General features: G+C 36.4%; 107 protein-coding genes, 1 tRNA gene and 1 rRNA gene (1 of these 109 running past the window's edge). 65 read left to right on the top strand and 44 right to left on the bottom strand.

Features of this window, described 5'->3' with window-relative positions:
• The 4 genes from WFH39_RS10525 to WFH39_RS10510 all read right to left on the bottom strand — a co-directional run.
• Window positions 1-1941, bottom strand: the 5' portion of a protein-coding gene (locus WFH39_RS10525; RefSeq protein ID WP_336689859.1) for a TonB-dependent receptor. It extends 261 nt beyond the left edge of the window; only the first 1941 of its 2202 coding nucleotides appear in the window; it begins with the start codon at window positions 1939-1941; the stop codon falls past the left edge of the window.
• A 76-nt stretch (window positions 1942-2017) separates the two neighbouring features.
• Window positions 2018-3157: a DUF3500 domain-containing protein gene (locus WFH39_RS10520; RefSeq protein WP_336689858.1), complete on the bottom strand. Its 1140-nt coding sequence runs from the start codon at window positions 3155-3157 to the stop codon at window positions 2018-2020.
• A gap of 372 nt (window positions 3158-3529) precedes the next feature.
• A complete protein-coding gene (locus WFH39_RS10515) occupies window positions 3530-4207 on the bottom strand; it encodes a LytR/AlgR family response regulator transcription factor (protein WP_185206898.1) in 678 nt (225 codons plus the stop codon).
• The gene (locus WFH39_RS10510; RefSeq protein ID WP_336689857.1) at window positions 4204-5235 is read right to left on the bottom strand and encodes a sensor histidine kinase; all 1032 of its coding nucleotides are present in this window, start codon (window positions 5233-5235) and stop codon (window positions 4204-4206) included. Before WFH39_RS10510 ends, WFH39_RS10515 begins: the two co-directional genes overlap by 4 nt.
• A gap of 1107 nt (window positions 5236-6342) precedes the next feature.
• On the opposite strand from WFH39_RS10510, the gene WFH39_RS10505 reads away from it, so the two are divergent.
• The 6 genes from WFH39_RS10505 to WFH39_RS10480 all read left to right on the top strand — a co-directional run bounded on the left by WFH39_RS10505 (window position 6343) and on the right by WFH39_RS10480 (window position 13671).
• A complete protein-coding gene (locus WFH39_RS10505; protein WP_336689856.1) occupies window positions 6343-9135 on the top strand; it encodes a type I restriction endonuclease subunit R in 2793 nt (930 codons plus the stop codon).
• A gap of 150 nt (window positions 9136-9285) precedes the next feature.
• A complete protein-coding gene (locus WFH39_RS10500) occupies window positions 9286-10440 on the top strand; it encodes a restriction endonuclease subunit S (RefSeq protein ID WP_336689855.1) in 1155 nt (384 codons plus the stop codon).
• Between the two features lie 26 nt (window positions 10441-10466).
• A complete protein-coding gene (locus WFH39_RS10495; protein ID WP_336689854.1) occupies window positions 10467-11429 on the top strand; it encodes a PD-(D/E)XK nuclease family protein in 963 nt (320 codons plus the stop codon).
• Between the two features lie 5 nt (window positions 11430-11434).
• A complete protein-coding gene (locus tag WFH39_RS10490) occupies window positions 11435-11923 on the top strand; it encodes a hypothetical protein (RefSeq protein WP_336689853.1) in 489 nt (162 codons plus the stop codon).
• Window positions 11924-11925: 2 nt separating this feature from the next.
• Window positions 11926-12186: a hypothetical protein gene (locus WFH39_RS10485; protein ID WP_336689852.1), complete on the top strand. Its 261-nt coding sequence runs from the start codon at window positions 11926-11928 to the stop codon at window positions 12184-12186.
• A gap of 3 nt (window positions 12187-12189) precedes the next feature.
• Window positions 12190-13671, top strand: a complete 1482-nt coding sequence (locus tag WFH39_RS10480) for a type I restriction-modification system subunit M (RefSeq protein WP_336689851.1) — start codon at window positions 12190-12192, stop codon at window positions 13669-13671.
• 230 nt (window positions 13672-13901) lie between these two features.
• Here the strand turns inward: WFH39_RS10480 and WFH39_RS10475 are convergent.
• Together WFH39_RS10475 and mce are read right to left on the bottom strand one after the other, a co-directional pair.
• Window positions 13902-13975, bottom strand: a tRNA-Ile gene (locus WFH39_RS10475).
• Between the two features lie 62 nt (window positions 13976-14037).
• A complete protein-coding gene (mce, locus tag WFH39_RS10470; protein WP_087705849.1) occupies window positions 14038-14436 on the bottom strand; it encodes a methylmalonyl-CoA epimerase in 399 nt (132 codons plus the stop codon).
• Window positions 14437-14526: 90 nt separating this feature from the next.
• Here mce and rbfA point away from each other — a divergent pair, with 90 nt between their 5' ends.
• From rbfA to WFH39_RS10425, 9 genes are all read left to right on the top strand, one after another.
• On the top strand, window positions 14527-14886 hold the full coding sequence (rbfA, locus tag WFH39_RS10465; RefSeq protein WP_235132816.1) for a 30S ribosome-binding factor RbfA: 360 nt from the start codon (window positions 14527-14529) through the stop codon (window positions 14884-14886).
• 3 nt (window positions 14887-14889) lie between these two features.
• Window positions 14890-16095 carry an ABC transporter permease gene (locus tag WFH39_RS10460; RefSeq protein ID WP_336689850.1) on the top strand — a complete coding sequence of 402 codons (1206 nt, stop codon included), beginning with the start codon at window positions 14890-14892 and terminating at the stop codon, window positions 16093-16095.
• Between the two features lie 47 nt (window positions 16096-16142).
• Window positions 16143-17936, top strand: a complete 1794-nt coding sequence (locus WFH39_RS10455) for an endonuclease (RefSeq protein ID WP_336689849.1) — start codon at window positions 16143-16145, stop codon at window positions 17934-17936.
• 60 nt (window positions 17937-17996) lie between these two features.
• Entirely contained in the window at window positions 17997-18734 is a 738-nt protein-coding gene (locus WFH39_RS10450; RefSeq protein WP_336689848.1) for a shikimate dehydrogenase family protein, read from the top strand.
• A gap of 77 nt (window positions 18735-18811) precedes the next feature.
• Entirely contained in the window at window positions 18812-20617 is a 1806-nt protein-coding gene (locus WFH39_RS10445; protein ID WP_336689847.1) for a DUF349 domain-containing protein, read from the top strand.
• A 61-nt stretch (window positions 20618-20678) separates the two neighbouring features.
• Window positions 20679-21710, top strand: a complete 1032-nt coding sequence (gene ribD, locus WFH39_RS10440; protein WP_336689846.1) for a bifunctional diaminohydroxyphosphoribosylaminopyrimidine deaminase/5-amino-6-(5-phosphoribosylamino)uracil reductase RibD — start codon at window positions 20679-20681, stop codon at window positions 21708-21710.
• A 103-nt stretch (window positions 21711-21813) separates the two neighbouring features.
• Window positions 21814-21996 (top strand): bacteriocin-like protein, encoded by a 183-nt coding sequence (locus WFH39_RS10435; protein ID WP_214588570.1) that lies wholly within the window; start codon window positions 21814-21816, stop codon window positions 21994-21996.
• Window positions 21997-22005: 9 nt separating this feature from the next.
• Window positions 22006-22170, top strand: coding sequence for a bacteriocin-like protein (locus WFH39_RS10430; RefSeq protein ID WP_273079239.1), 165 nt, complete (start codon window positions 22006-22008; stop codon window positions 22168-22170).
• A gap of 121 nt (window positions 22171-22291) precedes the next feature.
• Window positions 22292-22894 carry an IMPACT family protein gene (locus WFH39_RS10425; protein ID WP_336689845.1) on the top strand — a complete coding sequence of 201 codons (603 nt, stop codon included), beginning with the start codon at window positions 22292-22294 and terminating at the stop codon, window positions 22892-22894.
• Here WFH39_RS10425 and WFH39_RS10420 read toward each other — a convergent pair.
• A complete protein-coding gene (locus WFH39_RS10420) occupies window positions 22891-23580 on the bottom strand; it encodes a zinc metallopeptidase (RefSeq protein WP_336689952.1) in 690 nt (229 codons plus the stop codon). The genes WFH39_RS10425 and WFH39_RS10420 overlap by 4 nt on opposite strands.
• 106 nt (window positions 23581-23686) lie before the next feature.
• Between WFH39_RS10420 and WFH39_RS10415 the strand changes: the two genes are divergently transcribed.
• The 18 genes from WFH39_RS10415 (at window position 23687) to WFH39_RS10330 (ending at window position 41866) form a co-directional block, all read left to right on the top strand.
• Entirely contained in the window at window positions 23687-24814 is a 1128-nt protein-coding gene (locus tag WFH39_RS10415) for a GNAT family N-acetyltransferase (protein ID WP_336689844.1), read from the top strand.
• Between the two features lie 42 nt (window positions 24815-24856).
• Entirely contained in the window at window positions 24857-25033 is a 177-nt protein-coding gene (locus WFH39_RS10410; protein WP_185206951.1) for a hypothetical protein, read from the top strand.
• A 121-nt stretch (window positions 25034-25154) separates the two neighbouring features.
• Entirely contained in the window at window positions 25155-25526 is a 372-nt protein-coding gene (locus tag WFH39_RS10405) for an NADH-quinone oxidoreductase subunit A (RefSeq protein ID WP_027380112.1), read from the top strand.
• Between the two features lie 104 nt (window positions 25527-25630).
• The gene (locus WFH39_RS10400; protein WP_047397471.1) at window positions 25631-26191 is read left to right on the top strand and encodes an NADH-quinone oxidoreductase subunit B; all 561 of its coding nucleotides are present in this window, start codon (window positions 25631-25633) and stop codon (window positions 26189-26191) included.
• Window positions 26192-26195: 4 nt separating this feature from the next.
• Window positions 26196-26690 (top strand): NADH-quinone oxidoreductase subunit C, encoded by a 495-nt coding sequence (locus WFH39_RS10395; RefSeq protein WP_076393017.1) that lies wholly within the window; start codon window positions 26196-26198, stop codon window positions 26688-26690.
• A gap of 64 nt (window positions 26691-26754) precedes the next feature.
• Window positions 26755-27978: an NADH dehydrogenase (quinone) subunit D gene (nuoD, locus tag WFH39_RS10390; protein WP_336689843.1), complete on the top strand. Its 1224-nt coding sequence runs from the start codon at window positions 26755-26757 to the stop codon at window positions 27976-27978.
• A 137-nt stretch (window positions 27979-28115) separates the two neighbouring features.
• On the top strand, window positions 28116-28625 hold the full coding sequence (locus WFH39_RS10385) for an NADH-quinone oxidoreductase subunit NuoE family protein (protein ID WP_076393021.1): 510 nt from the start codon (window positions 28116-28118) through the stop codon (window positions 28623-28625).
• A gap of 102 nt (window positions 28626-28727) precedes the next feature.
• A complete protein-coding gene (gene nuoF / locus WFH39_RS10380; protein WP_076393023.1) occupies window positions 28728-30086 on the top strand; it encodes an NADH-quinone oxidoreductase subunit NuoF in 1359 nt (452 codons plus the stop codon).
• A 1-nt stretch (window position 30087) separates the two neighbouring features.
• Window positions 30088-30972: a hypothetical protein gene (locus WFH39_RS10375; RefSeq protein WP_336689842.1), complete on the top strand. Its 885-nt coding sequence runs from the start codon at window positions 30088-30090 to the stop codon at window positions 30970-30972.
• A 42-nt stretch (window positions 30973-31014) separates the two neighbouring features.
• Window positions 31015-32013 carry a 2Fe-2S iron-sulfur cluster-binding protein gene (locus tag WFH39_RS10370; protein WP_087705825.1) on the top strand — a complete coding sequence of 333 codons (999 nt, stop codon included), beginning with the start codon at window positions 31015-31017 and terminating at the stop codon, window positions 32011-32013.
• A gap of 79 nt (window positions 32014-32092) precedes the next feature.
• Entirely contained in the window at window positions 32093-33157 is a 1065-nt protein-coding gene (gene nuoH / locus WFH39_RS10365; RefSeq protein ID WP_087705823.1) for an NADH-quinone oxidoreductase subunit NuoH, read from the top strand.
• A 128-nt stretch (window positions 33158-33285) separates the two neighbouring features.
• Complete coding sequence (locus WFH39_RS10360) at window positions 33286-33843, top strand: NuoI/complex I 23 kDa subunit family protein (RefSeq protein WP_029298761.1); 558 nt, start codon at window positions 33286-33288, stop codon at window positions 33841-33843.
• Window positions 33843-34340, top strand: coding sequence for an NADH-quinone oxidoreductase subunit J family protein (locus WFH39_RS10355; protein WP_235132827.1), 498 nt, complete (start codon window positions 33843-33845; stop codon window positions 34338-34340). The genes WFH39_RS10360 and WFH39_RS10355 overlap by 1 nt, the downstream gene beginning before the upstream one ends.
• 4 nt (window positions 34341-34344) lie before the next feature.
• Window positions 34345-34674 (top strand): NADH-quinone oxidoreductase subunit NuoK, encoded by a 330-nt coding sequence (gene nuoK / locus WFH39_RS10350; RefSeq protein WP_027380123.1) that lies wholly within the window; start codon window positions 34345-34347, stop codon window positions 34672-34674.
• Window positions 34675-34676: 2 nt separating this feature from the next.
• Window positions 34677-36590: an NADH-quinone oxidoreductase subunit L gene (gene nuoL, locus WFH39_RS10345; RefSeq protein ID WP_336689841.1), complete on the top strand. Its 1914-nt coding sequence runs from the start codon at window positions 34677-34679 to the stop codon at window positions 36588-36590.
• Entirely contained in the window at window positions 36590-38083 is a 1494-nt protein-coding gene (locus tag WFH39_RS10340; protein ID WP_235132829.1) for a complex I subunit 4 family protein, read from the top strand. The genes nuoL and WFH39_RS10340 overlap by 1 nt, the downstream gene beginning before the upstream one ends.
• A 16-nt stretch (window positions 38084-38099) precedes the next feature.
• Window positions 38100-39485 (top strand): NADH-quinone oxidoreductase subunit N, encoded by a 1386-nt coding sequence (locus tag WFH39_RS10335; RefSeq protein WP_336689840.1) that lies wholly within the window; start codon window positions 38100-38102, stop codon window positions 39483-39485.
• Window positions 39486-39562: 77 nt separating this feature from the next.
• A complete protein-coding gene (locus WFH39_RS10330; RefSeq protein WP_336689839.1) occupies window positions 39563-41866 on the top strand; it encodes a GAF domain-containing protein in 2304 nt (767 codons plus the stop codon).
• A gap of 45 nt (window positions 41867-41911) precedes the next feature.
• Here the strand turns inward: WFH39_RS10330 and WFH39_RS10325 are convergent, their stop codons facing one another.
• On the bottom strand, window positions 41912-43084 hold the full coding sequence (locus tag WFH39_RS10325; RefSeq protein WP_336689838.1) for a Pycsar system effector family protein: 1173 nt from the start codon (window positions 43082-43084) through the stop codon (window positions 41912-41914).
• A gap of 26 nt (window positions 43085-43110) precedes the next feature.
• Between WFH39_RS10325 and WFH39_RS10320 the strand changes: the two genes are divergently transcribed.
• Window positions 43111-46827, top strand: a complete 3717-nt coding sequence (locus WFH39_RS10320; RefSeq protein WP_336689837.1) for a metallophosphoesterase — start codon at window positions 43111-43113, stop codon at window positions 46825-46827.
• Between the two features lie 48 nt (window positions 46828-46875).
• Here WFH39_RS10320 and WFH39_RS10315 read toward each other — a convergent pair whose 3' ends face one another.
• The 4 genes from WFH39_RS10315 to WFH39_RS10300 all read right to left on the bottom strand — a co-directional run bounded on the left by WFH39_RS10315 (window position 46876) and on the right by WFH39_RS10300 (window position 50451).
• Window positions 46876-47742 carry a hypothetical protein gene (locus WFH39_RS10315; RefSeq protein ID WP_336689836.1) on the bottom strand — a complete coding sequence of 289 codons (867 nt, stop codon included), beginning with the start codon at window positions 47740-47742 and terminating at the stop codon, window positions 46876-46878.
• A gap of 2 nt (window positions 47743-47744) precedes the next feature.
• Entirely contained in the window at window positions 47745-48824 is a 1080-nt protein-coding gene (locus WFH39_RS10310) for an FUSC family protein (protein ID WP_336689835.1), read from the bottom strand.
• Window positions 48825-49592, bottom strand: a complete 768-nt coding sequence (gene mazG / locus WFH39_RS10305; RefSeq protein ID WP_336689834.1) for a nucleoside triphosphate pyrophosphohydrolase — start codon at window positions 49590-49592, stop codon at window positions 48825-48827. It abuts the gene before it with no gap.
• A 334-nt stretch (window positions 49593-49926) separates the two neighbouring features.
• Window positions 49927-50451, bottom strand: a complete 525-nt coding sequence (locus WFH39_RS10300; protein WP_336689833.1) for a hypothetical protein — start codon at window positions 50449-50451, stop codon at window positions 49927-49929.
• Window positions 50452-51599: 1148 nt separating this feature from the next.
• Between WFH39_RS10300 and WFH39_RS10295 the strand changes: the two genes are divergently transcribed.
• Window positions 51600-51947 (top strand): helix-turn-helix domain-containing protein, encoded by a 348-nt coding sequence (locus WFH39_RS10295; protein ID WP_336689832.1) that lies wholly within the window; start codon window positions 51600-51602, stop codon window positions 51945-51947.
• A 167-nt stretch (window positions 51948-52114) separates the two neighbouring features.
• Here WFH39_RS10295 and WFH39_RS10290 read toward each other — a convergent pair whose 3' ends face one another.
• The 7 genes from WFH39_RS10290 to ruvX form a co-directional block, all read right to left on the bottom strand.
• Window positions 52115-52663 (bottom strand): hypothetical protein, encoded by a 549-nt coding sequence (locus WFH39_RS10290; protein ID WP_336689831.1) that lies wholly within the window; start codon window positions 52661-52663, stop codon window positions 52115-52117.
• Between the two features lie 7 nt (window positions 52664-52670).
• Window positions 52671-53621 carry an adenylate/guanylate cyclase domain-containing protein gene (locus tag WFH39_RS10285; protein ID WP_336689830.1) on the bottom strand — a complete coding sequence of 317 codons (951 nt, stop codon included), beginning with the start codon at window positions 53619-53621 and terminating at the stop codon, window positions 52671-52673.
• A gap of 1 nt (window position 53622) precedes the next feature.
• Window positions 53623-54423: an adenylate/guanylate cyclase domain-containing protein gene (locus WFH39_RS10280; protein WP_336689829.1), complete on the bottom strand. Its 801-nt coding sequence runs from the start codon at window positions 54421-54423 to the stop codon at window positions 53623-53625.
• A gap of 72 nt (window positions 54424-54495) precedes the next feature.
• Window positions 54496-55080, bottom strand: coding sequence for an SHOCT domain-containing protein (locus tag WFH39_RS10275; protein WP_336689828.1), 585 nt, complete (start codon window positions 55078-55080; stop codon window positions 54496-54498).
• Window positions 55081-55330: 250 nt separating this feature from the next.
• Entirely contained in the window at window positions 55331-55891 is a 561-nt protein-coding gene (locus WFH39_RS10270) for a DUF5606 family protein (RefSeq protein ID WP_087705859.1), read from the bottom strand.
• Between the two features lie 77 nt (window positions 55892-55968).
• Window positions 55969-56541, bottom strand: a complete 573-nt coding sequence (def, locus tag WFH39_RS10265; protein ID WP_087705801.1) for a peptide deformylase — start codon at window positions 56539-56541, stop codon at window positions 55969-55971.
• On the bottom strand, window positions 56538-56954 hold the full coding sequence (ruvX, locus tag WFH39_RS10260; RefSeq protein ID WP_116098477.1) for a Holliday junction resolvase RuvX: 417 nt from the start codon (window positions 56952-56954) through the stop codon (window positions 56538-56540). Before ruvX ends, def begins: the two co-directional genes overlap by 4 nt.
• 114 nt (window positions 56955-57068) lie before the next feature.
• On the opposite strand from ruvX, the gene WFH39_RS10255 reads away from it, so the two are divergent.
• Complete coding sequence (locus WFH39_RS10255) at window positions 57069-57548, top strand: SixA phosphatase family protein (RefSeq protein WP_087705797.1); 480 nt, start codon at window positions 57069-57071, stop codon at window positions 57546-57548.
• 391 nt (window positions 57549-57939) lie between these two features.
• On the opposite strand, the gene WFH39_RS10250 is transcribed toward WFH39_RS10255, so the two are convergent.
• On the bottom strand, window positions 57940-59484 hold the full coding sequence (locus tag WFH39_RS10250) for a serine hydrolase (protein WP_336689827.1): 1545 nt from the start codon (window positions 59482-59484) through the stop codon (window positions 57940-57942).
• Window positions 59485-59604: 120 nt separating this feature from the next.
• Between WFH39_RS10250 and WFH39_RS10245 the strand changes: the two genes are divergently transcribed.
• The 5 genes from WFH39_RS10245 (at window position 59605) to WFH39_RS10225 (ending at window position 62514) form a co-directional block, all read left to right on the top strand.
• Window positions 59605-60015, top strand: a complete 411-nt coding sequence (locus WFH39_RS10245) for a hypothetical protein (RefSeq protein WP_336689826.1) — start codon at window positions 59605-59607, stop codon at window positions 60013-60015.
• Between the two features lie 34 nt (window positions 60016-60049).
• Window positions 60050-60547, top strand: coding sequence for a metallophosphoesterase family protein (locus WFH39_RS10240; protein WP_336689825.1), 498 nt, complete (start codon window positions 60050-60052; stop codon window positions 60545-60547).
• Between the two features lie 81 nt (window positions 60548-60628).
• Complete coding sequence (locus WFH39_RS10235) at window positions 60629-61123, top strand: Smr/MutS family protein (protein WP_116098473.1); 495 nt, start codon at window positions 60629-60631, stop codon at window positions 61121-61123.
• A gap of 18 nt (window positions 61124-61141) precedes the next feature.
• On the top strand, window positions 61142-61858 hold the full coding sequence (locus WFH39_RS10230) for a DUF3822 family protein (RefSeq protein ID WP_336689824.1): 717 nt from the start codon (window positions 61142-61144) through the stop codon (window positions 61856-61858).
• Window positions 61859-61929: 71 nt separating this feature from the next.
• Window positions 61930-62514: an RsmD family RNA methyltransferase gene (locus WFH39_RS10225; RefSeq protein WP_336689823.1), complete on the top strand. Its 585-nt coding sequence runs from the start codon at window positions 61930-61932 to the stop codon at window positions 62512-62514.
• A 17-nt stretch (window positions 62515-62531) separates the two neighbouring features.
• On the opposite strand, the gene WFH39_RS10220 is transcribed toward WFH39_RS10225, so the two are convergent.
• Window positions 62532-62879, bottom strand: coding sequence for a winged helix-turn-helix transcriptional regulator (locus tag WFH39_RS10220; RefSeq protein ID WP_336689951.1), 348 nt, complete (start codon window positions 62877-62879; stop codon window positions 62532-62534).
• Between the two features lie 88 nt (window positions 62880-62967).
• On the opposite strand from WFH39_RS10220, the gene WFH39_RS10215 reads away from it, so the two are divergent.
• The gene (locus WFH39_RS10215) at window positions 62968-63567 is read left to right on the top strand and encodes a nitroreductase family protein (protein WP_336689822.1); all 600 of its coding nucleotides are present in this window, start codon (window positions 62968-62970) and stop codon (window positions 63565-63567) included.
• Window positions 63568-63873: 306 nt separating this feature from the next.
• Here the strand turns inward: WFH39_RS10215 and murI are convergent, their stop codons facing one another.
• The 5 genes from murI to WFH39_RS10190 all read right to left on the bottom strand — a co-directional run bounded on the left by murI (window position 63874) and on the right by WFH39_RS10190 (window position 69248).
• Window positions 63874-64704, bottom strand: a complete 831-nt coding sequence (murI, locus tag WFH39_RS10210) for a glutamate racemase (protein ID WP_108411039.1) — start codon at window positions 64702-64704, stop codon at window positions 63874-63876.
• A gap of 109 nt (window positions 64705-64813) precedes the next feature.
• Entirely contained in the window at window positions 64814-65938 is a 1125-nt protein-coding gene (gene hemW, locus WFH39_RS10205; protein WP_336689821.1) for a radical SAM family heme chaperone HemW, read from the bottom strand.
• Between the two features lie 51 nt (window positions 65939-65989).
• Window positions 65990-66940 carry a PorP/SprF family type IX secretion system membrane protein gene (locus WFH39_RS10200; RefSeq protein ID WP_214588545.1) on the bottom strand — a complete coding sequence of 317 codons (951 nt, stop codon included), beginning with the start codon at window positions 66938-66940 and terminating at the stop codon, window positions 65990-65992.
• Window positions 66941-66991: 51 nt separating this feature from the next.
• Window positions 66992-68065 (bottom strand): RluA family pseudouridine synthase, encoded by a 1074-nt coding sequence (locus WFH39_RS10195; protein WP_336689820.1) that lies wholly within the window; start codon window positions 68063-68065, stop codon window positions 66992-66994.
• A gap of 73 nt (window positions 68066-68138) precedes the next feature.
• Complete coding sequence (locus WFH39_RS10190) at window positions 68139-69248, bottom strand: PASTA domain-containing protein (RefSeq protein ID WP_336689819.1); 1110 nt, start codon at window positions 69246-69248, stop codon at window positions 68139-68141.
• 155 nt (window positions 69249-69403) lie between these two features.
• Here WFH39_RS10190 and WFH39_RS10185 point away from each other — a divergent pair, with 155 nt between their 5' ends.
• The 3 genes from WFH39_RS10185 (at window position 69404) to WFH39_RS10175 (ending at window position 71650) form a co-directional block, all read left to right on the top strand.
• Window positions 69404-70390 (top strand): D-alanine--D-alanine ligase, encoded by a 987-nt coding sequence (locus WFH39_RS10185; protein ID WP_336689818.1) that lies wholly within the window; start codon window positions 69404-69406, stop codon window positions 70388-70390.
• A gap of 91 nt (window positions 70391-70481) precedes the next feature.
• Window positions 70482-70949: a pantetheine-phosphate adenylyltransferase gene (coaD, locus tag WFH39_RS10180; protein WP_072885455.1), complete on the top strand. Its 468-nt coding sequence runs from the start codon at window positions 70482-70484 to the stop codon at window positions 70947-70949.
• Window positions 70950-71017: 68 nt separating this feature from the next.
• On the top strand, window positions 71018-71650 hold the full coding sequence (locus WFH39_RS10175; RefSeq protein ID WP_076393091.1) for a trimeric intracellular cation channel family protein: 633 nt from the start codon (window positions 71018-71020) through the stop codon (window positions 71648-71650).
• A gap of 124 nt (window positions 71651-71774) precedes the next feature.
• On the opposite strand, the gene WFH39_RS10170 is transcribed toward WFH39_RS10175, so the two are convergent.
• Together WFH39_RS10170 and WFH39_RS10165 are read right to left on the bottom strand one after the other, a co-directional pair.
• On the bottom strand, window positions 71775-72344 hold the full coding sequence (locus tag WFH39_RS10170) for a DUF2892 domain-containing protein (protein WP_214588540.1): 570 nt from the start codon (window positions 72342-72344) through the stop codon (window positions 71775-71777).
• 101 nt (window positions 72345-72445) lie between these two features.
• Window positions 72446-72931: a dihydrofolate reductase gene (locus WFH39_RS10165; RefSeq protein ID WP_214588539.1), complete on the bottom strand. Its 486-nt coding sequence runs from the start codon at window positions 72929-72931 to the stop codon at window positions 72446-72448.
• Window positions 72932-73007: 76 nt separating this feature from the next.
• Between WFH39_RS10165 and WFH39_RS10160 the strand changes: the two genes are divergently transcribed.
• The 5 genes from WFH39_RS10160 to WFH39_RS10140 all read left to right on the top strand — a co-directional run bounded on the left by WFH39_RS10160 (window position 73008) and on the right by WFH39_RS10140 (window position 77501).
• Window positions 73008-73616, top strand: a complete 609-nt coding sequence (locus WFH39_RS10160; RefSeq protein ID WP_116098466.1) for a LemA family protein — start codon at window positions 73008-73010, stop codon at window positions 73614-73616.
• On the top strand, window positions 73616-74047 hold the full coding sequence (locus WFH39_RS10155; RefSeq protein WP_336689817.1) for a TPM domain-containing protein: 432 nt from the start codon (window positions 73616-73618) through the stop codon (window positions 74045-74047). Before WFH39_RS10160 ends, WFH39_RS10155 begins: the two co-directional genes overlap by 1 nt.
• Entirely contained in the window at window positions 74028-74846 is an 819-nt protein-coding gene (locus tag WFH39_RS10150; RefSeq protein WP_288461435.1) for a TPM domain-containing protein, read from the top strand. Before WFH39_RS10155 ends, WFH39_RS10150 begins: the two co-directional genes overlap by 20 nt.
• A gap of 249 nt (window positions 74847-75095) precedes the next feature.
• On the top strand, window positions 75096-75617 hold the full coding sequence (locus WFH39_RS10145; protein WP_076393105.1) for an NAD(P)H-dependent oxidoreductase: 522 nt from the start codon (window positions 75096-75098) through the stop codon (window positions 75615-75617).
• 6 nt (window positions 75618-75623) lie between these two features.
• Entirely contained in the window at window positions 75624-77501 is a 1878-nt protein-coding gene (locus WFH39_RS10140; RefSeq protein ID WP_336689816.1) for a monovalent cation:proton antiporter-2 (CPA2) family protein, read from the top strand.
• Window positions 77502-77618: 117 nt separating this feature from the next.
• Here the strand turns inward: WFH39_RS10140 and WFH39_RS10135 are convergent, their stop codons facing one another.
• The gene (locus WFH39_RS10135) at window positions 77619-78437 is read right to left on the bottom strand and encodes a head GIN domain-containing protein (RefSeq protein WP_336689815.1); all 819 of its coding nucleotides are present in this window, start codon (window positions 78435-78437) and stop codon (window positions 77619-77621) included.
• Window positions 78438-78495: 58 nt separating this feature from the next.
• Here WFH39_RS10135 and WFH39_RS10130 point away from each other — a divergent pair, with 58 nt between their 5' ends.
• On the top strand, window positions 78496-80637 hold the full coding sequence (locus WFH39_RS10130) for a M3 family metallopeptidase (RefSeq protein ID WP_336689814.1): 2142 nt from the start codon (window positions 78496-78498) through the stop codon (window positions 80635-80637).
• A gap of 216 nt (window positions 80638-80853) precedes the next feature.
• The gene (locus WFH39_RS10125) at window positions 80854-81231 is read left to right on the top strand and encodes a YchJ family protein (RefSeq protein WP_336689813.1); all 378 of its coding nucleotides are present in this window, start codon (window positions 80854-80856) and stop codon (window positions 81229-81231) included.
• A 328-nt stretch (window positions 81232-81559) separates the two neighbouring features.
• Here WFH39_RS10125 and WFH39_RS10120 read toward each other — a convergent pair whose 3' ends face one another.
• Together WFH39_RS10120 and WFH39_RS10115 are read right to left on the bottom strand one after the other, a co-directional pair.
• Window positions 81560-82060, bottom strand: coding sequence for an FKBP-type peptidyl-prolyl cis-trans isomerase (locus WFH39_RS10120; protein WP_087711621.1), 501 nt, complete (start codon window positions 82058-82060; stop codon window positions 81560-81562).
• Between the two features lie 80 nt (window positions 82061-82140).
• Window positions 82141-82392 carry a VF530 family protein gene (locus WFH39_RS10115; RefSeq protein ID WP_336689812.1) on the bottom strand — a complete coding sequence of 84 codons (252 nt, stop codon included), beginning with the start codon at window positions 82390-82392 and terminating at the stop codon, window positions 82141-82143.
• Window positions 82393-82511: 119 nt separating this feature from the next.
• Here WFH39_RS10115 and WFH39_RS10110 point away from each other — a divergent pair, with 119 nt between their 5' ends.
• The 3 genes from WFH39_RS10110 to WFH39_RS10100 are packed head-to-tail and all read left to right on the top strand — an operon-like array spanning window position 82512 to window position 86899.
• Window positions 82512-82664 carry a hypothetical protein gene (locus tag WFH39_RS10110; protein ID WP_336689811.1) on the top strand — a complete coding sequence of 51 codons (153 nt, stop codon included), beginning with the start codon at window positions 82512-82514 and terminating at the stop codon, window positions 82662-82664.
• The gene (locus WFH39_RS10105; protein WP_336689810.1) at window positions 82661-83866 is read left to right on the top strand and encodes a metallophosphoesterase family protein; all 1206 of its coding nucleotides are present in this window, start codon (window positions 82661-82663) and stop codon (window positions 83864-83866) included. The genes WFH39_RS10110 and WFH39_RS10105 overlap by 4 nt, the downstream gene beginning before the upstream one ends.
• A gap of 3 nt (window positions 83867-83869) precedes the next feature.
• Entirely contained in the window at window positions 83870-86899 is a 3030-nt protein-coding gene (locus WFH39_RS10100) for an AAA family ATPase (RefSeq protein ID WP_336689809.1), read from the top strand.
• Window positions 86900-86976: 77 nt separating this feature from the next.
• Here WFH39_RS10100 and WFH39_RS10095 read toward each other — a convergent pair whose 3' ends face one another.
• Both WFH39_RS10095 and WFH39_RS10090 read right to left on the bottom strand, forming a co-directional pair.
• Complete coding sequence (locus tag WFH39_RS10095; protein ID WP_336689808.1) at window positions 86977-88002, bottom strand: LLM class flavin-dependent oxidoreductase; 1026 nt, start codon at window positions 88000-88002, stop codon at window positions 86977-86979.
• A gap of 125 nt (window positions 88003-88127) precedes the next feature.
• Window positions 88128-90269, bottom strand: coding sequence for a S9 family peptidase (locus WFH39_RS10090; RefSeq protein WP_336689807.1), 2142 nt, complete (start codon window positions 90267-90269; stop codon window positions 88128-88130).
• Between the two features lie 1127 nt (window positions 90270-91396).
• Here WFH39_RS10090 and WFH39_RS10085 point away from each other — a divergent pair.
• Entirely contained in the window at window positions 91397-91909 is a 513-nt protein-coding gene (locus tag WFH39_RS10085; RefSeq protein WP_214588522.1) for a YceI family protein, read from the top strand.
• Between the two features lie 77 nt (window positions 91910-91986).
• Window positions 91987-92814 carry a 4,5-DOPA dioxygenase extradiol gene (gene ygiD, locus WFH39_RS10080; RefSeq protein ID WP_336689806.1) on the top strand — a complete coding sequence of 276 codons (828 nt, stop codon included), beginning with the start codon at window positions 91987-91989 and terminating at the stop codon, window positions 92812-92814.
• 57 nt (window positions 92815-92871) lie between these two features.
• Here ygiD and WFH39_RS10075 read toward each other — a convergent pair whose 3' ends face one another.
• The 5 genes from WFH39_RS10075 to hutH form a co-directional block, all read right to left on the bottom strand.
• Window positions 92872-93138 carry a hypothetical protein gene (locus WFH39_RS10075; RefSeq protein ID WP_214588520.1) on the bottom strand — a complete coding sequence of 89 codons (267 nt, stop codon included), beginning with the start codon at window positions 93136-93138 and terminating at the stop codon, window positions 92872-92874.
• 258 nt (window positions 93139-93396) lie between these two features.
• Window positions 93397-94893, bottom strand: a complete 1497-nt coding sequence (locus WFH39_RS10070) for a S8 family peptidase (RefSeq protein ID WP_336689805.1) — start codon at window positions 94891-94893, stop codon at window positions 93397-93399.
• Between the two features lie 104 nt (window positions 94894-94997).
• Complete coding sequence (locus WFH39_RS10065; RefSeq protein ID WP_336689804.1) at window positions 94998-95444, bottom strand: GNAT family N-acetyltransferase; 447 nt, start codon at window positions 95442-95444, stop codon at window positions 94998-95000.
• A 172-nt stretch (window positions 95445-95616) separates the two neighbouring features.
• A complete protein-coding gene (locus tag WFH39_RS10060) occupies window positions 95617-96078 on the bottom strand; it encodes a DUF2059 domain-containing protein (protein WP_336689803.1) in 462 nt (153 codons plus the stop codon).
• A 14-nt stretch (window positions 96079-96092) separates the two neighbouring features.
• Complete coding sequence (gene hutH, locus WFH39_RS10055) at window positions 96093-97580, bottom strand: histidine ammonia-lyase (protein ID WP_336689802.1); 1488 nt, start codon at window positions 97578-97580, stop codon at window positions 96093-96095.
• Window positions 97581-97713: 133 nt separating this feature from the next.
• On the opposite strand from hutH, the gene WFH39_RS10050 reads away from it, so the two are divergent.
• Complete coding sequence (locus WFH39_RS10050; protein WP_336689801.1) at window positions 97714-98475, top strand: hypothetical protein; 762 nt, start codon at window positions 97714-97716, stop codon at window positions 98473-98475.
• Window positions 98476-98604: 129 nt separating this feature from the next.
• Window positions 98605-100395 (top strand): excinuclease ABC subunit UvrC, encoded by a 1791-nt coding sequence (gene uvrC / locus WFH39_RS10045; protein ID WP_076396677.1) that lies wholly within the window; start codon window positions 98605-98607, stop codon window positions 100393-100395.
• A gap of 189 nt (window positions 100396-100584) precedes the next feature.
• Here the strand turns inward: uvrC and WFH39_RS10040 are convergent, their stop codons facing one another.
• Genes WFH39_RS10040 through WFH39_RS10030 form a run of 3 tightly spaced genes read right to left on the bottom strand, consistent with a single transcriptional unit; the run spans window position 100585 to window position 103323 of the window.
• On the bottom strand, window positions 100585-101337 hold the full coding sequence (locus WFH39_RS10040) for a hypothetical protein (protein WP_336689800.1): 753 nt from the start codon (window positions 101335-101337) through the stop codon (window positions 100585-100587).
• Between the two features lie 12 nt (window positions 101338-101349).
• On the bottom strand, window positions 101350-102432 hold the full coding sequence (locus WFH39_RS10035; protein WP_076396673.1) for a PorV/PorQ family protein: 1083 nt from the start codon (window positions 102430-102432) through the stop codon (window positions 101350-101352).
• 12 nt (window positions 102433-102444) lie between these two features.
• A complete protein-coding gene (locus WFH39_RS10030; RefSeq protein ID WP_336689799.1) occupies window positions 102445-103323 on the bottom strand; it encodes a DMT family transporter in 879 nt (292 codons plus the stop codon).
• A gap of 415 nt (window positions 103324-103738) precedes the next feature.
• Between WFH39_RS10030 and WFH39_RS10025 the strand changes: the two genes are divergently transcribed.
• The 6 genes from WFH39_RS10025 (at window position 103739) to WFH39_RS10000 (ending at window position 111830) form a co-directional block, all read left to right on the top strand.
• Window positions 103739-105367, top strand: a complete 1629-nt coding sequence (locus WFH39_RS10025) for an acyl-CoA carboxylase subunit beta (protein ID WP_336689798.1) — start codon at window positions 103739-103741, stop codon at window positions 105365-105367.
• 266 nt (window positions 105368-105633) lie between these two features.
• Complete coding sequence (locus tag WFH39_RS10020) at window positions 105634-106557, top strand: helix-turn-helix transcriptional regulator (protein WP_336689797.1); 924 nt, start codon at window positions 105634-105636, stop codon at window positions 106555-106557.
• Between the two features lie 1339 nt (window positions 106558-107896).
• Window positions 107897-108100 (top strand): hypothetical protein, encoded by a 204-nt coding sequence (locus tag WFH39_RS10015; RefSeq protein ID WP_336689796.1) that lies wholly within the window; start codon window positions 107897-107899, stop codon window positions 108098-108100.
• A 24-nt stretch (window positions 108101-108124) separates the two neighbouring features.
• The gene (locus tag WFH39_RS10010) at window positions 108125-108757 is read left to right on the top strand and encodes a hypothetical protein (protein WP_336689795.1); all 633 of its coding nucleotides are present in this window, start codon (window positions 108125-108127) and stop codon (window positions 108755-108757) included.
• A 13-nt stretch (window positions 108758-108770) separates the two neighbouring features.
• Window positions 108771-111218 carry a hypothetical protein gene (locus tag WFH39_RS10005; protein ID WP_336689794.1) on the top strand — a complete coding sequence of 816 codons (2448 nt, stop codon included), beginning with the start codon at window positions 108771-108773 and terminating at the stop codon, window positions 111216-111218.
• 93 nt (window positions 111219-111311) lie between these two features.
• Window positions 111312-111830, top strand: a complete 519-nt coding sequence (locus tag WFH39_RS10000; protein WP_336689793.1) for a hypothetical protein — start codon at window positions 111312-111314, stop codon at window positions 111828-111830.
• Window positions 111831-111979: 149 nt separating this feature from the next.
• Here the strand turns inward: WFH39_RS10000 and WFH39_RS09995 are convergent, their stop codons facing one another.
• From WFH39_RS09995 to rrf, 3 genes are all read right to left on the bottom strand, one after another.
• Window positions 111980-113419, bottom strand: coding sequence for an AAA family ATPase (locus tag WFH39_RS09995; RefSeq protein ID WP_336689792.1), 1440 nt, complete (start codon window positions 113417-113419; stop codon window positions 111980-111982).
• A 43-nt stretch (window positions 113420-113462) separates the two neighbouring features.
• The gene (locus WFH39_RS09990) at window positions 113463-114584 is read right to left on the bottom strand and encodes a vWA domain-containing protein (RefSeq protein ID WP_336689791.1); all 1122 of its coding nucleotides are present in this window, start codon (window positions 114582-114584) and stop codon (window positions 113463-113465) included.
• Between the two features lie 490 nt (window positions 114585-115074).
• Window positions 115075-115182 (bottom strand): 5S ribosomal RNA (rrf, locus tag WFH39_RS09985).
• Window positions 115183-115343 lie beyond the last annotated feature (161 nt).

Below are 115343 nucleotides of genomic sequence, written 5' to 3'. Positions count from 1 at the left end.
TGCATTGATGCTTCCTGAAAAACGGTTAAGATTTTTCACAGACAATCCGCTGACAAAGGTAGTTTTGGGAGCAAGAGGAATGTAATCGTTCCCTTTGGCTTCTTCTATGGCTCTTGCGTGGGTGTAGGTAAAATCGGTATTCCAGAAGAGCCAGTTGTTCAGCTGATAACGGAATCCCACATCAACACCTTTTCTTGCTGTTTTTCCTGAGGGTTCCACCACCGCTTCATCGCCTACATAAACAAATTCCTGTTCGAGAAAAAGATACCACAATGAGGCGTTTATTAGCAAGTTGGGAAGAGGTTTCCACGAAAATCCCAAATCGGCATTGTAAGAAGCCGGCAGAATGTTTTTCCCTTTTTCGGCAATTACCACTCTTGCATCATTGCTGTGAAAGCCTTTTCCTAACTTCAGAAAAGCATTAAAACCTGTATTAAAAGAGTATAAAAAATTAAGTTTCGGACTAAGAACAGCTTTTGCTTCAGACTGAGTCTGATATTTTTCTGCCAATTGATCCACCACATTAAATTTGAAATAATCTACCCTCAATCCTGCATTAATCAGCCACTTTCCGAAAGAGAAATCCCAACTGCCGTACCCGAATACATTAGTCTGATTAATATCTCCCAGACTGAGGTATTGCAAAACGGTTTGTCTGTTCTTGGTATGAGAAAGTTCTATATCCTTATTGTTATCATTTCGTAAACCTCCTCCTGTTTTAAAACTGATATTGTCATTTATTTTCCCGTTGTATTCCGATTGAAATCCTACAATCGTCCTGTTTTCTTTCTGCCTGATCTGATCTCCGTTGATGGGATCATTCAGGAAAAAGGTAAAATTAGAATACAGTTCAAAATCATATTTATTGAAATACACCTGATTTCTGATAAAAGCATCATCATTGATTTTTCTTTCATACTGAAGATTGAAATTGCTTCGGCTTGTTGTACCTCCTTCCGTATTATCTATTGCTCCAAAATGCGAAATAAGTCCGCTGTTTACAGCTCTTTCCGGTATCTGTCCGCTTGCATCCCATCTGCTGTTAAAGTGCGAAACTGAAACAGACAGTCTGTCTTTATCGCTCAGTCTTGAGGTATATTTTCCAAAAAGGTTGATGCGGTTGAAGTTTTGAGGAGCATCAAAATAATTATCCGTCATTAAAAACTCTCCCGCAAAATAGGCAGACTGGTTGTTTTTGCTCAGTAAATTAAAAATCCCGTTAGTTCTGAAGGTATTAAACTGCCCGATTTCCAATCCTAAACTGCTTTTGTCGACGAAATCTCTGGTTTTAAAAGCGACAAATCCGGCAGTGGCAAAATCGCCTTTATCCGCAAAATAAGATCCTTTATCAAAATCAATGCTTTCTACCGTTTCCGGAATTATGAAATGTAGATCGGCATATCCCTGTCCGTGAGCGTGAGACACCATGTTTACAGGCATTCCGTCTACAGAAATGGCAACATCGGTTCCGTGATCGGCATCAAAACCGCGCAGAAAAATCTGCTCAGCTTTTCCTCCTCCTGCGTGCTGCCCGATAAATAAGCCCGGAACTTTCCTCAGCAGATCCTGAGATGAAGCAACAGGCTGTACCTGCAAATCGATTTTCGAAATGGTATTTAAATTTTTTAAATTTTTCGTAATGGTGATTTCTTTGATCTGAAATGATTTTTTTTCTAAGATAATATTCAGGTTTTCCAGATTTTTCAGAACGATCTTTTGGGTCTCAAAATCCTGATGAACAAATTCCAGACTATCTTCCGGGCTTACATTTTCCAACAAAAAATTCCCTGAAATATCGGTATGGGTATGATACAAAGGTTTAGAAATATTCTTTACTAAAACATTTTCTACCGGATGACCGTTTTCATCAGAGATAATCCCCCTGATCGTACTCTGGGAAAATATTAAAACCGGAAAAAGAAAGAAAAAAAGCAATCTCATTTCATTTCTGATTTTTATTGTGGATTTCTAAACCTCACAGGTTTTAAAAACCTTTGAGGTTTGGGTAAGAATCTTTTTATGAATTAGTCGTTGCATAATCGTTCACTCTGTCTCTCCAGATGGAGTGATAGTGCACTCCGCTGAGAACAATCCCGCCCTGTACGGAAAATTCGATCCACACTTTTGGACCTGCAATTCTGAAGTAATCATTTTTTACCGTCATTGAAGTATTTCCGCTGTAATAGATGTAGGTATTGTCTAATTCTGATGTGTAGGTTGCCAGAATAGAAGCTGCACTGGTATCGGAAACATCATTTACATAGGTTTTAATTACATTCAGTACCAGTGCTTTTTGAGTCGCATCCAAAGCAGAACACTGCAGCCCTGAAAAAGCAGTCGGGAAACTCCAGTTGGCGGTAGGTCCGCAAACCAGATCCGTAAACGTTGTACTGGCTTTTGCAGTGGTAAGCTGTGTGGAAGAAAGCGCGCCAAGTAAAGCAACAATAGCATTTTTCTCCTGATCTACCGGCGCATACGTTGTAGAATTAACCGCAAAAGACAATGGTTCAGTAGCCGTAAACAAAGGGGTTGCAGCTACTAAAGCTCCATTATTATAGGTATTGGCAATGGTTTTATGATGCCCCGTAAACATAATTTCGAATTTCCCTGTGGCAGAAGGAGTCCCGAAGAAAGCCAGATAAAAATTTCCTGAACCATAAGTACTTCCGCCTCCATTGGCATTGAGATAATTATCGGCATACAGCAATTGCTGAATTTCATCATAGCCTTCATTAGCGGTGGTTCCGCTCATTTCTTTGATGATGGCTTTGGCAATACCTACCTGTGTTCCATTAAGATTCCCTAAAGGAATACCTTTTCTTGCAGACATCGCCGCAGGAAGATTAGACCAGGTTTTAATGTTGGCATAGGTATAATCCAGCTGAACGGCGGCAAGCTGTGAGGAAGTAAGCGTAGCTTTTAACTGTTCGGTAAGACAGACAATTTTGGAAACCCCCGTTACGGAACCGCAGGCTGTTACATCTGTAGCGGCTATGGATGCTGCTCCGGTTGTTCCCACAGCATTATCAGATGCTCCTCCGCCTGTGTTGCTGGTAGAATTACCAGAATCTGCAGAATCATTATCATCAGAACATGAAACGATAAAAGTGCTGAGCGTAATGCCGAGAACACTTATCATCAAAAAGATTTTTTTCATAATATGTTATTTTAAAATTCATTACAAAAAAAATCAATAATCCCATGGGTTTCAGGAAAGTGTGGTCAATGATAAAATAGTTGTGGTGAAAATGTATATTTTTAATTTTAACCTCAGTTCGGGATAAGAAATAAATTTAAACAATTGATTTATAGCATTATATTAATTTATCGCAAAGAAAAACAAAAGATTTTTTTACTTATTGAAAGTTGGTAAGCTAAACAAAGGCACTTCGTTTATTTAAAAAAGACAAAAATGGTATTACTTTGATCAGTTTTACGCCTTTGTATATCTTAAAAGCTGAATTCCTGATAATTGAATCGCTTTGTTTAACACGGTGTTTAAGAAGACTTATCCCGAACTCACGTTAAATTATATCTTTTTAAGAAAGTCTTCTTCATAGGTATTGCCTACAGGAAGCGCAATATCTTTTATATAAACTGTCTTGTGCCTGAAAGAAGTTATTTTTGCTAAAGAAACAATACTGGAACGGTGGATTCTGCAGAAATGCTGCTCAGGAAGTTTTTCCAAAAGTTCTTTTATGGTAATTCTTACTAAAAGTGATTTTTGGTTTTCAAAGTAAAATTTCACATAGTTATCCTGTCCCTCGATGTACAGAATCTCACTGAAAACAACTTTTACCAATCCGTAATCTACCCGAAAGTAGATAAAACCTTCATCGTGGGCAGAGAGTAATTTTTTTTGCTCCGCTGCTCTGTCGACTGCCATTTTAAAACGCTGAAAGCTAAATGGTTTCAGCAGATAATCAAAAGCTCCGATCTCGTAGCTCTCTACAGCATATTCTTTATACGCTGTTGTAAAAATCACCAGGGTTTCCTGTGGCAAGGTTTTATAAAAATCGATCCCTGAAGCAGCGGGCATATTAATATCCAGAAAAAGCAGATCCACAGGATTGTTTTCCAGAAAATATCTTGCTTCGCTGGTCTTGAGGAAGGTTTTCTTTAAGTCTATCTCCTCAATATTCGCACAGAATGCTTCTATGATCTCTAAGGATGGTAGTTCATCGTCCAGTGCTATAGCGGTAATCATAACAAATTAATTTTGAGATTGACGATAAATGCCTTTTGATCTTCTTTAATCTCCAGCGTATGTTTTTGAGGATAATAAAGCATGAGCCTTTCTTTGGTATTTTTAATCCCGATGTTACTGGATTCTATATTTTTGGCAGATACAATTCTATTGAAAACCATAAAATTCAATTCATTTTCCTGTATAGATATTTCTATTTTTATTTCAGAATTTTCATCCGGATTTACACCATATTTAAAAGCATTTTCCACAAAAGTGAACAGGATAAGAGGAGCAATTTTTTTATTATCAAAATCGCCTGTTTTTTCAAATTCAACGGCTACAGAATTTCTCAGTCTGGACTTCTGTAACTCGATATAATTGCTGATATACTGAATTTCTTTTTCCAGCAGAACTTCATTCTGATAGGAATCCTGTAAAAGATACCGCATAAAATCTGAAAAAACTAATACCGTATCTGCTGTTTTATCGTCTTTTTTTATCGCAAATGCATAAATACTGTTCAGGGTATTGAATAAAAAATGGGGATGAATCTGCAGTTTGAGGTGAGAAAGTTCTGCCTGCAGCTTTTCGTTCTTAATTTTCTGGTTCTGCATTCTTTCAAACCAGAAGGTGGAAAAAAATATCGTCCCCACGAAAAGGAAGACCAGATGATCTACCTCCGAGAAGAACAGCTGAATCCTGTGAAACATTGTTTTTTCATGGGTTCTCGGATGGAAGGGCAGCTGTGCAAAGTCTGGCGGAGCATGAGATCCGAAAAGCGCCCATGGCAGAAGTAAAACGACCATGAGTCCCAAGAAAACCAGAAACCCATACTGCAGATATTTTTTCTGAAATAAAAGTCCCGGAATAAGGTAAGTGTAATTGATGTAAAAAAAGATGAGGATCAGCAAATTACCCAGTATATTTTCTGATAAATCTTTAAAATAATGAGGTTCTGAGCTATCCATAGGAAACGCAGGAAGAAGAACCGGCTGGAGTAAAAACAGAACTACCCCCGTAAAGATTAATAATTTTCTCTTACTCATAGTTATTATACAAAATTATTGTTTTTATGATTGCAAAGAGAAAAATGTTGTGAAGTGGTTTATTTTTGGGGTGAATGTTTAACAACAGGTGGCTTCGGCTCCGCTCAGCCACCTAATGAATATGCTCAGTCACTTAGTTTTACATTCAGCCATTTTGTTTATTTCCAGCCGTCTATTAATTATCTTTTCTAATTTCTAATACTAAAAAAAGCAAAAAAAGGTGGCTGAGCGGAGCCGAAGCCACCTTTTGTATTTAAGAAGCAATCTGGGTTAAATATCAAATCCGAAATTTTGTGCATTTTTATTGGTTAACAGAACGAAGGTATTACAGAATTTTCCAATTTCAGGCACCTGTGAAAAAGATGACCGGTTTTGACTGCTTTTGACCGGTTTTGACCGGTTTGAAAACCCATTTCTTCGGATCATGTTCGGGTCTTCTTCGGATCGGCTTCGGAAAAATGGGATTTTTTCCGAAGAAACACCGAACAACAGCCGAAGAATTCCGAGAGAATTTTGAGTGGTTTTTGATTGGGAAATAATGGGTTTTTAGCTTTTTGTCGGGAAGAATATATTTTCCTAATTCATGTAAAGAAGCAGGCACAGATTTGATTTCACTTCTTTAAATCACTAACTGAAACCACCTATTATGCCAGCATCTATAATGGAGAAAAGATAAATAATGATGTTATTTGTGTTCAAATTTTGATGAACTGCAAGAGAAAATTAATTCTTTTGGAATAAGTCTGTTTAAACTTTTATTTAACCGCAAAAGAAGCAAAAGATTGTAGCACTTTAGTAGTTTAAGTTTAATACTTAAATCTAAAAAAGAACACATAAGTTTAAAAAAAATCAAAGATTTTTTCTCTTTGCAAACTTTTGAAATACTTTGAATAAATCCAATAAAGTCTTTAGTGTTCCTTTTGCGGTTAATTCTGAAATTAGTATTTGCCTTCATTTTCCTATCCCCCGGAATTCTTTTTTAGCTGCAGACTGCTTTTATTTTTAATGAAAAGAATATAAAAATAAAGTTTCTATATTGTTTTCCGGTTTTCCGTATTTTCATTAAAAAATGTTTTGTTTATATTTGTTATTTAAACTAAAGCCATTGTGAATCAAAATCCTGAACAATTAGCCAGAGACCTTATTGATGAGAAATTAGAATCCAGCGGTTGGGTAATACAAAATAAAACCCAAATCAATCTGGCTTCTCACCTTGGCGTTGCGGTAAGGGAATATACTACCGATGTAGGGCCTGCCGATTATGTGCTGTTTGTAAAAGGAAACCCTGTAGGAATTATAGAGGCAAAAAGAATGGAAATGGGGCAAACCCTTTCTATAGTTGAAGAGCAGGGAGAAGATTATGCCAATGCAAAATTAAAATACCTTAATAATCAACCTTTGCCGTTTGTGTATGTAAGTACAGGCGAGATTACCAAGTTTACCAATTATAGAGATCCAAAACCCCGCTCCAGAGAGATTTTTTCTTTTCACAGACCCGAAACATTGTTGAAATGGTTTCAAAGTGAGAAATCCTTAAGAAGCGGATTACTGGATATTCCCGAACTTCCTATTCTTAATTTACGGGATTGCCAGATAGACGCCATTACCAATTTAGAAAAATCATTTAAAGATTTCAGACCTAAAGCATTGGTTCAAATGGCTACCGGCTCTGGTAAAACATTTACTGCTATTACTTTTATTTACAGGCTTCTAAAATATGCCAAAGCCAAACGCATCCTTTTTCTGGTAGACACTAAGAACCTGGGCGAACAGGCAGAGCAGGAATTTATGGCGTATCTGCCCAATGACAGCAACAGCAAATTTTCTGAACTCTACCCTGTTACCCGATTGAAAAACAGTTTTATTCCTGATGACAACCAAGTGTATATAAGCACCATTCAGAGAATGTATTCTATTTTAAAAGGGAGTGAATTAGACGAGAGTGCCGAAGAAAACAATCCGTATGAATCTTTTCAGCCCAAAGAAGCTTTGCCCGTAGTGTATAATGAAAAAGTTCCTGTAGAATTTTTTGATTTTATCGTTATCGATGAATGCCACCGCAGTATTTACAATCTCTGGAAACAGGTTTTAGATTATTTTGACGCATTTCAGGTAGGGCTTACCGCTACTCCTGACAACCGGACTTTTGCTTATTTCAATGAAAATGTAGTGTCTGATTACGGGTATGAAAAAGCGGTGGTAGATGGTGTTTTAGTTCCTTACAATGTTTTTACCATTGAAACCAAAATTACCAAGGAAGGCGCACAAATACAGATGGGAGAACGTGTAGATAAAAGAGAACGCCTTACCCGGAAAAAGTTTTGGGAAACAGTAGATGAAGATGTAGCCTACAGCGGAAAGCAATTAGACAAAGATATTGTAAATCCAAGCACCATAAGAAACATCATCAAGGCGGTAAAAGAAAACCTGCCACAGATGTTTCCCGACAGATTGGATAAAGAGGGAAAATTTGAAGTCCCTAAAATGCTGGTTTTTGCCAAAACCGACAGCCACGCCGAAGATATTATAGAAATTGTAAGAGAAGAATTTGGCGAAGAAAATAAGTTCTGTAAAAAAATTACCTACCAGTCTCAAGAAGACCCTAAAAGTATTCTGAGCCAGTTCAGGAATGATTATTATCCCAGAATTGCGGTAACGGTAGACATGATTGCTACGGGAACAGACATTCGTCCGCTGGAAGTTTTGCTGTTTATGCGTGACGTAAAAAGCAAAAGCTATTATGAGCAGATGAAAGGCAGGGGAACCAGAACCTGTTCATTGGAAGAATTGCGGCTGAAAGGAACACCTTCTGCACAATACAGCAAAGACCATTTTGTAATCATAGATGCAATAGGCGTGGAAAGTTCCCAGAAAACCGATAGCCGTCCACTAGAAAAAGCACCGGGCGTTTCCCTGAAAGATGTTTTGCAGAGTATAGCGATGGGAAACCGCTCCGAAGAAATGCTCACTACTCTGGCGAACCGATTGATACGCCTTGACCGGCAAATCAATGAAAAAGAAAAAGCGGTCTTTAGCGAACACGCCAATGGTTTACAGATAAAACAGGTGGTTCAGAAACTGTTGGATGCTTATAATCCTGATGCCTTAGAGCAAATCAGAACCAATGTAGAGCATGAAAAAACAGACGGATCTCCTGCGGAAAAAGAAAAAGCGGTAGAAGAACATCACCGGGCTTTAATAGAAAGAGCCGTGGAAGAACTGCACAATCCGGATTTGCGCAATTTTATAGTAGATATACGCAAGAAATACGACCAGATCATAGACACCGTAAACATAGACGAGATTACCAATATAGGATGGGCAACCGACCAAAAAGAACAGGCAGAGAGCACCGTGGAAGCTTTTGAACGATGGGTACAGGAAAACAAAGACGAGGCTCTGGCATTGCAGATTTTCTATGATGCGCCTTATCGGAGAAGAGAACTTACCTACAAGCTCATCCGAGATTTGTATGAAAAACTTATTTTGGAACAACCTGCACTGCAACCCGCCAAATTATGGGATGCATACAGCCAGATAGAAAACACCCCGAAAACCAGAACCGAAAAACCCAAACAGGAATTGGTGCTTTTGGTGTCTGTGATCAGAAAAGCGCTGAAGATTGATGAACACCTTACAGGGTATGACCGAACAGTAGATAGAAATTTTAAACAATGGATTTTTGCACAAAATGCGGGAAAACATAATACCTTTACCGAAGAACAAATGCAGTGGCTGCGTATGATAAAAGATTTTATCGCCAACTCCTTCCATTTTGAACAGGAAGATTTTGAGTTAGACCCTTTTAATGCACACGGTGGTTTAGGTAAGTTTTACCAATTGTTTGGAGACCAGTATTTGGAGATTATTGATGAATTGAATGAAGTTTTAGCGGCGTAATTTGTTATGCAAAAAAGTAAATATTTTCAGAGAAAAATTGTTGAACTATCAAATGAATCTGAAGTAGAACATCAAATTATTTTCATTACATCAATGATTGATGTGTTGGAAAGTTTTATAATGAAGAAAATAAAACACTAAAAAATTTAAATGACTAAAAATAACTGGCAAATAAAAAAACTTGGTGAAGTCTGTAAATTAAAAAATGGATTTGCATTTAAAAGTGATAATTATCTTGATAATGGAATTCCTGTTATTAGAATTTCGGATATTAAAGATGGGTTAATCGTTCCAAGAAATACAGTTTATGTTTCTGAAGATTCTGTTTATGATAATTATATCATAAACGAAAATGAAATTATTGTTGCAATGTCAGGAGCAACAACAGGTAAATTTGGAATATATAAATCTAAAGAAAAAGCATATCAGAATCAACGAGTTGGGAAATTTGATATTATTGATAAAAAACAATTAGATAACAATTTTCTTCTACATCAATTACATTCTTTAAAAAGACAAATTGAAAAAGATGCTTATGGAGGAGCACAACCCAATATTTCTTCAAAGAAAATTGAAGAAATGGAAATTGTTTTACCCCCGCTCGAAACCCAACACGCCATCGTCTCCAAAATAGAAGAACTCTTTAGTGAGCTAGATAAAGGCATTGCAGAACTAAAAACCGCACAACAGCAACTCAAAACCTATCGACAAAGCGTACTAAAATCTGCTTTTGAAGGGAAATTGACTAATGAAAATGTAAAAAATGGTGAGTTGCCGGATGGTTGGGAAATGGTTAAGTTTAATGATTTTAGTAAATTACAAAGAGGTTACGATTTACCTCTTTCAAAAATAATAGATGGTGAATTTCCAGTTATTACTTCTGCTGGAATCAATGGTTATCATAATGATTTTAAAGCAAAAGGACCTTGTTTGACAACAGGTAGAAGTGGTAGTGTTGGGAATATTAACTATGTTGAAGTAGAAAAATACTGGCCACACAATACTGTATTATATGTAAAAGATTTTTGTGAAAATTATCCAAAATTTGTTTATTATTTTTATAAACAGTTTAATTTCAAATCTTTTAGTGCAAGTACAGCTGTACCAACTTTGGATAGAAAACAGTTGTTTAATGAAAATGTTAAAAGACCACCTTTAAAAGAACAACACCAAATCGTCCAAGAAATCGAAAGCCGTTTAAGTGTAGCCGATAAAATGGAGCAAAGCATACAGGAAAGCCTGCAAAAAGCAGAAGCTTTGAGGCAGAGTATTTTGAAGAAGGCTTTTAGTGGGGAGTTAGTATAAAAAATAACTATAAAAAATACTAAAAAATGAAACCTAACATTTTTAATTGGGCTACTTCTGAATTAAGTCAAGATGCCTTTATTTGTTGGCTATTAAGCTGGGCAAATAGAAAAGAATCTAAAGAATTATTTGAAACTTCAAAATTATTAATTAACAAACTCACAAATGGAGCTATAATTAATTTTGAAAATGTTGAAGTATATAAGCAGCATCAAAATATTGACATAGTTTGTGTAGTAGACAATACAAAGGTAATTTTGATAGAAGATAAAGTACATACAAATCATCATAGCAATCAGTTAGAAAGGTATTATTCAACTCTTCAAGAACAATACACTAATGAAAACATTTACCCTGTATTTTTTAAAACTGGTGATCAAAGTAACTTTATAACAATCAGAAATATAGGTTATCAAACATTTCTAAGAAATGATTTTTTAGAAGTTTTGAATTTTGGAATTAGTTCGGGTATAAAAAATGATATTTTTATAGACTTTTATGAACATTTAACAAGTATCGAAAACTCTGTTCAAAGTTATTTGAGTCTACCTGTAAATGAATGGCATTGGGATAGTTGGAAAGGATTTTATACAGCTTTACAACATAGATTAGAAGATTGTGAATGGGGTTATGTTCCGCAAAAAAATGGTGGTTTTTTAGGATTTTGGTGGTATTGGTATTCCAAAGAAACAAATGACAATTTGAAATATGAGTATTATCTTCAATTAGAGCATAATAAATTTTGTTTTAAAATGTCACCTGAAGATAAAAAAGATGCAGAAGCTACAAGAAGTCATTTTAGAAACTTACTATATCTAAAGGCTAAAGAGCATAACATTGATATATACCAAAATGGAAGAATTGGAAAGTGGATGACGGTTGCAGCTTTATCTAATCCATATATAAAAACAGATGCCAATGGTTTTTTGGATTTAAACTCAACTATTAAAAATATTAAAAGAATTCAAAGAATGATTGATGAAATATAACTAAAATGAAGTTTGAAACTTATGAACTAAAAATTACAGATAATGAAGATCTATCATGCTCAATTAAGCTAGAGCCTAATACTGGTGTAGCGTTGATAAAGGAAAGGCGCAAGTTATATATAATTCATTATAACAATGAAATATTTTATGTTGGTGAGGCGCATACTTCTATGAAAATTCGACTTCTAAGAGGTTGTAATGCTTATAACTATTATAAAAATAATAATGATATTGCTCGAAATGGTTATAAAGGCTACAAATGGTTAGATAACGATAAAAACCCAAAAAGAAATCTGACTGTAAATGTAGTAACTTTTACCAAAGAATATGACAATAGAAGAGAAGTGATAGAAGCTATTGAAGGAGAATTAGTTTATTTAATAAGAAATAAATTAGGTTATTGGCCTAAATTTCAAAATGAAATACATTTTAGTAATAATTTTGAAGCTACTGAATTAGCAATAAGTATATTTTCAAAAATTTCATATTTATAAATATGTCAATACCTTCAAACATTAATCGAGAACATATTTTTCAAGCAATAATAAGAATTGAAAAAGAAGGAATACCTGCGCGTAGATATGCAAGAGAATATGCAATGTGGTATGAAGAAAAAGAATATCCTTGTAAATTAATAATTTCTTGGGCTAATATTTATGCCAACGGAGAAGAGCTTGATCCAAATCCAAAGGTTTTTAATACTTATATGGCTCAAGATTTTCTAACAAAAAGAGGCTTCACAATAATTAAGATTTAAAAAATGAGCAACAATAATTCAGCAATAGTAAGCAAAGTATGGGCGTTTTGTAATACTTTAAGAGATGACGGCGTAGGTTATGGAGATTATCTGGAGCAGCTTACCTATTTGCTTTTCCTAAAAATGGCACACGAATACAGTTTGCCACCCCATAACCGTAATTTAAACATTCCTGAAGAATACACTTGGGAAAGTCTTTTGCAATACAGTGGAGAAGCTTTGGAAGTGCATTACAACGTAATGCTAAGAGAACTCGGCAAAAGCAAAGGAATACTGGGACAGATATTTGCCAAAAGCCAGAACAAAATACAAGACCCTGCCAAACTCTACAAACTCATCAAAATGATTGATGCAGAGCAATGGGTAATGATGGGCGTAAAAGACAAAGGAGATATTTATGAAGGTTTGCTGGAGAAAAACGCAGAAGACACCAAAAGCGGAGCGGGACAGTATTTTACCCCTCGTCCTTTAATTAAAGCAATGGTAGCTTGTATTAATCCTCAACCTAACAAAACCATTGGAGACCCAGCTTGTGGAACAGGAGGTTTCTTTTTGGCAGCTTATGATTGGCTTACAGAACACCATAATCTTGATAAAGAACAGAGACAGTTTTTAAAATACCACACTTTCAAAGGCAATGAAATTGTAGCCAGCACCAGACGATTGGCTTTAATGAATTTGTTTCTGCACAATATTGGGGACATCGATTCTGATAATTTTATTTCGCCTAATGATTCCCTAATTGCAGATTCAGGAGAGCGTTTTGATTATATCCTTGCCAATCCGCCTTTTGGTAAAAAAAGCAGTATGACGTTTACCAATGAAGCAGGAGAACAGGAAAAAGATGAGTTAACGTACAATCGTCAGGATTTTTGGGTTACCACCAGCAACAAACAACTGAACTTTGTGCAGCACATCAAAACCATGCTTAAAGAAACAGGAAAAGCAGCGGTAGTTTTGCCGGATAATGTCTTGTTTGAAGGAGGAACAGGTGAAACGGTGCGTAAAAAACTAATGGAAACAACCGATTTGCATACCATTTTACGTTTGCCAACGGGTATTTTCTATGCCAATGGTGTTAAAGCGAATGTTCTATTCTTTGACGGAAAACCATCAAGTAAAAAATCTTGGACTAAAGAGGTTTGGGTATATGATTACAGAACCAATATTCATCATACCTTAAAGAAAAATCCTTTGAAATTACAGGATTTACAGGAGTTTATTGATTTGTATCAGGAAGGAAATACAGGCAAAAGAAAAGAAACCTATCACGCAGAAAGCAATCCGGAAGGAAGATGGAGAAAGTTTACGTATGAAGAAATTTTGGCAAGAGATAAAACGAGTTTAGATATCACTTGGCTGAAAGACCAATCTCTAGCAGATTTAGACAACTTACCTGAACCGGATGAAATAGCGGTCGATATTGTAGAAAACATAGAATCAGCGTTGGAGAGTTTCAGAACAATCGTAAATTCATTAAAATAAAAACGCTTAATTTCCAAAAGTTAAAAATAATTTAGTTGTGAGTTTTTTTAATTATAACTATTTGATTATTTGAATATTGCAAAATGAAGTAAAAAGCGGTTCGAGAAATGCCCCAAAAATCCCATAATTTTATTCTGGATTTCTCGAACCCGTTTGTAAGCGGGTATAACTTTGTTTATCAAACAATTAAAAACAACAAAGTCGCCAAATTGGCGACTTTGTCAGTTGGGTGGTCCCACCTGGGCTCGAACCAGGGACCACCTGATTATGAGTCAGGTGCTCTAACCAACTGAGCTATAGGACCTCAAAACTTGGTTAAATTTTGTGTTTGCAAAAATAGTAAAATTTCTTTCACTACAAAATTTTTTATTGCTTTTCTTGGCAAAGTTCTACCAGCACGCCGTTTGTGGATTTGGGATGAAGGAAGACAACTAATTTATTATCAGCACCTTCTTTCGGCTCTTCCGAGATAAATTCAAAACCTTCTTTTTTCAGTCTTTGCACTTCCTCCAGAATATTTTCCACACCAAAAGCCAGATGATGGATGCCTTCACCCTTTTTTTCAATAAATTTTGAGATCGGACTATCTTCTTTACTCGCCTCCAAAAGCTCAATCTTACTTTCTCCGGCAGCATAAAAAGAAGTTACCACCCCTTCTCTTTCCACAGATTCCTGTTTATAAGATTCCTTCCCTAAGAGCTTTGCAAAAAGTTCATCAGAAACGCCTAAAGATTTTACGGCAATGCCGATATGTTCTAATTTCATAAATATTTAAATAAATTAAGTCGTAAATTTGATACAGCGACCAGATTTCAAAGTATCAATTCAAACAAAAGTACTAAATTTGCAGAAATTATGGAAAGTAACAGACAAAGAAAAGTAGCACAGATTATACAGGAAGATTTCGCAGAACTTTTCCGCAAGCAGGCTTCAGAAAGCAGACAAAGCATTCTGGTAACGGTTTCGGATGTAAAAGTAACGGCGGATCTGGGTATTGCCAAAATTTATTTAAGCATATTTCCTCAGGAACACCGCAAAGCTGTGATGAAGGAAATTGAGGAGAACAAGGCACAATACAGAAACTTCATCGGTCAGAAAATGGCGAAGCAGGTTCGTGTAATCCCTAATCTTAATTTCTACTTAGACACTTCTCTGGACGACGTTGAAAAACTGGAACGAGAATTGAGAGGTGAAGGAGACAACCCTATTCTGTAGCCCTTGAAAAACATTGCATTTTATATCGCTTCCCGATACCTTTTGTCTAAAAAAGGCAGTACTGCCGTTACGTTTATTACGTGGCTGGCGGTTGGTGCGATGACGGTTGCCGTTACTGCAATGTTCGTTATTATTTCAGTCTTTTCGGGGCTTGAAGATCTTAACAAAGACTTAATTTCAAATCTCCATGCCGATCTTACCCTTAAAAGTGCTTTCGGAAAAACGCTGAAAGATTTTGATAAAATAAATTCCGTTCTCAAAAACAATAAAGAGATCAGCAATTTTTCGAGAGTTATTGAAGAAAAAGTCTACATCAGCTATAACGGAAAAGGCGATATTGCTTATCTGAGAGGGGTAGATTCTGCTTATACGAAAGTAAATCCCATCAACAAAGATGTTTTTTACGGCGCTTATCCGAGCTTTAAATATTCCAATGAAGTTTTAATGGAAAACTCTCTGGATAACAGACTTTCGATTCCTGTACCCTCAACTTCGGATTATGCAACGATTTTTATGCCGAAACCGGGAACCGGCATCATCAATAAAGAAGAAGATATTTATAACAAAAAAGACATTCTCGTCTCCGGAGTTTTTGCAGGAAAAGACCAGCTGGACAATTATATTATTGCTCCTGTTGAATTAACTGAAGAACTGTTAAACCTCCCAAAGCACTCTGCCTATCAAATTGTTATTAAATTAAAAAATCCGGAAAATGCAGATTCTGTAAAACAAAAGCTGATTTCGTCTCTTGGAAAAGGTATTGAAATAAAAACCAAAGAAGAAGAAAATGCAGCATTCTGGAAGATGATTAATACAGAAAAGCTGTTTATTTATTTAATTTTCGCATTGGTTATATTCATTACAACATTCAATTTAGCAGGTGCCATTATTATTCTTCAGCTTGATAAAAAAGAACAGGCAAAATCCCTTATTTCCTTAGGATTTCCGTTAAGTCATTTAAGACAGGTCTATTTCTATACCGGAGTTTTAATTGTTATTTTAGGAATTATTTCGGGTTTAATTTTAGGAACGGGGCTCTGCTATTTCCAGCAGTTCACAGAGTTCTTTAAAGCCAACGAAACCTTACCTTTTCCGGTGAAAATAGTGGGTAAAAATTATCTTATTGTTGCCGTTACCGCATCGTTATTCGGTTTTGGAATTTCATGGGCATTTTCTAAGATCAGCAAAGATTATATTACTAAAAATTAATACATAAGCTTTCATTTTTTCGTATCTTTGCGTCCCAATTTTTAAAAATGAAACGTAAATTATTCTCTTTTTTATTGAGCTTTGTCTTGATAAGTACATTCGCTCAGATTCCTACGGGATATTACGACGGAACTGCAGGTCTTACCGGAGCTGCTTTAAAAACCAAACTGAAACAGATTATCACAAACGGTCACATCGACAACGGTTATAATGGTTTATGGACTGGTTACGCAACGACAGACCGTGATAACATCGCCATGACAGGCTATGAAAACGATAATACCATTTTAGATATATACTCTGAAAATCCAAACGGTACAGATCCTTACTCTTATAATTACCCTTCAGGACAGTGCGGATCTTACAGCGGAGAAGGAGGCTGCTATAACAGGGAGCACGTTGTTCCTCAAAGTTTATTCAGCAGCAATGCTCCGATGGTTTCAGACATTAATTTCATCAGACCAACAGACGGAAAAGTAAACGGGATGAGATCTAACTTTCCATACGGAAAAGTGGGAACTGCATCTTTCACTTCTTTAAACGGATCAAAACTGGGAACTTCTGTTTCTCCGGGATATTCGGGGACGGTTTTTGAGCCGATTGATGCTTTTAAAGGTGATATTGCCAGAATGATCCTGTATTTCGTAACAAGATATGAATCTCAGCTTTCCGGTTTCGGAACAGGAAATATGTTGGGAGGTTCCGCATTTCCGGGATTACAGACATGGGAACTGAACCAGCTATTGGCGTGGCATAATGCAGATCCAGTTTCTGCTACTGAAATTGCAAGAAACAATGCTTCTTACAATTATCAGGGAAACAGAAATCCATACATCGACCATCCTGAATACGTTGCTCAGATCTGGGGAACTCCGGTTGTTGACACACAGGCTCCTACTGCTCCTACCAATTTGGCGACCAGTAATCCTACATCCAACACGATTTCTTTAAGCTGGACGGCTTCTACAGATAATGTTGGCGTTACAGGATATGACATTTATAAAGATGGCATTTTGTATTCTACGGTTACCGGAACAACTGCTACGGTTTCAGGATTGAACCCTTCCACAACCTATAATTTTTATGTAATTGCAAAAGACGCCGCAGGAAATGCTTCTCCGGCAAGTAATACCGCTTCGGGAACCACTCTTGCAGGCGGACAGCCGGGCGGAAGCTGCGGAACAGAAGATTTCTCAAATATTCCTGCTGCCTCTTCAACCTACGCCACCCAAACCTGGACTAACAATAATATCACATGGACTGCAACAGATGCAAGAACAGACCAGACTATCAACGGTAAGGCTATTACTGTGAGAAACGGAAATTTACTAAGCTCTGTAGTTTCAGGAGGAATCCAGAGTTTAACGGTAACTGCACAGTTAAAATTCGGAGGAACCGACAGCTCATTAAATGTTGAAGTAAACGGAGTTCAGGTAGGAACCATTCCTTATAATGCCGCAGCTCCTACAACTACTACGATTAATAACATCAACGTAAGCGGAAATATTACGATTAAACTGATCAATCCTGTTTCCGGAAACAGAGTGGCAATTGATGATCTAAGCTGGACCTGCTTCACTTCATTGGCAACTGCAGAAACAACCAAAGATAAATCTCAGTTTACGATCTATCCTAATCCTGTAAAAAACAATGAATTATTTGTAAAAGGAGAAAATCTGAACAGAATATCAAAAGCTCAGATCTATGATCTGTCCGGAAAACTGATCGAAACGATTGAAAATCCTTTCAAAACCTCTAACAGAATTAACCTGAAAGGATTGTCCAAAGGAAACTACATTCTGAAAACGGATTCTTATTCCGCGAAATTTATAGTAAACTAAGACAAAAAAATATTTATATGAAAGACCGGTTTTTCCGGTCTTTTTTTATAATTTTATCCTATGGATTCCAATAAAAAATTAGGCTTGATCGGGAAAAACATTTCCTACTCTTTCTCAAAAAAATACTTTGAAGACAAATTTCAGAAACTGATGCTGAAAGGCTATTCTTACAGTATTTTCGATTTAAATGAGATCGATGAAGTAAAAAATCTGTTCTCTGCTCCGGATTTAGCAGGATTTAACGTAACAATTCCCTACAAAGAAAAAATTATTGATTATCTGGATGAACTGAGCGATGAAGCGAAGAACATCGGGGCTGTAAACTGTGTATTGATTGAAAACGGAAAGAAAACAGGTTATAATACCGATGCTTTCGGATTTGAAAAGACTTTGCTGCTTCACAAAAAACTACATCATGATTCAGCCATCATTTTAGGAAACGGAGGCGCTGCAAAAGCCGTAAAATATGTTTTGGATAAACACGGAATTCCATCGGTTACGGTTTCCCGAAGCACGGAAATTAATTATGACAATTTAGATGCTGCTACCGTTGAGAATCATAAGCTGATTATCCAGTGTACTCCGGTAGGAACTTTCCCGAATGTGGAAGACTGTCTGAATTTCCCTTTCGAAGGGCTTTCAAAAGAACATTTAATTATTGATTTAATTTACAACCCAAACTATACCAAATTCATCATCAATGCCGCTGAAAAGGGAGCCAAAACAGTGAACGGTTATTATATGCTGGAACAGCAGGCAGAAAAAGCCTGGGAAATTTGGAACTTTCAAAAAAAATAACATAAATTAGTACTATATTAGCTTTTTAGCATTATATTTAGAGGATATTTTAATGCCACTCACATAAACGATTTGCTATGACTACAGAAAACAACCTTTCTGAAAACGAGGAAAACAAGAACTCTAACGAAGTCCTTCAGGAAAAGCCATTGGAAAACACGGAAGTTCAGGATGAAAATGTTCATCATGAAGAGACAGAACATGAAGAAGAACACGAGGATGTAGACATTTCTCTTGCCGATGCCTTAAAGGAAATGGAAAGAATCATCAATGCGCCAAACGCAGGTGAGGATTTCAAAAAATTCAATCAGCTGAAAGAAAAAGCAAGTCATTACATCCATGATGAAGTGGAAGATAAAAAGCATGAGTATACAGAAGCCGGAAATGCTCCTGAAAATTTCAGCTATGAGCATCCTTCTCAGGCAAAATTCTCTGCTTTGGTGAATATTTTCAGAGAAAAGCATGATGCCTACCAGAAAGGTCAGGAAGAAGAGCAGAAAAAAAATCTGGAACACCGCCAGAGTATTATCGAAAGACTTAAAAACCTTTATACCAACTCCGAACCGGGAACCAATCTTTTCAAATCGATTAGAGAAATTAAAGAAGAATGGTCTAAAGCGGGACAGGTTGCAAAATCTGAATTCAGGATTCTCAACAACAATTATTTCCACCATCTGAACCAGTTTTATCAGATGCTTGATCTGAATAAAGAATTTCTGGAGCAGGAATACAGCCACAATCTTGAAAAAAGACAACACATCATTGAACGTGCAAAACAGCTTGAACACGAGCCTGTAATTCAGAAAGCGCTGAATGAACTTCAGTATCTTCATAAACTCTGGAAAGAAGAGGCAGAACCGGTTGCCGAAGAATTCCGTGAGAAAACGTGGGAAGAATTCAAAGAAATCTCAAACAAGATTCACGAGAGAAAATCTGAACTTTCCGCAGCTATTGAAACGGAGCAGAACGAAAATCTGGAAAAGAAAAATCAGATTATTGCTGAAATTAAGAAACTTTCTGAGCCCGGAGAAAGTCCTAACCATAACTACTGGCAGAATGCGATCCGCAGAGTGGAAGAACTTCGTTCGGAATTCCTGAAAACAGGAAGTGTTCCGAGAAAGCTTTCCAACCAGAACTGGAATGAATTTAAAACAATTCTGAGAGGATTCAACACAACAAAAAATACCTATTATAAATCGTTAAAAGGTTCTCAGCAAGCGAATCTGGAAGAAAAATTAAAACTGATCCAGACTGCGAAAGACAACCAGAATAACGAAGAATGGGATATCGCCGTTCCTTTGTTCAAAAAACTTCAGGAAGACTGGAAAAAAATCGGTCATGTTCCGAAAAGCATGACGAATAAAATCTGGGATGAATTCCGTGATGCGTGTAATGCATTCTTCAACAACTACCGTGAAAAGAGCAATGCTTCTACGGATAACTGGAAAGAAAATTACAAGCAGAAAAAAGCAATTCTTGATGAACTGAAAACAATCGGGAACGAGGAAGGCAGCATCGAAAGAATTGAAGCCATTAAAACCGCATGGAACAACATCGGAAAAGTACCGAGAGATAAAATCTCCATCAACACAGAATTCAACAAAACGTTGAGAGAAAAACTGAAATTAAATAAAATCAACGAGCTTGAACTTAAAGAAGAAGGATTATCTGAAAACCAGCTTACAGACAAAGCAAGAAAAATCAAGAGCCAGATTTCTGATCTTGAAGCCGAAATCGTAAAACTGGAAAACAATCTGGCGTTCTTTAAAAACCCATCAAGAGAAAATCCTATGTTGAGAGATACTTATGATTCTATCGACGAGAAAAAAGCTCATCTGGAAACTTTAAAACAAAATCTTCACAGCATTATTGCCGGAGAATAACAATATTTAAAAAACAAAAAGAGCGGAGCAAAGCAATTTGACTTCGCTTTTTTCATTCAGTATGCAGGACGAATTTTATATTAAAAGAGCCATCGAACTCGCTGAAAAAGCGACTGGAAAAACCTATCCGAATCCTTTGGTGGGAAGTGTAATTGTGCATAACGGTAAAATTATCGGTGAAGGCTATCATCAGAAAGCGGGAGAACCTCATGCGGAAATTAATGCTATTAATTCTGTTGAAGACCCATCTTTAATTCCCGAATCCACTATTTACGTTACATTAGAGCCTTGCGCGCATTATGGAAAAACGCCACCCTGTGCTTTAAAAATCAAAGAATTAGGCTTTAAAAAAGTGGTTGTTGGAGCAATGGATTCTCATGACAAAGTGAACGGAAAAGGGAAAAAAATCATTCAGGATGCGGGAATTGAAGTGGTTTCAGGCGTTCTGGAGAAAGAATGTATTGATCTTAACAAAAGATTTTTCACTTACCACGAAAAGAAAAGACCTTACATTATTCTGAAATGGGCGCAGTCCGGAGACGGATTTCTGGATAAAGATTTTAAACCAACCGCGGTTTCAAATTCTCTTGTAAATCAGCTGGTGCATCAGTTGAGAGCCGATGAACACGCCATTTTAGTCGGAACACAGACTGCTTTAAACGACAATCCAAGTTTAACGGTAAGAAATGTGGAAGGCGTTAATCCTGTAAGAATCTTAATTGATTTTGATCTTAAAGTTCCTCAGAATTTTAAAATTTACAACGAAGAAGCGAAAACCATCGTGATTAATTCTGTAAAAGAAGAAATTGCAGATCATGTTCATTTTATTAAAACTGAAAAAGACAACTTCCTTCAGAATCTTATGGAAGTTCTGTATAAAGAGCAAATTCAGTCTGTAATTATCGAAGGCGGAAAATTTACTTTACAGCAGTTTATAGATGCGAGTCTCTGGGACGAAGCGATTGTTATTAAAAATGAAAGTCTTCTTCTTGAGAACGGAACCCAAGCTCCTGTTTTTGACCAGTCAAATCCTTTCAAAACTGAAATTATCAGAGATAACCGAATTGATTTTTTCCTTCCGGAAAGTATTTAAATATTTAATAATCAAAAATTTAACATAATAAATATTTTGCAATTTTTCACCATAGTTTGAAATTAATTATGTAGCTTTATGATGAACTAAAAAAATCATCATCATGAAAAATCTGAGAAAATTATCCAAGCATGAACTGAAAAGCGTTCTGGGAGGTATCGAAAAATGTTATTATCTTCAAAACGGAACAAAAGTGTGTCCTTGCAACATCCACACGCAATATAACTGCAATGGTGTATGTATTCCGATTGGGCAGGCTTGCTTAAACCCACCTATTTCACTTTAAAAATATTATATGAAAAATCTGAAAAAACTACCGAGAAAAGAGCTTAAACATCTTGTTGGCGGAATAGCACCGGTTTGCTGTTCTTATTATCCGCCAAATTTACAAAGATGCTGTAAAACACCTTCAAGTATGAGTTGTCCTCCGCCTTGGCTGGAAGGAAGCTTTCCTTGTTAATCGAATAAAGAGAACTATAACGGTTCTCTTTTTTATTGTCCGTTTCCGGGACTTTTTCTTAAAAATATTTTACCTTTGAACAATTATTCTAACATTCGAAAAATATTTTTCCTCATTGTATATGTTCAATTTTAAGACGATAGAATCTGCGGTAGAAAATACTTTGTTAAAAGAAAAGGGAAGTAAATTTCTGGGTTTTGCATTCCCGGTGAACAACGAGGAAGAACTGAAAAACGCTTTGGAAAAAATCCGTGCAGAACATCCGAAGGCAACGCATCATTGTTATGCTTTCAGGATGGGACTTAACGGAGAAAATTATCGCGCAAATGACGACGGAGAACCTTCGGGAAGTGCCGGACTTCCGATTTACAACCAGTTATTGGCCAATGAAATTACGAATGTTCTGGTTATTTCCGTCCGTTACTACGGAGGAACAAAACTGGGAGTTTCCGGTTTGGTAAAAGCCTATAAAGAATCGGCAAAAATTACACTGGAAGAAGCAAATATCATTACAAAAGAACTTGAAACAACTGTTGAGATTCAGTTTAATTTTAATCAGCAGAATATCATTTTCACTTTACTGTCGAAGTATGATGCAAAAGTCCTGCAATTTGATGCGAATGAAAACTGCATAGTAACCGCTTCCCTGAAACTTTCACACAAAGAAAACATCTCGGAAAAGCTATCCGAGATGCAATATGTTTCATTCACATTTAAAGATTAATCTCTTCTTCCCCCCATTAGTAAGGAAGCAAAATAAAGAAGCTGTACCAGAGAGCCGATCGCAGCAACAACGTAAGTTCTCGCTGCCCATTTCAAGCTGTCTTTTACGCCTACATATTCTTCGGTAGTTACCGTTCCCGTATCGCGAAGCCATTTCATCGCCCTGTTGCTTGCATCATATTCTACAGGAAGTGTTACAAATGCGAAAAGTGTTGTTAAGGCAAACATAATCACTCCGATGGTAAGAATCAGTTTATTTCCGCTTAATGCCATGATGACAAGTCCTCCCATGATTACAAACTGCATCAGATTGGAGCTTATATTGACTACCGGAACCAATTTGGATCGTAACTGCAACATAGAATACCCTACTTTATGCTGAACGGCATGACCGCATTCATGAGCTGCAACAGCCGCTGCCGCTGCATTCCTCTGCATGTAAACCGCTTCGGAAAGATTAACTGTTTTATTTTCGGGGTTATAATGATCTGTTAACTGTCCCGGAACCGACATTACCTGAACATCATTAATTCCGTTGTCTCTCAGCATTTTTTCCGCCACTTCCTTTCCGGAAAGCCCGTTTCTGAGGTAGATTTTAGAATACTGTTCAAACTTCGATTTCAGCCTCCAGGAGACAAACCAACTCACCGCCATCGAAACAATAATAATCAAATAATAACCATTCATCTCTGTAATCTTTAATAATATACTTTTCATCCCATATGATGTAAAAACTGTGCCAAAGTATTGTATTAATTTAGCTATATTTGTTCCATAATTTCACGAAAGAATCATGTCAGAAATTTCAGTTATTGAGGTAAAAAACAGCGATCAGCTAAAGCAATTCGTAAGATTTCCGATGGATCTGTACAAAAACAATCCGTATTACGTTCCAGCTCTTATTAATGATGAGATTAAAATATGGAACCCGAAGGAAAATCCGGCACTGCAATACTCTGAAGCAAAACAGTTTCTTGCATATCAGAATAATAAAATCGTCGGAAGAATTGCCTTAATGATCAATCATAAGGAAGAACGCGAACTAGGGATAAAGAAAGTGCGCTTCGGCTGGATTGATTTTATTGATGATGAAAAAGTCTCTCAGGCACTCATCGGAAAAGCAATTGAGTACGCTCAGGAAAAAAACATCGGAAAGATTGAAGGACCAATGGGATTCACCAACCTTGATAAAGCCGGAATGCTGACTTTAGGTTTCGATAAACTGGCAACGATGATCGGAATCTACAATCATGATTATTATCCGAAACATCTTGAAAAACTGGGTTTAACCAAAGAAAAGGAATGGGTGGAATTTGAAATTCTGTTCCCGGATTCTCTGCCGGAGAAGATTTACAAATTCAATGAACTGATTTCCCAGAAATACCATCTAAAAGTTTTAAGATTTAAATCTAAAGAAGAAATCCTTCAGTATGTGGATGCGATGTTTGATCTGCTGGATGAAACGTACAAGCACCTTTCTACCTACACTCCTATTTCGGACGAACAAAGGAAAACCTATAAAGAAAAATATTTTCCTTTAATTGATAAAGATTTCATCGTATGTATTGCCGATGAAAATGACCATCTGATTTCATTTGCTATTACAATGCCCTCCTATTCAAAAGCTTTGCAAAAATCCAAAGGAAAACTGCTTCCTTTCGGATGGTGGCATTTTTTACAGGCAGGAAAGAAAAACGACAGGGCTAATTTTTACCTGATCGGAATCCATCCCGATTATCAGAGACGCGGTGTAACTTCCATTATTTTCAAAGAAATCTGGGATATCTTCAATAAAAAAGGAGTAAAATACCTGGAAACGAATCCGGAACTGGAAGAAAACAAAAGCATTCAGCTTCTTTGGCAGGATTACAATCCCGTAAACCATAAAAGAAGGAGAACCTACGCTCTGGAAATCAAATAATTTTTCATCATCAAAAAGTAGACTTATTGTAAGTTTTAAAATATGAAACCACAACTCATCATTTTCGGAATTTTAATTGCCGGATTCATTGTTTTTAATTTATTTTTCCAGTTGCCGGATGACAGAACCAATACAGCAGTGAATATTATCTATGCAAGTCTCCTTTTTGCCTATATTTCCTTTATGGCGTATTCTCTCATCAGAAAAATGAAAAAATAATCGTTATTTTTAATGATTCTAAATTATCCGTTTTATCCATTTTCAAGCTACTTTTAACCTCATAAATTTCATGCTTTCTTGTTTATTCGCTAAATTTGCAAATTGAGATAATAATGCAAAAATGAATTTACCTGAAAGTTATATTCCAATCCTTATACAAGCAGGTGTTGCGATCGGTTTCGTAGCCATTTCTTTGCTTGGAGCGCATTTTTTAGGTCCGAAACAGAAAAAAGGAAATTCTGTAAAAAACCAGAGCTGGGAATGTGGAGTCCCGGTAGAAGGAAATGCAAGAACACCGTTTTCCATTAAATACTTTTTGACGGCGGTATTATTCGTATTATTCGATATTGAAATCGTATTTTTTTATCCGTACGCGGTAAACTTCAGAGAATTCGGAATGGAAGGATTCCTTGCCGTTCTTACATTCGTGGCAATCTTTTTCATGGCATTTTTCTATGTATGGAAAAGAGGCGCTTTAGATTGGGATAAATAAGAAATTATAAATTTTAAATTACAAATTTTAGATGGCGATTTTCGATTAAAGTTTACATTAACAATAATTTAGAATCTAAAATTTAAAATCTAAAATCTACTAAAATGTCAGATAACAAACCAGTAATAAGAACAGATGCACCTGCTCCGGAAGGATTTGAAGGAGAAGGGTTTTTCGCAACGAAACTGAGCAGTGTAATCGGGATGGCGAGAAAATTTTCTCTTTGGCCTTTACCATTTGCAACCTCTTGTTGCGGTATTGAGTTTATGGCTACGCTGAATCCAACATACGATGCTTCCAGATTTGGTATGGAAAGAAACTCTTTCTCTCCAAGACAGGCAGATATGTTGATGGTTTGCGGAACAATATCCAAAAAATTAGGACCTGTCCTGAAAGAAGTATACACTCAGATGGCAGAACCGAAATGGGTTGTTGCTGTTGGAGCCTGTGCTTCCAGCGGTGGTATTTTTGATACGTATTCTGTTTTACAGGGTATTGACAAAATTATTCCGGTAGACGTTTACGTTCCGGGATGTCCTCCGAGACCTGAACAGATTATTGAGGGCGTAATGCAGGTTCAGGCTTTGGCAGAAAGCGAAAGCATCAGAAGAAGAGATATGCCTGAATATCAGAAATTACTAGATTCTTACAATATTAGCAACTAACGGAATGACAAACGAATTTGTATTAGAAGCAATTACAAGAGAATTTCCGGAGTCTGTTATTGCAAGTTCAGAGCCATATGGAATGCTGACGATTGAGGTAAAAAAGGAAGACCTGAAGAAAATCGTTCACTATCTGAAAGATTCATCACTGGAAATCAATTTCCTTACCGATGTGTGCGGAATCCATTACCCTGAGTTTCCGGAAAAGGAAATCGGCGTGGTTTATCACCTGCACAACATGATGACGAACTTCAGATTACGTCTGAAAATATTCATGTCCAGAGAAAACATCGAGGTAGATTCTTTAGTGGAACTGTATGCAGGAGCCAACTGGATGGAAAGAGAAACGTATGACTTCTACGGAATCAAATTTAAAGGACATCCGGATCTGAGACCTATTTTAAATATGGAAGATCTTGGTTACCACCCGATGCTGAAAGAATATCGTTTGGAAGACGGAACAAGAACGGATAAGAACGACAGCATGTTCGGAAGATAAAAAAGCGAATGGCGCCAATGGCAGCGAGCCAATAGCCAGAAGCAAATAGCTAAAAGCAATCATTATGAAAGATAACTCATTATCTAATATACTCAACCAATACGAAAGTAAGGAACAGATTGACGGACAGTTATACACCCTCAATTTAGGACCTACCCACCCTGCAACGCACGGTATTTTCCAGAATATCTTAACGATGGACGGAGAAAGAATCCTTCATGCAGAGCAGACTGTGGGATATATCCACAGAGCATTTGAGAAAATTTCTGAAAGAAGAAACTATTCTCAGATCACTACTCTTACCGACCGTATGAATTACTGTTCTGCGCCGATTAACAATTTAGGTTGGCACATGACGGTTGAAAAACTTATCGGCGTTGAAGTTCCTAAACGTGTAGACTATATGCGCGTTATTTTAATGGAGCTTGCAAGGATCGGAGATCACCTGATCTGTAACGGTGTAACGGGAATGGACTCCGGAGCAATCACCGGTCTTACTTATATGTTCATCGAAAGAGAACGTATCTACGATATGTATGAGCAGATCTGCGGCGCGAGAATGACGACCAATATGGGAAGAATCGGAGGTTTTGAAAGAGATTTCACTCCAAAATTCCATGAGCTATTAAAGGATTTCCTTAAAACGTTCCCGCCAAGATTCAAAGAATTCTGTACACTATTAGAAAGAAACAGAATCTTTATGGACAGAACCATCGGAGCAGGATGTATTTCTGCAGAAAGAGCATTAAGCTATGGTTTCACAGGTCCGAATTTACGTGCAACAGGTGTGGATTATGACGTGAGAGTTGCGCAGCCTTATTCTTCTTACCAGGATTTCGACTTTATCATTCCGGTGGGAACTTCCGGAGATACCTACGACCGTTTCATGGTTCGTCAGCAGGAAATCTGGGAATCTATCAAAATCATCAAACAAGCATACGAAAACCTTCCTGAAGGACCATTCCACGCGGATGTTCCGGATTTCTATCTTCCTGAAAAGGCAGATGTTTACAAGAAAATGGAAGCACTGATTTACCATTTCAAAATTGTAATGGGAGAAACAGATGTACCGAAAGGTGAAGTTTACCACGCTGTAGAAGGCGGAAACGGAGAATTAGGGTTCTATCTTGTGAGTGATGGTGGAAGAAGCCCTTACCGACTGCATTTCAGAAGACCTTGTTTCATCTATTATCAGGCGTATCCTGAAATGATTACAGGTTCTGTAATTTCAGATGCGATCGTTACGATGTGTAGTATGAATATTATTGCGGGAGAATTAGACGCATAAAAGAAATTATAGATTTTGGATTATAAATTTTAAATAATCTAAACTCTTTAAATATAAATTAATATCAAAATTGATAAGATTTTTAGAACTAAGATTTTCATCTAAAATCTAAAATCTAAAATCTAAAATCTTTAAATATGAGCGAAACAATAGCTTTTAAACCGGAAAGTTTAGCACAGGTACACAAAATCATAGCAAGATATCCTGAAGGAAGACAAAAATCTGCCCTTATTCCTGTACTTCATTTGGCACAGAAAGAATTCGGAGGCTGGTTAGACGTTCCGGTAATGGATTATGTTGCAGAATTATTGAGTATCAAACCTATCGAAGTTTATGAAGTAGCTACTTTCTACACCATGTTTAACATGAAGCCGGTAGGTAAATATGTTCTGGAAGTTTGCAGAACCGGACCTTGTATGGTTTCGGGAAGTGAAAAAATCCTAGACCACATCCGTACAAAACTGAACATTAAAGACGGACAGACTACAGAAGACGGAATGTTTACTTTAAAACCTGCTGAATGTCTGGGAGCTTGTGGTTATGCTCCGATGATGCAGCTTGGAAAATTTTTCCATGAAAATTTAACGATAGAAAAAGTAGACGAGATCCTTGATCTTTGCAGAGAAGGACAGATCGCTTTAGACTAATAGAAATTTTAAATTCTACATTTTAGATTTTAAATTATTCACTTAACGTTTAATCATAATTAATGCAAGAAGCCAAAAGCCTATTGCAAGAAGCAAATAACAATGAGTAAAAAACTTTTACTTAAAAACGCACATATTGAAGGCATCCGCTACTTTGAAACCTACCGTAAGAACGGCGGTTACGAAGCTGCTGAAAAGGCTTTAAAAATGACTCCTGACGAAATTCTTGAAGAAGTAAAAGCTTCAGGACTTCGTGGACGTGGTGGAGCAGGATTCCCGACAGGAATGAAATGGAGTTTCCTTGCAAAGCCGGAAGGCGTTCCGAGACACCTTGTTGTAAATGCCGATGAATCTGAACCGGGAACATTCAAAGACAGATATCTGATGGAGTTTCTTCCTCACTTACTGATCGAAGGAATGCTGATCTCATCATACTGTTTAGGTTCCAATGTTTCTTATATCTACATCCGTGGAGAATATTCATGGATCCCCGATATTTTGGAAGAAGCCATTGAAGAAGCGAAGGCAGCAGGATTTTTAGGTAAAAATATTTTAGGAACCGGTTTCGATTGCGAAATTTACGTTCAAAGAGGTGGTGGAGCATACATCTGTGGTGAAGAAACTGCATTGCTTGAATCTCTTGAAGGAAAAAGAGGAAATCCGAGACTGAAACCGCCTTTCCCTGCTGTAAAAGGACTTTGGGAAAGACCAACGGTAGTAAACAACGTTGAGTCTATCGCGGCAGTAGTTCCGATCATTGAAATTACAGGAGCTGAATACGCTAAAATCGGAGTGGGAAGATCTACTGGTACGAAATTAATTTCTGCTTGTGGAAACATCAACAAACCAGGCGTTTATGAAATCGACATGACCATTACGGTTGAAGAATTCATTTACTCTGAAGAATATTGCGGCGGTATTAAGGACGGAAAAAGATTAAAAGCCTGTATTCCGGGAGGAAGCTCAGTTCCAATTGTTCCGGCCAATTTATTATTAAAAACCGTAAACGGAGAACCTCGATACATGAACTACGAATCTTTGGCTGACGGTGGATTTGCTACCGGAACCATGATGGGTTCAGGAGGATTCATCGTTTTGGATGAAGATCAGTGTATTGTAGAACATACCATGACTTTAGCGAGATTTTACAATCACGAAAGTTGCGGACAATGTACACCTTGCCGTGAAGGAACGGGATGGATGTACAAGATTTTAAAGAAAATCGAGAAAGGAGAAGGGAAAATGGAAGACATCGATCTACTTTGGGATATCCAGAGAAAAATCGAAGGAAACACAATTTGTCCGTTAGGTGATGCAGCAGCATGGCCTGTTGCAGCGGCTATTCGTCACTTCAGAGATGAATTCGAATGGCACATCAAAAACCCAGAATTGTCTCAGACACAAAATTACGGATTGGCACATTATGCAGATCCAATTCCTGCTGTAGAGAAGAACGCTTAAGATGAAAAAGATATTGGCATTAGGTCTAATGATGTCGGGTTTTGTTTTCGGACAGGTAAAAAAAGATACATTAGAAGAAAAAGAATATAAACTGGAGGCGACTCCATACAAAGCTGAAAAAAAAGAAAAACCTTTACCCTTAAGCAAAAAAGGTCAGGTTTTCGTTTTCTACGGATGGAACAGAGCGGCTTACAGCAATTCTGACATTCATTTCTCGGGAAACGGTTATGATTTTCAGTTGAATAATGTCTCTGCGAAAGACAGACCAACGAAATTCGGAATTGTTTATTTCGATCCAAGCTGGTTTACAGTAACACAATATAATTTCAGACTTGGTTATTTTATTAAAGATAATTTAGCTTTGGTTTTAGGAATTGATCATATGAAATATGTAATGAACCAGGATCAGACGGTTGGGTTCTCAGGAAATATTTCAGATCCGAAATATGCAGCCATGGTACAGAACGGGCAGATAAATCTTGCCGATGAAAAGTTTCTTACTTTTGAGCATACAGACGGATTGAATTATGAAAACGTAGGACTTGAAAAATACAAAAATCTGGTTCATAAAAAGAACATTGATCTGGTATGGTCTTATGGAGCCGGAATTGGGTTTATGTTTCCGAAAAGTAATGTAAAGCTTTTTGGTAACGAGAGAAGCGACCGTTTTCACATTGCCGGAATGGGAACCGATTTAAGATCCAGTCTTAACCTTGTATTCTGGAAAAACTGGATGCTGAGAGCAGAAGTAAAAGCCGGATACATCAATATGTGGGACATTAAAACGACATTAAATAATAAACCGGATAAAGCCAGACAGGATTTTGTTTTCGGACAGGTTCTTGCCGGAATCGGGTATACATTTAATACAAAAAAGTATAATTAAAACAGAGCTTAATTGCTAAGGCAAAAGCGAAAAGCATAGAATATGAGCGAAGAGGTTAAAAAATTCAAAATAACGATAGACGGACAGACTACTGAAGTTTTGCCGGGTACTTCTATTCTGGAAGCTGCAAGACAAATCGGCGGAAAATCTGTACCTCCTGCAATGTGCTACTACAGCAAACTGGAAACCAGTGGCGGAAGATGCAGAACCTGCCTTGTGGAAGTTTCCAAAGGATCTGAAGCAGATCCGCGTCCTATGCCGAAATTGGTGGCAAGCTGCAGAACCAACGTTATGGATGGGATGGAAGTAAAAAATCTTACTTCTGAAAAAGCTCAGGAAGGAAGAAAAGCAGTTACGGAATTCCTTTTGGTAAACCACCCTTTAGACTGCCCTATCTGCGATCAGGCGGGAGAATGTCACCTTCAGGATTTAGGCTACGAGCACGGAAATCTTGAAACCAGAACGGAGTTCGAAAGAAATACGTACGAAGCTGACGATTTGGGTCCGCACATCAAACTGAATATGAACCGTTGTATTCTTTGTGCAAGATGTGTACTCGCTGCAAACCAGTTAACCGGAGAAAGAGAACACGGAATTTTGTTCAGAGGAGATCACGCTGAAATTTCAACTTATTTAAATAAAGCTTTGGATAATGATTTCATTGGAAACGTCATCGACGTTTGTCCGGTTGGAGCATTAACCGACAGAACAGCCCGTTTTTCAAGCAGAGTATGGTTTACAAAACCAATGAACGCTACCTGCAAATGTGATAAATGTTCCGGAAAAGCCGTAGTCTGGATGAAAGGTGACGAAATCGTGAGAGTTACCGCAAGAAAAGACCAGTGGGGAGAAGTTGAAGAATTCATCTGCGACACTTGTCGTTTCGACAGAAAAGAACTTTCTGACTGGAACATTGAAGGTCCGAGACATATCGACAGACACTCAGTAATTTCATTGAACCACTATGAAAAGCCTAAAGATGAACTGAGAGTTTTAGACAATCCGATGGCAAAGGAAATCAGTGAAAAAGACGAAAAATAATACTAAATTATAAATTTTAAATTATAGATTTTAAATGAATTACAATCTATAATCTAGAATCTAAAATCTAAAATTCAGAATGGATTTACTTACATTTAAACTTATACTTGTATTTGCGCTTTTCCTGCTTTCGTTAACGATTGCAGCCTACTCTACTTGGGCAGAAAGAAAAGTAGCTTCTATCATGCAGGACAGAATTGGTCCCAACAGATCCGGACCTTTCGGATTGCTTCAGCCTTTAGCCGACGGCGGAAAGTTTTTCTTTAAAGAAGATTTTACCCCTGCCAATGCAGAAAAATTCCTTTTTGTACTGGGACCGGCTTTGGTGATGTTTATTTCATTAATCACAGGAGCTGTTATTCCCTGGGGTAAAAGTTTAAATATTGCAGGTACTTCTTACGATCTTCAGGTGGCAAACATCGATGTTGGTGTACTTTTCATCATCGGAATGGCTTCCATCGGAGTATACGGAATCATGATCGGAGGCTGGGCTTCCAACAACAAATATTCATTATTAGGTGCTATTCGTGCTTCTTCTCAGATGATTTCTTATGAATTGGCAATGGGATTGGCTTTGCTTTCTATCATTATGATGACAGGAAGTTTAGACTTAAAAGAAATTACGGAAAGCCAGACAAACGGAAAACTATGGGGATTCATTCCTTGGGTTTCGGGGCTTAACTGGAATATTTTCTACCAACCGATTGCTTTCTTAGTATTTATTGTGGCGGCTTTGGCAGAAACCAACAGACACCCTTTCGATTTACCAGAGTGTGAATCTGAATTGGTAACAGGATATTCTACAGAGTATTCTTCCATGAAATTGGGACTATATATGTTCGGCGAATATGTGAATATGTTTATTTCGAATGCTTTCATGGTTGTTCTGTTCTTCGGAGGTTACAATTATCCCGGAATTGAATGGGTTACACAGAACTGGGGAGAAAATACTGCCGGAATTTTAAGTATTGTGGCATTTTTAATTAAAACCATCATCGGAATTCTGATCTTCATGTGGATCAGATGGACACTTCCGAGATTCAGATATGACCAATTGATGCACTTAGGATGGAAAACTTTAATTCCGATGGCATTGGTCAACTTATTAATTACAGGTGCTGTAATTTTAGCATTTGGAAATTAATTAATGTATCTAAACCTTATAGGTTTTAAAAACCTATAAGGTTTGTGTATGAATAGAATATTAAAAATTAAGATAACAGGCAAGATTCGTCTAAAATCTAATGTCTAACATCTAACATCTATAATTAAATGAAACTTACGAACAGATCAAAAGTTGTTTCTAATAAAGAAATGACCCTTGCTGAAAAAATCTACTTACCTGCGATTTTTACAGGAATGGGGATTACATTTAAGCATGCTGTAAGAACCGTATTGAAAGGGGCTCCCGCAGTATACTCATATCCGGAAGTACAGAAACCGAGAGCAGATATCTGGAGAGGTCAGCACGTTTTGAAAAGAGACGAGGAAGGCAGAGAAAGATGTACGGCTTGCGGACTTTGTGCGGTAGCATGCCCTGCAGAAGCAATTACCATGACTGCTGCAGAGAGAACCAAGGAAGAAAAGCATCTTTACAGAGAAGAAAAATATGCATCGGTATATGAAATCAATATGCTGAGATGTATTTTCTGCGGTATGTGTGAAGAAGCCTGTCCGAAATCTGCGATCTATCTTACCGACAGATTGGTGGACGTGGAAACCAACAGAGGTTCTTTCATTTACGGAAAAGATAAATTGGTGGAAAAAATAAATGAAAGGATTGACATCACAGAAAGACAATCCGAGAAACAAAAAAATGCGGTAAAATAATGGATCAGTTTTTATTTTTCTTGGTGGCGTTTTTAGCAGTAGCAAGTGCAGTTTACTTCGTTTTTGCGAGAAATCCTCTGTATGCTGTTTTGTCATTAATTGTTACGATGTTTTCTATTGCGGGCATGTACATCCTTCTGAATGCACAGTTCCTTGCGATTATCCAGATTATTGTGTATGCCGGAGCGATCATGGTATTGTTCCTTTACATTCTGATGATGCTTAACCTTAATAAACAAGACGAAAGTAAGAAGGGCAATACTTTAAAATTTGCCGGAGTTTTTGCAGCAGGACTTTTGTTAATTGGAGTTTTAGGCGTTTTCAGGGGCGTTCAGCAAAAACAGATCGTTGTTGAAAATGTAGACAACGGTGTTGGTCTTACGAAAAATCTGGGAAGACTTTTGTTTAATGAATATGTTTTACCGTTTGAGCTTGCATCCATCCTTATTCTGGCAGGTATTGTAGGTGCGGTATTAATCGGTAAAAAAGATCTATAAAATTATGGGAGAAGTAAATACATTTATACAAAGCATCCCTCTGAATTACTTCATTATTCTTTCATCAGTATTATTCTGTTTGGGAGTTCTGGGAGTATTGCTGAGAAAAAATGCAATTGTTATTTTGGGTTGTGTAGAGCTTATGCTGAATTCTGTAAACCTTTTACTGGCTGCGTTTTCTGCATACAAAGGTAACGGCGACGGACAACTTTTAGTTTTCTTCATTATGGTGGTTGCTGCTGCGGAAGTAGCGGTAGGTCTGGCAATTATTGCTATGCTGTATAGAAATACCCGTTCTGTTGATGTAAGTATATTTAATAAATTAAGAGGATAAGAATGGAAAATTTAGTGTATGCAATAATACTTTTACCACTTTTAGGTTTTCTTATAAACGGACTTTTCGGAAAAAATCTTCCAAAAATTGTTGTTGGTAGTTTAGCTACAGTAATGGTTTTTGCATCTTTCTGCATCGCAGTAAGTATTTTCATGAATTTTGATTCGGAAAGCCAGCCTGTTATTGTAAAAGCTTTTGAATGGTTCAGAGTAAACGGAGTTCAGATTAATTTCGGTTTCCAGATCGATCAGTTATCATTAATGATGGTGATGATCATCACAGGAATCGGATCTTTAATTCACCTCTACTCTATCGGATATATGAGCCACGATAAAGGTTTCTATAAGTTTTTCACTTATCTGAATCTGTTTATCTTCTCTATGTTACTATTGGTAATGGGAAGCAACTACTTAATCCTGTTCATCGGATGGGAAGGTGTAGGATTGTGTTCTTATTTACTAATCGGATTCTGGTACACCAACGAAGAGTATGGTAAAGCGGCAAGAAAAGCGTTCATCATGAACAGAATTGGTGACCTTGCTTTATTGATCGGTATTTTCATGTTAGCTTCACAGACGAATGCTGTGGATTATTTAACAATCAAAGAAAATGCAGGAAAATTTGAATTGGACGGAACGGTAATCATTTTCATTACAACGAGTTTATTTATAGGTGCTACCGGTAAATCTGCTCAGGTTCCATTATATACATGGTTGCCGGATGCGATGGCGGGACCTACTCCGGTTTCAGCGTTAATTCACGCAGCAACGATGGTAACGGCGGGTATTTATTTAGTGGTAAGATCCAACTTCTTATTCACTTTGGCACCTACCGTTCAGGGAGTAATTTTATTCATCGGATTCTTAACGGCAGCTTTAGCTGGATTCTACGCACTTCGTCAGAACGATATTAAAAAAGTACTGGCATATTCTACTGTTTCTCAGCTAGGATTCATGTTCATCGCATTAGGTCTTGGAGCTTATACAACTGCGATGTTCCATGTAATGACACACGCTTTCTTCAAGGCATTATTGTTCTTGGGAGCAGGTTCTGTAATCCATGCGATGAGCAATGAACAGGATATGCGTTTTATGGGAGGTCTGAAAAAATACATACCGATCACACACGCTACATTCCTTATCGGAACATTGGCAATCTCTGGATTCCCATTGCTTTCAGGGATGATCTCTAAAGACGAAATTTTAGTAGCGGCTTTTGCTAAAAATCCGGTATACTGGGTAATTTTATTTGTTTTAGCGGCTGTTACGGCTACTTATATGTTCAGATTGTATTATCTTACTTTCCACGGAGAGTTCAGAGGTACAGAAGAACAAAAACACCACTTACACGAAAGTCCTTCGAATATGACATTACCATTGATCGTATTGGCTGTTCTTTCTGTTTTGGGTGGATTAATTAACCTTCCTCACTTCATCGGTCACGGTCATTATGCCAAATTAATGGAATGGCTGAAGCCGGTTCTTACAGAGGAAAGCTTTAAACAAATGGAAGCAACTCTTTCGGGAGTTCCGTTTGGGACTGAAATGATACTTTTAGGAGCAACAGTTGTAATGTTCTTCTGCGTTTGGTTCCTTGTTAAAAATACTTATGTGAATAAGAAAAAACAGGCGTTACCGGAACAGCAGTACACAGGATGGGAAAAACTGTCTGCTAAAAAATTATACATTGACGAAATTTACAATGCATTAATTGTAAAAACTGTTGAAGGATTAGGACGCGGAGGAAAGATGTTTGATAAAGGGATTCTTGATCGTTTTGTGGACTTCGTAGGTGAAGGAGCTGAAGACAGCGGAAAAGCCATGAAGCGTATCCAGAACGGAAATGTTGAGAATTACATCTTAATCATGTCTTTGGCTGTGGGAATTATACTGATTGTTAACTTTATATTACAATAATGTCTGGTTTATTATTAACACTATTACTATTACCTCTGGTAGGTTCGGGATTAGTTTTTGCATGGAAAGATAAATCCAGCAAATATTTGGCACTGGGAATTGCGTTGGTACAAATGCTGATTACCTTCTACATCACTGCGGATTTTAATTTTAATCCTACGGTAGACAGCGTATTGCAGCACGAGATCAACTATCCTTGGTCACAATTTATGAAGAGTTCTCTTCACTTCGGAATCGATGGGATGAGTTTACTTCTTTTATTGTTAACCAATATTCTGGCGCCTATCATTATTTTATCTTCTTTTAACGAAAATGTAACCTACAGAAATACATTCTATGGTTTGATCCTGCTGATGCAGTTCGGTCTTGTAGGAGTTTTCACTTCGCTGGACGGTTTGCTGTTCTACATTTTCTGGGAAGTTACTTTGATTCCGATCTGGTTTATTGCCGGAATCTGGGGTCAGGAAAATAAAAGATTTGAATTCACTACGAAATTCTTCGTTTATACTTTCGTTGGATCATTATTCATGTTAGCAGGATTGATTTATGTATACAATCACTCTGCATCTTTTGCGCTGACAGATTTATATAATGCCCAGTTAAACGAAACACAACAAACCGTTGTATTCTGGTTCATTTTCTTTGCTTTCGCAGTAAAATTGCCGGTTTTCCCTTTCCACACGTGGCAGCCGGATACGTATACCTATTCGCCAACACAAGGTTCAATGCTTTTATCAGGAATCATGCTGAAAATGGCGATCTACGGAGTTATGCGTTATTTATTACCCATCACTCCCCTTCCGATTGCAGGAATTTCAGGACAGATTGTGATTATCTTAGCTATTGTGGGAATTGTTCACGGGGCTTTAATTGCGATCATCCAGACTGATATGAAGAGAATTATTGCATATTCTTCTTTCTCTCACGTTGGATTGATGGTGGCAGGTATTTTTGCTTCAGCGGTGATAACCTTAAGAGGAAACTTCAATATCGAAGGTGCTGAAGGAGCTTTGGTACAGACTTTTGCTCACGGTATTAACGTTGTAGGCTTGTTCTATTGCTGCGATATTTTATACAAAAGATTTAAATCAAGAGACATCAGACAGATGGGAGGTTTAGCGAAAGTTGCTCCTAAGTTTGCGGTGTTGTTTCTGATCATTATATTAGGTTCAATGGGAGTTCCGTTGACCAATGGATTCATCGGAGAATTTATTCTGCTGAAATCAGTGTACGATTTTAACGGATTGGCAGCAGTAATTGCAGGTCTTACCGTAATTCTTTGTGCGGTATATCTATTGAGATTCTACGGAAAAGCAATGTTCGGACAGGGCGATGAAGCTGTTTTAAGCACAGTAAAAGATCTTTCCGCAACAGAATTCTCTGTATTGGCAAGTTTAGCGGTTTTTGTGATTGTATTTGGTATTTTCCCACAACCGATAATCGAAATGGTGAATAGTTCGTTGAAGTTTATCTACCAATCAATGGTAAGCTAATTTGATATTTTAAGAAATGAGTGTTTTAATTATTGTTTTCCTAACGGCAGTTGTTGCGTTATTTTCAGGAGTTTTTGAACAAGGGAAATTCGCAAGGTACATTGGGATTTTGGGATTAATCATCGCATTATGGGTAAGTTTCATGCCGGAATGTGCTTTCTTTGGACAGTACAAACATATGTATGACTACACCGCCAATACTGCGCTATTCACAAAAATATCAATCGTAACGACATTATTGTTATTCTTTCTGGGCGGTTTTGCATTCAGCAACCACAGAAGCCACCAGTCTGAATTGTATGCTTTAATGCTTTTCGCTCTTTGTGGCGGGATTATCCTTTTCGGATATCAGAATATGGTAACGCTGTTCTTAGGAGTTGAAATTCTTTCTATTCCTTTATATGTAATGGCGGGAGCTAACAAAACAGATTTGAGATCCAACGAAGCTTCCATCAAGTATTTCCTTATGGGTGCATTCGCAACAGGTTTCCTGTTATTCGGGATTGCATTCATCTATGGAAGTGTAGGAAGTTTCGATTTATATAAAATTCAGGATTTCGGAGTTTCAAACCCTAAAGATGTCATGTTCATCTTAGGTGTCCTTCTTATTCTTTGCGCATTGGCGTTTAAGGTTGCATTGGCGCCTTTCCACATGTGGAGTCCGGATGTTTATTACGGAGCGCCTTCATTAATCACCGCTTTCATGGCGAGTGTGGTAAAAATCTCAGGATTTTTCGCACTGTTCAGATTAATGACAATAGGATTTGGCGGAGTTACAGAAAACTGGATCAATGTTTTCGGAGTATTCTTAATCATCACATTGCTTTTGGCAAACGTTATGGGACTGGCTCAGACGAATGCAAAAAGAATGTTGGCATACTCTTCAGTTTCTCACGCAGGGTACATCGGATTGGTATTCTTCGGAATGACAAGTCTTTCTACTTACAATTTAGCGTTTTATCTATTTGCTTACGCTTTGGCAACAGTAGGAGTATTCATGTGTCTGATTTATGTTGAAAAACTGAAAAGAGAAACGTCTTTCGGAGCTTTCAAAGGATTGGCAAAAACAGAACCTTTATTGGCAGCTACAGCGGCGATTTCTATGCTTTCAATGGCAGGAATTCCTTTAACCGCAGGTTTCATGGGGAAATTCTCTTTATTTTCTCAGGCAATGAATTCTCAACACGGAGTTTTCCTTGTTTTGATCGCTGTTTTAGGTTCAGCCGTTTCCATTGCTTATTATTTAAGACTGATTATTTCCATGTTCTTCTTCAAAGAAAGTACATTTAAATCTTCAGAGAAAGTAACGATTACGTATAACATCGTAGGAGTATTTGTTATTGCATTAATTGTTGTTCTGGGAGTTTTCCCTGATCTGTTTGCAAGACTGTTCGGATTATAAAAAATCATATTAAAATAGAGAACCACAACCTTTAAGTTGTGGTTTTTTTTTTACCTTTACTCTAAATTTCAGTTTTTGTGTCACAGCTATATAAAAAAGACACTCCATTTCAGGTTTTTATTTCGTTCAAAAAATATTTGGATGTGTTGGAACACATTCGATATAATGACCGTTTGGAATACCGAGCCAATTATGCTGAATCTTTAATTGAGAAAACCAAAAACTTCAATGAATTCCGCAACGGATTTCAGGATATATCTCTGTTGGAAAAAAATGAAGACCTCATCAAACTTCTTCTTGCAGACCTCTTCCCTACCGGACTCACCAATAACGAAATAAAAGCGGCAAGCGTTCCGATTTCCAATGTCACCTTTAATTACACGGATCGTTTTAAAGCGATTTTGAAAGATGCCGGGAAAGATTTTGAAATCGGGCTGCGTGATATTGATGATGATGAATTCTATGTTTTCTGCTGCTGTCTTATTTTACAGAGTTACTTCAAAAAAGATATAAAAAGTACCATCCCTTTTTATTATGATATTCCCAATGCGCAGGGAATCATGAAGCATTATAAAATAACGGTGAACGCCGATTTTACAGAAATATTTCCTGCAGAAGGCACAAAAATTCCTTCCGATGAAATACTGGATATTCTGCTGGAAAATTTAGACGACTTTAAACTGTGGAAGAAACATTTTCCGCCGGAATCCTGGATCTTAAAAGGATTTACTATCATTTCTCTGGTTGACTGCACCAGTGAAATTGCGCTCTCTGATCTAAAATCTACTATGATTGAAGTAGATACTGAAAATTTCTCGCAGGACAAAAATCTTATTGAAATATTTAAGTCATATTTTGATATTCCGGAGCTGAATTTTGGTTTGATGCTTTACAACAAGAAAGAACAGAAACTGGAAAAAATGCCGGTCTATGAAAATATTTTCACCAATCATGTGCTGAATTTCTGGATTAATTCTATTGACGAAGACACTAGAAAAAGCACCATCATCAATCTGCATTATAATCCAAAGCCCATTGTAGTTTCTAACCTCAACTATCTTGAGGAAGAGGCAAAAGCGAAACCTTCTTTCAGTATTTTGAAGGAAAATAAGATCAATAGCTTTATGGTCATTCCGATTGTGAAAGACAATGAGCTTTTGGCTATTATGGAATTTACTTCCCCCATTCCCAACAGTTTCAACGGTCTGAAATTAAAAAAAATGGAATCGTTCAGCAACATGATTATTTTCTCGCTGAGCCGGTTCAGTTTTGAAAAAAATTATCAGATTGAAGCAATCATACAGCGTGAATATACCACGATTCACGACAGTGTGGTATGGAAATTCAGAAACGAGGCTGAAAAGTATTTTAACGCCTCTCTTGGTAAAAAAATGTATTCCTTAAAGGAGATTTCTTTTAAAAATCTGACGCCGCTTTTCGGATTTTCAGACATCCGTTCTTCTTCGGAAAAAAGATATAATCTCATGCTCGAAGACCTCAACCAGCAGATTGAATCTCTTCATGCAATTTTTAATTTAACCAAATCGGACTCGGAAAAATTTTTACCGGATTTAGATATTTTCGAAAATGAGCTCAATAATGAAATAAAAGCTGATACCGAACAGAGGTTCCAGCGATTATTAAGGGAAGAAATTCATCCTTATCTTCAGGCGAAACTGGAAATAAAGTCTTCCAGTGAAGTAAAAGCTAAAATTAAAGATTATTTTGCACAGGTTTTCCATCAGACCGATCTGTTTTACGCCAACAGAAAAAGTCTGGATGATTCTATAACACTGGTTAACAGAAAACTTGCGGATGTTCTGGATGAAGCCCAAATACAGGCACAGCAGATTTTTCCGCACTATTATGAAAGGTTTAAATCTGATGGAGTGGAGCATAATTTGTATACCGGACAGAATATTGCTCCCGAACTGCATTACCATTCCAAAATTGTACATAAACTTCGTTACTGGCAGCTAAAGACCATCTGCAATATGGAAATTGAATTCCATAATTTTAAGAAAGATCTTCCAGTTTGTCTTGATATTGCTTCGCTGATTTTTGTGTATAACGAAAAAATAGATATCCGCTTCAGAATGGACGAAAAACGTTTTGATGTAGACGGAGCTTACAATTCTTATTACGAAATCATCAAAAAACGCCTTGATAAAGCACACGTAAAAGATTCCACCGACAGAATTACCTGCCCCGGAAAAATAACCATCGTTTATTTTGGTATGGAAAACCAGAGAGAATATCTCGATTACATCAATAAATTACAAAAGAAAGGAGTTCTCCGGAATGATATTGAATTCTTAAAAGTAGAAGATTTGCAGGGTATTACAGGACTTTTAGCATTAAGAGTATCTCTGGCACAATAAAAAGCTCATCCGATCCGGATGAGCTTTAATCTTTTTACATTCTATTTAGAGGCTTAAAAAAGCATATCCGAAAGACAAAACAGAAATTACAATTCCTGCCATAAAAATCTTATAGGTAATGGATAAAAGCCTGTATTTTCTGTCTAAAACCTTTCCTAAAAAATACAAATCCTTCACCATAGAATCATAGATATAATCGCGGTCTTTGATGAGAACATTCATTGCATTCTGATAATCATCAAAAATCATCCTGTTGAAATTCCCGAAGAATAAAAGATTCACCTTTCTGTCGGCAACATCCTGTAAGCTGAATTTTGCTTTGGTTACATTCGGTTTTGTGGATAATATGGCAAAAATGATAGTAAGAACCGCAGATAAAAGCAGGATAAAACTCGGAATGATAAGATGAGAATTCTTAGGCGTATCCAGTTTCGGAACCAGAACAGAAAGACAGACCGAAATGATGATGGCATTTACAGAAAGAAGGATATTCGCTTTGCTGTCGGCAATATCACTCAGTCTTGTATGGTTGCTTAAAGTGACTCTGAATAAAGTATCTACACTTCTGTCGGATTTCGGTTCTTTTTCCTTTGACTTTTTGTTTTCAGAACCCTCTTCTTTATCCTCGTCTTTTTCCAATTTCTTTTTAATTTTTTTGATGTTCTTCTCCTTCAAAGGCTGCCATTCTTTTTTTGCATACTCTGTATAGAACTGATGTTTATTTTTCAGCATATCCAGATTTCCGGCATTCCATTCGTCGTTAGAATAGCATCGTACATTGGTTAGCTCCCACTCTTTCCTCAATGCATCGGAAATGTCGTTATAATCGTGGCTTGCAAAATGACTGCAGTCTGCGTCTTTCACTATTTTTTCCAGAAGATTCTGCGGAACGTACGTTATTTTAGTTGCTAAAATAAGCTTGGAAACATCTTCGATATAGTTTTCGGGATAGTTTTCCTGCTGCAGAAAATCTTTCATAATCTTTACTCCTGCTTCTTCATGATTTTTGGCACACTCTATGTAACCTGTATCATGAAACCAGAGAGCCAGAATCACTTTTTCCTGATCTTCTTCAGAAACCGGAGTGTTTTTGAGAATTTCTTCGGCCTTATTTACTGTAAAGGTAGTATGTATAAAATTATGATAAGAATATACTGAAGATAGTTTATCTTTGAATAAGGTTTCGACATAGTCTTTGGCTTTTTTTAAAATATTCATCATCGAAATTTTATTAATGTAAATTTATGAATTTATCCTTTAAAACTCATCTAAAAAATACTTCTGTTATTATCAGAGTAGCATTGTCTGCCGGAGTTCTCTATTCCTGCGCAACATATAACGTAAAAAAGGGTAAAAACTTATCTGAAATTAAAAATTCTGATATAAAATCTGACAGCGATTTTAAAATATTCCTCATCGGAGATGCCGGAAATGCAGACGAAGCACAGGCACAAAATACTCTGAATCTGCTGAAAAGCCAGCTGGAAAAAGCAGACAGCAATTCGATGCTGATCTTTTTGGGCGATAATATCTATCCGTCCGGAATGCCGAAAAAATCTGATAAGGATTATGCTCTGGCAAAACAAAAACTGGAAGATCAGCTATCTATTGCCAAAAACTTTAAAGGAAAAACTCTGGTGATTCCGGGCAATCATGACTGGTATAACGGACTGGATGGTCTAAAAGCACAGGAAGAACTGGTAAAAGATTATTTAAACGATAAAAAAGGATTTTTACCAAAAAATGCGTGTCCTATTGATGACATCAGCCTGACAAAAGACATCAAACTGATTGTTATAGACACAGAATGGGCTTTGGTAAACTGGGACAAATATCCGGGAATCAATAAAAACTGTGATGTTAAAACGCGGGAAGACCTTTTCACGGAGTTTAAAGATTTAATTAATAAAAATCAGGACAAAAGAATTATCGTTGCGCTTCACCACCCGATTATCAGCACCGGAACTCATGCAGGATACACTTCTGTGAAATCCAATCTTTTTCCTCTGAATAGTAAAATCCCGTTACCCGGACTTGCAAGTGTTATTAATATCGTAAGAAGTTCATCGGGTGCAAATCCGGAAGATATCAACAACCAGCATTACGCAGATTTAGCCAACAGATTAAAAAGTATTGTTCAGGAAAAGGAAAATATTATTTTTGTTTCCGGACACGATCATAATCTTCAGTATCACGAATTCAGAAACATAAGACAGATTATAAGCGGCGCCGGTTCTAAGGTAGATCCTGCAACCATTGGCGAAAAAACAGATTTTTCTTACGGAGGAAGCGGTTTTGCTGTTTTAAATATCAGAAAAGATAAAAGCTCGGATGTAGAATATTTTTCAACAAAAAACAATACGCCGGAACTGCTTTCCCTTATTCAGGTGATCGATAAGCCGAAAGAATTCGTTAACAGTTATCCCGATTCTTTCCCTCCGACAGTTATTTCTACCATTTATCCTGAAAAGTTAACGCAAAAAGGGAAATTTTATACATGGCTTTGGGGAGAACATTACCGAAAATATTACGGAATGCTTATTGAAGCTCCAACCGCCAATCTTTCTACGCTGGACGGAGGTTATATTCCTTTCAGAGAAGGCGGCGGAAACCAGTCTAATAGTTTAAGGCTGAAAACGCAGGACGGACAGGAATTTGTGATGAGAGGTGTTAAAAAAAGTGCGATCCGTTTTCTGAATAATATGGCTTTCAAGAAAAGCACCTTCGGAAACGAGCTGGATAATACATTTCCTGAAAAGTTCCTTTTGGATTTCTATACCGCCAATCATCCGTTTACGCCATTTGCAGTCGGAAATCTGGCAGATAAAATTCATCTTTACCACAGCAATCCGAGATTGTTTTATATTCCCAGACAAAAAGCTCTGGGACATTACAATCTGAATTATGGTAATGAATTATACATGATTGAAGAGCGTTTTTCATCTGATCCGAAAACTCTGGCATCGCTTGATGATGCAAAAGATATTCTTTCTACAGATGATGTGCTGAAAAATTTAAATAAAAATTACAAATATTCTGTAGATAAAGAGACGTACATCAGGGCAAGAATTTTTGATATGCTGATCGGAGACTGGGACAGACACTCCGACCAATGGAAATGGGCAGAATATAAAGATGGAGATAAGGTAATCTATAAACCGATTGCAAGAGACAGAGATCAGGCTTTCAGTAAATATGACGGTGCTGCTTTTAAGATCATCATGAATATTCCGGCAATACGCCATATGAAAACATTTAAAGATGACATTAAAAATGTAAAATGGCTTGCTATGGAACCCTATCCTCTGGATCTGATTTTCTTAAAAAGCTCTACAAACGAAGACTGGATTGCTCAGGCAAAATACATTCAGGAACATTTATCGGATAAAGATATTGATGAAGCTTTTACCAATCTCCCGAAAGAAGTTCAGGATGAAACCATTGCAGACATTCAAAGAAAACTAAAATCAAGAAAAACAAAACTTGAGACTTATGCTTCACAATATTACGATGTGCTGCAGGAGAAAGTTCCTTTAACGGGAACCGTAAATCCGGACAAATTTGTGATTACAAAAACGGCAAATACCGTTAATGTAAAACAATATAAACTTGATAAAAACCAAGAAAATCCGGAACTGGTTTTCGAAAAAACATATGATGATTCCAAAACAAAGGAACTCTGGATCTACGGACTTGAAGATGATGACATTTACGAAGTTTCCGGAGACGGAAAACCCAAAATGAACATCCGGCTGATCGGAGGCTACAATCATGATACGTACAATGTTGCCAATGGAAGCAAAGTAAAGATTTACGATTTTAAATCGCAGAAAAACACCTATAATACAAAAGGAGCAACTAAAAATATTTCCGACGATTACGACATTAATACCTATAACTACAAACATCCGAAGTATAATTTTTTTGCAGGATATCCAAATGCAGATTACACTCCGGATGACGGAGCAATTCTCGGTGTATTACTGAATTATACCGTAAATAATTTTATCCGTTCTCCGTTTACCCAAACGCACAGCCTGAAAATTAATTATTACACGGCTACAGGCGGCTTTAATGCATATTATAAAGGGATCTTCAAAAAAGCAATCGGAAGCTGGGATTTTAATCTTGATGCAGGATTTACAACACCGCGCTTCGCAGAAAACTTCTTCGGATTGTCTAATGAAAGTATGTATGATAAAAAAGAAGATGACAGAAGATTCAACAGGGCAAAGATCTCTAAAATAAATTTTGCTCCTTCTGTTTCCCAAAAAAGCTGGAATAATATTTTCAACCAGTTTCAGCTGACTTTTGAAAATAATAAAGTACAGCGGAACGGAGACCGTTTTGTAGATCTTTCGCCGGATGTAAGACCCGAAGTTTTCGATAATCAGCAGTTTGCGGGAGGAAATTATACATTTAGTTATAAAAATCAGGATAACAACGCGTTTCCTACTTTGGGAATGGAATTTAAAGTAAATGCCGACTGGAAAACAGACCTTGCCGATACGAAGCGGAACTTTTTAATCTTAAAAGGTACCCTTTCCATCAATCACAGGTTAGACAACCGCGGCAATTTCGTACTTGCCAATTCCAGCAACGGAATGTGGATTAACAATAATAATTTTGATTTTTATCAGGCTGCGGCAATCGGTGGGAACAACGGAATGAGAGCTTTCCGAAACGACCGATTTTCAGGGAAATCCTATTTCACCAATAATTCGGAGATCCGATGGGATTTTGGCAGGGTAAGAAACAATATTGTTCCTGCCAATATGGGGCTTTTACTGGGCTATGATGTCGGAAGAGTATGGAACGATCATGAAGATTCAAAAAAATGGCATCAGTCTGTAGGAGGAGGACTATGGCTGAGCATTGTAGAAATGTTCTCTGCGAGACTGAATTATTTCTACGGAAGCGACGGAGGAAGAGTTTCAGGAGGCGTGGGAATGACTTTTTAAAATTATAAAATAAAAATCCGCAGAAAGTTTCTGCGGATTTTGTTTTATTTAAAGAGGAAATTTATAAATGTTGCCTCCTTCTTTTCCATCCTTTTCATCGGCAATTAAAACTGTTCTATCGTCAAGATATAGAATAGCTTCTTTTTGAGAATTGTGGTTCAAGGGATGTTTCTGCAATATATAGGTTTCAAAATTTTTATCAAAAAAGGAGGAAAGTACATAAACATTTTTATGAGTGAGCAATGCTACTTGATTTTTGCTGTTGATAGCAGCAGAAGTAATTGCCGCATCGCTGTATCCTCCGGAAAGTTTCAGTTTTCCGATCAGTTTTGCTTCAAAATCTCCCGCTTTGTTAGGAACCTGAAAAACTAAAAAAGTACCATCGAAACCTTTGCTTCTGTTCTTGGTGAAAAGGTAAAAATTTCCATTCATCTCTACAAAAGCCTCACAATCATACAGCCAGTTGGATTTTTTTGGCGGAAATTCCGTCTGTCCTTCGTAATGAAATGTTGTGGTCTGGATTACTTTTGTGGATTTTTGTGAGGCATCTTTTAAATCAACTTTTAAAATGGATAAATTCTGCCTGTCGTTATCATTATTACCAAAATCGCCAATGTAGATATTTCCGGCGGCATCCTTCGTAATATCTTCCCAGTCGTGATTTTCTGCGTTTTCTACCAAAACGTCACTCGTGAAATTTCCTTTTCTGTCCAGTCCGTAAATGACGTTTTTATTTCCTTGATCTTCAATTGCCCAGATGGTATTGTTATCCTGAGACAAAGTAATGCCGGAAACTTCCTTTAGTTTTTTAGGCAAAGAAAATTCAACCTTCAGATCACCGGTTTTGGGAGCATCCTGAGCTTTGGGATTACAGCTCAACAGTAAAAATGACGATAAAACGACGATGCGCAACATATTTATTTTTTTAATTTTTTAAACTGAAAATAAGAGAACCTTATATTTTTCTCTAATTTATTAATAATCTGCTGATGGTGGAGAAAAAATCCTGCCGCCAAACCAATAAGACTTCCGATAATGGTATCCAAAACTCTTGCCTTCATTAAAATTTCCACATCATGATGAATTTCACTTGCGGTTTCCGCCAGAAGAATCGTTAAGGGCGTGATGAAAACCACTGCAAAACCGTAGTTTCTTACAATTAATAATTCAATAATAAACTGTAAAACGGTGATAATAACGATCATGATGATCTTTTCGGGATTAAAAAGCAGAATCACCCATGCCAAACCAATTCCGATGAAAGTTCCCAGAATTCTGTGCATATTTCTTTGTCGGACGTGCTCAAAATTCCTTCCCTGCATAATGGCGACTGCCGCGATGGAAATCCAGTAAGTATTTTTAAATTCAAGCAAATGACCGATGATTAAAGTAAGCGCCATAAAAAACCCGATGATGGTGCTTTCTACAAACTTCGTATATCTTCTTTTGTTGAAACTTCTTCTCGGTACGGTTACCACTTTGCTTTTTTCAATAAAAACGGAGTACAGAAAAGCAAAGGAACAGGAAAGTATCGCTCCCATTGCAACCAACCCTACTCTTGTTGGGATCATTTCCAGATCAAACTTATATGTACTCGCCATTGCTGCGACCATGATGAAGAAAAAATTTCCCGGCGGCGGAATTTTAAAATACGAAGAAATAAAATGCGCCAGAAAAGAAATAACGGCAACCGACAGCGCAGCAAAATAAATATTGAACCCGAAAAAAGAACTTACCGTAAAGGAAAAAACAATCCCGAAAGCACAGATCGCGAGATGAATCATTCTCTGCGTAATAGGCGCCGAAGTAAAATATAAAATCGTTAAAGCGCCCAAACTTGAAAGTGCGCCGTAATTTGGTTTTCCTAAAAAATATCCGATGAAAAGACAGCTTCCGATGCACAGCGCGGCAAGAAAAGGAAAATGCCATTTCCTTTCCGTCTGCTTAAACTCCAGGAGATACTGAAATCTGTTCTGCGTCGGGTTCTGTACCTTCATTTACTGTAAACGTTTAGCTTTTTCCCACAAAACATCCATTTCTTCCAGAGAAAGATCGGCAAGATTCAGATTCTGTTCCACAGCTAAAGCTTCCATTTTCTGAAACCTTGAAATGAATTTAAGATTGGTTCTTTCGAGAGCAGAATCGGGATTGATTCCTAAAATCCGGGCATAATTGATTAATGAGAAAAATACATCGCCCAATTCCTGCTCTTTTTTATCCAGATCGGTTTCCGCATGAAACTCCTGAATTTCTTCATCCACTTTTTTCCACGCATCTTCCGCATCATGAAATTCGAAACCGATTCCTTTTACCTTATCCTGAATTCTATAGGCTTTTACCAGACTCGGCAGACTTTTCGGCACGCCGCCCAGAATAGATTTGTTTCCTTCTTTCAGTTTCAGTTTTTCCCAGTTCTGTTTTACTTCCTCTTCGTCTTTAACTTCTGTGTCTCCGTAAATGTGAGGATGGCGGAAAATTAATTTTTCGTTTAAAGAATTAATGACATCCGCAATATCGAAACTGCCTTTCTCAGAGCCTATTTTGGCATAAAAAACCAGATGAAGCAACACATCTCCCAACTCCTTTTTTATTTCCTGCAGATCATTCTGCAAAATGGCATCCGAAAGTTCGTAGGTTTCTTCCAGCGTTAAATGGCGGAGGGATTCCAGCGTCTGTTTCTGATCCCACGGACATTTTTCGCGCAGATCGTCCATAATGTCTAATAATCTTCCGAAAGCTTCCAGTTTTTCCTGTTTGGTATTCATAATTGAGAATTCAAGTCTTACAAATTTACGGGAAATCTTTGTGAAAGTTCTTCTGTCCTGAAATAAATGAGGGTTGTCGTTGGCTTCGGCTCCGCTCAGCCAACGGTGTTGCTCGTTCCTTTGTGATTTTGGGTTTTATTCTACAGACCATCATGGTTGGCTGAGCGGAGCCGAAGCCAACGGTTTTACTCGTTCCATTTTGATTCTTCGTTTTATTCTACAGACCATTGCAGTTGGCTGAGCGGAGCCGAAGCCAACATTACAATTCATTACAGTCTGCGGTTGGCTTCGGCTCCGCTCAGCCAACCGACTCCGGTCAGCCAACCTTATCCCTTCATTTTTTATGGCAATTTTCCACAATCAGCGGGGCGGCTTCCAGTAATTTTATGAGCTGGAAGTAGGGAATGATGATCTTCTTTTCCGTGTCACAACTGAAATTTCCCAACGAGAAATAAGCTGTTACCGACAGAAAATCATCAAAATCCTGCAAAGAGCAGACTTTAAAAGCGTTCTGAAATACGCGCAACGGATTCCGTTGTTCTTTCTCTGAAAGGCTTATTGCTGTTTTGGGAAAACTGACTTCCGTTGAGTTTTTAAACTTTCCTTTTTTAGCTTTTTTCGCGATCTGATGAGCGACGAGAATGAATGACCGCAACGATTGATACAAATAGAAAATTTCAGCGGGTTCTTTTGCAATTCGGGTGTTTTTCTGTACTGAAGATTGTACCATTTCATTGAGGGTTTCTTTCGTTGCAGCAGGATCATTGAATTGGAAAAACGTTTCCAGTAAATTTATGGCGGTATGTTTTCTCGTTCCTGACCAGAATTTGGCTTCGAAATCTGTTTTTTTCTTTTTCATGAGTCTGTTTTTGGGTTATCGTTTTTTGAATTTTAATAGGTTGGTTTCAACAGGTTGGATTTTCGCAAAGGTGCGAAGTCATTTTAAAATGGTATGCTTTAAGGCGCAAGGATTTTATCTGCAATAAAATTATTCATCAACATTATAAAAGAAAATCTTTGATTTTCTCCTTGCGTCTTAAAAGAATAGGACTTTTATCAAATCTTGCGCCTTAGCGTTTTTCCAATATTTATATAGATTCTTATTCTTAAAATTTACCTTAATAGTTAAAACCATCGCAAAGGTACAAAATATTCATTAAATACAGCCTTATTTTAAGACGCAAGGATTTTATCTGCGATAAAATTAACATCACTCCTTTATCGAAAATCTTTGATTTTCTTGCGCCTTAAAAGATTTGATACGAATAAAAAAACTTTGCGCCTTAGCGTTTTTCCAACAAGAATATTCTTATTTATAAAAAAGTTTAAACACCAATCCTTTATTGAAAATCTTTGATTTTCTTGCGCCTTAAAAGATTTGATATTAATAAAAAACTTTGCGCCTTAGCGTTTTCCAACAAGAATATTCTTATTTATAAAAAAGCTTAAACAAGCCCTTTAAAAAATTCTAAAATCCGTTTGTTTTGATGACAAAAGTTTGCCAAATAGAACAACAGCGCTTCCCGATCTTTGGCAGAGAAACCTTTTGCATTTTTTAAATTCCTTTCGGGATGAAAATAATTTGGAAAATTAAAAGAAAGCCTGTACTTTTAGGGGTGATTTTTAGCGTACTTCGGCTTTCCTTTAGGCGTAAAGGAATTTCGAAGGGTAAAGGTTTTTGGGTAAAACTGTACTCCGACTTCCTGCGTTTGCGGGCAGTCTCGGTGTAGCGCTGTTGTTGGTTTTGCAGCAGAACTCCGTTTATTCGGGAGGGGCTGAAAACAGCAGGGTTGAGATCTTCTTTTTCATCATCTGTGTATTTTGAAAATTTGTACCTGAAACCTATCCAAAGACCGCATTTTTACCGATGAAAAAGTTCAGAACTTTTTGTTGTCGGCTCGGAATGCGTCTTTTCAATAGGTCTTTCGAGGCTTTTGCTAATTCGCTGATACAAATATAGTAATATTTTTTAAATATCCAACATATTGGATAAATTTTTTATACTTAATGGAGAAAAAATTCACTTTCGAAACAACTCAATTTGATTTTGACTTTGTCAATCATATCAAAAAGCTAAGAAAATCAATCGGTTTAACTAAAGAAGAACTTAGTTTAAAAATGGGTTTGGCGAAATCTTTTGTTGGAAATGTTGAATCATATACTCAGCGTCATAAATATTCAACCCGCCATATTTCATTACTGGCAAAAGCATTCGGCTACAAAAATATTTCCGAACTCATGGATTTCCCCACTCCACAACACGACCGAATTAAAGTAACCGTGAAGCAGGTTTACAACGAAAGCGGAACAAAGGTGATGGAAAGTGAAGTGGTGGGAATTGAGGGGATTGAATAGAAAAACTCCTGAGTTTTCAGGAGTTTTTGGTTGGTGACTTGTGAGTGATTACACTGTACTTAATATTTTAAATTACTTTTTGAAAGAAGAATACTCAAAATTATTAATAAATACTAAAGTTGCAGGAAATTATTTATCCTCAAAATTAATTATTTTATAAACAAAGTTTATAGAAAGATAGGCAATAGAATAATAAAAAATATAATAGCTAAAAGAAAAAAGAAAGCTCCAATTTTAAAAAATTGATACTTTATCCAAGTGATTCTCGAATTATAAAGAATTTGTTCTGATAATTCTTTCTCATACTGTGTGAAAGCCACAGTTGAATTTACTTTAGTTAAGAACTTATTTTCAAAATCCACTTCATCCAAGCTACGCAAATAACCATAGTAATGAATATTTTCAAAAAACTCTTCTTTGTCTATCAGATTACTTAGTTTAGTTATCATTGATTTAACTAAATAACCCTTTTCAATTTTTGATAATATTGGAAAAACAGAAACTAAAGAAGATAAAAAAGAAAAAGATGTTATAGGTAAAAATACATAATAAACAATAGTTTGTATTTCATTTTCTTTAGAAAAAGTAATCTGCGTGAGTCCAAAATCAATTGCCGCAACTAAAGTTAATAGTCCTAAATTTTTCGCTTCCGCAAATTTCAACCATTCATTTACATTACTAAATATATAGCGTAATTGTTCTTCGTATTTTGTCATATTTATATTATTTTAATTCCCAAATTAGGTTTGCACTATAGACATTATAAGAAATATCTTTTATAACATTTGGTTCTATCTTTTCCCACCAATCATTTACAATACTTTTACAAGCTGGTCTTAATTTTTTATATTCATCATACACTTTCTTGTTTACTAATATTGCCCCGAATGAAGTTTTATTTACAATTTTTTTATACGATATAACCTTATTAAAAAAACCAAGCCTTATTGTTCCGTCCTCAGAATTTTTAATTTCTTCTAAAAACTGCTCCGAAGAAATTACTTCAGTTTGTTCGGTTGAAATATTTGGCATTTGAAAAGGCAAAGGGTTTAATATGTTATATCGTTTTTTCTTAACTTCAAACTGAATTTTTTCTATTTCCTTATTAGCACTGTCTGTTAATCTTGATGCAAAATTTGCTGGTTTACCGGTCCAAACCAATCCTCTATGCTCAACACCGTCTATTCCGTGTTTTCGTACGCCCACTTTTAAAACCCTCATTTCTCCATAGTCTATTCCAATTCCACATTTAAAACCTGGTATAAACTTCTTACTTATAATGTCAGCAATATGATTAATCGTAATTGCACAATCAACTGAATTAACGAAACAATTGTCTGGGTCAAACACAACCATAACCCTATCTCCAATAATATTTCTAATGTGTCCGTTGTATCGTTTTGCTGCTTTAATTACTGCATTAGTAAATACAGTATAAAGTTTAGCCATTGTTATATTTTGATGCTTTCCTGTCAATTCAACTGAATTACGAATATCTACAAATAAAACACAGGTGTTAATTTTCTTACCTTTCTTTGTTTCTCCATAACCGAATGTTAAGCCTGCATCACTTCGATTGGGAACACCATTATAATCTGAATAAACAAATTCAGTGCTTCTGAAATCATCTATATCTTTAGAAATCTCTTCTAAAAAACTGTTAATAGTTCCCATTTTATAGATAATTTGGAAATTTAAGAGTTTTTATTTTCTTAAAATCAACGCCTTGCAAATCCGGAATTTCTAATTCTTCAAAAAAAAGATTTTTAACACTGAATATACTTTTTCCCCATCCAAGTTTATCGTAAGCTGATCTCGTAAAAAAGTTAATTGCATTAGAAATTGAAACGCTTTCTAATCTATACAATTCTGTAATAGGTTGACCTATCATAGTGTATTCTCCATATTCTTCTCCTGGTACTTTATAGTAAGTAACAGAACCTTTATGGATAGCAACTTTAACGTTTTTATCAGAGCTGTGAAACTCTTTAATTACTTCTTCAGCACACCTTTCCGCGTGATGTACATATTTTGGACTATCAACTTGTAAAAAAGGTTTACCAAATACACAAATAATTCCATCGCCCATTAATTTTTCAATCTCTCCTTTATGTTTATAAATGATAGGAATAATGCGTCTATAATAGTCGTCTAAATAATTTTTGATATTTACATTATTCCAACCCGATATTCTTTTTGAAAAAGATGTTATATCTATAAAAAGAAGTGCAACATCTTCATCTCTTCCTTCTTCAAAATATTTTATTAATTCTGGTTTTTCAGGATTAAGATTTTCATTGATAAATGAAAACATTGCTCGCTCACTTAAATCCTCATTTAATCTTTTAGTATCAAATACCTTTATTAAGACATCTTTTGCCTCTCTTTTTTCTAAATAATCTAAAATTCGACGATCTTCATTATCTAAATCGTAGAACTTTTCCTTTAACTCGTAAACTTGTTTTAAATTTGGCATATTAGTTTTTTTTAGATTTTTAATTACAAGATAATTTTTAATTCATCTTTCTATTTAAATTAAAATTTAAAACTAATTACCCTCTAACAATTTTTTCTTTTGAATATCATACTCCTCTTTTGTAAGAATACCATCATCAAGAAGTTTCTTTAATTTGAGAATTTCATCAGCAATACTAACATTTTGCTTAAGTTCAATAACTGCTGCCTTTGGTTTTGGTCTAAATTCTTCAGGGACAATAATTTCACCAGAAATAATTGCATTATCTACATCAATTTCGTATCGACCTGAACCAAATGTTATTAAGGGTTCAAAAGTTTGTCCGATTTTTTCATTTCCGCGAACAACAATTTTAACAACTTTACCTTTATGACCTGCCATATTTCTAGGCAAGGAAAACTGAGATTTATTATAACTATTACTGTTAGTCATCGTCATTATTGTTCCAAAGCCAGTTGAATTTCTGCGAATAAATTTGAAATCACCGTCCGGAGTTGATCCTGTTCCTAAATTTATATCTTGCCCAACTGTAATTTTAAAACCACTCCTTGTAATTAAAGTATCTCCTACCAATCTAGTTTGCGTAGCATCTTTTTCCTGCGAAAATGCATTCGAAAAAATTAATATAATCGATAATGTGCTTAAAAATTTTTTCATTTTGATTAACTTAATTAAAATATATTTGCTTTAAATTGTTATAAAAATTTAATAATTTCCAAATATAATAAACCATAAAGTAGTTTCCATCCGGATTTCCGTAAAGACAAATGTAATTATGTAGAATATTATTTTCATCAGTATTTTCCCTGAATTTTAACATTCATAAACTTCGCATTTAAAAATTTATGCAACAAAAAAACCTCATCATTTCTGACGAGGTTTTATATTTTAAATTCAAGTAAATGAATTATCCTTGCTTTCTGTGAGTGCTTTTAGGAGCAGATTTTGCGGCAGAAGTTGCTTTTACTTTTGGTGCTGCAGGTTTTTCTGCTTTTGGCGCTTTTTTAGGCGCTTCTTTTTCTACGTTTACGTCTTCCGTTGCTGCTTCACCTTCTAAAGTTTCAGGCTCTGCTTTTACGAAGCTTTCCGGAGTAATGTATCCTGCTTTCTGAAGGATGTTGTACCACTGCGCCAGTTTTTTGATGTCTGAAGCGTATACTCTTTCGGTATCGTAGTTTGGAAGAGAAGCCGTCATGAATTCTTTCAGTTCAGCATCTGTTGCTTTATGGTGGATCGCTTCTTTGTAATCGTAGTTTTTAGCAATATTTTCAAAAACTTCGAACAACGGAACTTCTTTATCAAAGGTAAACATCGCGATGTTATCCAATAAACTTACCTGACTGGAGTTTCCAATGCTTACTTTTTTCTTCGTGGTAACGTCTTCAATAATAAATCCGTTTCTTAATTGTGAAACTAATTTGAAAAGTCCTGGTTTTCCTGAAATTGAAATTATTTTTTCTAACAGCATAATTTTATTTTTTGTAAATTCTGCAATCGGCATTCCGCCTTTTGCTATTTAATATTTTTTTTATTTTAATTCAAACTTTATTTTGGAAATCTCATCTTGTAACCGATGCTTACATCACCCTGAGTAATTTTCGACAGTTTTCCTTTTACAAGCTTCTTCTTCAAGGCGCTTAAATGGTCTGTAAACAAAATTCCTTCTATGTGATCGTACTCATGCTGAATTACGCGGGCTCTAATATCGGAAAAAGTTTCTGTATGTTTTACAAAATTTTCGTCATAATATTCGATCACGATAGTTCCTTTTCTTTTTACATCCTCTCTTACATCCGGAATAGAAAGACATCCCTCGTTGAATTTCCACTCTTCACCGGATTCTTCAAGAATTCTGGCATTAATGAATACTTTCTTAAATTCTGCCAGTTCATCCTTAATATCCTCATAATCTTCATCTTCTGCCAAAGGACTTACGTCGATCACAAAAAGACGGATATCCAGTCCGATCTGTGGAGCAGCCAAACCAATTCCGTTGGCGCTGTACATGGTTTCGAACATGTTGCCTATCAATTCCTGTAGCTCGGGATAATCTTTATCTATATCCTTCCCTACTTTTCTTAAAACTGGGTCACCAAAGGCTCTTATCGGTAAAATCATCTTGTTCTTTGTTCTAAAAAATTCTGCAATATGATGGTTGCGCTTACTTTATCTATTAATCCTTTTTCCTGTCTTTTCTTTTTATTCTTTCCGCTTTGGGAGATAAAAAACGAAGCCATTTTGGAGGTAAATCTCTCGTCGAAGCGGTGTACTTTTATCATCGGAAATTCTTTCTGAAAAACTTCAATGAATTTTAAAATATCTGTTTCCACTTCGGATACATTCCCCTTTAAATCTGTCGGAAGACCGATTACCACTTCATCCACCCGATTTTCACCGAAATATTTCGTCAGAAAATCAATAATTAATGAAGTCTGCACCGTCTCCAGACCGCTCGCAATAATCTGCATATCATCCGTCGCAGCAATGCCGCAACGAGCTTTTCCGTAGTCTATTGCAAGGATTTGTCCCATAGGTTTGCAAATTTAGTAAATTTTAATGATTTTATTCCAAACACAGTTTTTTTTATAAATCAATGTTTTAATCCGCTAATTTTTTTATAATTTTAATTATTCAAAAACAAAATTATGAAGAAACTCATCCTCGTAAGACATGCGAAAAGCGACTGGCCGGAAGAAACCGAAGACTTTGACAGACCTTTGGCAGACAAGGGTTTAGAAGAAGCAATGCATATGTCCCGATTCATGAAAAACAATAACGTAGCGATCGATTACTTTGTATCGAGCCCCGCAGTACGCGCACTGAATACGTGCAAAATTTTCAACCAGGCTTACCAGATCAGCATTAATACGAATGAGAAACTTTATAATCCTTCCGAAAGCAATTTCGAATCTGTAATCTACGATCTGGACGACAGCCACGAATCGGTTGCCTTCTTCTCTCACAACAACGGAATTTCCAATTTTGCGAATTCCATTTCCGAAGATATTTTCCATTTTCCAACCTGCGGGGTTGCCGGTTTCGAGATCGACTGCAATTCGTGGTCGGAATTCGACGGAGCCAAAAAGAAACTGCTGTTTTTCTACGATCCGGGCAAGATTAAATAAATCGTCTGTAAAAATTCCCCTCCTATGGAGGGGTGGCGAAAATTCAAAAGAATTTTTGACGGGGTGGTTTTAGAATGTGGGTGAAAAGTAAATTTGTGAATAGTGAATTTAACCACAAAAGTCGCAAAAGATTTTAAAGCGTTATTAGAATATGTAAAGTTCTCAAAAGAATAAAAAATCAAAGATTTTTAAAAACTAATGTGTTCTAAAATATTCGCAAAGCTTGATTAATCTAATGTGACTTATGTGTTAAAAACTTTTTGGACCATTATAAAAAAGCCTAAATAAACTTAATCAATAATTTTGGCTAAAGCCTTTCTCTCCACTTCAAACAAAAAGACGGGCTAAAGCCCGTCCCTATTGATAATCATATTAAATGATTTTTCCTGAATTATTTTCGTCTCAGATCCAGATCATCAAAATCAAAACTGAAATCTGTAACGTCTGAAATGGGTTTTAATCTTGCAGATTGAGCTTTTCCGGTTTCATCATAATCAAAAATAATATAAGCATCGGCATCGTAGCTTCTGTCGTCCCATTTAATGATGAAAGAATTATTGGAATACGGAAGAAGTTCCCCTTTTAAACGTGAAGAACTTTTGCAGGAAATTCTGTAGGTACTTCCCTGCTGTGCAATTTCCACATCACCAAACCACTGGTCGTTGTACATTCCTACAAACTGCTCCGGTTTTGGCTGTAAATTTTTATCTTTTTTAAATGTTTCAGATTTTGCAAAAGCCTCTTTTTTCTGCTTATCAAAACTTTCCTCCATTTTTTTCATCCGGTCGCCGTAGGTTTTCAGCCAGTTGCGGTCTGCAATTCCCAGATAAGAATCTTTCACGGTATTGGTAATCGTGTTGAAAGCCGCTCCCGATTGCTGATTCGTTAAAACAACAATTCCAAGTTTCATATCCGGAATCAGCGTAAACTGCGTTACCGTTCCGATCAGTCCTCCTGTATGCTGAATTTGTTTATGACCTTTCACATCGCTTAAAAACCAACCCATTCCGTATCCATAGAAACTGGTATCATAAGGATTTTTCGCCGCCACACCACTCGGAATCTGTAAACTCCATAACTGCTGAACATTTTTATCTGAAACTAATTTTTTGCCGTCTTTCGTTGTAAAATTATTCAGCAGAAATTCTGCCCAGGTGGTCATGTCTTTAATATTACTCATAATTCCTCCGGCTGCGTTGGCTGTCTCGTTCCAGTCGTGAGGAACGGCGATGGCTTTTCCATCTACCGGTGCATGAGCGTCAATTTTGTTGGTAACAGCTTTGGCTCTGTTATAGCTTCCGAAACTGGATGTCATTCCTACAGGTTTCATAATGCGCTGTTCGATAAATTCTGCCCAGCTTAATCCCGAAACTCTGTGGATTACTTCTCCGGCTACGATAAACATGATGTTATTATAATCTAAAGTTGTTCTGAAAGGATTTTCAGGCTTTAAATATCTTACGTTGTGAACGATGTCGTTTACCGTTAGATTTCCGCCTTCCGGAAAGAACATCAAATCTCCCTGTCCCAAACCTAATCCGGCTCTGTGTGTTACCAGATCTTTAATGGTAACATTCTGCGAAACATACGGATCGTACATCTGAAATTCAGGAATGTATTTTGAAACTTTATCGTCCCAGTTCAGTTTTCCTTCGTCTGCTAAAATGGCAAGTGCAGTACAGGTAAAACCTTTAGAGTTGGAGGCGATTCCCACCAATGTAGTATCATCCATCGGTTGTTTGGAAGTTAAAGAACGTACTCCAAAACCTTTGGAATAAATTACCTTTCCGTCTTTGATCACACCAACCGACATTCCCGGAACGTCGAAAGTTTTTAAAGTGTTCTGGACCAATTCATCCAGTTTTTTCTCTTCAACCTGCGCATTAGCAATCCCAACCGATAAAAGAAGAAGGAAAAAAGAAAGTTTCTGCTTCATTTTTAATTTTTTTCAAATGTAGTAAATAATGCGGTTTAAACTCTTTTGAAATTTAAATGCAAAGATTCATCAATTCAAAAAAAGATTCTTTATTTTCGGTTAAAATACTTTTTTATTGTGATGAAAGCTTCAATTTATATTTTCCTACCAGCATTACTTCCTTTTATTTTGATTAAAAGTCAAAATACGGTCGATAATCCATACTTATTTCAAACATGGAAATTTAAGAATACGGAACATCTAAATGCTATTTATGAAAAAAGTAAGTATTCTGATAAGAACACATTAAACTTTAGACTTAGTAAAGATGGAAAAGTTATTGCCAACTGGATTGAAAATGTTTGTTATTCAGGAGATAAAAAACCGAAGTTTAAATTTAAAAAGATAAAAGGAAGCTGGGAAAAGATTTCAGACTCTGTCATTCATATTAATTTCACCACAAATGTAGGTTTAAAAGGAAACTATATCATTTCAAATCTCACAGAGGAACAGTTAACATTAAAGATGTTTGTAAATCTTAAGAAAAAATAATTTCAAATCTTATCTTTGCAGAGAATTTTAAATAATGACGAAAATCCTGCTTCTTTCCGACTTTCATTCTTATATCGACGACCGCATTTTAGAATATGCAGGTCAGGCGGATGAAATCTGGCATGGCGGAGATTTCGGAAGTATGGATGTCATGGAGCAGCTTGAAAAGATAAAACCACTGAAAGGGGTTTACGGAAATATCGACAACGCAAAAATACGTTCTGAATTTCCGGAAGTGAGTCGTTTTATGTGCGAAAATGTAGAAGTTCTCATGATTCACATCGGCGGTTATCCGGGAAAATATACACCGTTGGCAAAGCAGGAGATTGCTGAAAAAGCTCCGAAGCTGTTTATTTCGGGACATTCGCATATTCTGAAGGCGATGTTTGATGAAAAAAACAATCTTCTTCACCTGAATCCGGGAGCGTGCGGAAAGCAGGGATGGCATAAAATGCGGACGATGATGCGTTTTGTAATCGATGATACGGAAATAAAGGATTTGGAAGTTATTGAACTGGGACCGAAGTTTTAAAATAATTTTTAAACCATTAAGAAAAAAATTGAGGAGTTAAGAATAATAAGAGATTGCTTCGTTCCTCGCAATGACAGTACTATGAAAATTGGTGATAAAGTTTCTGTGGTAGATGAAGATTTGAGCGGGGTGGTTACTTCCGTGAAGGGAAATATCGTGGTTTTTAAAGATGAGTACGGTTTTACGCATCAATATCCAAAGGAGAAACTTGTTCCGAAAATTTCGGATTTTTATGAAAATACTCCCATTGTAAAAAAAGCGGAGCCGAAAAAGGTAATTTCCAAAGCACATCAGAAAAATCATTTGGTTCTTGATCTTCATTTTCATAATTTAGTTAAAAATCCAAATGATTACACCAGTTTTGAAAGACTTTTCATCCAGAAGGAAAGGCTGGTGGAAACCATCAACTTTTGCAGAAAACACAATCTGAAAAGGCTGGAAATCGTACACGGAATCGGAGACGGAGTTTTGCAGAAAATGGTATTCGATACATTGGAAAGCCAGACGAATGTGGATTTTTATAATAAGGAAATACTTCATCATCAATCGGGTGCGGTAATGGTAGAATTTCACTAAATTTGCAGGAATCAAATTATGAATATACTTAATTTACTTTTTACCAAAGACGGATTAATCTATCAGATTGCTAAAAATAAGAGCATTGTGGAAGAGAAATCGTATTTCGTGGATGAAGAATCTCCGGAACACTTTATTTCGGATATGCTGGATAAAGTGCTTCTTCTGCAGAGATTTGATGAGATCCATGTGATTTCCGCACTCAATCATTTCACGTTGATGCCGGAAGGTTTTTCCGAGCATGAAGCAGGATTCGATCTTATCGCCTTCAACGCTCCTGTGGATAAAGAAAAAGAAGAACTGATGCTTTCGATTAATGAAAAGTTTAAAATTCAGTTTTATTATACATTTCCGAAGCATTTTTACAAAAAGATTAAAGAACTGGCGCTGCCTGTTCAGTTTAATTTTTCCGGTGAAAAGTTTTTAAATTCCATCAATAATAAAAACAGCAAAGAAATTCACATCAACCTGTATCATAACCAATGTGAGTTTTTCGCGATAGACAACAAAAAAATTATTTTATACAACAATCTGGATGTTAATTCTGAAGTAGATTTTCTTTATTTCGTGATGTTTACGTTAAGCAAAATCGGTTTCGGGATCAATGAGACCAATTTCTACGCGTACGGAGAAACTACTGAGAATGAAACGTTTATTTCAGAGCTTCAGAAATTCGTAAAGAATATGAAAATTGTATTTGATAATATTCCTTCTAAAAATTTTATATTAAATTAGGTTGCAGAAGATCAGATAGCAGGTTTTAGTTTATCTGCAATCTTTTACCTCCAATCTAAAACCTATCAATTATGTACAGAATCATATCCGGCAAATGGAAAGCCAAAAAAATCGCCGCTCCGAAGAATTTTGATGTAAGACCGACCACGGATTTTGCCAAAGAAGCACTTTTCAGTATTCTGGAAAACACCTACGATATGCAGTCGGTTTCCGTGCTGGATCTTTTTGCGGGAATCGGTTCTATTTCGTTTGAATTTGCTTCAAGAGGATGTCAGGATATTACCTCCGTAGAAATGAATCCGAAACATACCGCTTTTCTTAATTCTACCGCTTCTGAACTTGGATTCAGTCTGCAGGTGAATGTTCAGCGGGGCGATGTTTTCGACTGGCTGAAGAAATTCAGAAACAAAAAATCTTTTGAAATTGTTTTCTCCGATGCTCCTTTCGAAATGGAAGAAAAAAAGTATCAGGAAATTATTTCTCTGGTTTTAAACAATAAATATTTGAAGGAAAACGGAATTCTAGTGATAGAACACCAAAGCCGAATGAAATTTGATCATCCGAATTTAATCGATACCCGAAAATACGGCAATGTAAGCTTCAGTTTTTTTGGACCGAATAAGGAAGAAACTACAGAAATACAGAATCAGGAATAATTTTCCTGATTTTTTGTTTAAACAATTTCTACTTTGCTGGAATTTTGTACCGCGCTTTCACCCCATTTTGCAATTTCTTTTAAAAGAGGAAGCAACGTTTTCCCGAAATCCGTTAAGGTGTATTCTACCATTAAAGGCGGCTTTTCTGTGTACACCTTTCTGTCGATAATATGATCTTCTTCAAGCTGTTTTAGCTGTAAACTTAACGTTCTTTCTGTAATTGTGGGAATTAATTTTCTTAGCTCGTTGTATCTTTTTGCCCCATCAATCAGATAAAACAAAATCACGGCTTTCCATTTTCCGCCGATAAATCTCATGGTAACCGTTGTACAGCAAGGATATTCTTTATTATCTATTGAATACATTTTTTTCATACTATCATTTTAGACCGTTATTGCAAATATATCAAACATACATTAATTTTGCAACTATAAAAAATATAGTATAAAAATTATGAGCTTTTTAGACAAAATGAAATCGAGATATACCGTAAAAAAGTATAATCCTCAAGGTACAATAAGTGAAGAGCAGATTCAGCAGCTTAAAGAAATTCTGCATTTAAGTCCATCTTCCATTAACAGTCAGCCATGGAATTTTGTGTTTGTATCGGAACCGGAAACAAAAATACAGCTTGCCGAAGCCTCTTATTTTAACAAGGAAAAAGTATTGGACGGAAGTCACCTTATCGTTTTTCAGGCACTTAAAAACCCTGAAGATTTTGAAAAGCAGATTGAAGAAAATCTTCCGGAAGGTTCGGTAACTTATTATAAAACTTTTGTAAAACCAAAAGGTGAAGCGGAGATCAGATCGTGGCTGAAACATCAGGTTTATCTTTCATTGGGCGTTTTGCTTTCTGCGTGCGCAGATATGGAAATAGATTCTACTCCGATGGAAGGAATTGAAACTGAAAAATATGATGCGATTTTAAAGAACGAAAAGTACGAAAGTGTTTTTGCAGTAGTGATTGGCGTAAAGTCTGAAGAAGACAAAAACCAGCCGGTTCATACCCCGAAAAGAAGACTGGAAAGTAAAAATGTAATTCTGGAAATTTAATAGAGCTTATATTTTGGGAGCTTTTTCCCGCTTTCCGTACTCGCTATTTATTACTATTTTGGCTGCGGCAGCTTCGCTGCCGCAGCCAAAATAGTAATAAATGAGCTCAAACAAAACTCCAATCGGGGCTATTTCTGCTGACTGAATAGTATTAATACTCCTATTTTGTCATTCCGTAGAAATCTCGACCGAAATATTTTTCTTTATGCACTTGTCTGTATTATTTCAGGATGAAAAATCAAGCTGATAAAAATTACAGATTGATGTACAAAAAAAGCTGTTTCAGATGGAGACAGCTTTACTTTTTTATAATACTTTCAATTCTAAATCGATGGTTTTTCCGAAGAATTTTTTTGAGATTTTTTCGAAATTTTTCGTTAAATCCGAAAGATAGAAATGGTAATTCGGTTTCGGATTCTGCTCATTCAGCAGATGATATTTATCGAGGATAATCTTCAGGTGGTTCGCGACAATATTCGGAGAATCAATCACACGGACACGGTTTCCGTAATATTGCTTGATTTCATCTATCAGTAACGGATAATGCGTACAACCCAAAATTAAAGTCTCAATATTTTTTAATTTACTGTTGCTCAGATAATTGTATATAATTGCGTGGGTAATCGGGTGATTTTTAAAACCTTCCTCAATAGCAGGAACCAATAAAGGTGTTGCCAGTTCATCCACCTTGATCCATTTATTATGCTTTCTGATGCTTTTTTTATACAACCCTGAATTCACCGTTGCTTTCGTTGCAATGACGCCCACATTATTATGGATTTCATAGGAAACTTTTTCTGCAACCGGATTAATTACGTCAATCACAGGAACTTTACCCGCAACAGACTGCATCACTTCATTCAGCGCATTTGCCGTTGCTGTATTACAGGCAATAACAATCGCTTTACAGTTTTGCTCCAACAGAAAATTGGTGATCTTTGTAGAATATTCGATAATCGCTTCCTTCGATTTTTCACCATACGGAAGATGTTTGGTGTCACCAAAATAGATCAGATCTTCGTTCGGAAGAAGTCTTTTTATTTCTTTGGCAACTGTAAGTCCGCCCACTCCGCTATCGAAAATTCCGATAGGCTGTTTCGGGGAAAGATGCGAATAATCCTGCTTTTTAGTTTTCAAAATTGAGCTGAAATTTTATACAAAAATAGTGAAATTGTTGGATGCAGAAGATGGATGTTACAAGTTTTTCACAAACCGTTCTTCCGACTCCCGGCTTTAGACTTTCATCTTAGACGATGAACAGATCCGAAGCAATTCCGTCTGCCATAAACCAGTGTTTTTCCGGAATTTTAAGATGGTTATTTTCTGTTACCAAAATTCCTTCTTCCAGCTTTGGTTTGATTTCATTCTGAAAATGTTCTAAAATGCCGTTATTAAATTTTTCTTTTAAGCTTCCCAGATCAACGCCCCATATTGTTCGTAAGCCAATCATGATCATTTCATTAAACTGATCGTTTTGCGAGAGAAATTCTTCTTCTTTAGCCAAAAGATCTGAGTTTAATTTTTTGATATACTGCTGATTGTTGGCAACATTCCAGCTTCTGACATCAAATCCGTTGTAAGAATGTGCAGAAGGACCAATTCCCAGATATTCTTTATATTTCCAGTAGGAAGAATTGTGTCTTGAGTAAAATCCGGGTTTGGCAAAATTGGAAACTTCATAATGCTCAAAACCATTATCTTTCAGAAAATCCGATAAGTAGTAAAATTCTCTGTTCTGTTCTTCTTCCTTAGGGCTTTTTACTTTTCCTTTTGAGATCCAGTTTTCTAAAGCGGTTTTCGGCTCAACAGTTAAAGCATAAGAAGAAATGTGCGGAACTTCAAGCGCAATGGTTTTATTTAAATTTTCTTTCCAGATTTCCAGATTGGAAGTTGGCGAACCGTAAATTAAATCAATGCTTAAATTTTCAAAACCAAAATCCTGCGCTCTTTTGATGGAATCTTCGGCTTCGTTTGCAGTGTGTGCCCGATTCATTAATTTCAGATCTTCCTCAAAAAAACTTTGGGTTCCGATGGATAGACGGTTTATCGGGGATTCCGACAGTCCTTTCAGGAAGTTTTTATCCAGATCATCCGGATTCGCTTCTAAAGTGATTTCGATATCCTTTTCAAAAGTGAAATGTTTTAATACCTCATCAATTAAAGATTTGATTTCATCCGGCGAAAGAATAGAAGGTGTTCCGCCTCCAAAATACAGTGACTGTAAGTTTTTGTTTTGCAATTCATCTTTTCGGAGAAAGATTTCTTTCTTCATCGCAGCCAGCATTTCATCCTTAAAATTTAAAGATGTAGAAAAGTGGAAATTGCAGTAGCTGCACTTTTGCCTGCAAAACGGAATGTGAATGTAAATCATAAAAAAAGCCCTGAAAAAATTCAGAGCTCAAATTTATTTAAATTAAATCAATTAATATCTATAACCTCTGTGGTTAATGAAGTTATCGAAGTTATATCCTAACCCGATCATGAAGCTGTTTCCTCCATATTCCTGAATATCAGACAAACCTAAGTTGTAAGTAGCTCCAATCATGAATTTGTTGAATCTTACTTTTACAACCGGAGCAATCTGTAATTGCTGGCTGTCGAATCTGTTCTGAACAGATCTGTAGCTTACCCCGAAAGAGAAAGCATTGATATCGTTGAAGAACGTTGCCATTAAGTTATAATCAATCGTTCTTGTAGAGTTTGTGTTCAGGTTGATTAAAGCTGAAGGTGTGAAATAGATGTTATCACCTACATGCCAGTCATATCCTAAGTTTAAGAAAAACTTGATCGGAGAAGGCTCACGTCCGTTTACGATCGCTTCATCGTTGGTAAGAGCGATATCGTTAACTGAAACTCCTGCGAAAATATTTCTGTAGGTAGCCTGTGCTCCGAAGTTTGCATATGCCATGAAAATATTACTTTCACTTCCCTGCAATAATGGATCTGAAGCATCCTGCGTGTTAATCTTTGAATAATCAAAATTCATGTTGTAGAAGCTAACGCTTGTACCGAAAGAGAACTGATCTTTTCTGTCTCCATCGCTGCTAAGAGGAATAAAATATGAAGCACCCGCTGTAATACCACCTGCAGAAATAGGGCCGTTGCTGTCTCTGAATACAGATAAACCTGCTCCTACTCTATCAAAAATGTTCGCGTTAATCCCTACCGACTGAACGTTTGGAGACTCACTGAACTTCGAAAATTGCTGCTGATAGTTAAGATTAAGCTGCACATAGTCGGTCTTTCCGTATTGTGCCGGGTTGAACAAAAACTCACCGTCTAAAAGATACTGTTGATAGTACGGTAAAGTTTCTTGTGCTTTGTATGCATTTGACAAAAGAGCTAAACATACGATAGCATATAGTTTTCTCATAACAAATCTTGATTTCAATTCAACAAATATAAAAAAATTCTCAATATATTTTTAGTTTTCTAAATAATTTCTCCATTTTTTTACAGCATCCGCCATATCTTTCGGCATTGGGCTTTCAAAATATAATTCCTTCTTGGTAGTGGGATGTATAAATCCTAAAGTATGGGCATGAAGTGCATGTCTGGGTAAAATCTCAAAGACATTTTTTATAAACTGCTTATACTTAGGAAGATTCACTCCACGGAGAGGGGTATGACCTTCATATCTTTCATCATTGAATAAAGTGTGACCAATATGTTTGAAATGCGCTCTGATCTGGTGGGTTCTTCCGGTTTCAAGCTTACATTCTACCCAGGTCATGTATTTAAATCTTTCTAAAACCCTGTAATGCGTTACAGCATGCTTTCCCTGACTTCCGTCTTCATAGGTATGCATCTGCATCCTGTTTTTCGGATGACGACCTATATGGCCTCTTATTGTACCTTCATCATCCTGTACATTTCCCCAAACGAATGCCCAATACAATCTTTTAGTTTTTCTGTCGAAAAATTGTTTTGCCAGAAAGCTCAGAGCATATTCATTTTTTGCAATCACCAATAATCCGGAAGTGTCTTTATCAATTCTATGCACCAGTCCAACCCTGTCAAGATCGGATTTTTCGCCATTCTGTTCAAAATGATACGCCAAAGCATTCACCAATGTGCCGTCCCAGTTTCCGAATCCCGGGTGTACTACCATTCCCGGATCTTTATCTACAACGATAAGATCGTCATCTTCGTATACAATATTGATGGGAATATTTTGCGGAATGATAACATTTTCCCGTGGAGGGTGCGCCAGAAGCACCGAAACCTGATCTCCCGGTTTTACGCGATAATTCTGTTTTACCGCAACACCGTTTACGATAACATTTCCTGCTCTGCAGGTCTGTGAAATTTTATTTCTGGAAGAATTCTGACGGAAAATCAACAGAAACTTGTCGATTCTCAATGGTTCCTGACTTTTATCTACCGTGATGTTAAGGTGTTCATACAGTCCTTTATTTTCCTCATCAATATCAAGATTATCGATACTGTTCTGATCTAATAATTCTTCGTCCAAAAAATCTTCGTTATCTTCTGCCATTGTTTTATCTTTTATACAAAAGGCTTCAACATAATGAAAGTTGAAGCCTGTATTTTTTATAATATTTATCGTTTTATTCTATAACCATCTTTTTAGCTTTTGGCTTCTCTGCAGGTTTTGCAGGAGTTGCTGCAGATTTATTGTTGCTCGCTGGCTGGTTATTACCAGAACTACTACCTGTATTAGAAGTAGTAGTCTTTGGTTTATTTTCAGTTACCGGTTTCGTTGATTTTACCGTGGTTTTAGAAGCATCTGTTTTTGTTGCATCTGTAGACGGTTTAGGGGTTTCCCTTTTCGGAGTTACCGGCGGCGGAGGAACTTCCTGTGACGGTTCCTGACGAACTGGCATTTCCTGATATTGAATCGGAGGCAGAGCGGTGTCTACTTTCATTCTGTAGGTAGAGTTCAGCTGTTCTATTTTTGCACTCAGTTCAGCCAGTGTTTTCTTACTTGCCCAAAGATCAATCTGCATTCCCTGATCCCGGACATCTCCGGCTGCAGGATCCTGATAATAGATAACATCAGATTCATCTTTACTTCCGTCTTCGTGGTCCACAAGTCCCACTTCAAACATACTTCTCGCAATAACCTGTCTCGCTTCCTTCACCGTTAATCCCACTACATTAGGAATCGCTATATTTCGTAATGGTCCTGAACCAATAACTACATCCACCACAGAGAATCTTGCCAGTTTAGTTTTTGGTTTTACTTCATTTCCGTTATATAAAATTCGGATCACTGCATCTTTCTGAATGCTTGGCTCGAAGATGGTGTCTCCAACTTTCAGCCCCACCTGTTCCAGACGCTGGAAAGCAAGACCTGAATATTTATTGATTACATCCGGAACTTCAACTTTAGCCCAAGTTCTTGGATTTACTCTTAACTGGATCGCTCTTCCGTCTTTTACACGGGAACCCGGAACCGGATACACCTGTAACACCTGAAAAGGTCTGTATTTGGGATCATAGTTAAAACTGTCCACTTCATATTCCAATCCCGAATCATCCAATATTTTGATGGCCTCCTGTACAGATTTATTAACGATATTTGGAACGGGAATTTCCTGACCATGATTGGTATGATATTCTAACCAACGAAACGTAAGCCAAACCAACCCCACAAAAACACCGATGGCTACGACTAAGTTCAGTAAAACTTTCCAATTGAAAAGTGATTTAAGCATACTTAAAATGACTATAATTAGACAGCAAATATAATTAATAATTTTAGAATGTGCTTTTAATTTAACACATTTCACTTTTGATTTTAAAATTTCAGGATTTACGTTTACGCGTTGTATAAAATCATTAAATTTGCCTTAACTGATACTAAACAAAAATGAGCAAAAAACAAGTTGCCGTAGTGATGGGAGGCTATTCAGACGAATATGTTGTATCATTGAAAAGCGGACAATTAATCTACGATTCCCTAGACAGAAATCTTTACGATGTATATAAAGTAGTTATCCTGAAAGATGAATGGTATTTTTTAGGTGAAAATGAGCAGAAATCCCCCATTAACAGAGGAGATTTTTCTGTGACTTTACATGATAATGAAACATTGAAATTTGATGTCTGCTTCAATATCATCCATGGAACACCGGGCGAAAACGGAATTCTTCAGGCATACTGGGACGCAATCGGACAGAAATATACGGGATGTGATTTTTATCAGAGCGCTTTAACATTCAATAAAAAAGATACTTTAGCGGTACTTTCAAAATACGGAATTCCTTCTGCGAAGAGTGTTTATTTAAGAAAAGGAGAAGAAATTAAGGTTGATGAAATTATAGAAACTCTTGGTTTGCCTGTTTTTGTGAAACCCAATCAGTCGGGATCCTCTTTGGGGATTTCTAAAGTAAAAGAAAAGGCTGAATTCCTTGCTGCCACTGAAATTGCTTTCAAAGAAGATGATGAAATATTAATTGAAAGTTTTCTTGACGGAATGGAAGTTTCCGTAGGAGTAATCGATTATAAAGGAGAAACAATTGTTCTGGGAATTACAGAAATCGTTCCTACCAACGAATTTTTCGATTATGAAGCCAAATACGAAGGTGCTTCTGAGGAAATTACGCCTGCAAGGATTGACGATGAAACAAGAATCCGCGTAGAAGAAATTGCAAAAAGAGCATATAATTCTCTTGGGATGAGTGGTTTCTCAAGAAGTGAGTATATTCTGATGGACGGAATTCCTTATATGCTGGAAATGAATACGAATCCGGGATTTTCTCCTGCAAGTATTCTTCCGCAGCAGGCAAAAATCTACGGAATTTCTATTACAGATCTCTGCGGAAACGAGGTTGAAAAAGCATTACAAAAAAATTAAAAGGCTGAAAGATGAAGGATAGAAGCCGGCAGTTTATCTCTCTATATTTCTCACCTCATCATTCATAATTTATAACTATAATTTATCACGCATGAAAATTGCTGTTTTTCCGGGGTCATTTGATCCCATTACTTTAGGACATTACGATATCATTGAGAGAGCGGCGCCGCTTTTTGATAAACTGATTATTGCTATCGGGCAGAATTCCCAGAAAAAATATATGTTTCCGCTGGAGAAAAGAATGGAATTCATCCAAAACTCAGTTGCGGAATTCCCAAACGTGGAAGTAGATTATTTTGAAGGTTTAACCGTTGATTACTGCTTTGAAAAAAACGCACAGTACATCATAAGAGGTTTGAGAAATCCTGCCGATTTTGAGTTTGAAAAAGCAATTGCCCACACCAACAGAACTTTAGCGCATAAAAAACTGGAAACGGTATTTTTATTAACGTCTTCAGGAAAATCTTTTATCAGCAGCAGCATTGTAAGAGAAATCATCAATCACGGCGGAGAATATGAGCTTTTGGTTCCGGATTCGGTGAGAGTAGAGAAAAAATAGAATAATTGATAAATGATGATTGATCATTGATTTTTCATTCATCAATAATCATTTATCATTCATAAAACATGCACGAACAGTTCAATTTTGCCATAGAAGTCTTGGGAACGATATCATTTTCGATGTCGGGAAGTTTTGCGGCAATGCAGAAACGTCTCGATCCTTTCGGTGTTCTGATTATTGCTTTTGTAACTTCTGTCGGCGGGGGAACTGTGAGAGATCTTCTGCTTGATATTCCGGTTTTCTGGATGCATGATCTTCTTACATGCGCATTGATTATCCTGACCAGTATTTTTACTATGATTTTTAAATCTTTTGAAAAAAATTTCAGGGTAACTTTATTTATTTTTGACAGTTTCGGACTGGGATTGTTTACGATTATTGGCGTTCAGAAGGGGTTAAATGCAGATATTCATCCATTAATCTGTATCGGATTGGGAACAATTACAGGTTGTTTCGGTGGAATTATCAGGGATATATTGCTCAACAGAATTCCTTTAATTTTCAGGAAAGAAATTTATGCAACCGCTTGTATTGTGGGAGGTTCAGCTTTTTTACTGCTGACAAAATTTACGACTTTAACGTATACTATCGTTCAGATTTTCACCATTCTATTAATTGTTTCCATAAGAACTTTAGCCGTGAAATATCATTGGCAAATCCCGAAATTTTACGGGTATGAGAATAACTCTGAGATGTAACTGCCGATTTATTTGGCTGAAGCCGTCAACTTTGCACCCATAAGCCGGGCTAAATCCCGTCCCTATTGATAACAAAAAAGCACCTAAAAAATTTAGATGCTTTTATTTTTGATCAGGTTATTCATTAAAAGAATTTCCCTCTGTTTCTCATATTCGGGTTATGCATATGTTTCTGCATCGTTGGCATTTTCAATTGCTCCTTCATCATTTTGATCTGGTCGGTCATCATTCCTGCACTGTCTAATCGTTTTGCTTCGTCCAGAAGTTTTTGTCCTTCCTGTTTTCTTCCTTTAGAAATTGCTGCTGCAGCAAGATTTAAAGTTGCCATAGCTCTGTCATGCTTCATGTTAAGACCATACTCCAAAGCTTTTTTCATGAAAGGTTCCACTTTTGTAGGATGATCCTGAGCTTGTGTTAATCCCATTAAATAGTGGAAATATCCATACTGCGTTTTATGAAGTTGTTTTTTGTAATCTGTGATATTTTTAAGCCACTCTCCTGCTTTTTCCATATTCTGCTTTCTCAACTGCCAGAAAGCCAAAAGAATATATTCATTTTTAAAGAAAAGCAGAATAGGTGCTGCAGCCAAAAGGAACACAACGATTCCCCAGCCTAAGTTTCTCGTAAAGAACATCATATACAGTCCTAAAAGAATAAGAACCGCTGCAACTGCAATTTTTATATATTTATTCATTATTAAATTTTAGAAGTGCAAAGATAAGAAATTTAAGATTCAAAGTTTAAGGTTCAGCGTCTAAAGTTTTGTATTAAATCCTGAACTGAGAACTTTAAACATTAAATTCTTTCAAACGTTTGAAAACAGAAATCATACTGATTTTTTTCGTCTTTCTCATGGCAGATTTCGTCTGTTTTTTTCCAGATCTTCGGATCGATTTTTGGAAAAAAAGTATCGGCTTGAAGATCAGCTTTTACCAAAGTTACTTCCAGTTTATCAACAATATCCATCGTCTGTTCATAAATTTTTCCGCCTCCGATGATGAAAACTTCTTCATCTATCTTTTTAGCAAATTTTACGGCTTCTTTAATGCTTCCGACGATTAAAATCCCTTCTTCGAACCAGTCGGTTTTTCTGGACACAACAATATTGGTACGATTGGGAAGCGGTTTCCCGATACTTTCATATGTCTTTCTTCCCATGATCACCGGATGCCCCGAAGTGATTTCTTTAAAGTGTTTCAGATCTTTAGGAAGATGCCAAAGCAACTGATTTTCAAAACCAATTTCGTTCTTCTCTCCCATTGCCACCACAATTGTTGTCATTCAAATAAATTTTTACAAAATTAGCACATAATTTGTATATTTGGTTAGCACAAAACATATTAAAAAAATTCAAACTATGAAAAATAAAGGTTGTCTGAGCGCAGGAACTATTGGTATCGCTCTTCTTATTATTGTCGCAGTTATTTTCTTCTGGGGCAAAAACGGCTACAACAGCTTTGTAGACAAAGAACAGACGGTTAATGCAAAATGGTCTAACGTAGAAACTGTTTATCAGAAAAGAGCAAATCTTATCCCGAATCTCGAAAGAACGGTAAAATCTTATTCCAAATTCGAGCAGGAAACCTTAACGAAAGTTGTTGAGGCACGTTCTAAAGCAACTTCCATTAACATTGATCCTACCAATATGACCGAGCAGGATGTTGCCAGATTTCAGGCTGCACAGGGAGAATTATCCGGAGCTTTAAGCAGATTGATGGCTGTAGTAGAATCTTATCCTAATTTAAAAGCAGATCAGCAATACATTAATTTCCAGAGAGAGTATATCGCGATAGAAAACAGCATCAGAACAGAAACTGTTTATTATAATGATGCCGCAAAAGATTATAATGTATCAATAAAGCAATTCCCTAATAATATTCTGGCGAATTTCACCAACTTTAAAGAAAAACCTTTGTTCAAAGCGGAAGCAGGAGCAGAAAAGGCACCTGAAGTATTCTCAGAATAATGGCAACCAATTTCTTAACAAATCAGCAGATAGCTTCCCTCGTGGAAGCTATTCAGTCAGCAGAAGAGCATTCTACCGGCGAGATCAGGGTGCATATCGATTCCAATACGGATGAAGACAATGCAAAAATTGCTTTCAAAGTTTTTGAAGAATTGTGCCTGAACAAAACCAAAGAAAGAAATGCGGTGCTTTTTCATGTCAATTTTGAACAGAAATATCTTACCATCATCGGAGATACCGGAATTCATGCAAAAGTAAGCCAGTCTTACTGGGATCATCTGCACGACTATATTACGTCTGAATTTGCCAAAGGAAATTATTATCAGGCTTTAAAAAGCGGAATTCTGGAAACCGGACTGGAACTAAAAAAATATTTTCCTGTAACGGGAGAAAACCACAACGAACTTCCTAATGAAATTACGTTCTCTTAAAATAGTTTTTTCATTTTTACTGGTATGCTTTTACACTTTTGTATCAGCACAATATACCATTCCTCCAAAACCAGACGTTCTGTATCCTGTTTATGACGATGCCAATCTTCTGAAGAAGGAGGAAAAAGATGCGCTTAATAAAAAACTGATCGCATTTGCAGATTCTACCTCTACAGAGATTGAAGTTGTTATTATTCCTTCCACAAAAGGAGAAGACATTAATTTTCTGGCAACCATGTTTGGCGAAAAATGGGGGATCGGAAAAAAAGATGTCGATAACGGGATTGTTTTTCTTATTGCAACCGAAGACCACACCATGTCTATCCAGCAGGGAAGAGCCGTGGAACAATATCTTACTGCATCTGTTGCAGGACAGATATTGGACTATATTGTAACTCCTCATTTTAAGCAAGGCGAATGGTACGAAGGCATTAATGGCGGGACATCGGCAATTATGGAAGCGGTTCAGGGGAAATTTAAACCTTTGAACAACCGTGAAAGCGGAAATGGAGACGGAAGTATTTTTAAAATTATCATCATTGCATTTGTTATCTTCATTATTATTGCCATCCTATTCGGAAACAAAGGAGGAGGAAAAGGCGGCGGAAATTATGACGACGACGATGTGATCCTTTCCAGAAGAGGTCGCAGAAATTATCCGGGTGGATTTTTCCCTTTTCCGGGCAGCTTTGGCGGCGGAGGATTTGGTGGTGGAAGTTCCGGCGGCGGAGGCGGCGGTTTTGGAGGCTTCGGCGGAGGCGGAAGTTTCGGAGGCGGTGGTGCTTCCGGAGGATGGTAGAATTTTATTCCTGCTTTAAATTTACTCAGTTTTTAAATTGAAATAAACACATACAATAAATAATCGGTCATTTTTTGATCGATTTTTTTTATTATCAGCTTTATAAAATGTTAATACGTTAAAAATCAAAATCATTTATTCCATTTATATCATTAAAAACATCCTTTTTACTATTAAAAAATTATTAAACTGCTACAAAACCCTCCTTTACTTCAAAAATTTTTCATTATATTTACGTAAAACAGGTTTATGAAGAAGACGTTGGTAGTTTTTGCGCATCCTTATTTAGAGCACTCAAACTCGAATGCAGAGCTCATTAATTTCTATGTTCGTCATCAGCATTTTACGCTTCGGGATATTTACGAAGAGTATCCTAATTTTCATATCGCCGCTTTCAGGGAAAGAAAAAGAATAAAAAATTATGACCGCTTTATTTTCCAGTTTCCGCTCATCTGGTTCGGAATGCCGCCTTTGTTAAAACTCTGGATCGATGAGGTTTTCGACCGCGACTGGCTTAAAGAAGATCATCACAATCCTTTGGAGGGAAAAGAGGTTTACATTCTGGTAACCACCGGCGGAAAAGAAAGATCGTTCAGCAAGGAAGGAACCTATCAGTTTACCGTAGAGGAACTGATCAGTGGACTTATAGTCTCTCTGAATGTTTTTAAAGCCAACATTAAAAATATAAAAATCGTTTACGAAGCCAACAAGCTTTCAAAAAAAGAAATTATCGTACACAAACAGCAGTTTGTAGAACTTCTCAACCAATAAAAATTTATGGAAACAAGCTTAGCAATGAACACTCTTATTTTCTTAGGCGTAGCCATCATTATGGTTCCGCTGGCAAGAAAATTCGGGCTGAGTTCTGTCATCGGGTATATTGCAGGCGGAATTATTATTGGCCCTTATGTTTTAAAATTAACCGGAAAAGATGTTAACGACATTATGCACGCCAGTGAATTTGGAGTTATCATGCTTTTGTTTTTAGTAGGTCTGGAGCTGGAACCCCGAAAATTCTGGGATATGCGGAAGAAGATTGTCGGACTCGGCTTAACGCAGATGCTTTTAACGATTTCCCTCCTATTTCTCGTATTTATCTGGGCAGGCTGGAAGATTGATAAAGCCATAGCCGTTGCCATGTGTTTTGCGTTATCATCTACAGCAATTGTGCTGCAGACTTTACAGGAAAAAAACAACTTAAAAACATTAGCTGGAGAAGCATCTTTTTCCACTTTGCTGTTTCAGGATATTGCGGTGATTCCAATTTTAGCAATCCTTCCGCTAATTGCCAATTACAAATCCAGACATCACGATAACGAAATTCAGGTGCTCATACAGACTCTTCCGGAATGGATGCAGTTTGCGACCGTTATTTTGGGAGTGGTTATTTTAATTTTACTGGGGCGGTATGTTTTTGTTCCTTTTTTAAGATATGTCTCGAAATCCGGAATGTCGGAGCTTTTAACGGCCTCTTCCCTATTTTTGGTTATCGGAGTTTCCGAACTTATGGTTGCTATTGGTTTGTCTCCCGCTTTAGGAGCTTTCCTTGCAGGAGTCATGTTAGCCAACAGCGAATTCCGCCACGAACTGGAAGCACAGATTGATCCCTTCAAAGGATTATTGCTTGCCGTATTTTTTGTAAGTGTGGGTTCCACAATGAATTTTAATATCATTCAGAAAGATCCTACCTTTATTTTCACCACCGTGTTTGCGGTTTTAGCCATAAAATTTATTGTTTTATTTCTTATTGGGAAGTTTTTCAAAATAGATACTCCACAAAGTCTGTTTTATGCTTTTGCGCTTTCGCAGGTGGGAGAATTTGCTTTTGTCCTCATTAATTATGCTTCAAGTCTTTATCTTCTGCCTTCTGAACTCAATGCGCAGATGATGGCTGTAACGGCAATTACCATGTGCATCACGCCGTTTCTATTAATTATTAATGATAAACTTATTACTCCGAGATTCATAAAAGAAGTTCCTGATCCCGATAATGATTTTAATATTCTGGACGGTAATATTCAGCAAAAGAAAATCATCATCGTAGGATTCGGACATTTTGGAAGTACAGTCGGAAGACTTTTAAAAGCGAATAAAATTCCGGCAACGGTTTTAGACCGGGATTCTGACCGTGTAAAATTATTGAGAAGTTACGGTTTTAAGGTGTATTATGGCGATGCTACCAAAATTCCCACATTACGGGCAGCAGGAATTGAGGATGCCGAAATTCTGGTGCTGTGTCTTGATGATCCCGATGACAATAAATTTGTCGCCGATATTGTAAGAGAAAATTATCCACAGGTAAAAATCTTTGTGCGTGCCAAAAACAGAATAGATTCTTATGAATATTTAAACAGCGGAATTCATAATATCTACCGCGAAACTCTGGGAACCGCAGTAGATATGGCAGTTGATGTTCTTCATGCAACCGGAATGCGGAAATACGCAGCAAGACGTCTCGGACAGAGATTTATGACTATTGACAAAGCTTCCATCCGAAAGTTAGCCAAATCGGATCATGATGACGAAATTCATCTTTTTACCACAAAAGAAATCCTCCTGCGAGAGGAGGAATTACTGGCGTATGATAATCTTAATTTTGATAATCAGCAATGGGAAGATTCTTCTAATGATGAAGAGGATGAAGATGAAAATTAATAGCTTACATTTGGTTTAAATAAACTAATCAGTGATCATTTTAACGCTATCTCCACAAAGATTTTTATCTCAAACGTTTAATTTTCCGTTCGCAATGGCATTTCACTCAGCAAAGCATTACTGAATAGTCACGCTTCCGCCACTGCTTTCGTTTTTGGTAATATTGGTAACGTTTCCTTTTTTATACACATTCACGCTTCCGCCGGAAGATGCTTCTGCATTAATGGAAGAAGAAGCACTGATGTCTACGCTCGCTCCGCTGGATGAATCTGTTTTCAGATTCTGAACTATAACATCTTTGGCAGAAACACTGCTTCCTGATGAAGCACTGATCTCCGCATTTTTAGCTTTACCGGAAAGATCCAGACTTGCAGCAGATGAAGCATCTACATCAAGATCTACCGCCCAGATTTTTCCGTCGAAATTTCCGCTGCTGTCTATGGAAATAGTAAATTTATTCGCCTCAAGATCTCCGGAAACAGCTCCTGAACTGGAAACCTCAATCTCCATTTTATCCTGTACAAATTTATCCTTCACTTTTATGCTTGCCGCAGAATTGGCATTTAATTTTGAAAAATCTTTTGTGTAAATTCTTGCAGAAACATTATGGGAATCCATCACACGGATTCCTGATTTATAATGAATATGAAGTTCTCCTCCACTGTTGTCTACCAGAACCTCATCGATAATATTTTTCGGAGCAGAAATTACTACCTTTTCAAAATCTGCTTTTATCACTTCAGCTTCGATCGCCTGTGAAACTTCGATTTCATCAAAATCACCCGTCACTTCTTTATGGCTCATCGGTCCGTTGTCTTTCGTTACTACTTTTTCCACCCAGCTTTTCTGTTCGTTTCCATTATGATGTCGGTCATTTTTATCGCAAGAAGCCAGAAGTGCTATCGCTGAAAAAAGAAAAATAGTCTGTGATCTCATGTTTATTATTTTATGAATTAAGTTTTAAGTATCTTTATACCTTATTAACAACTAATTTATGAAAAATATTACATCGGTATTATTAATTTCTGCATTAGCATTCAACCAATCATGTACAACAATGAAAAAAACCGATAGCCAACAGGAAGTTCCAGCTCCGGACGCATCGCTTTCATCGAATCCTTTCATGAAAAAAAGCAAACTTCAGTATGAAGCTCCTGAATTTGACAAAATTAAAAATGAACATTTTAAACCCGCTTTTGATTTCGGTCTGAAACAGCATGACGCTGAAATTTTAAAAATCGCCAACAATTCTGAAGCACCAACGTTTGAAAACACCATCGTAGCTCTGGAAAAAAGCGGTGAAGTTCTGAAAAGAGCTCAAATCATATTTTCAAATCTTACGAGTGCCAATACAAATCCTACGTTACAGGCACTTGATGAAGAATATGCTCCAATCTTTGCAGCCCATTCTGATAAAATGTATCTGAATGAAAATCTTTACAAAAGAATAAAAGCGATTTCTGAGAATGGTTTAGACTCTGAAAGCAAAAGGTTATTACAATATTACAAACAGAATTTCGAAATTGCAGGAGCCAATCTTTCTTCTGCGGATAAAGAAAAACTAAAGCAGATCAATCAGGAACTGGCTTCATTGTCGACGCAATATTCCAACAAATTGCTTGAAGCGAGAAAGCAGGGAGGCGTTTTCTTTACAGATGTGAAGGAACTGGACGGACTTTCCGCCGATGAAATTGCTGCGGCAGCTTCTGATGCCAAAAATGCAGGAAAACCGGGACAGTATCTTTTAGCATTACAAAACACTACACAACAACCTCTTTTACAGAATCTTAAAAACAGAGCAACAAGAGAAAAACTCTTCAAAGCATCATGGACAAGAGCTGAAAAAGGGGATGGAAATGATACAAGGGAAACCATTGAAAAATTAGCGAAATTAAGACTGAAAAAAGCTCAGGTTTTAGGTAAAAAAAGTTTCGCAGAATGGAAATTGCAGGATCAGATGGCAAAAACGCCGGAAGCTGCAACAAAATTAATGAACCAGATTGCGACTCCTGCCGTAGAAACAGCAAGACGCGAGGCAAAAGATATTCAGGATCTGATCGATCAGCAGAAAGGAGGTTTCAAAGTTGAACCATGGGACTGGAATTTTTATGCTGAACAGGTAAGAAAGGCAAAATTTGATCTTGATGAAAGCGAAATCAAGCCTTATTTTGAAATTACAACCGTTTTGGAAAAAGGAGTATTCTTCGCTGCTGAAAAATTCTACGGATTAACTTTCAAAAAGAGAACGGATCTTCCGGTTTATCATCCTGATGTGGTAACGTATGAAGTTTTCGATCATGACGGAAAATCCATTGCCATTTATTATCTGGATTTCTACACGAGGGATTCTAAAAACGGAGGAGCTTGGATGAGCAATTTCGTAGAGCAGTCTTATTTATTGGGAACAAAACCTGTGATTGTAAACTGCTACAATTATCAGAAACCGGCTCCGGGAAAACCTTCTTTAATAAGTTATGATGATGTTTCCACTATTTTCCATGAATTCGGACATTCTATTCACGGGATGTTTGCCAGTCAGAAATACCCTTCCCTTTCCGGAACCAATGTACCGAGAGATTTCGTGGAATTCCCTTCACAGATTAACGAACACTGGGCTTTAGATCCTGTTGTTTTAAAGAACTACGCTTTACATTACGAAACAAAACAGCCCATTCCGCAAACTTTGGTTGATAAAATTAAAAAAGCAGCAACTTTCAATCAGGGATATATGACCACGGAACTGGTTTCTGCGGCTGAATTAGATATGGATTGGCATACAGTAACCAATGAAAGCCTGTTAATTCCCGTTTTAGATTTTGAAAAAGAATCTTTAGCAAAGCACGGATTTACTTTGGCAACGGTTCCTCCAAGATATCATACGCCTTATTTTGCACACATTTGGGGCGGTGGTTATTCTGCAGGATACTATGCTTATTTATGGTCTGAAACTCTGGATAACGATGCATGGGAATGGATTTCTAAAAACGGTGGTTTGACAAGAGAAAACGGAGACCGTTTCAGAAAATACATTCTGTCTGTAGGAAATTCTGTTGACTTGAATCAGGCATTCAGAGATTTTACAGGACACGATCCGGATATTAAGCCTTTATTGAGAAACAGAGGTTTTATTAAATAAATTTTTAAAAGCATTCAATTTTTGGATGCTTTTTTTTGATTTAAACACTAATAACACAAATGTTTTTCACTAATAACACAATTAAATATTTCGCGGATTTCGCAAATGACTCAGATTTTAAAATTATAAAAGATAAAAGTCTGTAAAAATTCGTGAATTCGTGGCAGGCAAAAAAACTAATAATTCATGTACATTTGTATTTAAAATTTAGGAAAAATGAATTGTCCCTGCTGTTCCGGAAAGACTTACGAAGAATGCTGTAAACCTTATCATACAAAAGAAAAATTTGCTCCGACTGCAGAAGCCTTGATGCGTTCAAGATTTTCGGCGTTTGCGATTCCGAACGGAAAATATTTGATGGAAACCACTTCGCCGAGTAAAAGGCAGTTTCACAATACGAAAGATTTACAGGAATGGGGAGAAATTAATAAGTGGACAAAACTGGAAATTGTAAATAAGCCTTCTATGAATAAAGTGGAATTCAAAGCTTTTTATACCGATGAAAACGGAGAAAACCATGTTCATCACGAATTATCTACTTTTAAAATGATCCAGAACCGCTGGTTTTATGTGAGCGGTGAATTTCTTGATTAGATTAAAAAATTTCCCACTAATTTCACAGATTATTGATTCTCAAAATGAAAAATTTTTATGATTACCCGCTATTAAACATACTGTTTTTTAACGCAAAGGACTCGCAAAGATTCTTTATATACTAACTGTTTTTAAGTTCGCAAAGGCGTTTCACTCAGCAAAGAACTCAAAGCTTTTTCCAATTATGACAAATTACGGATAATCATAAAAATCTTTGATTTTCAGCTTAGGTTTTCTAAAATATTTCCAAGGATTTGAACTGAAAACTTATGTGTAAAAAAAATGTCCGGCATTTCTGCCGGACATTTATATTTTATTGAGAAAACTCTTAGTGCGCTTCGTTTCCGTCTACTCCGTGAGCGTGACCGTGAGACAACTCTTCTTCCGTTGCAGGACGTGTGTTTAAGATTTCAACTTGGAAATCTAACGTTTTCCCAGCCATCGGGTGATTAAGATCTGCTACTACAGCTTCCGGAGTTACCTCAACCACAATTGCCTGAAAGTTATTTCCCTGATTGTCGGACAATGGTAAAATTGCTCCTACAGGTGGAATTCCTGCTTCCTGGAACATATCGATCGGCAACTGAGCAATTGCATCAGGCTGTCTTTCACCATACGCTTCTTCAGGCTTAATCGTAAAATCAGCTTTATCTCCAGCCTGTAAGCCGTGGATATTCTGTTCAAATTTTGGAATCATCATTCCTACTCCATACAAAAATGTAAGTGGATTTTCTGCTGTTGTTTCTTCTACAAGAATTTTACTTCCATCCGGCTCAATAGTATGTAGGATATACTTTACAGCTACAACGTGATTGTTTTCGATTGTCATATTTTATTCTTTTTTCGTGATTGTTTTCACGATTAACGGCACAAAGATACTGTTTTTGAAATCATTGACCGAAGAAATATCTATCTGTCTTTTTTTCTTTCGCTGCGTTTTTTTTCTCTCTGTACAAAAAGGTATAAACTTTCCACTTTGGCTCTTGCCCAGTCGGTTTTTCTTAAAAATTTCAGAGAAGAATTAATACTGGGATTGTCTGTAAAACATCGGATATTGATCTGTTCACCAAGTTTTTCAAAACCGTTATAATATTCTACCAGTTCTTCAAGAATGGCATCTAGTCTTTTTCCGTGAAGAGGATCTTTAGATTGTTGTTCCATGCTGTAAAATTAAAATGTTTTATCTGACTTGCCGAGTAAAATTGTTTAAACTCTTAATCTTTAGTATTTTTGATGAAGGTATTTCTTACCTACAAAAATTACTCATTCTCAGAATACATATGAGCAAAAATAACGAAACCAACAGGAAAAAGAATAAAAAACTGATCGATCAGAAAAAACGCAAAGCACAAAATGCAGAAACGGAAAGAAAAGCACGTCTAAAACAGATTCGGGAAGATTTTAAAGCAAGAGAAGACAACAATACATTATGAAAATCCTTCACACCGCCGACTGGCATTTAGGAAAACGACTGGACCGATTTTCCCGGCTTGAAGAACAGACTCTGGTCATGGACGAAATTATTCAGATTGCTGATGAACAGCATGTGGATTTAATCCTGATTGCCGGTGATCTTTTTGATAATTTCAATCCCAGTGTAGAAGCTGTGGAACTGTTCTACAAAACATTAAAACGTTTATCCTTAAACGGGAAACGTCCCGTTATTGTAATTGCAGGCAATCACGACTCTCCCAACCTGATCAATGCGCCGGATCCTTTGGCTTGTGAATGCGGAATTATTCTCATCGGTCATCCAAAAGCAAAAATTTCCCCTTTCGAAACAGAATTTTTCTACATTTCTAGTTCTGAAGAAGGTTTTCTCGAAATCAAATTTAAAGATTCCGAAATTCCCGTTCGTATTTTGCATACACCATATGCCAACGAAATTCGTTTAAAAGAATATTTTGGTGAAAATAAAGAAGAAGAAATCAACAAAGTTTTAGCCGAAAACTGGAAAAATCTTGCCGACGAATTTTGTGACGAAAATGGCATCAATATTCTGACCGCCCATTTATATATGAATAAAAAGGGTGGTGAAATTCTGGAAGAACCGGAAGGAGAAAAACCTATTAAAATTGGGAATGCAGACCTTATTTTTTCAGATATCATTCCGGATCAGATTCAATATACGGCTTTGGGACATCTGCATGCTTTTCAGAATATCGGAACTCCGGAAAAACCTGTGATATATTCTTCGTCTCCACTTTGTTACAGCTTCAGTGAAGCCGGACAGAAAAAATACATCTCTGTTATTGATGCAGAACCCGGAAAAAATGTTTCTTGTGAAAAAATTCAATTACAGAACGGAAGAATTTTAGCCCGAAAAACATTCGATTCCGTAGAAAAAGCTGTTCATTGGCTTATTGAAAATCCAAATACTTTCGTTGAACTGACACTGGAAAGCGAAACGTTTCTGACTGCCGATGAAAGGAAGCTTCTTTATCAATCTCATAACGGAATTGTCTATTTAATTCCAAGAATTAATAATCAAAATATTAATGAAAATACTATTCAGGAGATTAATTTAAACCAAAATATAGAATCGCTTTTTCAGGATTATTTTAAATCGAAAAACGGCGGACAGAAAGCCAATGACGACCTGATGAATTTGTTTAACGAAATTTTAAATGCTTAAGCCATGATCCCTGTTCAGCTAACTCTTGAAGGACTTTACTCTTATCAGCAACGTCAGATTATTGATTTTAAAAATCTTACCGATGCCGGATTATTCGGAATCTTCGGTTCTGTAGGTTCCGGAAAATCATCTGTTCTTGAAGCCATCTCTTTTGCACTTTACGGCGAAACAGAACGTCTGAACATGCGTGATAAAAGAGCTTATAATATGATGAATTTAAAATCGAACGCTTCTTACATTGAGTTTGATTTTTTAAATTATGAAAATAAACTTTTCCGCGCTGCCAGAGATTTTAAACGGAACTCTAAAAAATTTGACGATGTAAAACCGAGCTCAGTCACTTTTTATGAAAATGTAGACAATAAATGGATTCCTTTAGAGCACTCCAACGCAGAGCAGATTATAGGTCTAAGTTATTCGAATTTTAAAAGAACGATCATTATTCCGCAAGGTCAGTTTAAAGAATTTCTGGAACTGGGCGCTGCAGAAAGAACGAATATGATGAAGGAAATCTTCGGGCTTCAGCGTTACGATCTGCAAAATAATGTTGCTTCTCTCAATATAAAAAACAGATCCGAGCTGGATCAGTTGAACGGACAACTGAAAGGTTTTGAGGAAATTAATGAAGAAATAATTTTACTGCAAAAAGAAAATTTAAAAACCGAACAGCAAAAACTTCAGGAAGCTAAAGAAAATTTTCAGAAAATTAATGAAAGTTATCAACAGCTTAAAAGTCTGAAAGCTGATTTTGAAAATCTACAACAGAAAAAAGAAAACTTAAACACGCTATCCAATCAAAAAGCCGAAATTGATCTTTTGGAAGCCCAGACGGATTTGTATGACCGTATTTCCAGAATTTTTAATCCTCTACTTTCTGAAAAAGAAAAACTTTCCAAAGAAATTTCAGGAAAGCAGTCTGAAGCAGAACAGCAGAACAAAATTGTTCAGGAAACAGCATTAGAATTTAATACTGTAAAAGAACACATTTCTAGTCTTCAGCCAAAGTTTGAGACCTTAGAACAATCTAAAATTCAGGAAAATGATTTAAATCTCATTCTACAGATTCTGAAATATTCGGATGAAGTTAAAAACCTTAAAGAAAGAACACAAAAAGGATCGAAAGAAGTAAATGAAGTTGAAGAAAAAAGAAAAAATATTCAGCAGAATATTGATCAGCTTTCTCTGGAAATAGAAAAACTGAAAACAAAAAAACTTGATTCTACTCTACTTTTAAATATCGGAAACTGGTTTATTCAGCAGAAAAACTTCAGAAAAGCGCAGAAAGATCAAACCGAAAAAATTCAGAAACAGGAATTACAGATTCAGCAAATTTCAGAAGAATTAAAAGCTTTTCCTGAAAACTTTAAAGAAGATTTTAGAGCCCAAAAAGAAACTTTAGAAGCTCAGAAGAAGGAATTTTCACACAAATTAGATCATTTAAAAATTCAGCAGGAACTTGCCAGATTTTCCAGCGAAATTCATCACGGCGAAGCCTGTCCGCTTTGTGGATCTTCTGAACATCCGAATATTGTAGAGTTTCATGATGTAAATACAGAATTAGAGGAAGTTCAGCAGAAAATTCAATCTGCAGATCAGGAATTAGTCGGTCTTCAGAAGCAGGAAAATGAGGCTGATAAAATTCTGGAAAGAAAAAGCATATTTGAAAATCAACTGAAAATTGAGCAGGAAACTTTTTCGAGAATTCAAAATGATCTTGAAAACCACCTGGAAAATTTTACCTGGACTGAATTCAATCCTGAAAATGAGGCTGAATTTGAGCAGAAACGTTCGCAATCTTTAGAAACGGAAAAGCAGATCGAGCAGATTAATCAAAACATATCTGTACAGAGAGCATCTTTGGCGAAAGAACTGGAAAATCTGGAAAAATATCAAAAGGCGCTGGAAAATTTTAAAATTCAGGAAGCGAAAAAAGAAGAGCAGATTAATACCAACCGTTCTAATTTAAAAATATTGATCTGGGAGAATTATCATCAGAAATCATCCGGAGAAGTTGAAGATATTTATGAAAAACTTTCACAGTCCAATATTGAAACGGAGAAAAATTATCAGGAATTAATCCAAAAAGAGAAAGAAATTTCACCCAAACTGGCGGAACAAAAAACCATTTTAAGCCAACTGGAAAAACAGATTTCAGAATTAAAATCTGAAATTGCATCTAATCTGGAAACTATTGAGAAAGCTTTGTTGGAAAATAATTTCACCGATTTTTCCCAGATTGAAAATATTTTAAAGAAGAAAATCAACGTAAAAGAAGCCAGAGACAAAATTCAAAAATTTAAAATAGATTTTGAAATCTTAAAGAACGGAATCGCAGAATTAGAATTAAAGCTAAAAGATTTTTCTTTTGACAGCGAACTTTTTGCCACACGAGAAAAAGAATTCAGTGAAGCCGAAATTGAATTAAACCAAATCAATAATTCCATTGTAAAATATACGACAGAAATTGTAAGGCTCGAAAAAGAATACCGTAAAAAAGAAGATCTCCTGAAAGAACAATCAAAACTTCAGAAACGTGCCGAAAATCTGAAAGTGATGACCAATTTGTTCAAAGGAGCCGGTTTTGTACAGTATGTTTCGTCGATTTATCTTCGTCAGTTATGCGATCATGCGAATGTAAGATTTCACAGGATGACCCGAAATCAGCTGAGTCTTCAGCTTAACGAAAATAATGATTTCGAGATTATTGATTACCTTAACGAAGGCAGAAGCCGGAGTGTAAAAACCTTATCCGGCGGACAGGCTTTTCAGGTTTCATTAAGTCTTGCTCTTGCTTTGGCAGAAAGTGTGCAGTCCAATGCTCAGTCGGATAAGAACTTCTTTTTTATTGATGAAGGTTTCGGAACTCAGGACTTAGAATCTGTAAATATTGTGTTTGAAACCCTGAATGCTCTTCAAAAAGAAAATAGAATTGTAGGAATTATCTCGCACGTGGAAGAACTGAAAGAAAAAATTCCGGTCGCACTGGAAATCGTGAAAGATGAAGAGCGTGGAAGTCTGATCAAAATTGTTTAATTTATTTTTAGGAATTTTACTGACAATAGATCATTTATTAAAAAAACCTCCGCTGAAATTCAGCGGAGGTTTTGTTTTTAAAGATCTTGGATGAGTGGTTTTACTTCTTTGCCAAACAGCTCGATAGATTTCATCATAAGATCATGCTCCGGAGCTCCCACATCCATGTGTCCGATAAATCTTGTAATGCCGAAAATTTCTTTCAGGTAGGCAATTTTATCTGCCACTTCTTTCGGAGTACCGATGAACAACGCTCCTTCTTTGCTTCTTCCGCCGTCATACTGCATTTTCGTGTAAGGAGCCCAACCTCTGGAAGAACCGATTCTGTCCATCTGCGATTTATAGTTGTGGAAATATCCTTCAATCACTTCCGGATCATCACTTACAAAAGTGTGCGAATGAACGGCGATCTGCATTTTGGAAACATCATGACCTGCTTTTTTATATTCCTGTTTGTAGAATTCAATTAAATTTCTGAATTGTACAGGCATTCCTCCGATGATTGCCACTACTAAAGGCATTCCCAATTCCGCAGCACTTAAAACCGACTGCGGAGTTCCGCCTACTGCTCTCCAGATGGGCAGTTTTCCTTCATTTTTTGCTCTCGGATAAACGGTTTGATTCTGCATCGGTGCACGAAGTTTTCCTTTCCAGGTTACATTTTCCTGAGAATTGATTTTAAGCAGTAAGTCTAATTTTTCATCAAAAAGTTCCTCATAATCGTTTAAAGAATATCCATACAACGGAAACGATTCGATGAAACTTCCTCTTCCGACGAAAATTTCAGCACGACCGTCTGAAATTAAGTCCAGAGTCGAGAAATCTTCATATACTTTTACAGGCTCTGATGAACTTAAAACCGTAACACCACTCGCTAATTTTATATTTTTTGTAATACCTGCCGCTGCAGCCAGAACAATTTCCGGAGAAGAAACCGCATAATCGGGACGGTGATGTTCTCCCATGGCAAAAACATCAATTCCCACCTCATCCATGAATTTTACCTGCTCCAGAATTTCACGAATCTTTACACCTGCATCTTTATATTTTCCTATTGTCTGGTCGAAAGCAAGATCGCCAAACATTCCTATTCCTAATTCCATATTGTTGATTTTATAGTACAAATTTACGGCAACCGAAAATCAGATGCATTGATGTTTGATAAGAATAGATTCTAAATAATTCTAAACAAAAAAATCCAGTCTATATTTACACTGGATTTTACTATTTACTTTTTCAGATTCTGATCAAAATAATCTGTTACTTTCTGCATAAGATGCACTCTGTCTTTTCCGATCACGTTGTGCGGATGTCCCGGATATACAAAATAATCCAACTGAACACCGTTATCAACCGCAGATTTGATGAATTTAACCGAATGCTGCCAAACCACAACATCATCCTGTGCTCCGTGAATCATTAATAATTTTCCTTTCAGATTCTGAACTTTATCCAGAAGATTGGCTGCTGCATATCCTTGCGGATTTTCCTGTGGAGTATCCATGTATCTTTCGCCATACATGATCTCATACATACTCCAGTCGATAACAGGTCCTCCTGCAACGCCCACTTTGAAAACATCCGGCTTACGAAGCATGAAGCTTGTCGTCATAAATCCTCCGAAGCTCCATCCATGAATTCCCATTCTTTCGGAATCTACGTAAGGAAGAGATTTTAAATACTCTACTCCTTTCATCTGGTCGTTCATTTCTGTGGTTCCCAGATTTCTGAAAACTGCCTGCTCGAATTTTAAACCACGGTTAGAAGAACCTCTTCCATCCATCGTGAATATGATGTATCCGTTTTGAGCCATGTATTCGTACCAAAGATTTCCGGATGCCGGGAAAGAATTGGTTACTAATTGTAAATGCGGACCGTTGTATAAATAAACGATCACCGGATATTTTTTATTTTGATCAAAATTGGTCGGAAGAATCATTTTTCCATACAAAATTGTTCCGTCGTCGGCTTTTAAATTGATATTTTTAATTTCCGGACGCTGATAATTTTTCAGGGTATTTTCAGCGGTCAGAAGATTGTTTGTTTTTAAAGTATTCGTATTAATGATGTTGGCAACTCTTGGTGTATCGGCGTTGCTGTATACATCATACAGGAAATTTCCGTCGCTGCTTAACACTCCGGAGTGAACTCCTTCTGCGTTATCCACTCTCTGCATCTTAAAATTTGTCCAGTTGATTCTGTACAAATGCTTTTCCAGAGGAGTTTCTTTGGTGGAGGTGAAATAGATTTCTTTTTTCTTTTCATTGAAACCTAAAATATCCGTTACCAGCCAATCTCCTTTTGTAATCTGTGCAACAAGTCCTTTTTCCAGATTGTAGTGAAATAAATGATTATATCCTGTTCTCTGGCTCTGCCAGATGAAATCTGTATTGGAATTCGGAAAGAACGTTAAAGGATGTTGAGGTTCAACATATTTATCGCTGGTTTCTTCGAATAAAGTTTTCACTAAATTTCCTGTCGAAGCATCATATTGATTCATTTTCAGGTAATTCTGTCCTCTGTTCAGAACGCCTACAAAAATATATTTTGAATCCGGACTCCAGGTAACAGCCGTTAAGTACTGATCCTTTTCTCCTTCAATATTTAAGAAGGTTGTGTTCTGAGTTTTAATATTGAAAACTCCCAGAGTTACCTGATGAGACGTTTTTCCCGCCATCGGATATTTGATATTGTGATTTACAGCAGGAGTTACAGACCAGTCAATAACCGGATAATCTGCAACCATCGTCTGATCCATTCTGTAGAACGCCACACTCTCTGAATTTGGTGCCGGGAAAATTCCGGTATCAATTCCGAATTCGTTTCGGTGAACGTTGGAAGCTCCATTCAGTATATTTTCATCGGTATCATTGGTTACCGCAATGGTTTTTCCGTTTTTGTTAACGAATAAATTATTCTTTACCGTAAATGCAAAAGTCTGGTTATCCCCAAAAATCTTCATATTTTCAGCGTTATTATCCAAAGCAACGGAATTTTTTGTTTTCCAGTCGCTGCCGGATTTTTCTACCCATACCATTTTTCCGCCGGAATTAAAATATCCCTGAGAATTGCTGATGAATTTAATTTGTGGAACTGCTTTGAATTTATTGTTTGTTAAATTCTTATTCAACTGAGATAAAGAAACCAGCGTATCCTGTTTGTTGGTTTTCAGATCTGTGATTAAATATCCGCCTTTTACCGCCTGAATATAAGATTTTCCATCTGCAGACCATGAAAACTGCGAGATGTTTTTAACGGCTAAGTTGGTTCTCATTCCGTTAACTGCCTCCGCCATTGTGTATTTTTGGGTCTGAGCAAATGTACTACCTCCAAAAAACAGCATCCATAAAGATAATTTATATAATTTCATTGTATAAAATTGAATCCCTCAAAAATAAGAAATAAATATCAATGGTTAAGAAGTGTTAAAGCAAAATGAGAGTTTGGTTTTTTGTTGGTTGGTGATGGCAGTTTGCTGTTGTTTATTTTGAATTTATTTGAAGGAATTTTAAATCTTATTAAATGATAAACTGAGATTTCTGTTTTTATTGGAGCCTGCTTCGTTCTTATCACTTGTTAGGATTTTAACGCAAAATACGCAAAGGGATTATTTTAAATGATTTGGCGGATTTTCGTTCGCAACGGCGTTTCACTAAGCAAATGAGCAGTATGTCTTTTGTTCTGTAATACTACTATTAAAAGCATTTTCAAATCTTATTAAATCATAAACTGAGAATTCTGTTTTTATTGGAACCTGCTTCGTTATAAGCATTGGTTAGAATTTTAACGCAAAATACGCAATAGTTTTGTTTAAATGATTATGCAAAATTTTCGATCGCAATGGCACTTCGACAAGCTCAGCATAAACTAAACTTGTCTAAACTTTTTTACCGCAAAAGATGCAAAAGATTGTAACACTTTAGTAGTTTAAGTTTAATACTTAAATGGAAAAAAGAGCACATAAGTTAAAAAAAATCATAGATTTTTTCTCTTTGCAGACTTTTGAAATACTTTGAATAAATCCAATAAAGACTTTTGTGTACGATTTTTTGAGACTGCTTCGTCGCTTCAGAACTACGTTCGCAGACCTTCAGTCTGTTTGCAATGACGGGTAATGAATAACCGGCTTCAATCCTAGCCGTGATTGTAGCATTTGTCTGAGCTCATTTCTTTAGTTTCGGCGCGGCGCCCCCGCGCCGAAACTAAAGAAATAGCGAGTGCGGAAAGCGCGATAAGCTCCTGATTAAGTTGGAGAGTTTTTAAGTTGGGGAGTTGGAGGGTTGGAGGGTTTGAGCGTGTGAGTGTTTAAGAGTTTGAGTGTATGAGAATTTAAAGTTGTTTTGTTTTTCCTTAAAAAATATTTTGGGTTTTATCATTCATTGAAATGACAGGATTATGAAAAATACAGAGAACATCATTTCTTATCCTACGTCAATGATTTGCACTTCTCTTTTGATCTAAATTTGCAGTATAATTAACAACAAAAATATTAATACAATGGCAACAAAATGGAACCTAGACCCTGCTCACAGTGAAATTACTTTTAAAGTAAAACACATGATGATCTCTAATATCAAAGGAAACTTTACAGATTTTACGGCTGAAATTGATGCTGAAGACGATACTTTTGCGAATGCTAAAACAACAGCAACTATTCAGACAGCTTCTATCTCTACGCACAATACAGACAGAGATAACCATTTAAGATCGGCTGAATTCTTTAACGCTGAAGCCAATCCAACGATTACTTTCGAATCTTCTGCTTTGAACAATGAAGTAACAGGAAATTTAACGATTAACGGAATTACAAAGCCTGTAACGCTTGATGTTGATTTCAACGGAATTAATGTTGACCCATGGGGAAATACAAAAGCTGGTTTCTCTTTCGAAGGGAAAATCAACAGAAAAGATTTCGGACTGAACTGGAATGCTGCGCTTGAAGCGGGAGGTGTAATGGTAAGCGAAGAAGTAAAAATCGCCGGAGAATTACAGTTTGTAAAACAAGCATAAAACATAAAAAATCAAGGTAAAAGAGCAAAGGAACGTTATATTACCTTTGCTCTTTTCTGTTTTCGAGAATAAAAGAAATGAACCTCAACGATTTACAAAACATCAGCGAAAATTTTAATAATACCGAGAAAATGCCTGTTCTTTTTCTGGGACACGGTTCGCCGATGAATGCTATTGAAGAAAACCAATTTGTACAGGGCTTTCGAAAAGCTGCCGCTGAAATTCCGAAACCGAACGCTATTCTCTGTATTTCGGCACACTGGTTTACACAGGGAACGAAGGTAACGGCAATGGAAATGCCGAGAACGATTCATGATTTTGGAGGTTTTCCGCAGGCTTTGTTTGATGTACAGTATCCGGCTCCGGGAAATCCTGAACTGGCAAAAGAAACTGTAGAGTTACTGGCTCCGGTTGTGGTGGAAGAAGATCATAATTGGGGACTGGATCATGGAGCATGGTCGGTGATTAAACATATGTATCCGAATGCAGATATTCCTGTTATTCAGATGAGTATTGATTATACAAAATCTCCGCAGTATCATTTTGATTTAGCTAAGAAACTTAATAAGCTACGCGAAAAAGGAATTTTAATTATCGGAAGCGGAAATATTGTTCATAATTTGAGACTGATCGACTGGAAAAACATCAATACCGTCGGCGCCGGCTGGGACTGGGCGATTGAAGCCAGAGAGAAAACCAACAACTGGCTTTTGGACGGAAATTTCCGGAACATCATCGATTACCAGAAGCAGGGAACTTCGCTGCAATATGCAGTTCCTTCTCCTGATCACTATCTTCCTCTGATCTATACTTTAGGACTGAAGGAGAAATCTGAAAGCCTCAGTTTATTTAATGATGAATTAATTGGAGGATCTCTGAGTATGACGAGCGTGAGAATAGGATAAAAAAAACGGAAGATAATTTTTCTTCCGCTTTCTTTTTTATTAAGGGTAATGCTGTTATTACAATCTTTGGATACCAACAACATGAGGTTGTCCGTTAATCGGAGCATAAATTTCTACAATAGCTTCCCAAACTACCTCAGAAGGCGGCATTGAAGCAAGACATTTGTAACGGTAGTTTGTTCCGTTTACCAATTGTGTAGATACCGATTGAGGATTATAGTGTACGCCTACAAATCCTTGCATTGCTTCGTTAAATACTTTTTTATCTTCCGGTGTTAAAGGATGATAAGCTGTCCAGCCTCCTACTAATTCTTTTGTTTCCATGATTAATTATATTTTGTGTTCCTACTCTTTTGGCTTTTCGGATTTCGCCCCGTTTGAATGGTTTCTGGTCTCCAGGATTATTAAGTTTTGTTTGTGATCACACTTCAAAGTTACCACGCTTAAAATAAATATGTTAGCGTAGATTTACTCATTTTTTCATCTAAGTAGAAATACTTAATAGAATGATTCAGGAGAAATAAAAAAAGGAATATTGCTAATTAACAATACTCCTTTTTCTCTATTTTTTCGTTTAATTTTTTACTGAACTGCCTGTAAAACATTGATATTTCCGTATCCGTAATCTGAGTTCGGAGTCGGATAATAGGTTGCAGACTGTCTCATTTTATTAATGACCTGATCTCTCGTCCATGAAGGATTTTTAGCCCAGACCAACGCCGCAATTCCTGCGGTGGAAGCCGTTGCTACGGAAGATCCTCCCACATAATCTGTTTGTCCGTTATAGTAACTCAGTACCGGAATATTGCTTCCCGAAGCTCTTTCCATCTGATAAGTAAAATCGATTTCGCTTCCTGAATGGCAAACATCGCATTTCTGATTTGAAGTATTTTCTTTTACTCCTGTTATCGCTTGTGTTTCAGGCATCCATGCAGGAAAAATTACACCTACGAAATTGGTAAAACTGGTAGAAGTTCCACCTGCGCAGAAAATTAATTTTCCTTTTGAATACGCATATTTTACCCCATCTTCAATTTTTCCGACAGAAAAGATATGTCCCATCGACATTGAAATAATTTTTACACTGTTATTATTTCCCAGTTCTGTAAAGGCAATTTTCACTCCGTTTTGCTCGTGATATCCGTCCAGAACTACATTGGAAGCTGCTCTGTACGTTACCAGATTGGCATTGTAAGCCACACCAACCGGCTGTCCCTGATTGTTTCTAGGCGCTGCTGCTGCAGAAGCCATGCTTGTTCCGTGACCACATTTATCGGCAGAACCGTCGTATCCTGTACTCCATGGCCAGACTGAATCTACATACACTCCATTTTTACTGATGGTTCTTCCTGTAGAAAGTCCGTTATTAAAGCTGCTTCCTAATAAAGACTGCTCCGGAGAAACACCGCTGTCTATCACTCCGATGGTTACTCCTGCTCCGGTGCTATAGCTCCATGCATTAATGATATTGTGTTTCGTAAATGACCAAGGTGCTTTTGCATTAGGAGAAACGGTTGTATAATCCGCAGCATTCAAAGCGGTAGATTCAAATCCGCATCCTGAAGAGCTGCTGCTGGATTTTGCAGTTGCTCCGAATTGTTTTTCATTTTCAAAATAACGGTAATCTGCAGGTTCCAGATACCGGATGTTTTTCATTTTTCTGAGTGCAATCACTGTCTCCTGCTTCTCGATCGCAACATCAATCTGATTTAAATATTGGTCTGAAGACAGTAAAATTCTGTCGGTCTTTCCTTCATATTTTTTAATCAGATCTAAAATTTCGTTTTCAATAGCTTTGTTGTTCGCATCCAGACTTCTGTCGAAAGAAGAACCAAATCCGATGGAAGCAATTTTATTTCCCTGAAAAATTCCGCTCCATAAAAAGTGATCGGAAGATTCATTCCATGAAAATCTGCCTTTTGTTTTGATGGTTTCGTTGATTTTTTCATTGATCTGTTTTGCCGTTAAAGGATCTTTCTGAGTGATTTCTGTACTGGCAACATTGTTTTGAAGGTCGTCTCTGTTACATGAAGTAAAAACAAAGAACAACAATAAAAGGTAAAAAACATTTTTTCTCATATAAATACTATTTGATTGGTAAAACCAAGATATTAATTTACAATGAATTACCGAGCAACAGAATTTAAAAATTTATTATGCTTGAAATAATATTTCAAATTAAGTTACAAAACTTTTTCATAACAGACACTTTTATCAATTCCGATGTACTGTCCATAATTTGGAATTCTGGTGTAACCGCTCTTTTCATAAACGGACAGTGCCTCATTCTGCTCGCGTGAGCTTTCCAGCACTGCTTTTGTATAATTAAATTCTTTTGCCCAGATTTCCAGTTCTTTAACGATGGCTGTTGCTAAACCCTTCTTTCTGAAATCAGGATTGGTGTACATTCTTTTAATTTCAACTGTTTCTTCATCAAATTTTTTAAATGCTCCACAAGCTGCAGGAATTTCATCTATATAAATGACAATACAGTTTTTAATCATATCAATCTTGTTAAACTGATCGTAAAAACCATGATGTTCCCCATTAAGAATGGCTAAATCCGCATCTAAAAGCTTTACTAAATTTTGAAAATCTTTATTGGAAGAATCTGTTCTTTTAATTGTCATGGCAATGGTTTTAGGCTAAATTAAAGATTTTGTTTTTAAATTTTAATACTTTTCCAGTGGCGATGTTTTTTAGACACAAATGACACTCATATTTTCACAATTCAACACAAATATATTTTTTTTAATCTTAAAAAATAAAAAAGACTTCCATTTCCGGAAGCCTTAGTGTTATTTACTTATCTGATGAAGGCATTGGCGGTGGTGGAGATTGTAAATATCCTGAACTTTCTAAGTCAGCATTAACCGTTTGCATTACGCTCATCCCCCAATTTTTACTTTCATTTTGAATTTCAGTTATCATATCAAATGAATTTTGAATGAGTTTTTTACCTACTTCTGTTTTATAAAAAGCGAGTAATTCTTCAATCTCTTTTTCACTAAATCGACTGTCATATATGTTAATCACTTTATTCAAAAGATCATCAATATTAACTTTTCTTTCAATATTCTTCCATGCGCTTTCAGGAACATGATTATATTTTTTCTTATACTCAGCAATAATATTTCTCTCAGCTTCTTTATAAATAGGAAAAGTTCCATTTAAAGAAATCAGCTCTTTAATCTTATCTTGCTTTGTTTGTGAATAAAAATTTATACAAAACAAAATCATTGGAAATAAAATAATTTTTCTCATTTATGTTTAAAAGATTAATTAACTATAAATTTCCTTTCATTTATCAATTCCGCGATTGCAAGCATATCCTGTCCGATCAGTCGGTCATCTTCAAGCTTGGCAACTCTTGAACGGAGAATTGCGAAGTTTTCTTCAATAATCTTTGAACATTTTGCAGGTCTTCGGAATTCTAAACCTTGTGCTGCAAACATAAGTTCAACCGCTAAAATATTGACCAAATTTCCAAGAACCTGATTGAATTTCCTTCCGGAAATACTTCCCATAGAAACATGATCTTCCTGTCCTAAACTCGTCGGAATAGAATCCGCAGAAGCCGGAAAACATAATGTTTTATTTTCCGTAACCAACGCAGCAGAAGTATACTGAGGAATCATAAATCCTGAATTTAAACCCGAACTTTCCGTCAGTAATCTTGGTAAGCCGTATTTTCCTTCCAGTAACAAGTAACTTCTTCTATCTGAAATATTTCCCAGTTCGGCAGCAGCCAAAGTTGCATAATCCAAAGGTAAAGCCATCAATTGTCCGTGGAAATTTCCTCCGGAAATAGATTCTTCCGCGCTTAAAACGATTGGATTATCCGTTACCGAATTCAGTTCCGTTTCTGCCATCATTTTCAGATGTTCGAATGCATTTCTGCTTGCACCGTGAACCTGCGGAACACATCTCATGGAATACGGATCCTGAACACGGTCGCAATATTCGTGTGCTTTAAGATTTTCAGAACTTTTTAAAAATTTAAGCATTCTTGCCGCTACTTTTTTACTTCCTTCAAACGGACGGATCTCATGCAGTTCTTTTTTAAACGGACTTGCAGAACCTCTGTATGCTTCAATACTCATTGCCGCTGTCATGTCTGCAAGATCAAGTAAATATTCAAATTTTTCTAATCCTTTTATGGCATGAGCAAGAATAAACTGCGTTCCGTTGATTAATCCCAATCCTTCTTTCGGTCCTAAAACCAAAGGTTCGAGATTATTTTTTTCTAAAATTTCGGCTGTTTCAAAAATTTCATTCCCAACCCATACTTTTCCCAGCCCCAAAAGCGGTAAAACAAGATGCGCCAAAGGAGCCAAGTCTCCTGAAGCTCCTACAGAACCCTGCTCCGGAACTACCGGAATGATGTCTTTTTCCAGCATTAAGATCAATCTTTCGATAACTTCCAGAGAAACTCCTGAAAAACCTTTTGACAGTGCATGAACTTTCGCTATCATCATAATTTTTGAAAGTTCTTTATCAATTGGTTTTCCTACGCCTACTGCGTGAGAAATAATCAGATTATATTGCAACTGCGCAGTTTCATCCGCCGATATTTTTGTATCGCAAAGAGGTCCGAAACCAGTATTGATTCCATAAACACATCGGTCTGATTCTACAATCTGCTGTACATTTTTCTGGGATTTTAAAATCTGTTCTTTAGCGGCTTTGTTTAATTTAGCTTTATTTGGAGTTTTGCAGATCTCCAAAACATCATGGAAACTGAAAACATCTACACCGTATATCATTCTCAAAATTTTGTCTTAAAATTACGCATTTGGCAACGATTGGAAAAACTAAATTTCAACAGCATATATTTTTCTGAAAATAAGTGAATTAATTTGCTATTTTTACCGCAGAAATATAAAAATTAACATCCCCATGAAACTTAAAACTTTATTGTTTACGCTGTTTTTGGTAAGCACAGCATCTTTCGCACAGAAAGTAAAATACTCCAAAGAAGAAATTAAAAAAATGGAACAGTACCTTTTTAACGAAGGTTTTAATGCTCCCTCTGTAAAAAAAACTTCTACCGTAATATTAAAGGACGGAACAACACACAAAGGTTTCTGCAGCAAAACAGATACGAAAAAAGGTCAGATTTTCGAGGTTACCCTGAAAGACAGCATTTCTAAAAAGCCATCGGTATTTGTTGCCGATAACATCAGCGAAATGTATCTGTATCCGAATGAGGCGGAAAAAGTGGGGAAAGTTTTTAAGTACATGGGCAACATCAGAAACTATCAGACAAAAAAATTAAAAAATTCTACGACCAAAGACCGCATTCATTTTGTAAACCAGACGGTTTCCCTGAAAAATAAGAAAGACGACAAAGAATTCTTAATGCAGGTCATCAATCCGGAATTTGATGATATTATTTCTGTATATCATGATCCGAGAGCAAAAGAAACCGGCGGATTTTCGGTGATGGGTTCTCCACAGTTGGGAGGCGGCGTTACAAAATCCTACTATGTAAAAAAAGGAGACAAAGTAATGTGGCTTCATAAAGATGATTTCGAAGACAATTATGATTTTCTTTTTGGCGACAATCCTGAGTTTATGAAAAAATATCCTAAGAATTCTGTGGAATGGGATTATTTCAGCTTTTTAGTGTATCAGTATACAGAAATGAGCCAAAGCTAAATTTTTAAGTACAAAAGAATAAATCGTTTATAAAGAAACTGTTTAATTAAAATCAATTTTAACAAACATTATAAAGCTGTAGTATTTCTGCGGCTTTTTTTGTGCTTCTAAATTCCGTAGTTTTGTTATATGAATCCTTCTTTAGAATTACAACTCAAAACTTTACCTTCCGAGCCCGGTGTTTATCGTTATTATGACAAAAATGATCAGCTTTTGTATGTAGGAAAGGCTAAAAATCTGAAAAAAAGGGTTCTCTCCTATTTCAACAAAAATCTTTCAGGGTACCGCATCAAAATCATGGTGGGAAAAATCCAGCGACTGGAAACAACGATCGTTAATAGTGAATATGATGCTCTTTTACTGGAAAATAATTTAATTAAGGAACATCAGCCGTTTTATAATGTCATGCTGAAGGATGACAAAACGTATCCATGGATCTGTATTAAAAATGAAGATTTTCCGAGAATTTTTCTTACCCGTACCAAAATTAAAGACGGTTCCGAATATTACGGACCTTACGCAAAAGTGCGTCCTGCAAAGATTCTTCTTGATACGATAAAGCATATTTATAAATTAAGAACCTGCAATCTCAATTTAGCTCCGAGTAAAATTGATGAAGGAAAATACAAAGTCTGTCTGGAATATCACATCAAAAACTGTGAAGGACCCTGCGAAGGACTGGAAAGCAAGGAAGATTATGATGAAAAAATAGATGCCATCCGCGGAATCATCAAAGGAGATTTCCGTAAAGCAAAAGAATATCTGGTGAATCAGATGATGAAATATGCAACCAATCTTCAGTTTGAAAATGCACAGATCATCAAGGAAAGAATTGACGCGCTTGAAGATTATCAGACTAAAAATACGGTGGTGAACCCAAGTATTGATGACGTGGATGTTTTTGGAATGACAAGCGACGAAACAGCGGCTTACGTTAATTTCTTTAAAATAAGGAACGGAAATATTATCCAGAGTTATACCACTGAAATCAAAAAAATCCTTGAGGAAAGCGACGAAGACATTATGGAGCAGGCTTTGGTGGAAATCCGTCAGAAATTCGATTCCCATTCAAAAGAAGTGCTTCTGCCTTTTCATCTCTCTATTGAAATTCCGAATGTAAAACTGATCGTTCCGAAAGTGGGTGATAAAAAAAGAATCGTTGAGCTTTCTGAAAAGAATGCGAAAGAATACCGTCTAGAAAAATTAAAACAGGTTCAGATCGTTGATCCGGAAAGACATACGAACCGAATTATGTCTGAAATGCAGAAATTGCTGAGAATGCCGGTTGAACCACGACACATTGAAGGTTTTGATAACTCCAATATTCAGGGAACGAATCCTGTTTCTGCGTGTGTTGTTTTCAGAGACGGAAAACCAAGCAAAGCCGATTACAGAATTTTTCATCCGAAAACTGTGGAAGGTCCCAATGATTTCGCTACAATGGAGGAAGTGATCTACCGCCGCTACAAAAGAATGCTGGATGAAGGGGAAGATCTGCCTCAATTGATTTTGATTGACGGTGGAAAAGGTCAGTTATCTTCTGCGGTAAAAAGTCTGAGACTGTTAGGATTGTACGGAAAAATTACTATTGTAGGCATTGCGAAACGTCTGGAAGAGATTTTCTTTCCGGAAGATCCTATTCCTTTATATCTTGATAAAAAGTCTGAAACGTTGAAGATTTTGCAGCGTGTAAGAGACGAAGCGCACCGTTTCGGAGTGAAACATCACAGAACCCGAAGAAAAAATTCTACGATAAAATCTGAGCTGGAAGAAATTCCGGGAGTTGGGGAAAAAACAATTGAATTATTGCTTTCAAAATTAAAATCGGTAAAGAGAATCAAGGAATCTAATCTTGAGACATTGGAGGAGATTTTAGGGAAAAGCAAAGCTAAAATAATTTATGATTTTTTCAACGAATAGAGATAAACATAAAATAAATTATAATTAATAAATAATTTTATGAAAATAATTTTTATAATATTTGTTAATTTAAATATTTTTTATAAATTAGATCAGGTTAACGATCACTTAACTCAAAAACTTCTTCATATTTAAATTTACAAAAAAAGTCCTCGTTATGAGGACTTTTGATTTTATGTATTATTGCAATTATTTCTTATAAAATATTTCTTTGCTGTAATCTCCGACGGAAACAGGCATTTCAATCACGATATTTCCATTTTCGTAATAACCTAAAGTGGATTCTCCGTTTTGAAGTTTTACTCTGAAAACATCGCTTTTCGTTGTAGCTTTAAAAGTCGCAAACGGCGAAGAGCTGTTAGAATTCACCAGAATAAACTGAGAATTATCGATCTGGATCTTCTGAAGGTCTGTTTTTCCATTGCTGAATTTCAACGCAGTATTGTCTACAGATGAAGATGAGTTATTGGCAACAGTCTGTGCAGAAGTTGTGGTTACGGCTTCCTGAACTTTTGCCGGAGAAGTTTGCGCTACAGGATTAGCCGGAGAAATAGACACAAAAGTCTGTTTCAGTGCATCCTGATAACCTTCTTTGTATTCCTTAATGTTGGAAGCTCCTTTTGCAGATGAAACCACCTTATCGTTACAGTCTTTAAACTGAACCAAAACTTTGTTTCGTAAAAATCCACTGTCATTGATGATATCTGCCATCAGAACATTACACGGATTACTTTGCGCTTCAGCAGGCCATTGTAACTTATCCGAAGGAATTACTGTATAATTTTTACTTCTTAAAGTTTTTGTAAGCATTTCTCCCAAACCAAAATCTTCTTTAAATGTTGTAAATTTTGAAGGAAGAGCAATATATTTATAATCCGAAACTTTTTGTCCGAAAGCCACTATCGAACAGAATGTTACTACAGCAAGTGCAATTTTTTTCATTTAATTTTAAATTTAATCGTTTCTGAACTGCCCGATATCCAGTTTCAGAGAAAAGAAGTTGGAATAGAAATTAGATCCTCCGATTCCGGAATTGGTAATTGCATAATCTAGCGTAAGACCTCTGTATCTGATCCCGATTCCTGCACTTGGCTGGAAAGAAACTTTTCTTCTGAGATCTTCAATATCTGTAATCGACTGGAATCTGTTAACTCCCAATCTCACGAAAATCATTTTCTGGTAACCTAATTCTGCTCCGGCATAAGGCGTTAAACTGGCAAAATCAGTAGAAACCAATGCTGCCGTTTTTGCGAAATCTACGTTAATTCCCGCTTCTGGCAAAACGTAAACACTGCTGTTGATTTCAAACATTTTGCTTACGCCTGCATTTAATTTAGGCATCGTAAGTTCCATTTTATCTTTTGGCGCAGGGTTGAATTCTTCTCCGTTAACCACCGTGGAAAGTTCTTTCTGGTTGACGCTCCAGAAGTTCACGGTAGTGGTTGCATCTCTCAGCATCCCTCCCAGTTTCCAGCCGTTGTCCATTTTATAAATAGCACCCACGTCGAAACCGAAACCATATCCGTTGGCAAATTTCCCTACGTTTCTGTACACAATTTTAGCATTAATCCCCACATCAAGCTTCTGATTTCCTCCCGGATTGAATGCATAGGAAAGAATTGCGGCGTAATCGGACTGAGAGAATTTGGTGATTTTATCATAATCAATATTTCCTTCGGTGTCGATTAACTGTGTGGTATTTAAGATATTATCTACGCCCAATCTTACAACAGAAACTCCGAAAACTCCGGTTTCCAGAACTTTTGCATAGGCAAGATAATCGTATTTTGCGATAGATTCGAAATATTCGGCGTGCATTGCCGCGCCTTGCCAGTCTTTTTCCACGCCCATTAATCCAGCGGGATTCCACATCGGAGAATAGACATCATCCTGATTGGAGATTACTGCGCCTCCCATCGCAAGACCTCTTGCTCCGGCTCCGATGTTCAGAAATTCGTTGGAATATTTTCTGATGATCTGAGATTGCGATATCCCGAAAACCAGAGAGAATGCAAGTAAAAAATATTTTTTCATCATATCAATTGATGCTTAATTTAAAGTTTTTTGTTTTTTAGCTTTTATCAATCCGTTAGCAATGATTGCCAGTATCATAACTCCTGAAGCGATGTAAAAAATCGGGCTCATGTGTTCTGATTCCCCAAAGATAAAAAAAGCTAGTATAATTCCGTAAACCGGTTCTAAATTAACTGTTAAAATTAATGTAAAAGGCGAAATATATTTCATGAGATTCACCGATTCCAGCATCGGAAAAGCTGTGAAAACACTTGCCAGTACACCTATTAACGCAATATCGCGGTAACTTATTTCATTTATCGAAAAAAATTGTCCTGAGAAGAGATAGAATATTAATAAAATAAACCATCCTGAGAATATTTCATAAAAAATAATGTTTCCTGAGCTTGTTTTCCCAAACATCTTTCCGTTGAAAACCGAAAAAATGGTTCCGAAAATGGCACACAACACTCCGTAAAAAATTCCTTCTTTATATTGAAATTCGGTTTTAAATATTAATAAAATACAGGCGACAATTACCACTCCCATCACGACTTCCGAAATATCAATCTTTCTTTTGAAAATCAAAGGTTCCAGAATGGATGCAAATAAGGTGGATAAAGACAGACAGCTTAATGCAATGGAAACATTGGAAATTTTAATGGAGTAAAAAAAGCAGTACCAGTGAAGCGCCATCGAAAAGCCGATTGCAGCCAGCTGGAAAAATACTTTCTTCGAAACTTTAATGCTGTCTTTTTTAAAAACACGGATGTATACGAAAAGGCAGATCGCCGCAAACAGCATTCTGTAAAAAACCAAAATATCTGCATTTGCATGAATCAGCTTTCCCAAGATTGCCGTAAATCCCCACAAAAACACTATCAAATGCAATCTGAAAAGAGCCAATTTATGCATACCCTACCTTCTTATACTATTTTTTGCAAAAATACAAATAGGTTTTACATTTCGTGTAATAATTTTTCAGTAAAACTTTTTGATTTTGTAATAAAATTTAAACCATAAATCATTGTAAGAGAAAAAGGTTTGCGGTTTCTATTTAACATAAAATAAAAAAACCCTGAAAATTTATTCAACTTTCAGGGCCTTCAAATAATAAACTATTAAAAAAATAAACTAGGAACTTAGAGGAAGTAAAGATTTCACTCTCACTTTCTCTATTGTAAAGTTAGCAAATTACGAACCATAAAAAATATATTTTTTGTTAAATATTTCATAAAATTCTGAAAACCAATTTATTAAACATTTGTTTACATCCATTTTCATTCCATGTAAAAAATAGTATCTTTAAACGGAAAAAATTGAAATTTTTATGGACATTGAATTCAACAAAAGAGAAGATCAGAACAGATTAAAATTATCCGAAATCAATCGCTTATTGACAGAAATTAAAAAGGGAGGTGGTGAAAAGAGGCTGCAGAAGCTTCGTGAAGAGGGAAAAATGACGGCAAGAGAAAGAATTGACTATCTTCTTGATAAGGATTCTGATTCCATAGAAATTGGTGCTTTTGCCGGATATGAAATGTACGAGGAGCACGGAGGCTGCCCAAGCGGGGGTGTTGTTGTGGTGATTGGGTATGTTTCTAAAAGACAATGCATCATTGTGGCAAATGATGCTTCTGTAAAAGCGGGAGCGTGGTTTCCGATCACGGGTAAGAAAAACCTGAGAGCTCAGGAAATTGCCATGGAAAACAGACTTCCGATTATTTATCTGGTGGATTCTGCGGGAGTTTATTTACCGATGCAGGATGAGATTTTCCCTGATAAGGAGATGTTCGGAAGAATTTTCAGAAATAATGCTAAAATGAGTGCTGCAGGAATTATTCAGATTTCTGCTGTGATGGGAAGCTGTGTTGCCGGAGGTGCTTATCTTCCGATTATGAGTGATGAAGCGATGATTGTGGAGGGAACGGGTTCTATTTTCCTTGCCGGAAGTTATCTGGTAAAAGCGGCAATCGGGGAAAGTATTGATAATGAAACTCTGGGAGGTGCAACTACACATTGTTCGATTTCGGGAGTTACAGATTATAAGGCTAAAGATGATAAGGATGCGCTGAACAGGATTAAGAATATCATGAAGTCTTTGGGAAGTACGGAAAAAGCAGGTTTCGACAGAATTGAAAGCGCACAGCCGAAAGAAAAGCCTGAAAATATTTTCGGAATCATGCCTGTTTCAAGAGCGGATCAGTATGATACCTACGATATTATAAAATGTCTTGTAGACAATTCTGAGTACGAAGAATACAAGCCTGATTACGGAAAAAGCATTATCTGTGCGACAGCAAGAATCGACGGCTGGTCTGTAGGGATTGTAGCGAACCAGAGAAAGCTTGTAAAAAGCGGAAAAGGGGAAATGCAGTTCGGAGGGGTAATTTATTCTGATTCTGCGGATAAGGCGACCCGATTTATTGCGAACTGTAACCAGAGAAAAATTCCTTTGGTGTTTTTACAGGATGTAACCGGTTTTATGGTGGGTTCTAAATCTGAACACGGAGGAATTATTAAAGATGGTGCAAAAATGGTAAATGCTGTTTCTAATTCTGTAGTTCCTAAATTCACGATTATTACCGGAAATTCTTACGGAGCAGGAAATTACGCGATGTGCGGAAAGGCTTATGATCCAAGGTTAATTGTTGCGTGGCCATGGGCAGATCTTGCGGTAATGGGCGGTGCACAGGCAGCAAAAGTTTTGGCACAGATCCAGGAGTCTACTCTGAAAAAGCAAGGAAAAGAAATTTCTGAGGAAGAACATAAAGAAATTCTGGATTCTATTTCGGCAAAATATAAGAAACAAACGGAAGCAACTTATGCAGCAGCAAGATTGTGGACCGATGCAATTATTAATCCTGTTGATACCAGAAAATGGATTTCTATGGGAATTGAAGCTGCGAATCATTCTCCTATTACCGAGAAGTTTAATCTGGGAGTTATACAGGTTTGATGATTAATTAATTACAATTGTAATTTGTATGCATGAATAGATTAATCCGCCGGAATTCTTTTTAACAGAAAAAATGTTAGACAGCTTTCAACAAGATTAATTAGTCTGTCCGTTTAATAGAGAAATCAATTTATGGTTTTCCTTTAGTTTTTATAAATAGAATATCAATCGATTCAGCGATTTATCTATTTTGAAGGAAAGTGAGTTACCACATTTATTAAACGGACATTCAAAATAATTTTATTATAAAAACACAAATCGTTATTATGCATTACAGAAGTCCGCATTTTTCTTATCATGAAGCGAAAGGAATTTTAATAAGATTAAAAAGGCTTTTCAATATATATGCTCTCAGCCTTTGTATTGTGTTTATTTTTAACACTATACTTGTTTATACTTATGGTTTATATTTTTTAACCACCATTCTGCTCACTTGTACAGCATTCATTTTATATTTAGTTCTTTCGAAAGCTATTTATTATTCCCTCACATTCATGTATATTGCTTATGCTCTGTTTTCAGTGATCATATTTTATGTAAGCTCTTATGTGGGAATTAAATCCGGCATAGATCTGTACTATGTGAGTTTAATACTCTGCATTCCATATTCTGTTAATCTCAAGCTGCAATCCAGAAAAATGATGCCTATTTTCATTTTCATCTGCATCGAACTTTTAATTAATTTTTGTACAGACCATCGTCTTTTTTACAATCGTTCTTTGCCACAGGGACTGCAATCTAAAATATTTAAAATAAGTATTCTATTCAATATTTTAAACACGATTATCAGTACTATATTAATGCTTAATATTAAAAATTTTGTTCTCAAATTATATAAAACGAAAATAAAAACTGAGTCGAAATTACAGGAATTTGTAAATAAAAATAATGTTTCTCCTGATGATCTGTACGATTTAAATAATCTTGCCAAAGAAAACAGTTCATTGTTTTTTCTAAAATTTTCTCAAGCATTTCCTTCTTTTATCCAAAAAATTAAGAAAAACTATCCTTCACTAACCCATAATGAAATATTGGTATGTGCTTATCTGAAACTTAATTATTCAACAAAAGAGATCGCTATCTATTCAAACTCGAGTGTAAGGTGTATTGAGAATAAGAAGTACAGAATCAGAAAAAAAATAGAATTAGAATCTAAGGAGGATCTTGCTCTTTTTATTTCGAATTTCTAATTATAACTGCCCATAACTCTTTGGTATTTTTTGCAATATCGGGATTTAATGATTCTTATCCATCTAAAGCTATCATTTAAAGAATAGCTCTAAAAACAAGCTGATTATAAGAAGGATAAATATAACCGAAGTCTTTTATGTTATCTTTTATGATGAATATCAGCGTTTGTATCCGTCTACAAAATTATTATTCGACAATTTTTACACACTCAGTTGTCTGCTTCAGGGTAATTTGTGAGTTATTTAAAGTTCGTGAAATATTTAAATCTTGATGTATTTTGAGATGTTTACCCAATCTTTTCCGTATCTGAATAAGTTTTGGCTAAAGCGAATTGTTTTCTTAATTACTAAAATAAACTAAAGCCCATTCCTATTGATATTTTGTATTGTTTTTTCATCGAACTCATGTTCATTAAAATTCAGCTTTAAAAATTCAAATACTTCATAATACTGTCTCTTTTTGTTTATTGAAGAAACGGATAAAAATTGGTTTATTTATTTAAAATGATTTTCCAATCATACTACTTCGTTTTCGTGTCGTTTTTCAATATACTTCATTGTACTTATTCAGCATTTTGCCTACTCAAAAATAAATATAATGTACTCAAAAAATAAGTAACCCTATATTACGTAAAAATACAAAACACTGTAATTCAGTAATTTAAAATTTAAAAAATCACGGAGTAGATGTAAGTATATGGAATTTTCTCATCACAGGTTCATCTCTTTTATCTTTGAAACAGATGTTTAAAAAAACGCAGCCATACATTTTTCTTTATATTATGAATACAGAAAACAGCATATTGAAAACAATTTATCTTAAAACAAAATCTTTACAAAAAGATTTGGCTTTTACATGTATGCATTTTTCTGTATTTACATTTTTATTTTTTATTGCAATATCGTGTCAGCAAAAAAAGATGTTTGCAAAAGTGGATAATTATGTTTTTTCTTCGAAAATATCATTTAATAAATATTTAATCACAAAGAGTAATAAAAAAAGAGAAGCTAAGTCGGATAAGTCTATCTCTTCGTTACCTTATCATTCATTTATTAACAATCTTGTTGTAAAATCTGTTCTCATTATCAATTACGGAACAAAAGTAAAAAAGTATATAAATATCTATTACCATAGCATTAATTATAAAAATTTATATGGCAAAAAAAGTAAAGCCTATGCTTATATACTAGTCTATTACAATTATTACAGACAAGTTATTTCCAGAGCTCCTCCCTTATTTTCTGCAATTATAATAACATATACAAAACTTATATTCCATACCAATTTAGCACAGGCATCATTGAGCACTAATATTTTCAATAAAATATATACACAGACATGAAAAAAATGATATTTAAAAATGATATAAAATATTTAAATATATTATTAGCATTATTTATTTCGGGAAATATATTTGCTCAGGTAACATTAGAGTTTACTTCTGGAGCGAGGAACCTTCTAGGTAGTAGTTCAACACTTACTATACCCGGCAAAAAAAATACCGATAATCCTACAAATAATACAGCTCCTAATATTCAATAATCACAAAATAATTAAATATAACAGATGAAAAATAAAATTCTAATTTATATAATCTTGCTCTTGGCTATCTTTCAAAAAACAGAAGCTCAATCTATTCCCATCAGTAATGGCAGTATGAATGGTATCGCAGGACAATCTAATACTCCAGCAGGATGGGCTGCTTCTGTAGGATATACACCTAATAACACTGCTTTAAATTCACCTACACCAGATGTATTATCTACCTCTTTTACTGCTTTTTCTAACAATGCTGCAGTAGCTGTATCACCATCTCCAGATGGAGGTACATGGGTAGGGATTTCTTCTACGGTTAGTGAAAATGAAGCCATAAAACAAATTATTACAAATCTTGTTATTGGGCACCAATACTCTTTTACAATGTATGTAGCTAATTTTGGTGGTGGCAGCTTTGTTGCACCGGGTAAAATTTCAGTATGGATAAATGGAGTAAAAGTAGGTGAATCTCCAACTCTAGCTCTACAAGCAAATGTTTGGACTACTATGAATGTTTCTTTTACTGCTACTACAACTTCTGCTGAATTTCTTATAGATGCAGATAGTGGTGCTGGTAATGGATACTACTCAATTGATGGAATTTCTAACCTAACTGACAATAATGCTTGTAAAGCAGGTACTTCAATTCCTGGTATTCAATAATAAAAAAAACATTATGAAAAATAAATTTATTATATATACAATTCTTCTGTTTAGTATATTCCAATTAGCAAAAGCACAAGCCATTCCTATTGTCAATGGAAATATGAACGGAACGGCTGGAAACAGTCAAATGCCTACTGGGTGGACTGCTTCTATCGGATATACTCCTACTAATACAGCTAATAACTCTCCTACTCCTGATGTGCTATCTACATCTTTTACAGCATTTAATAATAATGCTGCTGTTGCTGTTGCTGCTTCTCCAAACGGAGGAACATGGGTAGGGATTTCTTCTTCTATTAATGAAAATGAAGCCATTAAACAAACCGTTACAGGACTTAATATAGGACAACAATATTCCTTTACTATGTATGTGGCTAATTTTGGTGGTGGTTCCTTGACTTCACCTGGTAAAGTCTCAGCATGGATAAATGGAGTAAAAGTAGGAGAATCTCCTACACTATTATTAATAGGAAGTACATGGACAACTATGAAGGTCTCTTTTACCGCTACTACAACTTCTGCTGAATTTCTCATAGATGCTGAACACTTATCCGGGACAGGAGGATATTATTCTATAGATGGTATTTCTAATTTAGGTAATATGACTACTCCTACTATTGGAAGCAATAAAATAGCTAACAGTTGTCCTACCTCTACAGGTAATTTAACCACATTAGTAACTTCTACTGCTCCATCTGGTACTACACTTACTTTTCATACGGGAAACCCAGCTACTACTGCTAATAAAATTGCAAATCCTACTACTGCTTCTACTGGTATCTACTATGCGGCTTATTGGGATGCTACTAATAATTACTATAGCCCCGTAAGTGAACCTATATATGTAGCTAAGTGTCTTACTAATACATGCCCTTCTACTACGGTAGATCTTACTACACATAGTACAGGTACACCTCCATCTGGTACTACTTTACAATGGCACACCAGTAATACACCTAGTAGTGGTACATTAGTAAGCACTCCTAATGCTGTAGGTAATGGCACTTATTATGCCACTTATTATGATGCTACTAACAGCTGTTACGGTAGTGTATCTACTCCTGTTATTGTTAGTATTAGCTCTTGTTTTACCGATTCTGATGGTGATGGAATCGCAGATAATATTGATTTAGACGATGATAATGATGGTATTTTAGATACTAATGAAGGATATTGTGAATCACAAAGTCTCTATACATTGGATCTCAACGCCACATTGGCTGGCGCAAGTATTATGGCAAATGGTGGTACATTTAATTTAGTATATACATTAACTTCCGGAACACCTGTTGCTGGTCTTGGTAATTCTTTTAATGTACCATTTACCTATTCAGATTTTGTTTCTAATACTCCACAAGATCATACATGGGAAGGATTTAATATAGATACTAATCTTTTTTCAATTAGACCTAATACTACTCAATTATATACAAACTTACCTATTAATAATTCTACTACTAAAGATATATCCGGTGCCCCATTTCCTGTACCTGACTCTAGACTAAGATATTTGCTTAACAATGCTTCCATAAATTATTTGGGAACGTTCACTACAACTATTGGTAATTTACCAACTGTTTCTGGATTAATATCAACATATATAAGTTCCAACCTTAATATGTTTTCTAGATTTAATATGTCAGTTTCAGATGCCATAAATTCCCAAAATGCCTACTATGCAAAAATGCAATTACAAACTAATGTAAATACAGTTAATTCTGGAAGGACATTACCATATAGCTCAAGTTATGGAATGACTTATATTTGGGATTATACAGCATACTCAAACATAGATGGGGTTGGTGCTGGTAATACGGGTTTAAGAGGATTAATCAGTATAGAGCAGAACACAATAACTTACTGTAACCATAGAGATACAGATGGAGATGGCATTCCTAATTATCTTGATTTAGATAGTGATAATGATGGCTGTTTAGATGCACTAGAAGGAGGTGCTAACATTCCACCTTCCCAATTAGTAAACGCTGGAGGTACAGTAACTGTAGGAACAGGCTCTACTGCTGCTAATCAAAATCTTTGTGCTGCTTCTAATTGTGTAGATGCTAATGGTATTCCTACTGTTGTAAGTGGCGGCCAGTCAGTTGGTGATTCGCAAAATACAGCAATACAAAGTGGTTGTTACTGTTATAAACCTGCAATTACATCAGGAACTGTACTTGATACTAAATTTGGTATTACTGCACTGGGCAGAGCGGGAGCAAATAATGGCAACTGGCCAATGGTAAGAAAAGGTGCCTGGATTGCTCTGGAAGCCAAAACTAAAGGATTCGTTGTAAACAGATTGACAGCAGCACAAATAGCTGCAATACCTACTGCAAACTGCGTAGAGGGGATGATGGTATATGACACAACTAACAACTGCCTGAAAATATATACCACTACTGATAATGGCGTTACATATAACTGGCAATGTTTTAATACACAGACTTGTCCCTAATTGATAAAAACAGAAATGATTGAGAAGAGATCCTATTGCGGTAGAAATATCCTGCCGCAAAGGGTCTCAATAAAAACAATAATTTTTATACAAATGAAAAAGACCATATTATTCACATTATTATTTACCTCTTTACTTTCTTTTTCACAGGTAGCAATAGGTAAATCTAATATCACAAACCCATCTGTTTCTTTAGAATTTGGTAACGGAAACAGGGGCATATTACTCCCTTGGGTAACATCTGTCTCTAGTGTTATCAGTGCTGTAGATGGCACTATCATTTATGACATTACAGATAAAAAAATAAAATATTTAAAAGCTGGATCCTGGTTTGATCTTACGATAGATAATACAGGTATTGTTGACACTTCTCTGCAAAACACACTTACCGATGTATCTTCTGCCAAAACCTCGATAGGTACAAATGCAGCAACAGATTCTACATCGGGTATCCTGGTCCTTACCGACACAAATAAAGCAATGGTTTTGCCAAAAGTTTCCAGCCCTCATCTTAACATCATTAGCCCATCTTCCGGAATGATGGTATATGATACAACAGCCCATCAGCTTGCCGTATTTAACGGTACGGTATGGAGCTTTTGGAAACCATAATCTTTCAATATTATATTATCAGTAGCCTTCAGCATAATCAATTGTTGTTATCTGTAAAGATTTTCTGCACTGCAATTTGGCTGGAGGCTTATTAAAAAATCCCCATAATAGATTGGCTCTTAATCATGGGGATTTTTTAATATATATTATTATGAAAAGAACACCCCCGTTGTGAATCTTTCCTTATTCAGTTTTTTATTCACAGCCAATCCCCAAAGAATAAATTCTTTTAAAAATAAAAGATCTTCAGGCTGTGTATCAGGTTGATATTTCTCAATGATTTCATCAAGCGGAGTGATTCGATTTAGATTTTTCGCGTAGACTTCGTCCGGAGATTCGTCGGTAATTTCCAAAAAACCGTCATCCTGTAAAAACCACTCGGTGATCTGGCTGAATGGTCCGTCTACATTCTTTTTCTCCAGTTTTTCTATTTTGGGGAAATACGTGGTAAACAAAGTTTTTACGGCATTATCTATTAAAAGCTGCGCAACAGATTCTGCTCCCTCCTGCTCTCCTTCATACACCAGTTCTACCTTTCCTGTAATTGCAGGAATGACGCCAACAAAATCACTCAGCCTTACTGAAGTCTTTTCTTCTCCGGTCAACAAGGCTCTGCGTTCTGCGGTACTTAACAAATTCTCGAATGCCGTGATGCTCATACGCGCACTTACACCACTTTTTGCATCTACATATTCGCTCTCGCGGGCTTCAAAACCAATTTGTTCCAGAAGATCTTTAGCCAAAGCCGGGACATACACTCCTTCTTGCTGTCGGCTGTCCAGACTGGATTCATATTTTGTAATTTCTTTCGCAATATTGATATTTTCAGGATAATGTGTTAAAATCTGCGATCCAATACGGTCTTTCAGAGGAGTAACAATACTTCCTCTGTTGGTATAGTCTTCAGGATTTGCCGTAAAAACAAACTGAATATCCAAAGGCATTCTCACTTTAAATCCACGAATCTGAACATCGCCTTCCTGTAAAATATTAAACAGGGAAACCTGAATTCTCGCCTGTAGATCCGGCAACTCGTTAATTACAAAAATACAGCGGTTCGCTCTCGGAATCATTCCAAAATGGATCACGCGGTCGTCTGCGTAGGAAAGTTTAAGATTAGCAGCTTTGATAGGATCTACATCACCAATAAGATCGGCAACGGTAACATCCGGAGTAGCCAGTTTTTCGAAAAATCTTTCATCGCGATGAAGCCATTCAATGGGTGTATTATCGCCTTCTTTCTCAATTAATTCTTTTGCAAACCGTGAAATCGGGTTAAAAGGATCATCATTAATCTCGCTTCCATCAACATAAGGAATCCATTCATCCAATAAGCTTGTCATCATTCTTGCCAGTCTTGTTTTAGCCTGACCTCGCAATCCTAATAAATTAATATTATGCTTACTGAGAATCGCATGCTCTAACTGAGGAATGACCGTATTTTCATATCCGAAGATTCCCTCAAATACAGATTCTTTATTTCGAATTTTAGCCTTTAAGTTATCCCGTAATTCGTCTTTAATATGTTTTGATGTATAACCTAATGCTTTTAATGCACCAAGCGTTTTTATTTCTGGCTTTGCAGTCATTGTATTTAAATCTAATTGATAATTTTTATTGAGTTATAAATTTCTAACGGATTCTCTTTTTGCGGTTGGTTTCATAATCTTCAAAAATCATGTTCCCCAAACCATTCAGACCGGTGTAAAAAGCTTTTCCCTGATTGGCTTCTGTAAATTCGCTTACAAAATGCTGTAAATAAGAATCCTGAGCGATCATAAAAGTAGTAATTGGGATATGGAGCCTTCTTGCCTGAGCTGCCATATTGTAACATTTCTGAACAACATATTCATCCAGTCCGTAAGAATTCATATAATAAGTACCATCCGGTTCGCGCACACAGCTTGGCTTTCCGTCGGTAATCATAAAAATCTGTTTGTTGGTATTTCGCTTTCTCCGAAGAATATCCATTGCTAACTGAAGCCCTGCAACAGTATTGGTATGATAAGGACCCACCTGCAGATAAGGAAGTTCCTGAATTTTTACAGGCCATGCATCATCCCCAAAAACAATAATATCTAAAGTATCTTTCGGATAACGTGTTGTGATTAATTCAGCGAGAGCCATCGCCACTTTTTTAGCCGGCGTAATACGGTCTTCACCATACAGAATCATACTGTGGCTGATGTCGATCATTAAAACAGTGCTCATTTGAGACTGATGTATGCTGTCTTCAACAATCAGATCATTTTCAGTAAGATGAAAATCTCCGATACCATTATTGATTTGTGCATTCTTTAAACTCTCCGTAATAGAAATTTTTTCTACAGCATCTCCGAAATTATAATTTCTGAATTCTCCGGTTGAGTCTTCACCTGCTCCGCTTTTATTCGTTTTATGATTTCCGTTTCCGCTCTTTTCAAGATTTCCGAATATTTGTTTAAGTGCCTGTTTACGAATATTCTGCTCCATTTTTGCACTTAAGGTAACTCCATTCCCATTTCCATCAGGATTAATTTCTTCCCGAATATATCCTTTCTTCTTAAGATCTTCAATAAAATCTTCTATTGTATATTCAGGAGTGGTTAATTGGTATTCTTCATCAAGCATTCGAAGCCAGTCAATTGCTTCATCAAAATCACCTGAAGTATGCGTCAGTAAATCTGTAAAAATTTCCAGCAATCGGTCAAATACAGATCGTTCCGGTTCCTGATAAGTATTAAACCTAAAACCTCTTACAATATGCTCTTTCATATTATAAATTTACGATATAAATTAAAAAAACCTTAAGAGATTTAGTCTATTTTACTTTTTAAGAATAAAAATAATTGAATTAAAGAAAAGTTATCCACTACTTTAAGTAAAACGTTTTTGGTATGCGAAATATTTATTCATGAGCTTATTCCCGCTATCCACTGTATCTTTTGGGTTACGGGCTCCGCTTCACTCCGCCCGCAACCCAAAAGGATGCCGTTTCTATCGCGGCTAAGTAATGAGTAATAAGTAATGAGCAATGAAAGATAATTGATAATTGATGAATGATGATTGATTATATCCTGGGGCTTCTTTACTTTTTACTTTTACTTTTTACTTTCACTTGTTACTTGTTACTTGTTACTTGTTACTTGGATCTTTTTCCTTTATCCTTTTCACTTGGCTCTTTTGGTTCTTCCCTTGAATATTCTTTGAGTTATGGGCATAAAAAAAGTCTCATAGAATTTAATCTATGAGACTTTTAAATAAAAACTGGCGGTGACCTACTCTCCCGCTTTCGCAGTACCATCGGCGCTGGTGGGCTTAACTTCTGTGTTCGGAATGGGAACAGGTGAGCCCCACCGCTAAAACCACCCTAAAGGTTGTATATAGCTGCTGGCTATTGGCTTATTGCCATTGGCCATTCGCTTTTTATCGGTAAATTTCATCACAAAGGCAAAACCAGTGTTGCACTTATAAGGCTTGTTGTTGGCTCTTGGCTTTTAGCTAACAGCTATCGACCAGTTGCCATAAGCAACA

It is taken from the genome of Chryseobacterium sp. MMO-72 (genome assembly GCF_037146035.1).
GTDB lineage: Bacteria > Bacteroidota > Bacteroidia > Flavobacteriales > Weeksellaceae > Chryseobacterium > Chryseobacterium indicum.
This window is presented reverse-complemented; position numbering and strand designations above follow the sequence as displayed.

Excerpts from the sequence above, each read along its gene's own strand:
- WFH39_RS10520 (WP_336689858.1), bottom strand. The coding sequence starts at position 3,157 with ATGAAAAAAATCTTTTTGATGATAAGTGTTCTCGGCATTACGCTCAGC.
- WFH39_RS10515 (WP_185206898.1), bottom strand. The coding sequence starts at position 4,207 with ATGATTACCGCTATAGCACTGGACGATGAACTACCATCCTTAGAGATC.
- WFH39_RS10510 (WP_336689857.1), bottom strand. The coding sequence starts at position 5,235 with ATGAGTAAGAGAAAATTATTAATCTTTACGGGGGTAGTTCTGTTTTTA.
- WFH39_RS10500 (WP_336689855.1), top strand. The coding sequence starts at position 9,286 with ATGACTAAAAATAACTGGCAAATAAAAAAACTTGGTGAAGTCTGTAAA.
- WFH39_RS10495 (WP_336689854.1), top strand. The coding sequence starts at position 10,467 with ATGAAACCTAACATTTTTAATTGGGCTACTTCTGAATTAAGTCAAGAT.
- WFH39_RS10490 (WP_336689853.1), top strand. The coding sequence starts at position 11,435 with ATGAAGTTTGAAACTTATGAACTAAAAATTACAGATAATGAAGATCTA.
- WFH39_RS10485 (WP_336689852.1), top strand. The coding sequence starts at position 11,926 with ATGTCAATACCTTCAAACATTAATCGAGAACATATTTTTCAAGCAATA.
- WFH39_RS10480 (WP_336689851.1), top strand. The coding sequence starts at position 12,190 with ATGAGCAACAATAATTCAGCAATAGTAAGCAAAGTATGGGCGTTTTGT.
- mce (WP_087705849.1), bottom strand. The coding sequence starts at position 14,436 with ATGAAATTAGAACATATCGGCATTGCCGTAAAATCTTTAGGCGTTTCT.
- rbfA (WP_235132816.1), top strand. The coding sequence starts at position 14,527 with ATGGAAAGTAACAGACAAAGAAAAGTAGCACAGATTATACAGGAAGAT.
- WFH39_RS10455 (WP_336689849.1), top strand. The coding sequence starts at position 16,143 with ATGAAACGTAAATTATTCTCTTTTTTATTGAGCTTTGTCTTGATAAGT.
- WFH39_RS10450 (WP_336689848.1), top strand. The coding sequence starts at position 17,997 with ATGGATTCCAATAAAAAATTAGGCTTGATCGGGAAAAACATTTCCTAC.
- WFH39_RS10445 (WP_336689847.1), top strand. The coding sequence starts at position 18,812 with ATGACTACAGAAAACAACCTTTCTGAAAACGAGGAAAACAAGAACTCT.
- ribD (WP_336689846.1), top strand. The coding sequence starts at position 20,679 with ATGCAGGACGAATTTTATATTAAAAGAGCCATCGAACTCGCTGAAAAA.
- WFH39_RS10435 (WP_214588570.1), top strand. The coding sequence starts at position 21,814 with ATGAAAAATCTGAGAAAATTATCCAAGCATGAACTGAAAAGCGTTCTG.
- WFH39_RS10430 (WP_273079239.1), top strand. The coding sequence starts at position 22,006 with ATGAAAAATCTGAAAAAACTACCGAGAAAAGAGCTTAAACATCTTGTT.
- WFH39_RS10425 (WP_336689845.1), top strand. The coding sequence starts at position 22,292 with ATGTTCAATTTTAAGACGATAGAATCTGCGGTAGAAAATACTTTGTTA.
- WFH39_RS10420 (WP_336689952.1), bottom strand. The coding sequence starts at position 23,580 with ATGAATGGTTATTATTTGATTATTATTGTTTCGATGGCGGTGAGTTGG.
- WFH39_RS10415 (WP_336689844.1), top strand. The coding sequence starts at position 23,687 with ATGTCAGAAATTTCAGTTATTGAGGTAAAAAACAGCGATCAGCTAAAG.
- WFH39_RS10410 (WP_185206951.1), top strand. The coding sequence starts at position 24,857 with ATGAAACCACAACTCATCATTTTCGGAATTTTAATTGCCGGATTCATT.
- WFH39_RS10405 (WP_027380112.1), top strand. The coding sequence starts at position 25,155 with ATGAATTTACCTGAAAGTTATATTCCAATCCTTATACAAGCAGGTGTT.
- WFH39_RS10400 (WP_047397471.1), top strand. The coding sequence starts at position 25,631 with ATGTCAGATAACAAACCAGTAATAAGAACAGATGCACCTGCTCCGGAA.
- WFH39_RS10395 (WP_076393017.1), top strand. The coding sequence starts at position 26,196 with ATGACAAACGAATTTGTATTAGAAGCAATTACAAGAGAATTTCCGGAG.
- nuoD (WP_336689843.1), top strand. The coding sequence starts at position 26,755 with ATGAAAGATAACTCATTATCTAATATACTCAACCAATACGAAAGTAAG.
- WFH39_RS10385 (WP_076393021.1), top strand. The coding sequence starts at position 28,116 with ATGAGCGAAACAATAGCTTTTAAACCGGAAAGTTTAGCACAGGTACAC.
- nuoF (WP_076393023.1), top strand. The coding sequence starts at position 28,728 with ATGAGTAAAAAACTTTTACTTAAAAACGCACATATTGAAGGCATCCGC.
- WFH39_RS10375 (WP_336689842.1), top strand. The coding sequence starts at position 30,088 with ATGAAAAAGATATTGGCATTAGGTCTAATGATGTCGGGTTTTGTTTTC.
- WFH39_RS10370 (WP_087705825.1), top strand. The coding sequence starts at position 31,015 with ATGAGCGAAGAGGTTAAAAAATTCAAAATAACGATAGACGGACAGACT.
- nuoH (WP_087705823.1), top strand. The coding sequence starts at position 32,093 with ATGGATTTACTTACATTTAAACTTATACTTGTATTTGCGCTTTTCCTG.
- WFH39_RS10360 (WP_029298761.1), top strand. The coding sequence starts at position 33,286 with ATGAAACTTACGAACAGATCAAAAGTTGTTTCTAATAAAGAAATGACC.
- WFH39_RS10355 (WP_235132827.1), top strand. The coding sequence starts at position 33,843 with ATGGATCAGTTTTTATTTTTCTTGGTGGCGTTTTTAGCAGTAGCAAGT.
- nuoK (WP_027380123.1), top strand. The coding sequence starts at position 34,345 with ATGGGAGAAGTAAATACATTTATACAAAGCATCCCTCTGAATTACTTC.
- nuoL (WP_336689841.1), top strand. The coding sequence starts at position 34,677 with ATGGAAAATTTAGTGTATGCAATAATACTTTTACCACTTTTAGGTTTT.
- WFH39_RS10340 (WP_235132829.1), top strand. The coding sequence starts at position 36,590 with ATGTCTGGTTTATTATTAACACTATTACTATTACCTCTGGTAGGTTCG.
- WFH39_RS10335 (WP_336689840.1), top strand. The coding sequence starts at position 38,100 with ATGAGTGTTTTAATTATTGTTTTCCTAACGGCAGTTGTTGCGTTATTT.
- WFH39_RS10325 (WP_336689838.1), bottom strand. The coding sequence starts at position 43,084 with ATGAATATTTTAAAAAAAGCCAAAGACTATGTCGAAACCTTATTCAAA.
- WFH39_RS10320 (WP_336689837.1), top strand. The coding sequence starts at position 43,111 with ATGAATTTATCCTTTAAAACTCATCTAAAAAATACTTCTGTTATTATC.
- WFH39_RS10315 (WP_336689836.1), bottom strand. The coding sequence starts at position 47,742 with ATGTTGCGCATCGTCGTTTTATCGTCATTTTTACTGTTGAGCTGTAAT.
- WFH39_RS10310 (WP_336689835.1), bottom strand. The coding sequence starts at position 48,824 with ATGAAGGTACAGAACCCGACGCAGAACAGATTTCAGTATCTCCTGGAG.
- mazG (WP_336689834.1), bottom strand. The coding sequence starts at position 49,592 with ATGAATACCAAACAGGAAAAACTGGAAGCTTTCGGAAGATTATTAGAC.
- WFH39_RS10300 (WP_336689833.1), bottom strand. The coding sequence starts at position 50,451 with ATGAAAAAGAAAAAAACAGATTTCGAAGCCAAATTCTGGTCAGGAACG.
- WFH39_RS10295 (WP_336689832.1), top strand. The coding sequence starts at position 51,600 with ATGGAGAAAAAATTCACTTTCGAAACAACTCAATTTGATTTTGACTTT.
- WFH39_RS10290 (WP_336689831.1), bottom strand. The coding sequence starts at position 52,663 with ATGACAAAATACGAAGAACAATTACGCTATATATTTAGTAATGTAAAT.
- WFH39_RS10285 (WP_336689830.1), bottom strand. The coding sequence starts at position 53,621 with ATGGGAACTATTAACAGTTTTTTAGAAGAGATTTCTAAAGATATAGAT.
- WFH39_RS10280 (WP_336689829.1), bottom strand. The coding sequence starts at position 54,423 with ATGCCAAATTTAAAACAAGTTTACGAGTTAAAGGAAAAGTTCTACGAT.
- WFH39_RS10275 (WP_336689828.1), bottom strand. The coding sequence starts at position 55,080 with ATGAAAAAATTTTTAAGCACATTATCGATTATATTAATTTTTTCGAAT.
- WFH39_RS10270 (WP_087705859.1), bottom strand. The coding sequence starts at position 55,891 with ATGCTGTTAGAAAAAATAATTTCAATTTCAGGAAAACCAGGACTTTTC.
- def (WP_087705801.1), bottom strand. The coding sequence starts at position 56,541 with ATGATTTTACCGATAAGAGCCTTTGGTGACCCAGTTTTAAGAAAAGTA.
- ruvX (WP_116098477.1), bottom strand. The coding sequence starts at position 56,954 with ATGGGACAAATCCTTGCAATAGACTACGGAAAAGCTCGTTGCGGCATT.
- WFH39_RS10255 (WP_087705797.1), top strand. The coding sequence starts at position 57,069 with ATGAAGAAACTCATCCTCGTAAGACATGCGAAAAGCGACTGGCCGGAA.
- WFH39_RS10250 (WP_336689827.1), bottom strand. The coding sequence starts at position 59,484 with ATGAAGCAGAAACTTTCTTTTTTCCTTCTTCTTTTATCGGTTGGGATT.
- WFH39_RS10245 (WP_336689826.1), top strand. The coding sequence starts at position 59,605 with ATGAAAGCTTCAATTTATATTTTCCTACCAGCATTACTTCCTTTTATT.
- WFH39_RS10240 (WP_336689825.1), top strand. The coding sequence starts at position 60,050 with ATGACGAAAATCCTGCTTCTTTCCGACTTTCATTCTTATATCGACGAC.
- WFH39_RS10235 (WP_116098473.1), top strand. The coding sequence starts at position 60,629 with ATGAAAATTGGTGATAAAGTTTCTGTGGTAGATGAAGATTTGAGCGGG.
- WFH39_RS10230 (WP_336689824.1), top strand. The coding sequence starts at position 61,142 with ATGAATATACTTAATTTACTTTTTACCAAAGACGGATTAATCTATCAG.
- WFH39_RS10225 (WP_336689823.1), top strand. The coding sequence starts at position 61,930 with ATGTACAGAATCATATCCGGCAAATGGAAAGCCAAAAAAATCGCCGCT.
- WFH39_RS10220 (WP_336689951.1), bottom strand. The coding sequence starts at position 62,879 with ATGTATTCAATAGATAATAAAGAATATCCTTGCTGTACAACGGTTACC.
- WFH39_RS10215 (WP_336689822.1), top strand. The coding sequence starts at position 62,968 with ATGAGCTTTTTAGACAAAATGAAATCGAGATATACCGTAAAAAAGTAT.
- hemW (WP_336689821.1), bottom strand. The coding sequence starts at position 65,938 with ATGATTTACATTCACATTCCGTTTTGCAGGCAAAAGTGCAGCTACTGC.
- WFH39_RS10200 (WP_214588545.1), bottom strand. The coding sequence starts at position 66,940 with ATGAGAAAACTATATGCTATCGTATGTTTAGCTCTTTTGTCAAATGCA.
- WFH39_RS10195 (WP_336689820.1), bottom strand. The coding sequence starts at position 68,065 with ATGGCAGAAGATAACGAAGATTTTTTGGACGAAGAATTATTAGATCAG.
- WFH39_RS10190 (WP_336689819.1), bottom strand. The coding sequence starts at position 69,248 with ATGCTTAAATCACTTTTCAATTGGAAAGTTTTACTGAACTTAGTCGTA.
- WFH39_RS10185 (WP_336689818.1), top strand. The coding sequence starts at position 69,404 with ATGAGCAAAAAACAAGTTGCCGTAGTGATGGGAGGCTATTCAGACGAA.
- coaD (WP_072885455.1), top strand. The coding sequence starts at position 70,482 with ATGAAAATTGCTGTTTTTCCGGGGTCATTTGATCCCATTACTTTAGGA.
- WFH39_RS10175 (WP_076393091.1), top strand. The coding sequence starts at position 71,018 with ATGCACGAACAGTTCAATTTTGCCATAGAAGTCTTGGGAACGATATCA.
- WFH39_RS10170 (WP_214588540.1), bottom strand. The coding sequence starts at position 72,344 with ATGAATAAATATATAAAAATTGCAGTTGCAGCGGTTCTTATTCTTTTA.
- WFH39_RS10165 (WP_214588539.1), bottom strand. The coding sequence starts at position 72,931 with ATGACAACAATTGTGGTGGCAATGGGAGAGAAGAACGAAATTGGTTTT.
- WFH39_RS10160 (WP_116098466.1), top strand. The coding sequence starts at position 73,008 with ATGAAAAATAAAGGTTGTCTGAGCGCAGGAACTATTGGTATCGCTCTT.
- WFH39_RS10155 (WP_336689817.1), top strand. The coding sequence starts at position 73,616 with ATGGCAACCAATTTCTTAACAAATCAGCAGATAGCTTCCCTCGTGGAA.
- WFH39_RS10150 (WP_288461435.1), top strand. The coding sequence starts at position 74,028 with ATGAAATTACGTTCTCTTAAAATAGTTTTTTCATTTTTACTGGTATGC.
- WFH39_RS10145 (WP_076393105.1), top strand. The coding sequence starts at position 75,096 with ATGAAGAAGACGTTGGTAGTTTTTGCGCATCCTTATTTAGAGCACTCA.
- WFH39_RS10140 (WP_336689816.1), top strand. The coding sequence starts at position 75,624 with ATGGAAACAAGCTTAGCAATGAACACTCTTATTTTCTTAGGCGTAGCC.
- WFH39_RS10135 (WP_336689815.1), bottom strand. The coding sequence starts at position 78,437 with ATGAGATCACAGACTATTTTTCTTTTTTCAGCGATAGCACTTCTGGCT.
- WFH39_RS10130 (WP_336689814.1), top strand. The coding sequence starts at position 78,496 with ATGAAAAATATTACATCGGTATTATTAATTTCTGCATTAGCATTCAAC.
- WFH39_RS10125 (WP_336689813.1), top strand. The coding sequence starts at position 80,854 with ATGAATTGTCCCTGCTGTTCCGGAAAGACTTACGAAGAATGCTGTAAA.
- WFH39_RS10120 (WP_087711621.1), bottom strand. The coding sequence starts at position 82,060 with ATGACAATCGAAAACAATCACGTTGTAGCTGTAAAGTATATCCTACAT.
- WFH39_RS10115 (WP_336689812.1), bottom strand. The coding sequence starts at position 82,392 with ATGGAACAACAATCTAAAGATCCTCTTCACGGAAAAAGACTAGATGCC.
- WFH39_RS10110 (WP_336689811.1), top strand. The coding sequence starts at position 82,512 with ATGAGCAAAAATAACGAAACCAACAGGAAAAAGAATAAAAAACTGATC.
- WFH39_RS10105 (WP_336689810.1), top strand. The coding sequence starts at position 82,661 with ATGAAAATCCTTCACACCGCCGACTGGCATTTAGGAAAACGACTGGAC.
- WFH39_RS10100 (WP_336689809.1), top strand. The coding sequence starts at position 83,870 with ATGATCCCTGTTCAGCTAACTCTTGAAGGACTTTACTCTTATCAGCAA.
- WFH39_RS10095 (WP_336689808.1), bottom strand. The coding sequence starts at position 88,002 with ATGGAATTAGGAATAGGAATGTTTGGCGATCTTGCTTTCGACCAGACA.
- WFH39_RS10090 (WP_336689807.1), bottom strand. The coding sequence starts at position 90,269 with ATGAAATTATATAAATTATCTTTATGGATGCTGTTTTTTGGAGGTAGT.
- WFH39_RS10085 (WP_214588522.1), top strand. The coding sequence starts at position 91,397 with ATGGCAACAAAATGGAACCTAGACCCTGCTCACAGTGAAATTACTTTT.
- ygiD (WP_336689806.1), top strand. The coding sequence starts at position 91,987 with ATGAACCTCAACGATTTACAAAACATCAGCGAAAATTTTAATAATACC.
- WFH39_RS10075 (WP_214588520.1), bottom strand. The coding sequence starts at position 93,138 with ATGGAAACAAAAGAATTAGTAGGAGGCTGGACAGCTTATCATCCTTTA.
- WFH39_RS10070 (WP_336689805.1), bottom strand. The coding sequence starts at position 94,893 with ATGAGAAAAAATGTTTTTTACCTTTTATTGTTGTTCTTTGTTTTTACT.
- WFH39_RS10065 (WP_336689804.1), bottom strand. The coding sequence starts at position 95,444 with ATGACAATTAAAAGAACAGATTCTTCCAATAAAGATTTTCAAAATTTA.
- WFH39_RS10060 (WP_336689803.1), bottom strand. The coding sequence starts at position 96,078 with ATGAGAAAAATTATTTTATTTCCAATGATTTTGTTTTGTATAAATTTT.
- hutH (WP_336689802.1), bottom strand. The coding sequence starts at position 97,580 with ATGATATACGGTGTAGATGTTTTCAGTTTCCATGATGTTTTGGAGATC.
- WFH39_RS10050 (WP_336689801.1), top strand. The coding sequence starts at position 97,714 with ATGAAACTTAAAACTTTATTGTTTACGCTGTTTTTGGTAAGCACAGCA.
- uvrC (WP_076396677.1), top strand. The coding sequence starts at position 98,605 with ATGAATCCTTCTTTAGAATTACAACTCAAAACTTTACCTTCCGAGCCC.
- WFH39_RS10040 (WP_336689800.1), bottom strand. The coding sequence starts at position 101,337 with ATGAAAAAAATTGCACTTGCTGTAGTAACATTCTGTTCGATAGTGGCT.
- WFH39_RS10035 (WP_076396673.1), bottom strand. The coding sequence starts at position 102,432 with ATGATGAAAAAATATTTTTTACTTGCATTCTCTCTGGTTTTCGGGATA.
- WFH39_RS10030 (WP_336689799.1), bottom strand. The coding sequence starts at position 103,323 with ATGCATAAATTGGCTCTTTTCAGATTGCATTTGATAGTGTTTTTGTGG.
- WFH39_RS10025 (WP_336689798.1), top strand. The coding sequence starts at position 103,739 with ATGGACATTGAATTCAACAAAAGAGAAGATCAGAACAGATTAAAATTA.
- WFH39_RS10020 (WP_336689797.1), top strand. The coding sequence starts at position 105,634 with ATGCATTACAGAAGTCCGCATTTTTCTTATCATGAAGCGAAAGGAATT.
- WFH39_RS10015 (WP_336689796.1), top strand. The coding sequence starts at position 107,897 with ATGAAAAAAATGATATTTAAAAATGATATAAAATATTTAAATATATTA.
- WFH39_RS10010 (WP_336689795.1), top strand. The coding sequence starts at position 108,125 with ATGAAAAATAAAATTCTAATTTATATAATCTTGCTCTTGGCTATCTTT.
- WFH39_RS10005 (WP_336689794.1), top strand. The coding sequence starts at position 108,771 with ATGAAAAATAAATTTATTATATATACAATTCTTCTGTTTAGTATATTC.
- WFH39_RS10000 (WP_336689793.1), top strand. The coding sequence starts at position 111,312 with ATGAAAAAGACCATATTATTCACATTATTATTTACCTCTTTACTTTCT.
- WFH39_RS09995 (WP_336689792.1), bottom strand. The coding sequence starts at position 113,419 with ATGACTGCAAAGCCAGAAATAAAAACGCTTGGTGCATTAAAAGCATTA.
- WFH39_RS09990 (WP_336689791.1), bottom strand. The coding sequence starts at position 114,584 with ATGAAAGAGCATATTGTAAGAGGTTTTAGGTTTAATACTTATCAGGAA.